The organism is Rhizobium sp. WSM1274 (assembly GCF_025200775.1).
GTDB lineage: Bacteria > Pseudomonadota > Alphaproteobacteria > Rhizobiales > Rhizobiaceae > Rhizobium > Rhizobium leguminosarum_I.
Window position 1 is genome coordinate 57672 of sequence record NZ_CP104142.1, and the last position, 114013, is coordinate 171684.

Genomic DNA, 114013 nt, shown 5'->3' on the forward strand with positions numbered 1-114013 from the left:
GGAAAACTGGACCAAGCCGGTGACGGTGCCGACGAACGCATAGTCGAAGGCAAGATCTTTCCGCATGTCGGGGATGATCTGGGGAAACAGACTGAGGCCGAAGCCGTAACACGTGGCGACGCAGGCGATCATGACGGCGACGAGAACGTTACCTGGGAGACGCACGCTAGTCATGATGATCGGCCTCTGTTGGCTATCGCGGTCACGCCTGTTCGACACGATGATCATCTAGCATGGGCAGCCGGCGGACTGTCGAGGCTGCGACGCCGGCCGCCGATATTGCCGGCACTCGAGTTCACCGGAGGCTTCGGCCATATAATGCGTTTCGAGCCATAGTGGCAAAATGCCTGAGGAAGGGAAAAGTGAATTGCATCGCCACGAACGGCGTGCTGTTTTCGGCGCCGGCCGGGCTCGAGATCCTTCCCGCGGATCCGACGAATTTGGGCCCGATATCGTCACGCCGTGGCGTTGGGATATGCCGCTAAGCGCTTCCGTCCGGATATGCGGATACTTCGGGCGCTCGGAACTCAACACGTGTCACTAAGTACTGTTCGCAGCATCGGATTCACTCTGTGACGCGAGACACGAACCCGACGATCCGATGGCTTTCACCTCCGCGGCTTAAAAAGACAGAATTTCGCCCAAAAAAGAAACACCCCATGCGTCCATCGCATAGCTGAGATGAGAGATTGTCGCTGTTTTAAACCGATTGAACCGCCTATATTCCAGCCATCGAAACGACGCCGGAGCCAAAAAGGTTGCTGACGTCAGACAGCCCTCAGGAAAGGGGATTATCATGAACGTAGCACGCTCTTTCAACAACTGGCGCAAGTTCCGTCAGACCGTCACCGAACTCGGCCGTATGTCCAGCCGTGAACTCCAGGACCTCGGCATCGACCGCGCTGATATCCGCAGCGTTGCCCGCGCATCGATCGCGCGCTAACCGCACAGCACTTGATATCTATCACCGCTTGACGCCCGCTCCTGATGCGGGCGTTTTTGCGTCGAGCTCCGTGGCTGAGCTCGTTGGGATCCTCGTTCGTATTGCAGGCCTTGTAGTTCTTGCATAGCTGCAGTGCAGCATAAGACATTGGCACCATCCCTGGTCGGTGTATGATCAAGGCTATCGAAGCAATGCACCTCCTCCCGCAAAGCTTCGAATCTCAGACGGCCCACTCCTCCTCCCAAGGGACGTCTGTCGGAACAGCGGCACTCCTCCTCCCAGTCGCTGTTCGGTTTTCAGAAAGCCTGCCGCACCTCCTCCCGCGGCAGGCTTTTTCGTATCTCGAACCTTCCCTGCTACAGATCGAGATCGAGTGCGGCTGTTCCCACGGCGAATATCGGGGAGAGAAAGTCGCATCACATCCCGCAGGCCAACAAGGTAGCTGTGATAGGCGGCCGAATTGCCTCGAAGGAGTGGCGCATGGTTTCATGCCGGCGAACCTGGCCGGCAAGCTCCCTGGCGGTCCGCCGCGCGATGTCGCGCCGGTGACTTACCAAATCATATTTCTCGGGCTGAAACGCTTGGCCCAGATGACCTCATCGCGAGGTTGGCCATGATGTCAGGATTGTCATGGCTGTCCCATAGGAACCGCGCCAACGCGGAGCGCGGATATTAGCTCCCGGCCCCGTCCTGCAGATACCGATCCACCAGATAGCAATCGCAAGCAGACCTTTTCCGGGAACGCCACGGGTTGCCCGGTCAGATCGATCAGCCTCTACTCACCAAATGACTCGAGCCTGAGTTTCATGCGGATACTGCCTGCCGATATCCCTGACTATTCTCCGAGCGGAAGAGTGATATCCGCTACGGAGGCTCCCAATGCTACGCCGGGACTTTCCGCCTGCGCCATCGCCTTTACCAGCGCGATGATCGTATCGCGGATATTGCGGTCGGCAATTTTAAGAAAGGCGCGATTGAGCACCAATCCCTCTTTTGTTCGCAGGAATTCAGCGACCGGGTCGGTATTCGCCGACAGATCCAGCCCTTGCAGCGTTAACGGCTCGGAATTCTCCTGTTCGAAGAAGAAGCTCACCGACGTATGAAGCACCTCGGCGATCCGCTGCAGACGGCTCGCGCCGATGCGATTGATGCCTTTCTCGTATTTCTGAACCTGCTGAAAGGTCACGCCGATCTGCTCGGCAAGCCGTTCCTGGCTCATCCCGAGCAACTGGCGGCGCATTCTTATGCGCGCTCCGACATAGCTGTCTATTGCATTCGCTGTCTTGACATTCATCGCGTGTTTTCAGCCTCGATCGCATTTTAAATCGGGGAAGCTGTAGTATCCCCCGCATCGCTTTTCCACGGTTGTTTTCACCTAGCCCACTGGATATGCGATGATCGCGACCGACTGTGATATGAAAACCCGTTTGAAAAGACGTTAAACTAGGCAGAAATCACTGGTCCGGAGAGAAAATCGAACAAAAGCCGTACCAATACCGATAAAACCGGGCTGTAGTTGCGTCTCCGCTTACGCTAAATGCACTTCAGCGACCGTCGCACGAGAGTCTTCCCAGCCCCGATCGCCCGAAAATCCATCGAACAAAAGCGACGTGGCACGGCACCGGCCGTGCCTGTGCAGGAGAAGTATTGATGGCAACCGTTGCCGAGAGCGCGCCCCGTTTCGAAAAAACAACGATGTCCATCCTCATGGCGGTCAGCTTCTGCCATATGCTGAACGACATCATGCAGTCGTTGCTCGCCTCGCTCTATCCGCTGTTCAAGGCGAACTACGATCTCGATTTTGTGCAGATCGGCCTCCTCACCATGACTTTCCAGGTCACGGCTTCGCTGCTGCAGCCGCTGGTCGGTATCGTCACCGACCGCTGGCCGATGCCCTATTCGCTGCCTGTGGGCATGGCGAGCACCTTTTGCGGCCTCATTCTGCTCGGCAATGCCGGCAGCTTCGAACTGCTGCTGGTTGCCGCCAGCCTGATCGGCTTCGGCTCGGCGGTCTTCCATCCGGAATCGTCGCGCGTCGCCCGTCTTGCCTCCGGCGGTCGCCATGGTTTCGCGCAATCCTTTTTCCAGGTCGGTGGCAATGCCGGCCAGGCGATCGGTCCGCTGCTTGCCGCCTTCATCGTGCTGCCGCTCGGCCAGCACAGCGTCTCCTGGTTCGCCGCCATCGCCATGGTCGGCATGGTCGTGCTAAGCTGGGTCGGCAACTGGTACATGAGCCACAGGCGCCAGAATGCCAGCAAGCCGCCAATCAGCCGGAGCCTGCCGCTGCCGCAGAACCGGGTCATCTGGGCGCTGCTCATTCTCGTGCTGTTGACGGCGACGAAGAATGTCTACATGGCCAGCGTGTCGAGCTACTTCACCTTCTACGTCATCGACAAGTTCGAGCTTAGCGTACAGCAGGCACAGCTGATGCTCTTTCTGTTCCTCGGCTCGGTCGCCGTCGGCACCTTCCTCGGCGGGCCGATCGGTGACCGCTTCGGCGCGCGTTTCGTCATCTGGTTCTCGATCCTCGGCGTCATTCCCTTCGCGCTCCTGCTCCCCTATGCGAACCTTTTCTGGACGGGCGTGCTCAGCATCGTCATCGGCCTGATCTTCGCTTCGGCTTTCTCGGCAATCGTCGTCTTCGCACAGGAACTGGTGCCCGGGCGCGTCGGGCTGATTGCCGGCGTCTTCTTCGGGTTCGCCTTCGGGGCAGGGGGGCTTGGGGCGGCGCTGCTCGGCGAATTCGCCGATACCCACGGCATCGATTTCGTCTACCGTATCTGCTCGTACCTGCCGCTACTCGGTCTCCTGACAGTCTTCCTGCCGCGCATTCCCAAGCAGAAACCAGTCTGAGGCGACATCGCTTACGGACAATCGATCGAGCCGGAATGTCACCGACACGCCGACTCGATGCATCCAGTTTCGCACGTCGCCGTCGCCCAAAGGCCCGAACGTATTTTTCTCCTCCTTTGAGGAAGAGGGATCATCATTCCTTTAATCCACTATTTTTATAGATAATATTCGTCCAACAATGACGTCGGTTTCGGCACGATATTGGAAGGAAATGGCATGTCTGCTCCCAAACTGGTCGGCCTAGCGGGTAGTTTCAACCGCCCGTCGAAGACCTTTGCGCTTGTCGAAAATATTGCCGGTCTCGCCAGCGAGAAATACGGCTTCGACAACACTGTCTACGACCTGACCGATGTCGGCCCCTCGCTTGGTTTGGCGCTGCGCCGTGACGATCTCGACAATCGCGCCAAGGAAATCATCGACGACATCGTCAATGCCGATGTGCTGGTCATCGGAGCGCCGACCTACAAGGGCAGCTATCCCGGCCTCTTCAAGCATCTGATCGACCTGATCGACCCGCATGAGCTTCGCGCCAAGCCCATCGTCATCACCGCAACCGGCGGAGGCGACCGGCATGCGCTGATGGTCGAGCACCAGCTCCGCCCGCTTTTCGGTTTTTTCATGTCTTACACGCTGCCGACCGCCGTTTATGCGTCCGACCGCGACTTCACCGATTACCGTGTCTCATCCGACCCGCTTTGCAATCGGATCGGAGAGGTCATCGGCGAGCTCGCGGCCTTCTTTCCCAACCGGACTCAAGCGCTTATCGCCGCCGAGTGAAGCGTGCGGGATAGACTTGAAACGGCGCCGCTAAGGCGTCGTTTTCGCTTTCGCGCCATCCTCGCGGCCAAGTATAATCCACTAATTTAATGGAAATTTATCCTGCCGATATCGATGGCAGGGCAAGAGTTTTTCCGGCCCTTCTTCCACATCAGACATTCGTACTTCGCTCCCGATGCGCGCATTTGCCATGATTGGCCTGCTCGGGGCGTCGGCCTCATTCAGTCAGACGGGATATAAAATGACCAAGAACAAAAATCTTCACGGCCTCCACCTTTCGCGCCGGGCGGCTCTTGCCGCCGTGGCCGTTTCCGCTGCCGCACTCTTTGCAGCACCCGCTCCTTCCTTTGCCGAGGACAAGTCGATCAAGGTCGGCATCATGGCCGGCGAGGAGGAGGACATTTGGCGCGTTGTCGCAAGCGAGGCGGGCAAGAAGGGTCTCAAGATCGAGACCGTCATCTTTAACGACTACACCCAGCCGAATGAAGCGCTGGAACGCGGCGAAATCGATGCCAACGCCTTCCAACACCAGCCCTATCTCGACAACCAGATCCAGCAGCACGGCTATCACATCATTCGCGTCGGTTATACCGGGGTCTGGCCGATCGGCCTTTACACCAAGAAATACAAGTCCGTCGCCGAGATCCCGAAAGGTGCCGTCATCGGCGTGCCGAACGATCCTTCGAACGAAGGCCGTGCGCTGCGCGTTCTCCAGAGCGAAGGCCTGATCAAACTGAAGGAGGGCACCGGTATTCTCGCGACCGTCGCCGACGTCACCGACAATCCGAAGAAGATCGAGATCAAAGAGCTCGACGCCGGCATCGTCGGCCGCTCGATCGACGATCTGGATGCCGGTATCGTCAACACCGACTGGGCGTTGAAAAGCGGTCTTTCTCCGGCCGAACGCATCGCCCAGGAGCCGATCACTGATAATCCATACCGCAACTTCATCGCCGTCAAGGACGACAACAAGGATGCCGACTGGGTCAAGACGCTTGTGTCTTCTTATCAGAACGACACCGTGAAGGCCGAATTCGATAAGGTCTACAAGGGCACCGGTCTCAGCGCCTATTGATCAAAGGCAGGGCTGGGGTTAGAGCCTTTCCGGGTTAGATTGAAGCATTCTGTTGGCTCAAACGGAGTCGGATGGTCGACCGGCCGGCGCGCGTCGTAGCCCGGTTCTACGGCCAAGCCGGCCGGTCGATCAGCCGGCCCGTTTCAGCCAACCCGAAGGGCCGGGCATCTTTCCGCCAGGGCAAAGGCGATCGGCTCGGACGTACCAAGGGATATGCCCGTCGCTAATCGCCTTTGCCCTGACGAAAACCTGCTCCGGCAGAATGCTTCAATCTAACCCGGAAAGGCTCTAAGGCCTGCCGAGAGGCGGTCTGGGCGTTCTCTGCCCGGACCGCCTTCAGTATTTGTAAGGAAAACGATATGAACTCCCTTGTTTCCACCACGGTGATCGAGGCGCAGTCTCAAGCGCCGGCTTCCGAAGAGGTGGTGAGGCTGACCGACGTGAAGCGACGGTTCGGAACCACTGCAGCCCTCGACGGCATTTCGCTGACAGTGAAGAGAGGCGAGATCCTCGGCATCATCGGCCGCAGCGGCGCCGGCAAATCGACGCTGATCCGCTGCCTGAATGGCCTGGAGCGCGCCGATGGCGGCGAGATCCTCATCGAAGGCCGAGACATCACCGGACTTTCAGAACAGGACCTGCAGCCGCTGCGCCGCCGCATCGGCATGATCTTCCAGCATTTCAATCTGCTTTCCGCCAAAACCGTCGAGGAAAACGTCGCGCTGCCGCTGAAGATCGAGGGTCTTGCAAAGGGCGAGCGCCTGAAACGAGCCCATGAGCTCCTCGAGCTCGTCGGCCTTGCAGACAAGGCGAAGACCTATCCCGTATCGCTGTCCGGCGGCCAGAAACAACGGGTCGGCATCGCCCGGGCGCTGGCGGCACGGCCGGCACTGCTGTTGTCCGACGAGGCGACATCGGCGCTCGATCCGGAAACGACCCGGTCGATCCTGGCGCTGCTCAAGGATATCAACCGTAAGCTCGGGCTGACCATTCTGCTGATCACGCATGAGATGGAAGTGGTCCGCGGCATTGCCGATCGCGTCGCGGTCATCGATGCCGGACGGATCGTCGAGGAAGGGCAGGTCTGGTCGGTCTTCGCCAATCCGCAGACTGAAATCACCGGGAGCCTGCTCGGCGGCATCCGCCCGCAGCTTCCTGCGCATATCGCCGGCCGGCTGTCGGCGACGGCGGGCAGCGAAGCGATCCTCAGCGTCGATCTCGCCGGGCCACAGGCACAGGGCGTGCTGTTTGCCGAACTCTTGGCAGTATTGCCGCATTCCTTCCGCCTCGTCCATGGCGGTATCGATCATATCCAGAACCAGCCGGTGGCACGGTTCTTCATCGCCGTTCCCGCACGCGACCCCGCGCTTGTCGGAAAGGTCGAACAATTCCTGACGGCCCGGTCCGCCCGGGTGAAGGTGCTTGGTTATGACGCCGATCATGTTTGAACTACTTATTCGCTCCCTTTGGGAGACGGTCCTGATGACCCTCGCCTCGGGGGTGATCTCGCTCGTCGCCGGCCTGCCGCTCGGCCTGGCCCTGGTTGCGACGGCGCGCGGCGGCATCGCCGAAAACCTCTGGATCAATCGCGTGCTCGGCGCAGTCATCAACGGCTTTCGCTCGGTGCCTTTCATCATCCTGCTGGTGGCGCTGATCCCGCTGACGCGGCTGATCGTCGGCACCGCGCTCGGCACCTGGGCGGCCATCGTGCCGCTCGCCATCGCTGCAACGCCCTATTACGCCCGGATCGCCGAAGTGTCGCTGCGCGAAGTCGACCGCGGGCTGATCGATGCCGTGCGCGCCATGGGTGGAAATCGCTGGACGATCATTCGCGAGGTGCTGGTGCCTGAAGCGCTGCCGGGCATCGTCGCCGGTTTCACCGTCACGCTGGTGACGCTGATCGGCGCCTCGGCCATGGCGGGCGCGATCGGCGCCGGCGGCCTCGGCGATCTCGCCATCCGCTACGGCTATCAGCGTTTCGAAACCAGTGTGATGATCGCGGTCGTGGCCGTCCTCATCGTGCTCGTCTGCGGCATTCAGTGGCTTGGCGACCGGCTGGTTGCCGGGCTGGACCATCGATAAATCAGCGCCGGAACTGGGCGGCGGGATGAGCAGCGGGCAACCTGCCGTTCCCGCCGCCGAAAAGCTTCTGCCGCAAAGGTCCGGCAGCATAGTCCGCCTTGAAGATGCCGCGCTCCTGCAGCACCGGCACGACCAGATCGACGAAATCGCGCAGGCTTTCCGGCGCCACCGTCCGCGCCAGATTGAAGCCGTCGATGCCGCCCTCTTCGATCCATGTCGTGAGATGATCGGCGATCTGCTCAGGTGAGCCGACCACCGGTTTCATCCGGCTGCCGAGTATCATCTGGTCGATGATGTCACGCAGCGTCACCGGCTTCGCTGCCTGTTTTGTGATGGCCGCAAGTGCAGACTGATTGGCGTTGGTCGAGCTCTGGTCGATGACGTCGTCCAATCCATACTTCGAAAAATCGACGCCTGTCGAAGCGGAATAATGCGCAAGCGAGGCCTCGACGCTCGCATGGCGGCGGTACTCCTCTAGCTTGTCCTGGGCTTCCTTCTCCGTCCGCCCGACAACGACGGTGATCAGGCTGAGGATCTTCAATGCGTCGGCGCCACGGCCGAACTCCTTCGCCTTCGCCCGCAGCGCATCGACGGTCGGCCTGGCCACCTTGGGATTCGGCCCGGCAATGAAGACGCATTCGGCGTGGCGGGCGGCGAAATCCTGCCCGCGGGCAGAGGCGCCGGCTTGGAAGAGCAGGGGCGTGCGCTGCGGCGATGGCTCGGAAAGATGGATGCCTTCCATCCGGTAATATTTGCCGTCGTGACGAACAGAGCGCACTTTGGAGGGATCGGCATAGACGCCGGCTGCTTTGTCGCGCACCACCGCATCGTCATCCCAGCTCCCTTCCCAGAGCTTGTAGAGGATCTCGAGATATTCCTCGGCCGCATCGTAGCGCGCATCATGTTCGGGCAGCTTGTCGAAGCCCATGCAGCGGGCGGCACTGTCGAGATAGCCGGTGACGATGTTCCAGCCGATCCGTCCCTTGGTCAGGTGGTCGAGCGTCGACATGCGCCGCGCCAGCAGGAAAGGTGGCTCGTAGGTGGTGTTGACGGTCACGCCGAAACCCAGATGTTTGGTGACATAGGCCATCGCCGAAATCGGGATCAGCGGATCATTGACAGGAAACTGCGCCGCCGTTTCGATCACCGGTGCCGGACTGCCCTTGTAGACATCATAGACACCGACGATATCGGCCAGGAAGATGCCGTCCAGCTTGCCGCGTTCGGCGGTCTTGGCAAACTCGGTCCAGTAGTCGAGATCGGTATACTGCGCTGAGCGGTCGCCCGGATGCGTCCACAGGCCGTGGTTGATATGGCCGACGCAGTTCATGTCGAAGGCATAGATCTGCATGGTCTTCATGAGGCGGGTCCCAAAGCCGGCAATAGAAATCAAGGATTTGCCGCGTTATTATCCCAAGCTGTATCGCACGAAGAGCCTGTGAAATGGTAGGGTGCGGATGAAAGAGCCGGAGGAACCGCATGACGAAGAAGACGCTGTCGGATTGGGCGGAGCTTGCGCAAAAGGAACTGCGCACCTCGCCCGAAACGCTGACCTGGCAGACGCCGGAAGGCATTGCCGTCAAGCCGCTCTATACGGCCGAGGATCTCGACGGCGCCGGGCACCTTGGTTCGCTTCCCGGTTTTGCCCCCTTCACCCGCGGCCCACGGGCGACGATGTATGCCGGCCGGCCTTGGACGATCCGCCAATATGCCGGCTTCTCGACGGCAGAGGAATCGAACGCCTTTTATCGCCGCAATCTGGCGGCCGGCCAGAAGGGCCTGTCGGTCGCCTTCGATCTTGCCACCCACCGCGGCTATGACAGCGACCATCCCCGCGTCGAGGGCGATGTCGGCAAGGCAGGTGTGGCAATCGACAGCGTCGAGGACATGAAGATCCTGTTCGATGGCATTCCGCTCGGCGAAATGTCGGTGTCGATGACCATGAACGGTGCCGTCATCCCGATCCTTGCCGCCTTCATCGTCGCCGGCGAGGAGCAGGGCATTCCACGGGCCGAGCTCTCGGGGACCATTCAGAACGACATCCTCAAGGAGTTCATGGTCCGCAACACCTATATCTATCCGCCCGAACCCTCGATGCGGATCGTTGCCGATATCATCGACTATACCGCTCGCGAGATGCCGAAGTTCAACTCCATCTCGATCTCCGGCTACCACATGCAGGAAGCCGGCGCGACGCTGGTACAGGAACTGGCCTTCACGCTGGCCGACGGCCGCGAATATGTCCGCGCCGCCATCGCCAAAGGCTTGAGCGTCGACGAGTTCGCCGGCCGCGTGTCCTTCTTCTTCGCCATCGGCATGAACTTCTTCATGGAAGCCGCCAAGCTGCGCGCCGCCCGCCTGCTCTGGACGCGGATCATGGAAGGGTTTCATCCGAAGAAACAGTCCTCGCTGATGCTGCGCACCCATTGCCAGACCTCCGGCGTCTCGCTGCAGGAACAGGACCCCTATAACAACATCATCCGCACCGCTTTCGAGGCGATGTCGGCCGTGCTCGGCGGTACGCAGTCGCTGCACACCAACTCCTTCGACGAGGCGATCGCGCTGCCGACGGAATTCTCCTCGCGCATTGCCCGCAATACTCAGTTGATCCTGAGCCACGAAACGGGCGTGACAAAAGTGGTCGATCCCCTGGCGGGCTCCTACTATGTCGAAAGCCTGACGGCCGAGCTTGCCGACAAGGCCTGGGCCTTGATGGAGGAGGTCGAGGCACTGGGCGGCATGACCAAGGCCGTGGCCGATGGCCTGCCGAAACGGCTGATCGAGGAAGCGGCCGCGCGCCGCCAGGCAGCTGTCGACAAGGGCGAGGAGGTCATCGTCGGCGTCAACCGCTACAGGCTCGACAACGAGCAGCCGATCGACATTCTGGAGATCGACAATAGCGCAGTACGCAAAGCGCAAATAAGAAGGATCGAGGAAACCAAGCGGCGGCGCGATGGCGGAGCCGTGCGCGAGGCGCTGGCGGCCCTGGCAGAGATCGCACAGAGCGGCAAGGGCAACCTGCTGGAAGCCGCGATCGCGGCGGCGCGAGCCCGCGCCACGGTCGGCGAGATATCGGATGCGATGCGCACTGCCTTCGGCGATCATGCCGCCATTCCTGAAGTCATCAAAGGCGTCTACGGCGAAGCATATGAAAACGAGCCGGAGCTCGCTGTGTTGAGGACCCGCATGACCGAAGTGACGGAAGCGATGGGTCACCGGCCGAAAATCATGGTCGCCAAGCTCGGTCAGGACGGACACGACCGAGGCGCCAAAGTGATCGCTTCGGCCTTCGGCGATATCGGCTTCGATGTGCTCGCCGGTCCCCTCTTCCAGACACCGGAGGAAGCTGCCGGCGTCGCGCTCAGCGAAAAGGTCAATGTCATCGGCGTCTCGTCGCTGGCGGCCGGTCACAGGACGCTGCTACCGCAGCTGATCGACAGGCTGAGAGAACAGGGCGGTGGTGATATCATCGTCGTCTGCGGCGGCGTCATCCCGCGTCAGGACTATGAATTCCTGCACGAACACGGCGTTGCAGCCGTGTTTGGCCCGGGGACAAACGTTCTCGAGGCGGCAAACTCCGTTCTCGACTTGCTGCAAGGCAGGCGGCGAAACCAGTAGTTTAGAGCAGACCGCGCTTTGCGAGGTTGCTCATCAGCGCCGAAATACCGAAGGTCCAGGGCGGGCATTCGGTGGAGAGCCGAACGGTGTTGACGAGCACGCCGAGCCCTACCGAGGAAATCTCGACGACATCACCGATCTTGTGGGTGAAGCCTTGCTTTGGCGTGTCGCGGTCCTGCGTCGGCGCAAACAGCGTGCCGAGAAAGAGCATGAAACCATCGGGATATTGGTGATGGGCGCCGACCGTCTGCTTGACGAGATCGGTCGGGTCGCGGCTGATCTTTGACATCGAACTCTTGCCGTGCAGCACGAAACCGTCCTGGCCTGACACTTTCAGGTCAAGCTCGGCATTGCGGACGTCATCCAGGCTGTAGCCGGCATCGAACAGGCGGATGAAAGGACCGATCGAGCAGGAGGCGTTGTTGTCCTTGGCCTTGCCGAGCAGCAGTGCCGAGCGGCCCTCGACGTCGCGCAGATTGACGTCGTTGCCGAGCGTCGCCCCCTTGATTTCGCCGCGGCTGTTGACCGCGAGCACGATTTCCGGCTCGGGGTTGTTCCAGGTCGAGATCGGATGCAGGCCGACATCGGCACCCCAACCGACCGAGGAGAGCACCGGCGCCTTGGTGAAGACTTCGGCGTCCGGCCCGATGCCGACCTCGAGATATTGCGACCACATGCCCTCGTCGATCAGCGCCTGCTTGACCTTGGCGGCCTCCGGCGAACCGGCCTTCAGATTGGTGAGGCTGCCGCCGATCAGCGTGCTGACGCGCTCGCGGATCGAGGCGGCTCGTTCCGGACTGCCGGCAGCCTTCTCCTCGATGACTCGCTCGATCATCGACTGGGCGAAAGTGACGCCGCAGGCCTTGACTGCCTGCAGGTCGACGGGTGCAAGGAGATAGGGACGCGCTTCATCCGGCGTTCCCGTACTGTTGGCGGCAATCTGCTCCAGTGAACCGACCGCCTTGCCACTTGCGGCGCGGACGAAGCCGGCGGCATCCGGCCGCTCGAGCAGGGCGCTCAGCGTCGGCGCCTCGCGCGACGTGATGTCGACCAGCACGCCCTCGCGTGATGTCACAATGCTCGGTCCGGCAACCTCGGGATTCCAGACGCGGCCAACGAAAAGACCATCGGAAGCGGCGACATCGAGAAGAGCTTGAGACATGGTGATCTTCCGTCAAGACGAGCGAGAAGCGCTCTTTTGAAAATTGCGGGGTGTTGCCGCCCTCCAACCCGGCGGCGACCAAAATCGATCACATTCATGAAGACGGGGCAAGATGCGTTGGGGACTTTTTCTCGATCGGCTCAAGCGGCGGGCTTCCTCGGGAATCCAATCGCAAAAGCCCTCAAAATAACTATTTAGATACAAAATAACTGTTAAATGTCAAATATTTAAATGCAGGCTGTGACGATTTTGCCCTCCATCTCGCCTTGACAGGAGCCGGCTTTCGTTATCTGTTTTGCCCAACATGGAGGAGGCTGGCATTACCCGGCCACACGAAAATCCCAGGAGGATATTGCAGCGATGTTGAGATTTGCCGTCGTCGGAATCGACCATGGGCACACGTTCGATCACGTGAAGGGATTGCTGGCCGCAGGCGGCGAGTTCGTCGGCTATTGCCCTCAGACCTCGGTGCCGGCATTGCGCGAGGCCTTTGAGAAGACCTATCCTGACGCGCCGCAGATCGACCGGGGAAAGCTGTTCGACGATCTGTCAATCGATGTCATCTGCATTTCCGCAATCCCCCGTGACCGTGCCGGGCTTGCCATCCGCGCGATGAGATCGGGCAAGGACGTGATGACCGACAAGCCCGGCGTGACGACCTTCGCCCAACTCGAGGAGGTCAGGCGCACCGTTGCCGAGACCGGCAAGATCTTCTCGATCTGCTTTTCCGAACGCCACTGCGTGCGCTCCGCCGTCAAGGCCGGCAAGCTCGTTGCCGAAGGCGCGATCGGCAAGGTAATCCAGACGCTCGGTGTCGGTCCACACCGGCTGCAGCTGCCGACCCGACCGGACTGGTTCTTCGACCCGGAAGCCTTCGGTGGCATTATCGTCGATATCGCTTCACACCAGGTCGACCAGTTCCTGTTTTATACCGGCTCGACCACAGGCGAGGTCATCGCGAGCTCGATCGGCAATTTCGGCATGCCCGACAAGCCCGCCTTCGAGGATTTCGGCGAGGTGCTTCTGCGCTCCGACAAGGCGGCGGGTTATGTCCGTGTCGACTGGTTCACGCCGGAGGCGCTGCCGACCTGGGGCGACGGGCGCCTGACCATTCTCGGCACCGAAGGCTATATCGAACTGCGCAAATATATCGACATTACCGGCCGGCCGGGCAAGGATCATCTCTTCCTGGTCAACGGCAAGGAAATGACCCATATCGATTGCAGCGGCGAAAAGCTCGACTATTTCGACGCCTTCACCGCCGACGTCGGCAACCGCACGCAGACGGCGATGACCCAGGATCATGTTTTTGAAGTCTGCCGTCTTTCGCTGGAAGCCCAGACGAAAGCCGCGCGCATCGGCGCTCGCTGAGGAGGATATCATGACCAGGAAATTGCGCGTCGGCGTCATCGGCGCAGGCATCGCTGCGCGGCATCTGGCCGGCTTCGGCTGGAACAAGGAGCTTTTCGAGGTTCCTGTGCTCTGCTCGCTCGACGAGGAACGCGGCAAGGCGCTGTGCGAGGAATACGGCATTGGCGAATATGCGCAGGATGCGGATTCGCTGTTTGCCCGTGACGATCTCGACATCATCGACATTTCGACGCCGCCGAGCTCGCATTTCGAACTCTGCCGCAAGGGCATCGAATCCGGCAAGCATGTGATCTGCGAGAAGCCGCTGTTCGGCTCGATCGCCGAGGTCGACGAGATGGGCCGCATTCTTGCCCGTTACCCCGGCAGAAAGCTGATGCCGATCTTCCAGTACCGCTACGGCTCCGGCCTGCAGAAACTGAAGCTGCTGATCGAGCGCGGCCTTGCCGGCAAGCCGTTCCTGACGACGATCGAGACACATTGGTGGCGCGGCCCGGATTATTACGCCGTGCCGTGGCGCGGCAAATGGGCGAGCGAACTCGGCGGTGGCCTTCTCGGCCACGCCATCCACGCCCATGACATGCTGAACTATGTGCACGGTCCCTGCGCCGAGGTGTTTTCCTATGGGGCGACGCTGGTCAATCCGATCGAGGTCGAGGATACGGCAGCCCTTTCGGTGAAGATGCAGAATGGCTCGCTGGCGACGCTGTCGATGACGCTGGGTTCGCGCAAGGAGATCTCGCGGCTGCGCTTCTGCTTCAACGACCTCGTCGCCGAAAGCATCATCGAACCCTATACGATGGGCCGTGACCCGTGGACGTTCGTCGCCGGGACCGAGGAACATCAGGCGCGGATCGATGAAGCGCTCGCCGCCTACGTGCCTGGCGAGGATGGCTACACCCGTCAGTTCGAGCTCTTCCACAAGGCGATCGTCGAGGACACCGACCCACCGGTGACATTACAGGATGCCCGCAATTCTTTGGAACTGGTAACGGCCGCCTATTTCTCGCAGCGAACCGGACAACCGACGCCGATGCCGATCGCCGCCGATCATCCGCTCTATCGCTCCTGGCTTCCGGCAGGGGAATGGCGTGCTGCGGCCACCGTCTGAATCGGGAAGGGCTCTCGCATGCTGAAATCCTTCGAGCATGTCGGCATGACCGTCAGCGACATGGACCGCACCGTCGATTTCTACTGTGGCCTGCTCGGCCTCAGCCTCGTGCTGCGCAAGACGATGGCGAATGGCGTGCAGGTCGCGTTCCTCGATGCAGGCGGCGGCATGCTCGAGGTCTTTGCGCCGCCCGGCGGCGCGTCGAGGGCGGTCGATGTGCCTGAAGATACGGCCGGCATCCGGCACCTCACCTTCCATTTCGACGATGTCGAAGAGACCTTCGCCCGCCTTGAACAGGCTGGCGTCGAGATCAAGGAGCGGCCGCGCTTTGCCGTCCACTCCGAGATGCTGAACAAGATCGCTTTCGTTCGCGATCCTGACGGCATCATCGTCGAACTTGCCGAACGCTCTCAGAGCCGCCAAGGCTGACACAGGTGCTGCCGATCGCTTCGCTGCGGGCGGTCAGACCGTCCCGCAGCAGATCGATCAGGCGCCGGATGAGCTTTGGTGCCATGCAAGGCTTCCCTCAGCTCGCCAGCTTGGCGCTGATATAGTTGCGCCAGCCGCCAAATGCGGTGATTTCCTCGGCACCTTTCACTGCATGGGCCTCGCAGACGAAGCCGGAGACGCTGGAACCGTCTTCGAGCGTCAGCTTACCGATGCCGAGGGGTGCCGGAATTTTCTGGACGAACCTGCCGAAAGCATCGGCCGGCAGTGCCCAGACCTCGACCTCCAGCCCCTGACCCTTATGGCCGGGTTCGCGCAGCAGCCCCGGTTTCGCTGGTGTGGTATTGGGCAGAACGAACAGGCGATAGTCGCCTGATGTGCGGCAGGTCTTGACCAGACGCCCGCCGGCGCCTGCCAGTTCGTGATTGAGCGGCATGCCGGTCAGATGCGCACCGACGACTGCGATTTCGATGAAACCGTTATCGCCAGGTGCAACACGGCTCGCCTCGGGTATCCCCGCCTGCCGGTCGATCCCCATGCCGGAACCTGCTGCGCGGTGCAGCGCATCGGCAAGCGGCGCCAGCGCATCGTCGGTGAAGGCAGGTGCGATGACGGTGACACCGCCCGGCAGCCCACCTTTGCCGAAGCCGGCCGGAACGGCGATCGCTGCGCAATCGAGCAGGTTGACGAAATTGGTGTAGCGGCCGAGGCGGCCGTTGAGCACGACGGGATTGGCCAGCATGTCTGCTACGGTGTAGCTGGTCGGTGCGGTCGGAAGCAGAAGCACGTCGGCCTTTTCCCATTCGGCCTCGGTCTTGCGACGCAATTCTTCCAGCCGGTATCGGCCGTTGAAAGCCTCGACCGCGGTCTTGCCCTTGGCGCCTTCGATAATCCCCCTGACCGTCGGGTCGAAATCGGCTGCGTTCGTGGCGAGGAAGGTCTCGACCGCCGCCAGACGTTCGGCGACCCACGGCCCGTCATAGAGAAGGGCCGCCGCCTCGCGGAATGGCGCGTAATCGAAAGGCACGATGGTCGCTCCGAGCCCTCTGGCTCGGTCGATTGCCTGGTCGTAGAGCGCCTCCACCTCCTTGTCGCCGAAGAATTCCCGCTCGGCATCGGTGAGAACGCCGATGCGCAAGCCCGATACCGGCAGGTTCGCCGGCATGGCGCGACGCGAGAAAGCATCGGCGGCATCGAACCCTTCGGCGACCTTGCGGATCGTAACGCCGTCGCCGACGGTCGCGGCGAAGATCGTAATGCAGTCGACGCTCTTGCAGGCCGGTATGGCGCCGGTATTCGGCAAGAGACCCGGCGTCGGCTTGATGCCGACCAGATTGTTGAAGGCGGCCGGCACGCGGCCGGAGCCCGCCGTATCGGTGCCGAGCGCGAAGGCGGCGAGGCCGGAAGCCACCGTGACCGCCGATCCAGAGCTCGAGCCGCCGGAGACATAGGCCGCATCGAAGACCGAACGCGGCGCGCCATAGGGCGAGCGCGTGCCGTTGAGGCCGGTCGCGAACTGGTCGAGATTGGTCTTGCCGATGATGATGGCGCCGGCCGCCTTCAAGCGGGCAACGACGGTGGAGTCCGCTTCCGGCCGATACGCATAGGCCGGGCAGGCAGCAGTCGTCGGCAGGCCGGCGGCATCGATATTGTCTTTCACGGCAAAGGGAATGCCCCAGAGCGGCAGGCTGTTTGCCTCAGGCGCGCGTGCCATTAAGGCTTTCGCGGCGGCCCGCAGGTCGTCATCCGGCACAGGGGTGATGAAGATTGCCGGATCTCTCGAGGCGGCACGCCGCGCGATCACCTCTTCGATGGCGTCGAGCGGCGTCAGGCCGGATTGATAGGCGGCGCGAAGGCTTGAGAGATCGAGGATGGTCGGCAGCATGTCAGCATTCCTCCAGAACGACGATGATATCGCCGGCTTTGACGTTTCTCCCCGGCCCGGCGCGCAGGTCGCGGACGCGGCCTGCCGCATGGGCGGTGACGTTGATTTCCATTTTCATCGATTCGATGATGGCAAGTGTATCGCCGGCCGCAACCGGGGAGCCCGGCTCGACCAGAAGTTTCCAGATATTGCCGGGCACGGCGCTGGCAACCCCGAAGCAACCGTCGGGAATATCCCCATCGGGACTTTCGCCCGTGCCTTCGTCGGTGACGAAGCTGTCGAGCCCGGCTTCCTTCCAGCGCTGGCGCTCAGTATCGAAGGCGGCCTGCTGGGTTGCCTTGAAGCGGCCGATCGACGCCGAATTCGCCTGCAACTCCTTCTCATAGGCGGCGTAGGAGAATTCCGTCTCCTCGATCCGGATCGGATAACCGCCATGCGGGAAGGCGGCGCGCGCCTCCGTCAACTCCTGATTGCTGACCGGGAAGAAGCGGATCTGGTCGAAGAAATTCAGCAGCCAAGGTTTTCCCTTGGCAAAGACCGGCGTCTCCCGCCAAGTGTTCCAGACCTGGATGGTGCGGCCAAAGAGCTGGTAGCCACCCGGTCCTTCCATGCCGTAAATGCACATATAGGCGCCGCCGATGCCGACGGCGTTCTCAGGCGTCCAGGTGCGGGCGGGATTATACTTCGTCGTGACGAGACGGTGGCGCGGATCGGTCGGGGTCGCAACCGGCGCACCGAGATAAACATCGCCGAGACCGAGCACGAGGTAGCTGGCATCGAAGACGATATCGCGGACAGCCTGTTCGTCGGGAAGACCGTTGATGCGGCGGATGAACTCGATATTCGATGGGCACCAGGGCGCGTTGGGGCGCACGAGCTCCTGATATTTGCGCATGGCAAGCTCCGCATCCGGATCGTTCCAGGAAAGCGGCAGATGCACGATGCGGCTCGGCACCGTGACCTCCTGGGCTGCCGGAAGCGTCGCCTCGATCTCGCAGAGCAGCCCCAGCAGGCGCCGGCGCGTCAGCTGCGTGCCATCATAATGGATCTGCAGCGAGCGAATACCGGGGGTGAGGTCGACGACGCCGGGGAGGCGGGCCTCCACGACCGCCTGCATCAGCAGATGCACCCGCAGTCGGAGCGCGATATCAAGCGTCATCGGCCCATATTCGACGAGCAGGTTGTCGTCGCCCTGGCGGCGATAGACGACTGAAACCGGGCCATCCTCGCTGATGCCGAGGACCGGCGAGCCTGTTTCTTCCGCGACCCGCCGCACCGCCGGGCCGGCGATCGGGTCTTCCGGCCGCACGACTGCATGAAAACGGATGCGGTCGCCGGGCTTGAACTGGCCCATCTTCCACTGCTCGTCGCGGGCGATCACCGCCGGGCAGACGAAGCCGCCAAGGCTTGGACCGTCGGGACCGAGAATGATTGGCATGTCGCCGGTGAAATCGATCGCCCCGATCGCATAGGCATTATCGTGCAGGTTGGAGGGGTGCAGCCCCGCCTCGCCGCCATCGTGGCGCGCCCAGACCGGGGCAGGGCCGATGAGGCGAACGCCGGTGCGGGCGCTGTTGAAATGCACCTCGTAGGCCGTCGAAAACAGCGTCTCGATATCGCTGTCCACGAAGAAATCGGGCGCGCCGTGCGGGCCGTAGAGCACGCCGACATCCCATTCGCGCGTCAAGGCGGCCGGCTCCGTCGCGGGTATCACCGGTTCGGCCGGCACTTGGCGGGCAAAATGCAGCACGTGCCCTGTTTTCAGCGTACCGGTAGCGTTGCCGCCGAACTGACCAAGACCGAAAGTCGCCCGCGAGCCGAGCACGACGGGTGCTGCAAAACCGCCGGCGACGGCGAGATAGGCGCGCTGTCCTGGTCCTTCGATCGTACCAATCGACAGAACCTGACCGGCACGGATCAGTACTGGCGCATCATGCGGCAACTTTATGCCGTCGCATGTCATCGCCATCCGGGCGCCAGCAAGCGCGATCGTCTGGTCGGCATAAAACCGCAATGTCGGGCCGGAAACCGTCAGTTCGAGTGCAGCCGTCCCGTCGGCATTGCCGACGAGTCGGTTGGCATGGCGGAAGGAGCGTTCGTCCATCGGACCGCTTGGCGGCACGCCGACATGCCAGAGGCCGAGCCGGCCCGGTAGTTCCTGAATGCTTGACTGCGCGCCGGGCGCGAGAACCTCGACGACATCGGGAACGAAGGCGATGTCGCGTAGCGCCGTCGTCTTAACCTTGGCGCCCGCCAGCAATTCGGAAGCGGCGATCGTTCTCAAATAATCAAGATTGGTCTCGATGCCTGATATCGCCGTTTCGGCGAGTGCTGCCTTCAGTTTTTCGATCGCCGCGGGGCGGTCTTCCGCCGCCACGATCAGCTTGGCAAGCATCGGATCATAGAAGGGCGTGACCTCGGTTCCCGTCTCGATCCAGCCGTCGACGCGGGCGCTTTCCGGAAAAATGACTTCGGTCAAAAGGCCGGCACTCGGGCGGAAATCGGCGTGCGGCATCTCGGCATAAATCCGCATCTCGATCGCCGCACCTTTCGGCGTCAGGGTCTTAGCACCCGAGAGCACGTCTTCGCCGGCCGCCTGCCGGATCATCCATTCGACGAGGTCGATGCCGAAGACGGCTTCCGTGACGGGGTGTTCGACCTGCAGGCGGGTATTGACCTCAAGGAAATAGAATTCCTCACGCTGGGGATCATAGATGAATTCGACGGTGCCCGCCGATTCATAGGAGACCGAGCTCCCCAAATCGATCGCCGCCTTGTGCAGCCGCGCCCGTATCTCCGCGGAAAGGCCAGGTGCAGGGGTTTCCTCGACGACCTTCTGGTTCCGCCGCTGCAGCGAGCAGTCGCGTTCGCCGAGCGCAATCACGCGACCCTTGCCGTCGCCGAAGATCTGCACCTCGACATGGCGGGCTTCGGCAACGAAGCGCTCGATATAGACACGCGCATCGCCGAAGCTGGCCCGCGCCGTCCGCTGCACGCTTTCGAAAGAGGCCTTGAGGCCTGCTGTATCGGCGCAGAGCTGCATGCCGATGCCGCCGCCGCCAGCCGTGCTCTTCAGCATGACGGGATAGCCGACGGTTTCTGCGGCTGAAAGCGCCTCTTCGAGGCTCTGCAAGAGATCGGTGCCGGGCAGCAGCGGCACGCCGCTGGCTTTCGCCAGCTCGCGGGCCGTATGCTTCAGGCCGAAGGCCGACAGATGTTCCGGCCGCGGGCCGATGAACGCGATACCTTCGGCGGCGAGCCGCTCGGCAAAGCCGATATTCTCCGACAGGAAGCCATAGCCCGGATGCACGGCCTGGGCTCCCGTCGCCTTGCAGGCAGCGATGACGGCATCGACGTTGAGATAACTCTCGGCGGCCGGCGCCGGGCCGAGGCGCACGGCCTCGTCGGCGGTCAGCGCCGGTTTCGAGAACCGATCGGCATCGGAATAGACGGCGACCGAGGCGATGCCTATCCTCTTCAATGTGCGGATGACTCGGACGGCGATTTCGCCGCGATTGGCGATCAGGACCTTGGTGAACATCGATCAGTCCTCGCCGTCCCAGATAAGCACCCGAATCGGCGTCGGATCGAAACCGTTGCAGGGATTGTTGATCTGCGGGCAGTTGGAGATGACGCAGAGCACGTCCATGTCAGCCACCAGCTCGACATAGTCGCGGGGCGCGGATATGCCGTCGACGATGGTCATCTCGCCGTTCGGCTTGATTGGCACATTCATGAAGAAATTGATGTTCGGCACGATGTCGCGCTTGCCCATGCCATGTTTGGTCACCTCGATCACGAAATTGTCGCGACAGGCATGCAGGTATTTCGTGCCGTGGCCGAAGCGCACGGTATTGCTCTCGCAGGAGCAGGCGCCTGCCGATGTATCGTGGCGGCCGCAGCTGTCGGCCGTCATGACAAGCATGACGTTGCCTTCGTTCGAGATGATCTTCGTGCCGGTGCCGACATAGGCGCCACCCTGCGCCCGCATTGTATCCTGGTTGGAATAACGCTCGGCAAAATCATCGGCGCGATAAAACAGCGTGTCGATCGCCTGCTGGCCGTAGCTATCCTCGATGCGGATCGTCTGGCCCTTGCGGACGATGCCGGACCATGGCGCTTCGGCCGGAATGAAATGATCCTGCACGGCGTTTTCGAGGCTGCGCGAAGCTGAAGTCTTAATGAAGTCGGTCATCGTATTCTCCCTCAAGCCAGCATCGAGGCGTTGTTCTCAAAGCCGCGCAGGGCTTCGGCACTCGCCGTGCGCGAGAGGTCGTCGGCTGCGGGTGCGGGCGCGCGAAAGCGCGTGACGATGACCGGCTTCGGCGCATAGACCGGATCGGGATCGAGTGGATGCGGGCAATTCGAGAAGCCGACGATCATGTCCATTTCGGCGCGCAGTTCGGCATAATCGCCGCTGTTGGAAAGCTTGCCGCGCCAGTGGAAACCGCCGTCATCATCGACGCGGACGGGCGCGAAAAGATTGAGAATCGCCGGGATGTCGCGCCTGGTGAGACCAAGCTTGCCGGCGACGAGCACGAGATTGTCGCGGGTATTGCGGGTCTTGATGCCGGGATATCTTGCAGCGTTCGACGCTGCCGTCGAGCCGCCCATCAGGCAGTCATGCGCGCCGGAACTATCCTCGATCAGCGAAAACATCACCCGGCCCATATCCGAGAAGATGACGCGGCCCTTGCCGAGGGCGGTCGTCCACTGCACCTTGACCGTATCGACGAGATTGAGCCGTTCGCTGGTATCAGTGGCGTTCCAGGCAACGAGCGCCACAGTCGATCCGCCTTCATTCTGGTCAATGCGGAGCGCCTCGCCGCGCTTGACCGCAGTCGACCAGTACCAGCCGCCGGGGATGGTTTCCTGATGGATGATCGTAGCCGCGTCGATCGCGGGAGCGGGCAGGGGGCTCGGCGCCGGCAGGGCCTTCGGGGCAAATTCCAGCCCCTTCTTCTGATGTTCCTCGTAACGCTTCCGGTTGGCTGCGATCTCTTCGGGCGAACGCCTGACATGCATCATGGTTTTTCTCCTGACGGACTGGAAGCCGGGTCGTCCCGGCGAAGGCCCAGAGAAACGACCGGGCCGTCCCGGTCGGGGCTGAAGATGGAGGGCGCGCCGGCAAGCCTGGGCGGCCAAATCGAAATGTCCTTGGTGATCGTCGCGCCGTAGCGCTCCTTTTCCTCGGGGCGGTCACGCTTGCGCTCGAAGGCGACGACGCGCGTCGCCAGCGTGAAGGCCTCGCGCATGTCGTGCGTCACCATGACGACGGTCATCTGTGTTTCGTGCCAGAGGCGCTTCATCAACGTGTGGATTTCGGCGCGAATGCCGGGGTCGAGCGCGCCGAAGGGCTCATCGAGCAACAGCACCTTCGGCTTCATGATCAGGGCCTGTGCCAGCGCCAGGCGCTGCTGCATGCCGCCTGATAGTTGCGCCGGATATTTGTCCTCGGCGCCGGAAAGGCCGACTTCTGCAATCAGCCGCCGGGCTTCGTCGATGGCGTTTCGACGGGCAGCGCCGAAAAGCTTGGCCTTGTAGCGGGACGCCGAGAGTTCCCGCCCAAGCAGCACATTGCCGAGGACAGTCAGATGCGGGAAGACGGAATAGCGCTGGAAGACGACGCCGCGATCCGGCCCCGGCTCCTGCGGCAGGGCTTCGCCGTCAAGCAGGATTGTCCCTCGCGTCGGCCGCTCCTGGCCGAGCAGCATGCGCAGGAACGTCGACTTGCCGCAGCCGGACGGGCCGACAAGGGCGACGAAGGCGCGGGCGGCGACGGTCAGCGACACCTCTTCGAGGACGATCTGGTCGCCATATTCTTTCCAGACCTTTTCGATCACCAACTCGCTCATGCCTGCTTCTCCAGCTCAGACCAGGGAAAGACGGCGATACGGATACGATCGAAGATATAATTCATGACTACGGCGAGCAGCGTGATCCAGACGACATAGGGAAAGATGATGTCCATCGAGAGATAGCGGCGGACGAGGAAGATGCGGTAGCCGAGACCGGAATCCGACGAGATCGCCTCGGCTGCAATCAGGAATAGCCAGGCCGGACCGAGCTGAAGCCGGAGGCAGGTGATCAGCCGTGGCAGGATCTGCGGCAGCACGACACGAAGGCCGATCTGCCAGGAGGAGCCGCCGAGCGTTTCAGCCTTGACGATCTGTTCGCGCGGCAGTTCCAGCGCCTTCAGCGCGAGGTCGCGGATCATCGTCGGCGCAACGCCGATGACGATCAGCGCGATCTTCGAGGCTTCTCCGAGCCCCATGGCGATGAAGAGGATCGGCAGCAGCGCCAGCGGCGGCACCATCGAGATGACGGCGACGAAGGGGGAGAGCAGGGCTCTGAGGTAGGGGAGCATGCCGATCAGCATGCCAATGATCAGTGCCGCAAGGGTCGAGATACCGAGGCCGGCCAACAGCCGGATCAGGCTCGCCCCCGTATCGGACCAGAGCAGATATTGTCCGGTGCGCGGATCGGCGATGAAGGCCAGGCGGTCGATCGCATCGGCAAAACCGGCAAGACCGGGTAGCAGCTTGTCGTTGGCGTTTTCCGCCAGCCGTGCGGCCGAGCCGACCGTGTAGGCAACGATCAGCAGCACGAAGGGCAGCAGCGTCAAGGCAAGCTGCGCGCCCCGGCTCGGCCTCGTGTTGATCCAGCGCATGAGGAAAGCTCCGCTGATGAAGGTTGGGCGGCGCGGTCAAAGCTGCGCCGCTGCTTTGAGATCGCTCAGAGCGAACCGCCGGCGGCTGCCTTCATGTAGGTCGCGGTGAAACGCAGTTTGACGTTGCCGCTGTCGCCGAGGATCTTGCCATCCGGCATTTCGATGCCGATGACGTCGGCCGACGGCGCGCCGTTACCCAGCAAGCCCTTCTCGAACAGGAAGTTACGAACGAGATCCATGGTCTTCGGCAGGCTGCCCGAGGCTGTAAAAGCGACTGCATCGGCCGGCTTGGCAAACAGCTTGGTGGCGGCGAGCTGGGATTCGAAGCCCTTGAGATCGGTGCCCGATGCCTGGCCCATCGCCTCGCGTGCGGCCTTGCCGTCGGCGCTGTCGGCGGTCAGCAGTGCCGCGGTTTCATACCAGATGCCGGCGAGCGCCTTGCCGAAATTCGGATTGTCCTTCAGCACGCCTGAATTGGCGACCATCAGGTCGATGATTTCGCCCGGCACCTGCGAGCTGTCGAAGACCTTCTTGGCCGTGGGATCCTCGAGAATGGTCGAGACCAGCGGGTTCCAGGTGACGACAGCGGTCACGTCAGCCGTTTTGTAGGCGGCGACCATATCGGCGTCGGACGTGTTGACCACCTTGACGTCACGCTCGGTCAGCTTGATGCTTTCGAGCGCGCGGGCAAGCAGATAATGCGAGACGGAAAATTCGACGAGATTGACGTTCTGGCCCTTGATGTCGGCAAGGCTCGTCTTGTCCTTGAGGATGACGGCATCGTTGCCGTTCGAGAAGTCGCCGACAATAACAGCTGTCGTATCGACGCCGCCAGCAGCCGGGATTGACAGGCCGTCCATGTTGGTGAGGGTCACGGCGTCGAAGACGCCGGCCGTATACTGGTTCATCGATTCGACATAGTCGTTGAACTGGGTGACTTCGATCTTGATGCCGTATTTGTCGGCCCATTTCTTGACGATGCCGTGATCGGCGGCGTAGCCCCAGGGCATCCAGCCGACATAGATCGACCAGGCGACCTTGAAATCGGTTTTCTGTTCGGCCTTGGCGATGGAGCCGAGTCCCAGCGCCAGGGAAGCCGTCAGTGCGGTAATCGATAGAATCTTCGAAAAAGTCTGCATTGAAATTCCCCTTTTGCTTTTCTTCAAAAAGGGATCGGCAATGACCATCGTGCCGCCAATCCCTTGGCTTACGAGGTCTCCCGGGCTTTTGTCCCGCCGTGCACCCGGCGGGATGTCTCCCCTGCCGGTGGCAGCTCTCGGACCAGCCACGCCTTGCGACGCCGGAACCCTAGCCACCAACTCTGCAAATGTCGAAGCAAAGGGTGTGCCAGTATTATAAAGCATTGATTTCATTGGGAATGCGATGGCATCAATTCTCTCGGAGATGCATAGTGCATGCACTTGCACATAAAATGTGCGCATTCTGCCGCCAGCTTAGGCGTTGGTTCTTTTTTGCCCAAGTGAAAAACAAGTCGCAGGCAGACGCACAGAACGCCGAATTGCGGCTGGCCCTGAGCTAGTTGCGGAAGGCGCCGGCGGGCATCGTCGTCACCAGCCGGATATCGCGGCGGAAATTCGACGGCGACATGCCGGCGATGTGGCGGAAGGACTTATTGAAGGCGCTGATCGAGCCGAAGCCGCTGTCCATCGCCACCTGCAGCACATTTGCGCCCTCGCTCATCAGCATCGCCTGGGCGCGCGACAGCCGCAGCAGTGTCACATATTTGCTGAGCGTCATGCCGGTCGATCGTTTGAACAGGTTCATCGCATATTTCGGATGCAAGTCGGCGGCACGCGCGATGTCGACGGAATCGATGTCGTGCAGGAAATTGGCGGCGATAAAATCGCACATGCGAGCCACGCTGCGCGAGGAATGCGGATGCGGGTGATCCCCTTCGAGATTGACGGTTGCCTGCGACGTCATCGAATAGGGTTCGAGCGCGATGCGCTCGATGCGCAGCAGCAGCTCGTCGACGGCGTGCTGGGCCTTGGCGGGGTCGCCTGAGTTGGCATAGCGGAACCAGCGGGTGAAGTTCTCGTTGTCGGCGGCGTCTGTTGCCGATGTCAGCAGCGTCTCGCCCTTCATCAGCCGGCTGGAAACGCTGATCGGCAGGCGCAGCCGGAAGAAATAGACGAGCGGCAGATGGGCGCCGGCATAGAGCGAATCGTCTGAGGATTCATCCATCTGATGCGGCTGGCCACCCCAGAAAAGGCACATTTCGCCGGCGTTCAACCGGAATTCATGGTCGCTCATGCGGTAATGAACGGTGCCGCGAATCACGTAGTTGACCTCGACCTGCGCGTGCCAGTGCGGCATGGCCATAACAGGCGGATGAGCGTGAAATATTTGCAGCGCCGTCGGCAATCCCTCGATGCTGCTTGCGCCGGGCTGATAGATTGCACGCGTACCGATCTTACTTTCCGCCAAATCCATGTTCCCTTTTTAGGAGACAGCCGCTCCCTTGCAGATAGTTTAACCGCGTTCGTAAGATCGGCAATTGAAAAGGGAGGATTTTCAATGCGCTTCAAACTTCTCGCTGCGACCGCAGCGGTCGCAGTGCTTGCTTCCGGCTCCGCATTCGCGCAGTCGGCCAATCTCACCATCTGGAGCTGGAATGTCGCTGCATCGGCATTGAAGTCCACGCTTCCAGGCTTCAACAAGCAGTTTCCCGATATCAAGATCAGCGTCGAGGACCTCGGCAACAGCCAGGTCTTCGACAAGACGCTGGCAGCGTGTGCTGCCGGCGGCGACGGCTTGCCCGACATCGTCAGCATCGAGAATTTCGAGGCTGAAATCTTCTGGAGCCGTTTCCCGGATTGCTTCGCCAATCTGAAGGAACTCGGCTACACGGCCGATATCCAGGCGAAGTTCCCTGACTTCAAGCGCACCGAGCTCGAGGTCGGCGATGTCGCTTACGCCATGCCGTGGGATTCCGGCCCCGTCGCCGTCTTCTACCGCCGCGATCTCTATGAAAAGGCCGGCGTCGATCCGAGCACGATCAGCACCTGGGACGATTTCATCGCTGCCGGCAAGAAGATTTCCGCCGCCAATCCCGGCGTCGTCATGGCCCAGGCCGACTTCAACGGCGACAGCGAATGGTTCCGCATGATCGCCAATGAACAGGGCTGCGGCTATTACTCGACCGACGGCCAGAATATCACCATCAACCAGCCGGCCTGCGTCGCCTCGCTGCAAAAGGTGAAGGAAATGAAGGATGCCGGCACGCTGACGGCAGCAAACTGGGACGAAAAGATCCAGGCCAATACCGCCGGCAAGGCCGCAAGCCAGCTGTATGGCGGCTGGTATGAGGGCACCGTGCGCTCGACCTCTCCCGATCTTAAGGGCAAGTGGGGCGTCTACAGAATGCCGAGCCTGACGGCCGATGGCCCGCATGCGGCCAATCTCGGCGGTTCGTCGCTCGCCATTTCGGCGACCTCCGCGAATAAGGAAGCCGCCTGGAAATTCGTCAACTACGCCCTCGGCACAGATGAGGGCCAGATCACCATGCTGAAGGAATTCGGTCTGGTCCCGTCACTGCTATCGGCTGAGAAGGATCCATTCGTCAACGAGCCGCAGCCCTATTGGGGCGGCCAGAAGGTCTGGGCGGATATTCTGGCGACACTGCCAAAGATCGTGCCGAGCCGCGGCACCGCCTTCCAGAGCGATGCCGAAGCCATCTTCAAGGCAACGCAGACGAAGTTCTTCGCTGGCGGCTATCCCGATGCGAAGGCGGCTCTCGACGATGCCGCCAAGCAGATTGCTTCGGCGACCGGTCTTCCGATCGCGCAATGAATGACGATGCCGGGCGCTTCAGGCGTCCGGTTTCCCCCCGGTTTGCAAAGCGGCCGGTCATTCGTTCGTGAGGAGGAGGCTTGATGCCGTTCAGAACCCGGAGCGCCTATGCGTTCCTCGCCCCCTATCTGCTGGTCTTTGCCACCTTCTGGGTCTGGCCGATTATCAATTCGTTCCTGATTTCGTTTCAGAACACGCGAATCAATCCGTGGAAATTCAGTTTCCAGGCCAATTGGGGCCGGCTCTTCTATGACCCGGCTTTCTACAACGCTCTCTACAATACGCTGATCATCCTGGTGATCCAGGTGCCTGTGATGATCGCGCTTGCGACAGTCATGGCCGTGCTGCTCAATTCGCCGCTGCTGAAAGCGCGGCCGCTCTTCCGCTTCGCCTTCTTTGCGCCTGTCGTGGTCGGCGAGGTCGCCTATGCTGCCGTCTTCCGGCTGATGTTCAGCCTCGATTTCGGCATCATCAACAAGCTGATCTCGGCTGTCGGTCTCAGCCCGATCTCCTGGTTCGACAATGCAAATGCCGCCATGGCCCTGATCATCCTCGCCGTCACATGGCGCTGGGCCGGCTACAACGCCATCATCATCCTCGCCGGTCTGCAGTCGATTCCCGACGATGTCTATGAGGCGGCGACGCTCGACCGGGTGAGCAAGGTCCAGCAGTTCTTCCACATCACCCTGCCGCTCCTCAAACCGATCATCCTCTTCTGCGTGGTGCTCTCGGTGATCGGCACCATGCAGCTGTTCGCCGAGCCCTTCCTGATCACCAATCGCGGCGGTCCTGGCGGCGGCACCGAGACGCTCGGGCTGCTGCTTTATCGCCAGGGCTTCACCTCGCTGAACTTCGGCTATGCCTCGGCGATCGCCTATACGATGGCCGCCCTTGCCGTGGCGATCTCGCTTTTCAATCTCTGGGTCGGGAGGGATCCGAAATGAAATCCAAATCGCAATCCCTTCTGCTGCGCCAGATCGCGTTGCATGCCGCACTGGCGCCGCTGGCGCTGATCTGGCTGTTTCCGCTCTGGATGATGTTCGTGTTTTCGACCATGCCCGACAACGGCATCTTCAGTCCTGACATCGTGCTCTGGCCGTCGACCAACTTCGTCGAGAATTTCAAAAACCTGCAGGCCGATACCGATTTCATCGGCGCGATGGTGATCTCCATCGGCGTGGCGCTCATCTATACAGTGCTCTCGGTGCTGCTGACCTCGATGGCGGGCTGGGCGCTGGCGCGTTACCGTTTCGTCGGCCGCTCCGTCGTGATCGCCATCATCCTCGGCACAATCACGCTTCCGTTTTCGGTGGTCGTCATCCCACAATTCATCATGGTGGCGCGCGAATTCAAGCTGGCAAACACCTGGGTGGCGCTGATCGTGCCACCGCTGTTCAATTCGCTCGGCGTGCTGTTCATGCGGCAATCCTTCTCGATGATGCCGGGCGAGCTCTTCGATGCGGCCCGGGTTGAGGGCGTCAAGGAATGGCAGATCTTCCTGCGCATCGCCCTGCCCTTAGCGCGTCCGACCATGGCCGCATTGGCGATCATTCTCTTTCTGCATTCGTGGAACAATTACCTCTGGCCGCTGCTGATCAATTCCAGACCGGGAATGATGACGGCGCCGGTGGCGTTGGGAACGCTGATCGGCCTCACCAAGGTCTCCTGGGGCGGCATCATGGCTGGCGCGGTACTGCTGACGGCGCCCATCCTCGTCATCTTCGTGGCTCTTCAGCGCCATTTCATCGCCGGCATCGCGGCCGGCGCAATTAAATAATCGGGGAGGCCGCATGGCAGAGCTTTCACTTACCAACATCGTCAAGCGCTTCGGCGGCTTTGAGATCATTCACGGCGCCAATCTGGAGGTGAAGGACGGCGAATTCGTCGTCTTCGTCGGCCCCTCCGGCTGCGGCAAGTCCACGCTGCTCAGGATGATCGCCGGCCTCGAGGACATTACATCAGGCGAGCTTCAGATCGGCGGCAGGGTCGTCAACGACGTCGAGCCGGCCGACCGCGGCATCGCCATGGTCTTCCAGTCCTATGCGCTCTATCCGCACCTGACGGTCGAGGAAAATTTGAGCTTCGGCCTGCGTATGAACGGCAATCCGAAAGCCGACACCGAGCGGCGCGTGCGCCACGTCGCCGAGATCCTGCAGATCACCGAACTGATGAAGCGGCGGCCGAAGCAGCTTTCGGGCGGTCAGCGCCAGCGTGTCGCGATCGGTCGCGCCATCGTCCGCGAACCCCAGGTCTTTCTGTTCGACGAACCTTTGTCGAACCTCGATGCGGAACTGCGTGTGCAGATGCGCGTCGAAATCTCCAGGCTGCACAAGAAGCTCGGGACGACGATGATCTACGTCACCCACGACCAGACGGAAGCGATGACGCTCGCCGACAGGATCGTCGTGCTGCGCGCCGGCAATATCGAGCAGATCGGCGCGCCGCTCGACCTCTATGACGATCCCGCCAATCAGTTCGTCGCCGGCTTCGTCGGCTCGCCGAAGATGAATTTCCTCAAGGCCGTGGTGGTTGAGACGCAGCCTGGCCGGGCGGTGATTGCGTTGGAAAGCGATGCCAATACGCGCCTGACGCTGCCGGTCGCCGATCCCATCGAAGCCGGCGCAAAGGTGACGCTCGGCATCCGTCCCGAACATTTCGTCGATGCGGGCGCCGGCGATACCGACCTCACCGTCACCATCGACGTCGCCGAACATCTTGGCAATACCAGCTACATCTACGCCACCATCGGCCCCGAGCAACTGATCATCGAGCGGCCGGAATCGCGCGTCGCCGGCAATCGCGAAACGCTGACAGTCGGCCTTCCCGCAAGCCGCACATTCCTTTTCGACGGCGCCGGCAAGCGGCTTCGCTAAACTGAAATCCCAGGACAGAAAGACGAAAGAGGATTTTGCATGACTTCAGATCAACCGATCCGCTGGGGCATTATCGGCCCCGGCACCATCGCCCGCACCTTTGCCGACGGCGTCGCCCATTCTCGTACGGGGAAGCTGGTAGCGATCGCTACCCGAAATCCGGCAAAGCCGGGCCTTGCCGAAGGTTTCCCCGGCGCCCGCATCGTCGATGGTTATGAGGCGCTGCTCTCCGATAAGGAGATCGATGCGATCTATATCGCCGTCCCTCACACCGGCCACGCCGAATGGGCGATCAAGGCGGCACGCGCCGGCAAGCACATACTGGTGGAAAAGCCGATCGCGCTCTCGGCTTATGATGCCGAAGCCGTTTACTACGAGGCAAAAAAAGCCGGCGTCTTTGCCGGCGAGGCCTTCATGTACCGCGTGCATCCGCAGACGCAAAAGCTGGTCGAACTCGTCAAAAGCGGCGTCGTCGGCACCATTCGGATCATCCGCTCGAGCTTCGGCTTCAATATGGGCAGCTACAAGCCGGAACACCGGCTTTTCGCCAACGATACCGCCGGCGGCGGTATTCTCGATGTCGGCGGTTATCCGGTCTCGATGGCCAGACTGATATCAGGCGCCGCAGAGGGCAAGGCCTTCCTGGAACCGGAGAAAGTTTCGGGCGTCGCCCATCTCGGAGAGAGCGGCGTCGATGAATGGGCATCTGCCGTGCTCAAATTCCCGAACGAGATCATCGCCGAAGTCTCCTGCTCGATCATGGCGCAGCAGGACAATGTTCTGCGCATCATCGGCTCGGAAGGCCGGATCGAGGTCCAGGACTTCTGGTTCGCCTCCGGCCACAAGGGCGGCGTCGGCAAGATCGAGATCTTCAAGGGCGGCAGCCGAGAAACCGTCGAACTGAGGGAGGATCGCTGGCTCTATTCCTTCGAGGCGGACGCGGCCGGCGACGCCATCCGTGCCGGCAAGACAGAATTCAGCTCTCCTGGCATGAGCTGGGCAGATTCGATCGGAAACTTGCGTGTACTCGACCAGTGGCGAGCCTCGGTCGGCCTCGAATACGGCGTGGAAAAAGCCAGCAAGCGCACGGCAAACATTGCCGGCGGCACGGTCGCGCGCGGCAACAGCATTCCGCAGCGTCAAATTCCTGGCATTTCCAAGCCGGCCTCGGTCGTGACGCTCGGCTTCGAGTTCTTCCCGAATTTTGCCTCCGCCTCGCTGACGCTCGACGCCTTCTATGAGGCCGGCGGCAATGCTTTCGACACGGCCTATGTCTATGGCGGCGGCAAGACGGAGGCGATCTTCGGCGACTGGCACACAAGCCGCAAGGTGCCGCGCGAGGAGATCGTGCTGATCGGCAAGGGCGCGCATTCGCCGCTCTGCTATCCCGATATGATCGCAAAGCAGCTCGACCAGTCGCTTTCCCGGCTGAAGACCGACTATGTCGACATCTATTTCATGCATCGCGACAATACCGACGTTCCCGTCGGCGAGTTCGTCGATGCCATGGATGCCGAGGTCAAGCGCGGACGCATCCGCGGCATATTCGGCGGCTCGAACTGGACGCGGGCCCGCTTCGACGAAGCGATCGCCTATGCCGAAAAGACTGGCAAGGCGGCGCCGGCAGCGCTTTCTAACAACTTCTCGCTCGCCGAGATGCTCGATCCGATCTGGGCCGGCTGCGTTGCCGCTTCTGATGACGACTGGAAGAAATGGCTGAACGAGAAGCAGATCCCTAACTTTGCCTGGTCGAGCCAGGGCCGCGGCTTCTTTACCGACCGCGCCGGCCGCGACAAGCGAGATGACGAGGAGATCGTCCGGGTCTGGTATTCCGAGCGCAACTTCGGACGCCGCGACCGCGCCATCGAGCTTGCCAACAAGCTCGGCCGCAATCCGATCCATATCGCGCTCGCCTATGTGATTGCCCAGCCTTTCCCAGTCATTCCGCTGATCGGCCCACGTACCGTCGCCGAACTGGAAGACAGTCTATCGGCGCTCGACATCAAGCTGACGCCCGATCAGGTGAAGTGGCTGGAAGGCTGACGCAACACGAAAGGGCGCGGTTTGAGCCGCGCCCCTGGATTCTACTTGCGCAGCTCGGAAGCTTTCTTCCTGGACGCGTCGTCCATCAGCTCATACCACATGGCGTTGAGGACGGCGAAGGCGGCGGCCAGCGGCAGGCCGAGGATCCATGCGAAATACCACATCGTTTCATCTCCCTCAGAGCAATTCCAGGAAAACTGCGAAGCGGTTTTCCGTCCGGAATTGCGTAAAAACAAAGGTTAGAGCGGTTCTGCCGAACCGCGCTAGTATGCGTGGCTATTTTTATCGGTGACGGACTTCTCATCGACCTTGCCCCACAGAACCTTGTAGACCCAGGCTGTGTAGGCGAAGATAATCGGCAGGAAGATCACCGTCACTACAAGCATGATGAACAGCGTCATGTGGCTGGAGGATGCATCCCAGACCGTCAGGCTCGATCGCGGATCGAGCGAGGAGGGCAGGATGAATGGGAACATCGACAGCCCGACCGTCGAAATGATCCCAAAGATCGCCAGTTTGCTGAAGAGCAGCGTCATGATCTCGCGCCTTGCACGCAAGGCAGTGAAGGCCAGTGCCGCGCCGACGAAGCCGAGGACGGGCGCGACGATCATCCACGCATGGGTGGCATAATTGGTAAGCCATGCGCCTTTCTCCAGCGCCACAGTCTTCAGCAGCGGATTGGACGGGCCGATCGGACTGATATCGCTGGTGATGCGATAGCCACCGACGCCGATCCACAGGAAGAGGCCGCCGAGTGCGAAAAGCACGATAACGGCAAGGGCGGCGATGCTGCCATAGCTTCTGGCACGCTCGGCGACCGGGCCACTCGACTTCAGCACCAGCCAGGCCGCACCATGCATCGTCAGCATGGCCAGGGAAAGCAGTCCACAGAGGAGCGCATAAGGGTTGAGCAGGGCGAAAAACGAACCTTCGTAGAAGATCCGCATATCGTCGGCAAAGCGGAAAGGCACGCCCTGCAGCACATTGCCGACGGCAACGCCGAAGATCAGCGACGGCACGAAGCCGCCGACGAAGAGTGCCCAGTCCCAGCCATTACGCCAATTGGCGCTTTCCCGCTTAGACCGATATTTGAAACCGACCGGGCGCAGGATGAGCGCGAACAGGATCGCGAACATCGCCAGATAGAAGCCCGAGAAGGAGATCGCATAAAGCGGCGGCCAGGCGGCGAAGATGGCGCCGCCGCCGAGGATCAGCCAGACCTGGTTGCCTTCCCAGGTGGCGCCGATGGTGTTGATCGCCACGCGCCGTTCCGGATCGGTCCGGGCAACGAAAGGCAGCAGCGTGCCGACGCCGAGATCGAAACCGCCTGTCGTCGCAAAGGCGATCAGCAATACGCCGAGCAGCAGCCACCAGATGAGACGCAGGGTTTCATAGTCGATGAGTTCGTGAAGGATCATGGCAGGTCACTCCGCGGCCGGGACGAGGGTTTCGGAAATCAGAACCGCTTCCGGCTCGTCGTCCGGCTCCGGCCCTTGCTTGATCGCCTTGATCATCAGGCCCATCTCGATGACGATCAGCGTCGTATAGAGTGCCGCAAAACCGATGATGGTCAGAAGCACGGTGCCGGCGCCGAGGCTGGAGACGGCGGCGGCTGTCGGCAGAACGCCTTCGATCACCCAGGGCTGGCGGCCAAACTCGGCGACGACCCAGCCGAGTTCGATGGCGACCCAGGGCAGGGGGATCGCCAGCACGGCAATCCTCAGAAGCAGCGGATATTTGTCGAGATGGCGGCGCGCCGACAGCCAGAAGAAGGTGGCGGTCAAGAGGATGAAGAAGATACCGAGGCCAACCATGATGCGGAAGGACCAGAAGAGCGTCGGCACGTGCGGGATGGTATCACGTGCGGCTTGAACGATCTGCTCGTCGGTCGCCTGGCGCGGATCGTCGACGTAACGCTTCAGCAAAAGAGCGTAACCGAGATCGTGGCCGAGATCCTCGAAGGAGCTGCGCACTTCCTGCGCAACCTGGTCCTGTGCCGGTGCCGAACGGATCTGCAGCAGCGCGTCGTAAGCCTTGATGCCGTCCCGAATGCGGGTTTCTGCCTGCTGTTCGAGCTTGTCGATGCCGGGGATTTCGGTCGTCAGCGAGCGCGTGCCGATCAGGCCCATGACCCAGGGAATGTGCACGGCAAAATGCGTTTCGCGCGCCTCCTGGTCGGGGAAGCCAAAGGCGGTGAAGGCCGCCGGCGCCGGTTCCGTCTTCCACATGCCCTCGATTGCCGCGAGCTTCATCTTCTGGTTCTCGGTCGCGAGATAACCGCTCTCGTCGCCAAGCACGACAACTGATAGTGCCGATGCGAGACCGAAGGAGGCGGCGACCGTCATCGAGCGCTTGGCAAGTTCGATATGCCGGCCTTTGAGGATATACCAGGCAGAAACGCCGAGCACGAAGATCGAGGCGCAGACGTAACCTGCCGATACCGTATGGACGAATTTCGCCTGGGCAACCGGGTTGAAGACCACGTCGAAGAAGCTTGTGATCTCCATGCGCATCGTCTGCGGATTGAGCGCCGAGCCGACGGGATTCTGCATCCAGCCATTGGCGATCAGGATCCAGAGCGCGGAAAAGTTCGAGCCGAGCGCCACCGCCCAGGTGGCGACCAGGTGCCCGACCTTCGACAGTTTGTTCCAGCCGAAGAAGAACAGCCCGACGAAGGTCGCCTCGAGGAAGAAGGCCATCAGGCCTTCGATCGCCAGCGGCGCGCCAAAGATGTCGCCGACATAATAGCTGTAATAGCTCCAGTTCATGCCGAACTGGAATTCCATGACGATGCCGGTGGCGACACCGATCACGAAATTGATGCCGAACAGCGTGCCCCAGAATTTCGTCATCTGCCGCCAGATCTGGCGGCCGGTCATGACATAAACGGTTTCCATGATCGCCAGGAGCACGGACAGGCCGAGCGTCAAGGGCACGAACAGAAAGTGGTAGAGCGCCGTCAGCGCAAATTGGAAGCGCGAAAGCGCTACGATATCTAGTTCCATTGTCTTTCTCCCACGGTCCCACGGGATACAAGCGTTCCTCAGCGCCGACGGCGCGTGAGGGCATGCGGTCTCGCTCAGTCCGGCCGAAGCCGGTCGAGCGCCTTTTCGAACGCCGCCTCTCCGCGGCGCGAAATTTCTGTGATGCGACCGCCTTCGATGACGGCGATGCGGTCGGCGATCGCGGCCTCCCGGCGGATATGCGTGGCGATCACCAGCGAGCGGCCCGCCGCCATTGCCGACAGCCGGATGAGCACGTCACGGGCAGTGGCGCAATCGAGGCCCTCGGTCGGCTCATCGAGCAGCCAGAGCGGCGTGTCGCGCAAGAAGAGCCGGGCAAGCGCCAGCCGGCGCGACTGGCCACCGGAAAGGCCAAGACCACCTTCGCCGAGCGGGGTATCGATCCCCCGCGGCATGGCCTCGATATCGGCAAGCAGGCCGGCGGCAGTGAGCGCTTCGCGAAGACGGACCTCGTTCGCATCCGGGTTCGCAAGGAGCAGGTTGCCGCGCAGGCTGTCCTCGAAGAGTTCCGTTCGTTGTGTCAGCAGCGTCGCCGCCATCGCGGCAACACTTCCCGTCCTTGCCGGCAATTCACCGGAAAGGAGGGTAAGCAGGCTCGACTTGCCGGCGCCGCTGCTACCGATGACGGCGAGGCATTGGCCCGGTTGAAGGGTGAGTTCGATATCCTCGAGCGCCGGCACAGCGGAGTTTTCATGGAAGGCTGACACCTTCGCCAGCGAAAAAACGCATCCCGGCACCGGCACCGCCAATGGTTCGGGTGCTGCCGCGGTGGCAAGCCGCGGCGCGATGCGCTTTGCCGCAAGCAACGTCCTGCCGAGTTCCAGGGCACCACGGCGGAGCGCCGCGAAGGGTTCGACTGCCGCAAAGGCGACGAGCAAGCCGAGTGCGGCGACAGGAGCGGTAATCACCTTCGTTTCCGCAAGTGCCGCAACGGCAAGCAGCGATGCCGTCAGCAGCAGGGTCGAGACAAGGCCGAAGCCGAATGTCAGGCCGGTTTCGACACGGTTCAGCCGGTCGTCGGCACGGCCAGAGTAGGCGTCAGCCGCAGCGATGGTGCTTGTCTGCGCGGCAAGGCGACCGGCCATCAGCAGATCGGTCTGGCCGGCAACGAGATCGATCGTCCGCGACCGCAGCGCCTCAATGCCATGGGCACGTCGGCGGGCATGTTTGCGCGCCGCCCGCCCGGCGATGATAGGCAGGCCGAGGCCGGCACCGGCGAGAAAAAGGCCGAAGCACAGGCCGAACAGGGGATGCATCAGCCCCAGCACGACGCTTGCCGCCAGGGCTGCACCGATCGCCACCGCAGCCGGCACGAGGATGCGCAGGTAGAGGGAATCGAGCGCATCGATATCGGCCGTCAGCCGAAAAAGCAGCTTTGCGGGACGATGCAACAGGGTGCGAGCCGCACCCGGTTCGGCAAAGCCGCGAAACAGCCGTTCGCGCAGGGCGGCGAGCACGCTGAGCGTTGCGTCATGGGTCGCAAGCCTTTCGCCGTAGCGCGCGGCCGTACGGATGATGGCGAGCAGGCGAATGCCGGCTGAGGGCGCAAAGACGTCGAAGGTAATGGCCGCAGCGGCCGAAAGGCCGGCGAGCGAGGTGGCTGTGATGAACCAGCCGGACAGGCCAAGCAGGGCGATGCCGGCGGTTACCGTCGCTGCCGAAAGTGCTGCGCCGAGCAGCAGCGCACGCCGGCGCTCGGCAAGGAACAGACGCAGGATCGGCTTGAGATCTGCGGCAAATCCGCTCATTCGGCGGCCTCCCTCATAAAGATGTCGGCATCGATGCGCATGGCGCGATGCATGCGGGCAGCAAGCAGCGGATCGTGGGTCGCAACGAGCAAAGTGCGGCCCCTGGCGAGCGAAAGCAGACTGTCGGTCACCTCGGCGGCGGTGGCTGCGTCGAGATGCGCAGTCGGCTCGTCGGCCAGGATAATTCGGAGATGCGGATTGCAGGCCGCCCGCGCGATCGCAAGCCGCAGCGCCTCGCCGCCGGAAAGCCCGATCCCGCCTTCGCCGATCGGCCGGTTGCCATAGGCGGCGGCGACTTTTCCGAGCCTGGCGGCGTCGAGCGCATCCGTCACGCCGCTGCGCAGGAGACCGGGCCTGCCTAGCGCGATATTGCCGCCGATGGTGCCAGCAAAAATATACGGCCTTTGGCCGACCCATGCCATGCTGGCGCGCAGGGCGTGGGCGCTGTCATCCGCAAGTTCGATGTCGCCGATGACGATGCGGCCAGCGGTGCAGGGCGCCAGTCCTGAAATCAGCGAAAGAAGCGTCGACTTGCCGGAACCGCTGGTGCCAAGAAGTGCCAGATGTTCGCCGGCCGCGATATCGAGGTTGAAATCGTCGAGGATCAACGGCTCAGTGGCGGCGTAGCGGAAATCGACATTCTCAAGACGGATGGCCGGCGCTTCGACGGCAGAGACCGCTGGCGCGATGTCGACTGCTCCTCGAATGGACAGGCCGCCGGCAGCGAGGGTGTCCAGGGCCTTCAGCGCCGCTTCGCCGGCCGCCCGATCGTGCCAGACAGCCGAGAGTTCGCGCAGGGGCTCGAAGAAGGCCGGTGCGAGCAGCAGGATGAACAGTCCCTCGGTCAGGTCGAGCCGACCTACCCAAGTGCCGAAGCGGATCTCGCCGAGCAGGCTGAAGCCGACATAGACGGCAATCATCGCCACGCCGAGCGCGGCGAAAAGCTCAAGCACCGCCGAGGACAGAAAGGCGATCTTCAGCACCGCCATGGTGCGCACACGCAGCGACTCCGCCTCCGACCGCAGGCGCAGTGCCGTTCCATCCACCGCGTCGAGCGCACGGATTGTCGCCAGTCCGCGCAGCCGATCGAGCAGGAAGCCGTTGAGGCCGCCGGTCGCGACGAGTTGCCTTTCGCTGGCCGCCTGCGCGCGCCAGCCGATCAGCGCCATGAAGATGGGGATCAGCGGCGCGGCAAACAGCAGAACCAGCGCGGCGATCCAGGAGACCGGCAGGATGAAGGCAAGGATGATGAGCGGCACGAGGCTCGCCTTCATGCGTGCCGGCTGGAAACGGGCGAGGTAAGGCACGATCAGTTCGGCCTGTTCGCCAAGCACGCTTGCGGCTTTGCCGGAGGCAGATCGGTCGCGATCGACCGGCGACGACACGGAAAGCGCCATGGCGGCGATCTGCCGCCTGCGGCTGAGTTCGGTGCGGGCGGCTTGAAAAGCCAGGCGGCCGCCAGCCGCATCGAGGCAGCTTCTTGCAAATCCGAGGGCGAGGATACCGAGGGCGGGCCAGAGAACGTCATGCAATCCGCCGCCATCGGCGATGCGGCCGAGCGAGACGGCCAGCAAGCCGGCTTGCGGAATCCAGAAGGCGGCGGCCAGCGCCTGCAGCATCGCCGCCCTGCGCAGCCCGCTTTTCGCTGTGTCACGGCCGGGCGAAACGGCACCACCATCCCGGGGCCGAGCCTCTGATCTGTCTCTTGCGTCGAAAAAAGCAGTGCCCATGGCGCTAACTCTTGTTCGCAGGATTCGGCCGGCGGCTGCGGCCGAGTGAAACCACCCGGTCCTTGGCCTCCAGAAGCTTCGTCACTTTCGCGCCCAAAGAGAGTAGCGTTGCAAGCCTTTCTGTTTCAAGTTGTTTTACATCTTCATACCAATGCGTCAGCTGCTCGATCAGCGTGTGCATCTCACCCATGCGCTCCTGCGCATAGCGCTCGGCGTCGCTGGCCGGCCGCTGCATCAGGATTTCGCGTAAGACAGACAGCGTCGGATCGACTTCGCGCTTCTTCCGTTCCTCTGCGAGCGTCCGCAAAATGTGCCAAACATCATCAGGCGTGGTGAAGAAATCGCGGCGATCGTCAGGCTTGTGTTTCAGGATGACGAGGTTCCAGGCCTGCAACTCGCGCAGGCTCATCGACACATTCGAGCGTGAGATGCCGAGAGAATCGGCGATCTCCTCGGCACAGACGGGTGCTGGCGAAACGAAGAGCAGGGCATAGATCTGACCGACCGTGCGGTTGATTCCCCAGCGCGATCCCATTTCGCCGAAATGGAGAACGAAGGACTGGACGAGAGGCGGAAGGTTCATGGTCGTTTCCGTTGCGTCTGTGATTTCAGAAATTTCTGAAATCACTATACTGACCTTCGTGTTCCTCCGGCAATCGGCAAGGCTGGCCTGCGTCAATTTGGATGTTCCTTCGTTGATCCTTGGCTAGATGTAGCCGGACGCGACGTGGCTGAATTTGACTTGGATCAAATCCGTAGCGCTTTGCAGCGACGACGCAAAAACGCCCGGCGATGCGTTACGCATGCCGGGCGTTCTGTCGGATTGAGATATCTAGGCCGCCGCCTGGTTTTTGTTCAGAAATGCCGTCAGGCTCAGATCAAGCCGGCCAGAAGGCCGATACCTGATATGGTGGCAATGCTACCGGCCGTGCGCGTCACGAAAACGCCCTGACGTTCACCGGCGCGGCCGATGACGTAACCAAGCGCAAGGCCGGCGAGGTGCAGCAGTGCGGTTGCGATCATAAAGCCGGCGGCATAGGCGGCGCCGGCGGCATTTTCCGGCATTTCGGCGCCATGTGCGTGACCGTGGAAGATGGCGAAGACGCCGATGACACCAAGTGCTGCGGCCAGCGGCGCCTTGACGTTGAGCGCGACGACGGCGCCGAGGACGACGACGGAAAACGCGATGCCGATTTCAACGAAGGGAACAGCAATGCCGGCAACGCCGAGGGCACCGCCGAGCGCCATCACTAGGACGAAGGTCGTCGGCACGAGCCATGTGGCGCGGCCACCGTGCTGAAATGCGAAAACACCGACCATCACCATGGCAAGGACGTGATCGAGGCCAGACATCGGATGGGCAAAGCCATGGCTGAAGCCGGCAGCCTCGCCGATCGCGGGGTGGGCGGAGGCGACCGCTGGAAGCGCTGCGGCAGCCAAGGCAAGCAGGCCGCTCTTGATTGCTGATTTCATTGCTCATTCCCCTCGTGAATTTTCGAATATCCCGCGGCCGCCGAACACAGACATGGTTCCAGGTCGCACAGATCACGCTAGTTCAAAGAATTGGCGCCGTCAACGAAAACTCCATGGAATACCAAGCCAATTCAAGTGCTTATCTGATGGGCAGATGCCGCTTTCGATAGCTCCTCTCAGCGCCCAGCGACTCAAGATCGAACTGGAAACCGTTCTCCACAGGGTTTATCAGTCGTCCAGCGGAGACGGTGCAAATCGCTGCGATGGAGGAGACACCCATGACGAAGACCGAACGGCCGCTGGCGATCAGCGCGCCCGAGCCGCGCACGCTCGATCTGATTTTCAGCGACAAGGCGCGCGCCGAACTGCATGCGAAATACGAGATCGTCGAGGCCGATCCCGAGAATGTCGCCGGACTCGGCGACGAGATCCTCGGAAGCGCGCGCTACATCATCGGCCAGCCGCCGCTTTCGGCCGAAACGCTGGCCAGAATGCCGGCCTTGCGCTCGATCCTCAACGTCGAAAGCAATCTTCTCAACAACATGCCTTACGAGGTGCTCTTCCAGCGCGGCATCCATGTCGTTACCACAGGGCAGGTCTTTGCCGAGCCGGTCGCCGAAATCGGCCTCGGTTTCGCGCTGGCTCTAGCGCGCGGCATCGTCGACGCGGATGTCGCTTTCCGCCATGGCACGGAACTCTGGGGCGGCGAGGGGAATGCAAGCGCGCGGCTGATCGCCGGCTCCGAGATCGGCATCGTCGGCTTCGGCGATCTCGGCAAAGCGCTGCGCCGGGTTCTGTCCGGCTTCAGGGCGCGCATCCGGGTGTTCGATCCCTGGCTGCCGCGCTCGATCATCGAGGAAAACGGCGTCGAGTCGGCAAGCCTTCAGGACGTCCTGACGAAGAGCGATTTCGTCTTCGTCGCCGCCGCCGTCACCAGCGAAAACAGCAAATTTCTCGGCACCGAGGCCTTCGCCAGCATGCGCCGGGGCGCCGCCTTCATCCTGCTCAGCCGCGCCGATGTCGTCGATTTTGATGCGCTGATGGCGGCCGTCTCGTCAGGCCATATCGTGGCGGCGAGCGATGTCTACCCTGAAGAACCGTTGCCGCCCGGCCATCCGGTGCGCAATCTGAAGGGCTTCCTCCGCTCGGCGCATCGGGCCGGTGCGCTCGACAGCGCCTTCAAGAAGATGGGCGACATGGTGCTCGAAGATATGGACCTGATGGACCGCGGCCTGCCGCCAATGCGCTGCAAGCGGGCGGAGCGCGAAACGGTTTCCCGCATGCGCTCCAAGCCGGTCGTGGTGAATTAAGGGAAGGCCAATTTGGCGCACCGCGCTAGGCGGCGCGCTGCTCGGTGCCCTGGATGGCGGCGAGCTTCCAGTCGGCGCCCGGCTTGCGCACAAAGGTCCACACCTCGGTGCTTTCGCTCGGGCGGCGGTCGTCGCCTGAAACGACTCGGCCGCTTTCGCGTTCGACCATGGCATCGATCGAGGAATAACGCATGGCAAGGGTTGCATATTCCTGGCCATCTTCGCGCCAAGCTTCGGCAATATCGCCCTGCAGCAGCTTGACGTCGGAGACGCGGTTGCGCACTCCGTTGGTGGCGTTTTCGCCGAGTTCCTCGGCAAGATAGGACATCGCTTCGGGCGTCGTCAGCCTGCGCAGCGTGCCGTAATCCTCGGCGCCGTAAGCGGTCTGCACTTGGGTCAGCAGTTCCTCGAACTTGTCGAGATCGGTCTTCGCCAATCCGATCTCGTCGCTAGAGCGGTTGCCGCGCGAGGACTGGAGGGAACCAGCACCCGAACCGATCGCCGGGATCTGGAAAGACGAATTGTTGGCGGGCGACATGCTATAGGACTGGCTCTGGCCGCCAACGCCGTAGGAAGGCTGGCGGCGGTTGGCGAAATAACGCATGGCGAGCATGACGGCGCCGCCGATCAATGCGATCTGCAGCAACATGCCGAGGAAGCCGAAGCCGCCGCCGAAACCGTGGCCGAGCAGCATGCCGAGAAGGCCACCGGCAATCAGGCCGCCGATCATCGAGCGGCCGAAGCCGCCGAAGAAACCGGGGCGCTGAGCGCCGAAAGGCTGCTGAGCGGTAGCAGGTGCCGTCGTCTGCGGACGCGGCGTCATCGACCTTTCGATCGGCGCTGTGGGGGCAGGTGCGGTGCGGGTGACAGGCGGCGCCTGAAAGGTGCGCGTGCCGCGGCTTCCGAAACCGAAGCTGCCGGCGCGGCGCGCCTCGGCATCGTCGAGGGAAGCAAAAACGGTGGCGCTCGTCAGTGCGGCAATTGCCGCGATCTTGGCAAAACGCGAAACGGCACTCGGCATTCCTGATCTCCTGTCATGCACAATCACGGCATGTCGGGACCTAATATAGGTAGTCTTTCCCCCGTGTGAAGTTCTTCGGCTGCGTTACTGGCAGACGTCGACCCAACTGGCGCCGGTCAGCTCGGCCAACCGCCCAGTTTTGATCCGCACGGCCGAGTTCGTCGAGCCGGCCGCCGGCACGACTTCATCGAAGCGTTTCAGCGAGATGTCGCAATAGATGGGCAGCGGCGAAGGCAGGCCGAAGGGGCAGACGCCGCCGACCGGATGGCTGGTGATCGCCACGACCTCTTCGGCGCCGAGCATGCGCCCCTTGGCGCCAAAGGTGTCCTTGAATTTGCGATTGTCGAGCCTTGCCGTACCGCCGGCTACGACCAGCATCATCTGCTCGCCGACGCGCAGGCAAATCGTCTTGGCGATCTGCGCGGGTTCGACGCCATGGGCTTCGGCGGCAAGCGCCACCGTCGAGGAGCTTCCGGGGGTTTCGATGATTTCGAGATCGGGTGCATGGGCGCCGAGGAAGGCGCGGACGGATTCAAGGCTCATAGTTCGGATGCTAGACCAGGAAACACGCAATTTGAAGCATAAAAGACGCCTGTCGAAAACCGCCGCTTGCAACTCGCGCGGACATCGTCATAATAATTTTGCACACGTGCTCAATTTTGTCATTCGGCCGTTACGTTCAACCCCTAGAGCGGGATACGCCACGTTTTCGTGGGGTTTTCGGAGCGGTCATCATCAGCAGTGCTGACCCGTCAAGAGGCCTCACACTGCTCTTCTAGGGAGACGAAGAAGATGACCATTTTGCCGACACTGAAATCGCTTGCCGTCGCAGCCGCCATCCTGGCCTCGACCTCCGCAATTGCACTCGCCAAGGACGTTCACATTAGCGTCTGGGCCGGCGGCACCGGCCCGAACGACGTCTATCGCCTCGACGCCATCGAGATCGCAGCCCAGCAGCTGCAGCGCGAAGCTGCTCTCAAGGGCGAAGACCTGAAGATCACCGTCGAGAAGAAGCCCTATTCGGCCTGGGAGGACTTCAAGCAGGCGCTGACCCTTGCCGCCGAAGCCAAGACCGCCCCGAATATCGTCGTCAGCGGCCATGAAGACATCGCGCCCTGGTCGCAGGCGGGCCTCATCGTTCCGATCGAAGATTATGTCGATCTCGACTCATGGCCGCTCAGCGACATCTATGAAAACCTGTTGAAGATCGCGTCCTATAACGGCACCGTCTACGGCATCCCGCAGGATGCTGAATCCCGCCCGATGTTCTTCTGGAAGCCTTACATGAAGGCGATCGGTTACAGCGATGCCGATCTGGATGCGCTGCCGCAGAACGTCCAGGACGGCAAGTACACCATGAAGAACCTGCTCGAAGACGCCAAGAAGATGCAGGACAAGGGCCTCGTCCAGGCCGGCTACGGTTTTTATCCGCGTACCAGCAACGGCCCTGATTACTGGCAGTTCTACACCAGCTTCGGCGGCACGATGGAAGAAGGCGGCAAGCTCGTTTTCGATAAGGCGGCGATGACCCGCACCTATCAGTTCTTTGCCGATGCCGTGAAGGCAGGCGTCACCAAGAAGAACCACATCGGCATGCCGGGCGACCAGTGGTGGAAGGAAGTCGCCACCGGCAAGGCCGGCATTTGGGACGGCGGCACATGGCACTATGCCCGCCTCGTGAACCAGGAAGGCCTGAAGGACTTCTTCGGCAACGTGATCTTCACGCTGATCCCCGCCGGCGAAGGCGGCAAGGCCAATACGCTGACTCATCCGCTCGTCTACCTGCTGACCGCAGGTCACGACCAGGAAGATACCGAGATTGCCGCCCAGCTGATCAAGATTGCCTCCGAGCCGCGCACCAACGCGCTGCATGCAGTCAAATCAGCCCATCTCGGCATCTCCAAGTCGGAATCGACGGTCGACTTCTACTCGGCCGACCGCTGGACACGTGAAGCCACCGAGCGCCTGCTGCCGCATGCCAATGCGATGCCCAACAATTCCGATTTCGGCAAATATTGGAACATCATGTGGAAGAACCTCGAAGCATCCTGGACCGGCGCCAAGACCGTAGACGCCGCGGTCAGTGATGCAGAGAGCGAGCTGAAGAGTACACTCGGCGACAAGATCGTCATCCGCTAAGATCGAAGCACTCTGTCGGGCGGCGGCAACACTGCCGCCCGGTCGGTCCGCGATGAGGGGGCTTCCATGAAATCGTCCAGAACGCTCGGACTGGTGATGATCGCGCCTGCCGCGATCATGATCATCCTCTTCTTCCTGATGCCGGTCGTTCTGACGGCGGTCTTTTCGATGACCAGCATGACGACGGCGACGGGTATTTCCGGCGGTGTCTACCAGATCGCGCCCAACTCCCTGATCGCGCTGAAATCGGCATTACCAGACATTGCCGCCGAAATGGCCGAACCGCGCTACACGATCGATGAAACGGGCCTCAAAGCCGTCGAGGCTCTCGGACTTGCGCCTGGGATTGCCACGGAGTTGCGCGCCAAACATGCAGGTGAGGTGTTCACGGTGCGCCGCGACGTCGAGCGCATGATCAAGGATCTTGCCGAGAGACCTTCGACACGCGAGGTCAAGCAGATCTCCGAACAGTTCAACCGCTCCGTCCTCAACACCCGCTTCGACAGCAAGGAGCAGCTCTTTTCGGCACTGGACAGTCTGGGATTCAAGCTGACACCGGAACAGAAGGAAACCGTCGCCAGGGTCACCTATACCGGCTGGACCTGGACCACCGACAATTTCTCGCGCATGACCACCTCACCCGACATGGCGCGCGTGCTCTTCAATACCGTGCTCTACGTCGCGCTGGTGCTAATGCTGTTCAATGTCGGCTATGCGCTGCTGCTCGCCATCCTGACGCATTACATGCGGCCGACGCCTGCCTCGATCTTCCGCGGCATTTGGCTCCTGCCGCGCATCACCCCCGTCGTCATCTACGTCATGCTATGGAAGTGGCTTGCCTGGGACACGGGCTTCATTTCGATCCTGATGGGCAAGTTCGGCTATCCGCCGAAGAACTATCTGCTCGACAACGCCTATAACGCCTGGTTCTTCGTCGTGCTGATCAACGGCTTCATCGGCGCCTCGATGGGCATGCTGGTCTTCTCCTCGGCGATGAAGGCCATTCCGAAGAGCCAATTCTATGCGAGCGAGGTCGATGGCGCCTCGCGCTGGCAGCAGATCCGCTACATTGTCCTGCCGCAGATGCGTTGGCCGATCCTGTTTGTCACCTGCTACCAGACCTTGTCGCTGCTTGCCTCCTTCAATGAAATCTTGCTTGCCACCAATGGCGGACCGGGCAATGCAACCGAGGTCTGGGCGCTCTCCGCCTATCACACGGCGCTCAGAAACTATGCCGGCAATCTCGAATACGGGTTGGGTGCGGCCATGGCATTGGTGCTCGTCGTCATCGGCGTGATGCTGTCGCTGCTCTATCTGCGCGTCTTCAACTACGGCACTCTTGTCGCCAAGCCCTTGATCGAGGATTGACCATGGCCGAACGATCGCAGCCCTCGGCAAATTACCGCAGCTGGCCTGTCATATCGGCGCTGACCATCGTCAGCCTGCCGCTGCTCCTGATGTATGTTTATCTCTTCCTCGACACCGTGACGGTCAAGCAGGCGGATGCGCTGCTGCCTTCGGGCTTGACGCTCCAGCACTGGCGCTTCCTGTGGCAGACGACAGAGGGCAAGGCGAACATCTGGCAGGTGACTGTGAATACGCTGCTCTTTGCGGCCTGCACGACCAGCCTCGTGCTTATCGTCTCGTCGATGGCGGGCTACGTGCTGTCACGGCTGAATGTGCCGGCGCGTGGCTTCTTCCTTGCCGGCGTCATGGTGCTGCATGCCTTCCCCTCAGTGACGCTGATCATCGCCATCTTCATCGTGCTGCAGATGATCGGCCTCTACAATTCACTGATCGGCGTTATCCTGGTAAAGGCGGCGATCGACCTGCCGCTCGGCATCTGGTTGATGAAGGGCTTTTACGACACCGTGCCCTGGGAAATCGAGATGGCCGGCGTCGTCGACGGCGCCTCGCGCTTCCGGGTCTGGCGCAGCCTCGTGCTGCCGCAGGTCAAGCCCGGCATCATGGCGCTCGGCCTGTTTTCTTTCCTCTCCGGCTGGGGTGAATTCATCCTGCCGCAGGTGCTGGCGCCTGGTAACCAGGTGCAGGTGCTTTCGGTCTATCTCGCGGCCTTCCTCGCCGACGATAACAACTATGACTTCAACATGTTCAAAGCGGTCGGCGTCTTCTACCTCGTTCCGGTGCTGATCGTTTACGCGCTCTTCAACAAATATCTCATGAACATCTACGGCGGCGGGAGCAAAGGCTGATGCGCATCCTCCTCGACAATTTTTCGAAGAGCTTCGGCTCCACCAAAGTCATCGAGAACATGACGCTTGAAGTGGGCAACGGCGAAATGCTGGCGCTGCTCGGCCCTTCCGGCTGCGGCAAATCGACGACGCTGTTTTCCGTCTGCGGCATCCATCGGCCAAGCGGCGGGCGCATCCTCTTCGGCGACCGCGACGTCACGGACCTGCCCAGCCAGGTCCGCAATGTCGGCGTCGTCTTCCAATCCTATGCGCTCTATCCGCACATGACGGTTGCCGAGAACATCGGCTTTCCGCTGAAGGTGAAGGGCATAGCGGCCGCCGAAATCCGCAAGGAAGTCGACCGCATCGCCACTCTCGTTCACATCGGCAACCTGATGGGCCGCCGGCCAGCCGAGCTTTCCGGCGGCCAGCAGCAGCGCGTGGCCCTGGCGCGGGCGCTGATCCGCAAGCCGGATGTGCTGCTGCTCGACGAGCCGCTCGCCAATCTCGACGCCAAGCTGCGCCTCGAAATGCGATCGGAAATCCGCCGCCTGCAGCGCGAAACCGGCATCACCGCCATTCTCGTCACCCACGACCAGGTGGAGGCGATGAGCATGTGTGACCGCATCGCCATCATGAAGGAAGGCGAGATCGTCCAGATCGCCACGCCGGCCGAAATGTACAACGATCCGAAGACGGCTTTCGTCGCCGGCTTTCTCGGCAATCCGCCGATCACCTTCCTGCGCGGCGTCGTGGACAAGGGCGCCTTCACAATCCCGCAAAGCGAGATCCGCGTGCCGCTGCCGGATACCATCGGCGCCGCCGAGGGCACCAAGCTGATGCTCGGCGTCCGGCCGGAGCATTTTACGCCGGCAGGCGACATCGCCGTGGCGGGCAAGGTCACCTTTGCCGAGACACAGGGTCGCGAGAACCTCTACGACGTGGCTCTTGCCGGCGGGCCGCTGCTACGCTCGATCCAGCCGGTGCGTAGCGATATTCACGTCGGCGACGACGTCCGCTGGGCGATCGACAGCCGCGGCGTCTTCGTCTTCGACGAAAACGGCAGGAGGCTCTGATGCCCCGCGATTTCTCGGCATTTTTCGAGCGTTACGGCTGGCCGTCGGGCAAGGGCCAGCTTCCCTTCTGCATCGGCCATCGCGGCGCCAGCGGCCATGAACGTGAAAACACCATCACCGCCTTCCGCCGCGCCGCCGAACTCGGGGCTGAGATGTGGGAGCTCGACACGCAGTTGACCAAGGACGGCGTGGTCGTCGTCTCGCATGATGACCACCTCGAGCGCGTCTTCGGCATCGACCGCCGCATTTCCGAGATGACGGTTACGGAGCTTGCAGGGCTCGACGGCGTTGACGTGCCGAGTTTTTCGGAGGTGGCCACTCTCGCCAACGAGACCGGAACCGGTCTCTACGTCGAACTCAAAGCGCCCGGAACCGGCTTGCTTTGCTGGCGGCACCTTGCCGAGATGAACCAGCGTTTCGCCTGTCTCGGTTCCTTCGATACGGCTCAGGTGCGCGAACTCCGCGACGCCGCCTGCGATTTTCCGCTTTCCGTGCTGATCCGTGTCGGCCACGATCCGCATGCGCTCGGCGACGAGGCCGGCGCCGATATCCTGCATCTTTGCTGGGAGAGGGCAGGCGAGCGTCCGCAGGATCTGGTGACCGACGCGTTGATGCGTCGCGCCTTCGAGGAAGGCCGCGAGATCGTGCTTTGGCACGAGGAACGGCCGGCCATCCTCGCTGATATCATGAAACTTCCGGTTCTCGGCATCTGCACGGATCTGCCCGATCTGATGCGGCCACCGGCAGGGAGGGAAAAAGCAGTTGGCAGACAAGGATAAGGGACCGCGCAAGGTAACCTCCTTCGACGTGGCGCGCGTGGCCGGCGTCTCGCGCGCTGCCGTGTCGCGTGCCTTCACGCCGGATGCCAGCGTCTCGCCGAAGACGCGCGAAAAGGTCTACCAAGCCGCCAAGGAACTCGGCTACCGGGTGAACTATCTTGCCCGAAGCCTGACCAACAAACGCTCCGATCTCGTCGGCCTCGTCGCGGCCGGCCTCGACAATCCGTTCCGCACGCTGCAGATCGAGAATCTGGCAAGAGTGCTGCTCGCCCGCAATTTCCGCCCCATCCTGCTGCCAACCTCGCCGGAGGCCGATACTTCGACGGTCATCGGCCAACTGCTGCATTACGCCGTATCAGGCGTTATCGTCACCTCGGATGCCCCGCCGACCGAGATCTGCGAGCAATGCGCGGCCGAGGGCGTGCCGATCGTGCTGATTAACAAGGGCAACGACATCCCCTTCGTAGACCGCATCATCTCCGATGATTGTATGGCCGGCCATCTCGCCGCAACCCACCTGATCGGCAGCGGCGTGCAAAGGCCCGCCGTGATGGCCGCACCTGCCATATCCTATACGGCGCGGCGACGCAGCGAGGCCTTCATCGCGCGATGCAAGCAGCTCGGCGTCGAGGCCGAGTTCGTGCAGGTCAGGATCAACGACTACCGGAGCGGCTACGATGCGGCTGCTGAACTTGCCGCATCCGGCATCGACGGACTGTTTTGCGCCAATGATTACATGGCCTGCGGCGTCATCGACCGGATCATGCAGGGCCGCGGCCGCGATGATGCGCCGCCGCTCTCCATCATCGGCCATGACGACATTCCTCAGGCGAGCTGGACCGCCTACGATCTCACGACCATCCGCCAACCCTGCGACGTCCAGGCCGAAAAGACGGTCGACCTGCTGATGAGCCGGATTGTCGAGCCGGACCTGACGGCGCGTGTCGAATTTACGCCAGTGACACTGATCAGAAGAAGGACTGCCTGATGAATGCCGCATTCGATCCCGCCGCCATCCGCGCACGGGCGGAGGTCGCGATCACCGTTGCTCTCGAAGTCGGGCGGGAAACCGCCCGGTTTCGGCACGATTCCGACTCCGGCTCGCTCACCGTCGAGAACAAGGGATTGCAGGATTTCGTCACCATCGCCGACAGGAGGGCCGAGCAGGCAATCCGCGACGGCCTGCTCTCGCGCTTTCCCGATGATACGTTCATGGGCGAAGAGAGCGGCGGGCGATCGGGTAAGGGCGGCACCTGGGTCGTCGATCCGATCGACGGCACGACCAACTATATCCGGGGCTTCCGGCACTGGGGCGTCTCGATCGCCTTCGTCGTCGGCGGAAAGGTGGAGATCGGCGTGGTTTACGACGCCGCCGGAGACAAGGTCTTTCACGCCGTGCGCGGCGGTGGCGCCTTCAAGGACGGGATTCCGGTCCATGCGGCTGCGACCGTCGATCCGGCCAATGCCCTTGTCATTCTCGGCCATTCCCGCAAGACGAGCTTCGACGACCATCTCGCGCTCTCGCGGCGGCTCCATGAACGGGGCATGGATTATCGCCGCATGGGTGCTGCCGCCATCGACCTCGTTCGCGTCGCCGAGGGTGCCGCCGATCTCTACTATGAACGCCACCTCAATGCCTGGGACATGCTCGCCGGCGCGCTGATCGCCGAAGAGGCCGGCGCGATTGTGGCGATGCCGTCGGTCGACAGGCTGCTTGCGCAGGGCGGTCCTGTCATCGCCCACTCGCCGGGGCTTGCCGGCGAATTCGCCTTTATCCTCGACATCGAGGGGTTATAGATACACCATTACCACAGACGCGACACCTGATTGGAGAACTGCGAGCGCTACCAAACAACGCGATTGCGACCGGTCTTTTTCGCCGCATAAAGATTATGATCGGCGATCGCCAAAACCTCGTTCGGAGACTTGGCAGACAGGGTACTGGCGAGACCTATGCTGATCGTGACGTGCAGCCCGTTGCAGATCTCAGACCATTCCCATCGTTCAATGGCTGAACGCAGCCTCTCACAGAGATCTGCGGCGCCTCGGGGAGCGCCGGCGAACAGGACGACGAACTCCTCGCCGCCAAAGCGAATTGCCTGATCGGTAATGCGCAACTGGCTGCGCAATATAGTTCCAATGGCACCCAGGACCCGGTCGCCGATCATGTGAGAGAAGTTGTCGTTGATCGACTTGAAGTGGTCGACATCCAGCATCGCGATGGAATATGGGCGCTTCTCAGATGTCAACTCTTTGAAGCGGCTGTCGAGATATTTGCGGTTATAGAGCCCGGTCAGTACGTCCAGATAGACGGCACTGGCAAGGATATCGGTTTGCTCCTGCAATTTCTGATAGGAGGCCTCCAGAGTTTCTGCGCGCTTCGACTCCGTTTCGGCAACTTCTTTAAACCGCCTGGTTTCATAGTAGATTTCGGCGAGACGTGCGCGCTGCTGGGTTTTTTCGGCACTATTGCGCAAATAGGCTTGGTGGTATTTTTTATGCGCCGCCAGCGCCGGATCGAACTGTCCCAGCCCCTCATAGGCCTGCGACAGATAGAGATAGATCAGGATACAGGAATCGAAACTGCCGCCTGCGTCGATCAGCTCCATCGCCTCGAGCAGCGGCGACAGGGCTTCTTCGAATTTTCCGGAATTGTTGTAGATCTGGCCCAGGGTGTAGAGATATTGCTGCCTGTCCCTGATATAGCTGTTCTCTTGGAATAGCCGGTAGCGGACCATACACTGGAGCGCCTCGTCATGTTCGCCCAGGTGACTGTGGAACTCGGCTTTATTGCCGAGACAGATGCGAGCCGCCCAGCTGTCGCCGGTCTCGATTGCCATGTCGAGTGCCAGTTTGGTCAGTTCCAGCGCTCTCACCAGCACCTGGCGTCCTTCCTCAGGCCGACCGAGCGCCTCCGCGATATATCCGGCTTCCGAATGAGCGCCGCCGAGATTGATGAGCCACCAGCCTTCATAGGTCTTGTTGCCGATCGATCTGGCGAGTGCGACGGACCTCTCGCTCATCAAGATGGCCCGGTCGGGCTGCTTGTTGTACCAGAAGATAATTCCGATGACGTTGGTCGCCAGGCTTTGCGCTTTCGGGTCTGCGGTCTTGTCTGCCAGATCCAACGCGCGGGTCGCTTCTTCGATCGCTTCCTCCGGCAATCCCAGTTCCAAGAGCAACCACCCAAAATAGGCCCGGGCATAGGATTCCTGTTTGGGTTCCCCGCTCAATTTCCAAAAGTCTACCGCCCGCCGGATATGCGTCAGTCCAAGTTCGGCCTTGCCGATTTGAAAACAGTACCAGGCAATGTCGGTGTCGCATTGCGCGGCGAGGCGATCGTCGCCCCGAGCCTCGGCATCAACAAGGATTTCGCCGGCCAGTGTGAGTGCCTCAAGCGAACGGCCTGTACACCCAAGATGCCACGCTTCTTGCAAGTTGGGATTTGTTTGCTGAGTAATTGCTTCGGTATCAACGCCTTGCATATTATCGAACACCAACATTTGTCTGCTGATATGGATAGCATTAGAAGTTTAAAATGATGCAAAATTCCAAAAAGCCCGCGACAAGCCCGGAAATAGGCTATCGAATATCTCCACACCTTCGACATGACGCCGCATAATCCGCCGGTTAAGCCGTCATCCGCCGGTGCCAGTCGCGTTCTGTCGCCGGCGCCTCGTCGGTGGTGATCTGATCCGGCTTCAGAGCCATCAGTGCCGAAAAGCTTTGCCATTCCTGTTCGCTGAAACCGGCTTCCGGATCCTTCAGGGTGAAGGTCCAGGCATCGACGCGCTTGCCTTCGTCCTGGCAGAGCGCGATCAAGTCGAGACCTTGATTGGCGGCATCCAGGATCAACGGCCAGTGGAGATAGATCGTGTCCGGTTCGGACGGGCCGCTGAGGTCGGCGCGCAATTCCGTCTCGACCGCCTTCCAGCCACTGGCCTTGCTGATATCGTAGAGCTTGTCGGTGGGATCGATGCCGCGCAGGAGGTGGGGAAGCTTCTCCTTGACCGCGACGATGAGATCGAGACTGCCGCCGCTGACGATCACCGAGGCGGCGATATCCCTAAAATGCGTTGCCAGATGCGCGATGCCCCTGGCGCCGATTGCTTTAAAGTCATCCTTCATGTCGAATTGCAGCAATGCGGTTGGGTGCGTCGATTGCATCATGGCGGCGAGATCCTCGCTGAAGATCAGCGGCCGGTCGCCCTCTTGCATCCTGATATCGCCGAGGTCGCCGATGCTCTTTTCGGCGACCGACCCATGTCCTGTCGTCTCGCCTTCGAGATCCTCATCGTGCAGCACGACGAAACCGCCGTCGGCACGCACGCGCAGATCGAGCTCCATCGAGGCGCCTGCTGCAAATCCCTCCGCCATCACCTCGGCTGAGAACAACGGATCGGCAAACCGCTTGCGCAACCGGTGCCATTTCAAGCGGGTGCGGTGCCCCTCATGTGAGATCTCCAGGCCCTGCGCATCCAGCAATCTTGTCATCTGCACCAAGTCTCCACGATTGCTACTCTCCTGCCTTGATGAACCATGATTATCAAGGGCAGAATATGGCTTTCATCGACTGTAGGCTGCGGATATTGCCTCCGAAGCGGCTGATATATCCGAGGGATGGCCTGCTTGCCTGAGGGCGGCGCCATATGCCACGACATTCGACAGCACCGTCTGGAATGCGGCGCGCCAACCCGTGTGGTGCAGGCGCACGAGACGGGCCGGCGCGGTTCCGACGCCTTCGCTCAGCTCGACCCCGAGCTGACCGGCAGCTGCGATCAGCGCGGCAGGCACGAGCGCCTCCGGCAGCGGCACCGCCGTCACCAGGTTCGACGCTTTTGCGGCCGGCACCCAAGCCGGGGCTCCGAGTGCGGCAAGCCCCGCTCGTGTCGCCGATGCCGCCAGTGCATGGCGAGCGACGACATTCTCCAGGCCTTCGGCCTCGATGCGGTCGAGCGCCGTCTCCAGCGCGAAGAATTCCAGCGGCGCCGGTGTTCCCGGCAGGCCACGCCGTCCGCCGTCGACCCATGACTTCTGATCCGCCAACGACAAGATCGAATCGCGCGGTGCGCCGTCACTGAGCATCAGATCCCAGGCCCTGCCGCTGACCGAAAGCGCGGACAGGCCAGCCGGACCGCCTAGCGCCTTCTGCGGGCCGATCACGGCGATGTCGATGCCGAGACCGTCGACATCGAGCTGATGGCCGCCGATCGAGGCGACCGCATCGACGACGGTGACGATGCCGCGAGCCCGGGCAAGCGCCAGTATCTCGGGCAGGGGGTTGAGAATGCCGCTCGCGGATTCGGCATGAACCAGCGCGAGCACATCGATGTGAGGACCGGCGTCGAGCGCTTTTGCGACTGCTTCGATCTCGATCGGCAGGCCCGGTTCGGCGATGATATCGGCGACCGCCGCGCCACCCCGCCGCAGCCATTGACCGAACCAGCCGCCATAGGGGCTGGTGATGATGTTGAGGGCTGAAAGGCCGGGGCGCGCAAGGCTGACCGCCGCCGCCTCCAGCGCCACCACCGCCTCGGCCTGCACCAGCAATATATCGTTGCGGCTGCGCAATATGCCGCCGATTCTGTCGGCGAGAACGGCGTAGCGCTCCGCGGGATAGGAGGGCACGCCATGCAGGGGATTCCAACCAAGATCGGACATGGATACTTCCTTCAGCAAGGATCGGTCACGAGACGAGGGACGGCGGCAATAAGCGCGCGGGCGGCATCGGATTGCGGCGCGGCAACGACCGTCGTTACCGCGCCGGTCTCGACGATCCGTCCGCCATCCATGACCGCGATGCGGTGGGAGACGGCCCGGACCACGGCAAGATCGTGCGAAATGAACAGGCAGGCAATGCCCTGTTCTTTCTGCAGATCGACCAGGAGTTCGAGGATCCGGCCGCGCACGGTCACATCGAGCGCCGAGACCGCCTCGTCGAGCACCAGCAGCGACGGCCGCGTCGCAATCGCCCGCGCAATCGCCACGCGCTGGCGCTGGCCGCCGGAGAGCGAACGCACCGGCCGGGCGGCATGACTTGGGGTAAGGCCGACTCGCTCGAGCAGCTTGGCGATCTCGCGAGGACGTCGATCTTTCGCGACAACGCCGTGGATGCGAAGCGGATCATCGAGCACTGTATCGACGCTCGCCAGGGAATTGAAGGCGGCGAGCGGATCCTGGAACACCATCTGCATACGCGCCCGCCGGCGGCGCAAAGACGCGCCATTCAGCGCGAGCCAATCCTCTCCTTCAAAACGGATCGAGCCGGCATCGGCGCTCAGAAGCCGCAGCAGGATGCGCGACAGCGTCGATTTTCCACTGCCGGAGGCGCCGACGAGACCGAGCGTTTCCCCGGCCGCAATGGTGAGCGACACATTATCGAGGGCAGCAATCCGGCGTCCCGCAGAAGAATACCCTTTCGACAGGTTCTCGATGGAAAGCAGCCTGTCGTTCATGACGGCACCTCCGCGATCAGCGGCGGCGTCGCGAGGTCGCGATGGCTGGCGATAAGGGCGGCTGTATAGTCGCTCTCAGGCGCCGAAAGCACCGAGCGGACCGGACCTGCCTCGACCAGTCTCGCATTGCGGAAAACGGCCATGCGGTCGACGAAGCCGGAGGCAAGCGCGATGTCGTGGGTGATGAAGACAAGCGTCATGCCGTCTTCGCGTACCAGCCCGTCGAGCAGGCGGACGATCTCGGCCTGAACGACGACGTCGAGCGCGCTGGTCGCCTCGTCGGCGATCAGCAGGGCAGGTCTCGCGGCGATGGCAGCGGCAATCGCCACACGCTGGCGCTGGCCGCCGGAGAGCTGATGCGGAAAGGCCCGCATCGTCTTGTCAGGCTGCGGTATCCGCATCCGCCCAAGCAGCTCCTCGGCCCTGACATAGGCCTGTTTCCAGCTGAGGCCGAGATGGCGCCTGGCGCCCTCGGCGATCTGCTCGCCGATCGTCAGGACGGGATTGAGACTGGAGCCCGGATCCTGGAAGACAAAGCCGAAATCGCGGCCGGGGCGGGGCGGACGCCCAAGCTCCGGCCAGACTATCTCGCCGCCGACCTTCGCTTCCTCCGGCAGCAGACCGGCAAGGGCACGGGCGAGCGTGCTCTTGCCGGAGCCGCTTTCGCCAATGATCGCCAGCCTTTCGCCGGCGGCGATATCGAGATCGATACCGTCGAGCGCGGCCGCGCCGCTTCTCTCGCGCCCGTAGGTGACCGAAAGCTGTCGCAGGCTGCAGAAAATGCTCATGCCGCCCTCGCATCGTCATCGCCGAGCACCTTGCCGAGGCCTTCGCTGAAGAGATGGACGCCGAGCACGGTGATGGCGAGTGCCGCACCCGGTATGACGGAGAGATAGGACGCCGAACGCAACACGCTGCGGCCCTCGGCAATCATCGAACCCCAGGTTGCGATATTGGGATTGCCCAGGCCCAGGAAGGACAACGCTGCTTCGGTGAGGATCGCGCCGGCGACGATGGTGGCCGAAAGCGCCAGCACCGGCGGCAGCGCGTTCGGCAGGATTTCCCGGAAGGCGATCTCGGCCGGATGCATGCCGATCACCCTTGCCGAGGCGACATAATCCTGCTCACGGATCGCAAGCACCTGCGCCCTCGTCAGCCGCGCCGGATCGGCCCAGGTGCCGAGTGCGATGGCAAAAACGACAACGGGCGTCGAGACCCCGATGGTGCTGACGAAAGCAAGAGCGAGCAGGAAAGCCGGCACGATCTGGAAGGCGTCGACCACCCGCATCAGCGCCTCGTCAATGAGCCCGCCGGCAAAACCGGCCGCAAGGCCGACGCAGAGCCCCAGCACCATGGCCGAGAACGCCGCCGCAAGGCCAACGGCAAGCGAGGTTCTGGCACCATAGAGCAGGCCCGCCAGCACGTCGCGACCGAGCCGGTCGGTGCCGAGCAGAAAACCCCGATCGGCGAACGGCGCCAGCAGTGCGCGGCCGGCGATCCTCAACGGATCGCCCGGTGAAAGGATGGGAGCGAGCAGCCCGGCCGAAAGCAGGACGAAAAGGATTGCAAATCCTGCCGCACCTTCCGGCGTGCGCAGCAGTCGCCACAGCCAGTTCATGCGCCGCCCTCCGATGCGCCGATGCGCGGGTCGAGTGCGGCATAGACGAGATCGACGAGGAAATTGACCGAGATGACCAAGACGGCGCTGATGACGATGATGCCCATCAGCAGCGGCGCGTCACGGCCGTTGACCGCCTCCTGCGCCAGCCGCCCGAAGCCCGGGATTGCAAAGATGCTCTCGATCACCACGCTGCCGCCGAGCATGGCGGCCGATTGCAGCCCGAGCATGGTGACGAGCGGCAGCAGCGCATTGCGCGCCACGTGGCGCAGCGTGATGCGGCTCCGCGATAGACCCTTGGTCCGGGCGAAGAGCACGAAATCGAGCTTCCAGGCCTCGGCCATGCCGCTGCGCATCACCCGCAGGAACAAGGCGAGATAGATCAGGGCGAGTGCGCTCACCGGCAGAACCAGGTGATCTGATATATCGAGCGCGCGCGAAAATCCTGCCTTGCCGGAAGCGATCGTCTCGACGCCGGCGATGGGAAACCAGCGCAGCTTCACCGAGAAAGCAATGCTCAGGACCAGACCGAGCCAGAAGCTCGGAATGGCATAGACGATCAGCGAGCCGATCGACAGCAATCGGTCCCGCAGGCTGCCCGGCCGCGCCCCGGCAAGGATGCCGAGCGCCGAGCCGAGGCCGAAGGAGAGTGCCGTCGCACTGCCCATCAGGAGCAGCGTATTGGGCAGGCGTTCGGCAATAAGCGTACCGACTGGCCGGCCGAAGGCGACCGACCAGCCGAGATCGAGCCGCGCCAGCGAGGAAAGATAGAGCCAGAGGCGCGCAAGAACGGACCGGTCGAGGCCGTAGCTCTCGCGCAGTGACTGCCTCAGTGCGGCGTCGCCGCCGCCGATGGAACCGAGATAGGCGTCGACGGCATCGCCCGAGGCGGATTCAAGCAAGAAAAAGGTGAAGATCACCACGATCAGCAGCACTGGAATGCTGCTGATCGCCCTGCGCCTCAGGAGGATGATTGCACGTCTCACGCCGGACAGGGCCTCTGAAAGAGAATTGCCGCCGATCCTATCACGATTGCAGCGCGGTATCGCCCCAGTTCGAGACGGCCCAGCGCGGGTTGTTCGAGACGTTGAGCACGGTGTCGCGCGCGACGGTGATGAAGCCCCATTCCGCAACGTTGATCAGCGGGAGGTCGGCGACGACCAACTGCTGGAACTTGCGGTAGAGATCGGTGCGCGCCGCCGTGTCGATGGTTTCGGATGCCTGCTGGATGATCTTGTCGAGTTCCGGATTGACGTAGCCGCCCTGATTGGAGAAGGGAACGCCGGCTGGCGTCCCGGACTGGACGAGAATGGTGGTGGAGATCGCCGGATCGCCGCGGAAGACCGGCGGGCCGACGGCGAGATCGAAGTCGTGATCGGTATAAACAGCTTTCTGGTGCGCGGCCGCATCGGCATTGACAATCTCGGCATTGATGCCGATCACGGCCAGCGCCTGGCGAAGGTAATCGCCGAACTGGCGAGTTTCGTTGAAATAGGGCGCGGGGCGAAGCTTCAGCGTGAATCGGTTGCCGTCCGCCCCTTGCTTGTATCCTGCCTTGTCGAGGATGTCGTTGGCGGCGGCAGGGTTGAAATCATAGGCCGCGACATCCGGCGTGTAGAACTGCGGCGCATTCTTCGGCACGGGACCGGTGGAGGCGGCGGCGTAGCCGAGGAAGATCGTGTCGACCACGAATTTCTTGTCGATCGCCTGGGCGATTGCTTGGCGTACCCTGAGATCTGCCAGCTCCTTGCGGCGGTGATTGATCTCGACGACGAGCTGGTAGGTCAGGGCCTCATAGCCCTTCGAGATCACCTTGATGCCGGCGACCTTCGAGATACGATCGAGATCGGCCAGCGGCACAGCCGAGAAGGCGGCAAGCTGGATTTCGTCGGCTTCGAGCGCCGAACCTGCCGCTTCACGATCGGGCAGCACGCGGAAGATGATCTCGTCGAGTTTCGGCTGGTCCTTGTCCCAGTAATTCTCGTTGCGCGCCAGCCGGTAATATTCGCCGGCCTTGTGTTCGGCGAACTTGAAGGGACCGGTGCCGACGAGCGTGTTGTTGGCTGGGTTGGTGGCGATGTCGGTCCCGTCGAAGATGTGCTTGGCGACGACGCTGGTCACGACAGGCAGCGCGTTGCGGATCAGCTGGAACGGCGTCGGCTTGGAGAAGCGGAAAATGGCGGTGTAATCGTCAGGCGTGTCGACGGCTTCGAGATTGGCGAAGACCAGGCGGCCGAGATTCTGCAGCGGTTTCCAGATATTGAGCGCGGAAAAGGCGACATCGACCGAGGTGAACGGCTTGCCGTCGTGCCAGGTCACGCCGTCGCGTAGCTTGAAGATGACGGAGAGGCCGTCGGCCGAGCCCTCCCAGGAGGTGGCGAGGCGCGGCGAGAGCCCGTCCTTGCCGTCGAACGACGCTTCGGCCAGCGGCTCGATCACCTTGCTTGCGATGAAGAAAACGCCGTTCGAGGCGACGATTGCAGGATTGAGGTTCTTCGGCTCGGAATCGGCGGCAACGATCAGCCGGCCGCCGCCCGGGTTGGTCTGCGCTGTCTGCCCGAGCGCCTGCCGGGCGAGCGCCGTCGAGGCAAGCAGCAGGGCGGTGCCCTTCATCAGCGTGCGCCGCGAGATAGATGATACGGTCATGACCCCTCCTGATCGGTGAAATTCGGGTGCCTATATTCGGGGCGAAATGCAAATTGTCACAGAGGTTAGATTCGAATGGTTGGACTGGGCGAGATATTTTTTGTCACCCAGCCATTATTGGCTCAGCCGTTGACCGCGACACGTGCCGGCTCGCCGAAGAGATTGCGATAAGCGGCACCCGGATGCGGCGCGACGAGACGCGGCCCCTTGCCGCCCAGTTTTTCCCGCAGCGTTCCCTTGGCGTAGTCGGTCTTGTAGACGCCGCGCTTCTGCAGTTCCGGCACCAGCAGATCGACGGTATCCTCGAAACTCTCGGGCGTCACGGCATAGGCAAGATTGAAGCCGTCGACATCGGTATCCTCGATCCATTCCTGCACCAGGTCGGCGACCGTTTGCGGGGAGCCGACGAAAACAGGGCCGAAACCGCCGATGCCGACCCAGTCGGCCATTTCGCGCACGGTCCATTCCTTCGTGGGATCGATTGTCGTGAAGGTCTCGACGGCCGATTGCACCGCATTGGTATGGCGGTGCCGCAGCACCTCGTCCGGCCCGAACTGGCCGAAATCGATGCCGGTCCAGCCGGAGATCAGCGTCAGCGCGCCCTCGAAGGAGGCGTATTTGCGGTATTCGTTGAACTTCCGCTGTGCTTCCGCATCGGTCTCGCCGAGGATGATGGTCTGCAGGTTGAAGGCAAGGATTTCGCGCGGGTTGCGGCCGACCCGTTCGGCCGCCTCGCGGACATTGGCGACGTAGCGCTTCAGCACGGGTTTCGACGGGGAGGCGACGAAAATGCATTCGGCATGGGCGCCGGCGAAATCCTTGCCGCGGCTGGAGGCGCCGGCCTGGTAGAGCACCGGTGTACGTTGCGGCGAGGGTTCGCTCAAGTGAATGCCGGGCACGTTGAAATGCCTGCCGGAATGGCGGATCGGGTGGACCTTGTCAGGATGGGTGAAGATACCGCTTTCCCGGTCGCGGACGACGGCGCCGTCCTCCCAGCTTCCCTCCCAGAGCTTGTAGCAGACCTCGAGATATTCCTCAGCAAGGTCGTAGCGGTCATCATGCTTCGTCTGCGCCGGCTGGCCGATATTGAGCGCGCCGCTGTTGAGGTAGGAGGTAACGATATTCCAGCCGACACGCCCCTTGGTCAGGTGGTCGAGTGTCGAGATGCGGCGGGCGAAGGTATAAGGATGCTCGAAGGAGAGCGACGCCGTCAGGCCGAAGCCGAGATGCTCGGTCGCGTAGGCCATGGTTGGAATGAGCTGCAGCGGATCGTTGACCGGCACCTGCGCCGAATGGCGAAGTGCGGCATCGACATTGCCGTTCAGCACATCGTAGACGCCAAGCACGTCGGCGATGAACAGCCCGTCGAACCTGCCGCGCTCCAGCGTCTTTGCCAGATGCACCCAGTAGTCGAGATCCTTGTAGGTTGAGGACTTGTCGCGCGGATGGCGCCAGAGCCCCGGCGACTGGTGTCCGACGCAATTCATATCGAAGGCGTTCAGCCTGATTTCGCGGGTCATGGTTCTCTTCCTTGGAATTAGGGATTGCTGCGGCCGAGGCCGTAGGTCAGCGCCAACGCGCCGACGAGCACGGCGCCCTTGACGAAATCCTGGGTGTAGTAGGGGGCGTTCAGCATGGTGAGGCCGTTCAGCAGAACGCCGACGAAGACCGCGCCGGCAATGGTGCCGAGCACGTTAGGGCGCCTGAGATTGAAGACGGCAAAGCCGATCAACGCGGCGGCGACCGAATCCATCAGCAGCGAGCCGCCGGACGAGATCTCACCACGCCCGACGCGGGCGGCGATGACAATGCCGCCGAGCGATGCCAGCGTGCCCGATAGGACATAGGCAAGCGTCTTCAGCCGCACGGTCGAGGCGCCGGCAAGCCGGGTCGCAACCTCGTTGCCGCCGGTCGCAAACAGCAGCCGGCCGATGCGGGTGCGTTCGGTGAGGATGAAGAGTGCGATGGCGACCACCGCCATCAGCACCACGGAAACGGGCAGGGTGCCGAGGATGCTGTAGCGGCCGATCAACAAAAAGGCGGGATCGTAAGCGCCGGTCGCCTTCGATCCGTCGGGCAAGATGAGGCCTGATGAAATCGACCGGCCGGCGGTCGGGATCAGCTGCAGCCCGGAAAGCAGGAACATCATCGCCAGTGTCGCGAGCAGATCCGGCACCTTCAGGCGCACGATGAGGAAGGCATTGACGAGACCGACCAGGGCGCCGAAGGCGAGGACCAGCGGCACCGCCGCATAGGCATCAAGATGCCAGACGATCATCGCGTAACTCGCCGCCATCACGCTCGATGCGGCGACCGCGCCGATCGACAGGTCGAAACCGCCAACGGCCAGCGTGACGGTAACGCCAGCGCCGAGAATGGCGACGACGGACACCGCCTGCAGGATGCTCATCAGATTGGCGATATTGATGAAGGCGGGCTCGGCGATGGTGAAGCCGACGACGAGCAGTGCCAGCAGGATGAACACTGCGCCCGCCCGGAGGAACGCCCCGAGTGCCGCAAGACGACCGCGATCGGCTTGCGGCGATGGCCTTGGCCGGGTGTTTGCCTGTGGAAGAGTGTCGTCATCGATCGTCGTCATGCGGATATTCCCTGGATGGCGGAAGGAGCGGCAATTCCGCCTGCAGCGGGCATCAACACGTGGCGGTCGATGACGAGGATGCGATCTGCCACCTCATAGGCCTCCTCCGGGTCGGAGGTCGCAATCAGCGTCGCCCGGTCGCTGCGGGCGCGGATTGCCCGGATGATGTCATGACGGGCGCCGACGTCGACACCCTGGAAAGGTTCGTCGAGCAGCAGCAGCCGGCTCGGTTCCGCCTCCCAGCGGGCAATCACCGCCTTCTGCTGGTTGCCGCCGGAGAGCGACCAGATCGAAGCGAGGGGCCCCGCGGCCTTGATGCCAAGACGGGCGATCGCCTGCTCGGCCTCGCGGCGCTCGCGGCCGCCGACGAGGAAACCGTGTGGATACCACTTGGCAAGATGGGGCAGGCTGATCGTCGCCGACAGTGAATTGCCCGGCCATTCCGGCGGCATTAGCGAGGAACGGTGACGGTCTTCGGCGGCCATGGCGACACCCGCCGCAATTGCCTCAGCCGGGCTTTTCGGCCGATAAAGCCGGCCATCGAGGAACATCTGGCCGCCGGCAAGCGCCGTCACGCCGAAGATCGCCTGGAGCAACCGGCTTTTACCGGCGCCGAGCACGCCTGTTACCGCGACCACCTCGCCTTCATGCAAAGACAGGTCGAAGGGTTCGCCCGTCGGCAACAGGCGGGCACCACGCATCTCGAAGATCGCCGAGCCGGTCGCGGAACGCGCATCCGGCCGCGCCGCATCCAGTCTGCGGCCGATCATCGTTTCGATGGCGCTCGAAAAATCGATCGGCCGCGCGAAGGTGCCGACGACGCGGCCGCCGCGCATGACGAGCGCGCGGTCGGCAATCGCTTCGAGATCGGCGGTGCGGTGCGAGATATAGAGGATCGCCAGGCCTTTCTGGCGAAGCCCAAGCAGAATATCGAAGAGGCGGCGGCTTTCCTCTCCGGAAAGGCTTGCCGTCGGCTCGTCGAGGATGAGCAGGTCGGCGCGGTTGGCGAGCGCACGCGCGATCGCCACCAGTTGCCGGTCGGCGCTGGCGAGGTCACCGAAATCACGGTCCAACGGCAGGGTGAAGCCGGCGGCATCGAGCATCGCCTGCGCGGCGCGGCGGATGCCGGCGCGCGAGACGAAGAAGGGTGTGCTGCGATCGGCGTACCGGTTGAGCAGCAGGGCATCGGCAACGCTCAGACCGGCCGCGCCGACGAGATCCGTCGACTGATGCACCGTGACGACGCCGGCCCTTGCCGCTTCGGCCGGGCTACGCGGCGCAAAGGGACGGCCATCCAGTCTGACCATGCCGCCATCAGCCGGAAGCACGCCGGAGAGGATCTTGACCAGCGTCGATTTGCCCGCGCCGTTTGCGCCCATCAGCGCCACGATCTCGCCGCGTTCCATAGAAAAATCAGCGCCGGCAAGCGCCCGCGTCGACCCGAAACTGCGGGTGATATTTTCAATGTGAAGAAGCGGCATCGACAAAGGTCCGGGACTGCAATCGAAGCCGGAGTGTGCCCTGTCCGGGCGGTCGAATTCCAGGCACGCCTTTCCCCCGCGAACTGCCCTCGGGAAACAAAGAATCTCCCACAGCCCATAAAATCGGATCATTTACTCTACTAAAAACATAGAGATTATATCTAATAATCCGACGCGTCGCGAGGGCTTCCAGACCTGTCAGACGACGCCTCCGATTGCTAGAAGGAACGCGACGATGAAATCCCTCGCACGGCTCGCACTGTCTGCCGCCGTCATTCCGTTCATTTTCATTCAAAGCGCAAAAGCCGACGGTCTGTCCGGCGCTCCTGCCCCTTTCGACAAAGGCGGCGTCAAGGTCGCGCTGATCAGCTACATCTCGGCCGGCGATTTCTTCCAGGCCTATCAGGCAGGGGCTGAAGCCCAGGCCAAGGCGCTGGCTATCGACCTACGCATCTTCCCCGGCCGGCAGGATGCCGCCGAGCAGCGCGAACAGATCCTCCAGGCGATCAATCTCGGCGTCTCGGGCATCGTCATCGACCACGGTCTGCCTGAATCGCTCGGCGACGTCGTGCAGCAGGCGCTCGACAAGGGCATCAAGATCGTGGCCTTCGACGTCAACCTCAACAATCCCAAGATTCCGCAGGTGGAGCAGAGCGATCACGAACTCGCCTCACTGGCGCTCGAGCAGGTGGTGAAGGACAACGGCAACAGCTTCAGCGCCGGCTACGTCTATGTCGCGGGCTTTGCGCCACTCGACCGCCGCAACGAAGTCTGGGACAAGTTCAAGTCGGACAATAAAGGCGTGGTCGAAAAGGCCCGTTTCGGCAATGTCAGCGACACGACTGCGACTTCAACCGCCGATCAGGCGAGGGCCGTGCTCACCGCCAATCCCGATATATCGGTGGTCTTCGCCCCCTATGACGAGTTCGCCCGCGGCGTGAAGCTCGCCGCCAACGATCTCGGCATCGGCAAGAAACTGAAGATCTATTCGGCCGACGTGTCGACGGCCGATATCCAGGAAATCACCGAGGAAGGCAGCCCCTGGGTCGCGACCGTCGCGACCAATCCTGCCGTCGTCGGCGCCGTCTCCATTCGCACTGCAGCCCTCGAAATCGCCGGGCAGACGGTTCCCCACCAAATCACCGTGAAGCCGACGCTTCTGACGCAGGAAAGCCTGCGTGCAGCCAGCGTCAAGACGATCGAGGAACTGGCCGAAAAGATCCCCGCCTTTAGCACCAGCGATGCGGCGACCGCCAACTGGATCCCGGACAAGCTGTTCTGAGACCTCCCACTTCGATCCTTCCGGCGGAAGCGTGCGGCTTCCGCCGGATCATCTTTTTGGAGAATTGGAGTTCCGCCCATGAGCCAATCCAATGTCATCTTCGCGGCCAGCCGCAATCCAACGCGCGAAGCCCTCTTTGCCCGTGCCGAGGAGATCTCTGCCGACCTGTCGCGGCGCGCCGCAGACCTCGACCGCGAAGGCCGTCCGCCGCTCGCCGAGATCGTCAAATTGAAGAATGCCGGGCTGCTCAATGTGCTGCATCCCACGCAAATCGGCGGCGGTGGCCTCGATTGGGTCGACGGGCTGAAGCTGGTGCGCATTCTCGCCCGTGGCGAGAGTTCAATCGGCCAGCTGCTCGGCTACCACTATGTCAACAGCCAGTACATTTATTGGGCGCTTGATCCGGCGCGGGCCCATGCGCTGGGCAGCGATACGGTCGCCAGGAACCTCTATTGGGGGGCCGCCGTCAATCCGCGCGATCCCGGGCTGGTGCTCACCCGTCGCGGCAATGGCTATGTGCTGAACGGACGTAAGTCCTTTTCCACGGCGGCTCGGGTCTCCGACTATATCAATGCCAATGCGACGCTCGACGACAAGATCGCCGGCTTCGCCGTGCCGACCAATCGTCAAGGTTACGTCGCCAATGACGACTGGGACAATATCGGCCAGCGCCTGTCCGACAGCGGCAGCGTCGAATTTCATGACTTCCCCGTTTACGAGGAGGATTTCGTCGGCGCGCCGGCTGCACCCGACGTGGCGCCGCCGGTACTGTCGACCTTCAATACGCCGTTCATCCAGCTGGTCTTCGTCAACTTTTATCTCGGCACCGCGGAAGGCGCGGTGCAGGCTGCCGTCGATTACATCCGCACCACGACCCGGCCGTGGATCACCTCCGGTGTCGAGCGGGCGGCGGATGATCCTTATATCCTCGAACGCGTTGGCGAATTCACCGCCGCGCTTAAGGCCTCGGCGGCCCTTGCCGACAACGCCGCAGCCGCCGTGCAGGCGGGCCTTGCCCGCGGCCGCGACGTCACCGCGCGTGAGCGCGGCGCGGCGGCGGCGGAAGCCTATGCCGCCAAGGTCCACGCCACCCATGTCTCGCTCGACATCACCTCGCGGGTCTTCGAGTTGACGGGCGCGCGCTCGACGGCCGACAAATACCGTTTCGACCGGTTCTGGCGCAATGTCCGCACTCACACGCTGCACGATCCTGTCTTCTACAAGGCCAGGGAAGTCGGTGAATTCGTGCTGAACGACAAGATACCCGAGGTCAGCCTCTATAGCTGAGGCGGCCATCTTTCATCGAAAGCAGAAAACCCCGCTGCCAGCACCGGCGGTGGGGTTTTCGGTTGGAAGACGGGGAGATTTCAGAGCGCGCCGTTCTTCGGCGGCGTTACGCCGTTCAAATGGTAATTGCCGACAACGTGATATTTCCAACGCACGGGATCGTGCAGCGTATGGGTGCGGGCATTGCGCCAGTGGCGGTCGAGGTTGAGGCCAGCCTGCACCGACGAAGTTCCGGCTAGCTCAAAAAGCGTGTTCGAGGCCTCAAGCGCCACTTCGGTCGTCAGCACCTTCGCCGCAGCGACTGCCAGCGTCGCCGCGATCACCTTTTCCTCGGTCGTCTCGACCTGTGCGGCATCGACCTTGTGGCCGGCGCGCTCCACCAGAGCCGTAGCAGCTTCCAGCCGGATGGCGATCTGGCCGACTTTGGCGATCGTCAGCGGATCGTCTGAGGCACGCTCAAGGCCGCTATCCATCCAGGGGCGCGATTTCGTCCTGACGAACTCCAGCGTTTCGGCAAAGGCCGCCCGTGCGATGCCGAGATCGACGCCGGCATGGATGATCTGACCAACGGAACCGATCGTCGTCGGCCGCTCGAAGCCCTTGTGATGGAAGACCACGGAATCGGCGCTGACATAGACATTGTCGAGGATCGTCGTGCCGCTACCGGTGGCTCGCTGGCCAAAACCGTCCCAGTCGTCGACGATCTCGACACCTTCAGTGCCCTTCGGCACGAAGGCCATGGTCAGCCGATCCTCCGGATCGAGCGCGAAGATGGTGATCCAGTCGGCGAAGAGGACGCCGGTCGAATAGAATTTGCGGCCGTTGATCCGGTAACCCGGACCGTCGCGGGTGATGCGCGTATTATAGTGGCCGACCGTCTTGGTGCCGCGCTCGGACAGCGCATTGCCGAAACGAACGCCGGCCAGCACGCGGCTGAAGAAATAGCGCTGCTGCTCCTCGCCGCCGTCGGTTCTGAGTGCCTCGAGAATATAGAAATGGTTTTGCGGGATCTGGCCGATCGAGCCGTCCGCCTCAGACAGGATCGCGGTGATCTCGGCAAGCACGGCGTTGGAGACGTCGAGCCCGCCATATTGCGCTGGCACGGTGATCGCCAGAAGGCCGGACTGGGCGAGAAGATCGAGTTCGGCGAAGGGCAGGATGCGGTCGGCGTCACGCTCGGCGGCGCGCGCGGCAAATTGCGCCGCCAGTCTGTGGGCGGTGGCGATCGCTTCCTCGTCGCTGCCGATACGGGCGGCCACCGGCCGGATCTGGTCTGCTTGCCTCAGCACGGTGTTCATCGATGTCTCCATTTCTGACGATGCTATCGGTGAAATAAATCGAGCGTCGAGATAAGAGCACAAATTCTATAGATGCCATCGAAAATGAAAAGTGTTTGCTTATCAGGCTCCGACCGCCGCGATTAGGCTTCCGGTCTGGCGTTTGCGCGAAAACGCAGGTCGGAGAAGCAATGAGATTCCTGCCGGAAATTGCCACCGCCGGCCTCGATTTGGTTTCACCGACCTCCTACGTAACCGATATCCGATGCGTCGCCGCAGCGGCTCCAGATAGAACACCCAATGTGGGGCAGGCGGCCGCCTTGCCCGATCCATGAGGAAAGTCATGACCCCACGGCAGTTGCGCCTCGGCGCCTTCATGCGTCCCGTCAGCCTGCATACCGGCGCGTGGCGCTATCCCGGCTCCTATCCCGACGCCAATTTCAATTTCGCCCATCTGAAGTCCTTTGCGCAGGCGCTGGAACGGGCGAAATTCGACGCCTTCTTCATGGCCGATCACCTTGCCGTGCTCAATATGCCGGTCGAGGCGCTCAGGCGCAGCCACACGGTCACCTCCTTCGAGCCCCTCACGCTGCTCTCGGCGCTGGCGGCGGTGACGGAGCGCATTGGCCTCGTCGCCACCGCCTCCACCACCTTCGACGAGCCCTATCACATCGCCCGTCGTTTCGCCTCGCTCGACCATATCAGCGGCGGCCGCGCCGGCTGGAACATCGTCACGACGTCTAACCCCGATGCCTCGCTCAATTTCGGCCTCGACGAACATGTGGAGCATGGCGAGCGCTATCATCGCGCCCGGGAATTCTACGACGTGGTAACCGGGCTCTGGGATAGTTTCGCCGACGATGCCTTCATCCGCGACCGTGAGAGCGGCCTGTTCTTCGATCCGGAAAAGATGCATGTGCTCGGCCACAAGGGCGAGGAACTGAGCGTCCGCGGGCCGCTCAACATCGCCCGGCCGCCGCAGGGCTGGCCCGTCATCGTCCAGGCCGGCCAGTCGGACCCCGGCCGCCAGCTTGCCGCGGAGACCGCCGAGATGGTCTTCTGTTCGCCGCGCGATCTTGCCGCAGGCAAGGCGCTTTATGCCGATATAAAGGGTCGCATGGAAGCGATCGGCCGCAACCGCGACCATCTGAAGATCCTGCCTGCCGCCTTCATTATCGTCGGCGACAGCATCGAGGAGGCCCGCGCCAAACGCGCTACGCTCGACAGTCTGGTGCATTACGACAGCGCCATCGCTTCGCTTTCGATCGCGCTCGGCCATGACGCTTCCGGCTTCGATCCCGACGCACCGCTGCCATCAGATATTCCCGATACCAATGCCAGCAAGACTGGCCGGGCACAGGTGTTGAAGCTTGCCGCCGAAGAAAATCTGACGGTGCGTCAGTTGGCGCAACGTTATGGCGGTTATGCCGGCCTTGCCTTCGTCGGCACGCCGGCCAGCATCGCCGACGAGATGGAGCGCTGGCTTGACGAGGAGGGTTCGGACGGTTTCAACGTCGTCTTCCCCTATCTGCCGCAGGGTCTCCTCGATGTCACCGAACGGCTGGTACCGGAACTGCAGCGCCGCGGCCTGTTCCGCAGCGAATACGAGGGCACGACGCTGCGCGAACATCTCGGATTGCCGCGACCGGAGAACCGGTTCTTTGCATCAGGTACATGAGGGGGCTCGCTTCTGCTTTCCGGAAGCAAGCCGATAGTGCTCAGGCCATGACCCCAACCCGAAACGCATCGCTTTCGCCCGGCATCAGTTCGAGCGGCCAGATGATGTTGCGCTCGCCTCCCGGATAGAAATCTCGATAGACCGGCATGTTGGCGAGAAGCATTTGGCCGAGCGCAACACCGAGATCGTAGAGCGAGATGCGGAAGCAGCTCAGCGACGGCTGCAGGAACCGTGCGCGCGGAGCGTCGCGGAAGCCGATCACCGCAAGGTCGCGGCCGGGCATGACGCCCGATTCCATCAGGCGGCGGTAAAGGCCGATCGCCATCAGCTCGTAGATCAGGATCACCGCCGTCGGCCGCTCTTCGAGCAGCAGCAGCTCATGGGCCGCCTGATAGCCGCCCTGTTCGCTCGACCTGACGCGGATGACGAGTGAGGGGTCGAAGGCAATATCGTGCCGCTCGAGCGCCCGGCGATAGCTGTCGATAAAGAGATAGCCGAGGTTGGCCTCGCTCGATGGCGCGGTGATTGCGATCCGGCGATGTCCCAGCGCGATCAGCCGCTCGACGGCACGCTCGGCCACGCCCTCGAAATCGAGATCAATCCAGGGGAAATTGCTGGCCGAAAGGCTGCGGCCGAGCGCGACGAAGGGGATCTTCGCCCGCGACAGAAAGTCGATGCGTCGGTCGACGCGCTGCGTGTCCGAGATGATCATCGCATCGACGATGCGCCGCGCCACCATCCGCTTCAGATATTCGTGCGGATCCTCATCGCTCGGACAGGGCAACATGATGAGGTCGAGCTTGTGACGAGCAAAGACGCTCTGCAGACCGCTGGTGACGCCGAGGAAGAAGTTGTCGGCATTCTCGACCGTCTCCTTGCTGGATTCGATCATCAATCCGATGACCTTCGTCTGCCCCTGCCTCAGGCTCCGCCCAGACTGGTTGGCGACGTAGCCGAGTTCCTCGGCCGCCGCCAGCACCCGCCGGCGGGTTTCCTGATTGACATCAGGCTTGCCGTTCAGCGCGCGGGAGACCGTGCCGATCGAGATATTCAAGTGTTCGGCAAGCTGGCGAATCCCCTTCATCGCTGACGATTTTCCCCGGAGCATGATGCCGAAAAGTATGCGCGGTTTTCGTACGACATCATGCTCCCTTTCTTTAATTCAGATCTGTCCGGATCGGGGGCCCGTAATTTCCCAGTTGGCGTCTATTGACACCGCAAAATGTTTCCGCATACATTCGTAAACGTTTACGGAGTGCGTGTCACGAGGAGAGTTGACACCATTCCCCTGGAGGAAATCGTGAAATTCAGTGCCATTCTGTGCGGGTGCGGAGCTATGTCCAAAGGTTGGTTGCGAGCCATCGCTTCCAACCCTCTGCTGGCCGACTCCATCACCATTGTCGGCCTCGTCGACCTGAACCGGGAGACGGCGGAAAAGCTTGCCGGGGAGTTCAGTCTTGAAGGCGCCGTCATCGGTTCGGACCTGTCCGACGTGATCGCGGCCACGAAGGCCGACCTGGTCTTCGACATCGTCATTCCGGCTGCGCGCTATGACGTCGTTTCGACGGCACTCAAGGCCGGCTGCCATGTGCTCAGCGAAAAGCCGATGGCGGCCTCGCTTGCCGAGGGCGCCGCACTGATCGATCTTGCCGCCGAGACCGGCCGCATCCATGCTGTCATCCAGAACCGTCGCTTCATATCGGGCGTCAGGCGCCTGCGCCGCTTCGTCGACAGCGGCGCGATCGGCGAACTCACCGGCATCCATTGCGACTTCTTCCTGGCGCCGCACTTCGGCGGCTTCCGCGAAGAGATGGACAACGTCCTGCTTCTCGACATGGCGATCCACACCTTCGATGCGGCGCGCTACGTCGCCGACAGAAAGCCGCTCGCCGTCTATTGCGTCGAGCGCAATCCGAAGGGTTCGTGGTACCGGCACGGCGCCGCAGCCAATGCCATTTTCGAATTTTCCGACGACATCGTCTTCACCTACCGCGGCTCCTGGTGCGCCGAGGGCGAGCGCACCAGCTGGGAAAGCCAATGGCGTCTCGTCGGCTCGAAGGGAATGCTCACCTGGGATGGCGAGGAGAGTTTCAAGGCGGCTGTCGCCGGCGAAGAGCCCGGCCTTTTGCATGGCTCTGCTGCCATAAACGTTCCCGGTCCGGAACATGACGAGGAGACCCATGGCCACGCCAGCGTCATCGCCGACTTCATCGCGGCGATCGGCACCGGCAGACGGCCCGAGACGGTCAATTCCGACAATATCAGAAGCCTTGCCATGGTCTTCGGCGCAATCGAAAGCGCCAAGACGGGCAAGCGAGTCGAAATTTCAGCATAGGATCAAGTGACGTGAGCAACCCTGCAAAATCCATTCGCATCGGCACCATGGTCAGCGGCAACAACGGCGATGCCGCTACCCGCATCGGCGAGATCGCCGATATGGGCTTCGAAAGCTTTGAGCCCTTCTTCTGGCAAACGACCAAGGGCCAGGACCTTGCCGAGCTCGGCAAGCGCTGCCTCGATGCGATCGGCGACCGCGACATCACCATCTCGACGCTCGGCATGTTCGGCAACCCGTTGGAAGAAACCGCAATCGACCTCGAAACGCTGGAGGGCTGGAAGCACTGCATCGACAATGCCCATCACTTCGGCGCCACCTGCGTTGCCGGCTTCACCGGCCGCATCCGCGGCAAGCCGCTGACCGACAGCCTGCCGCGCTACAAGCAGGTCTGGAGCGAGCTTGCCAAGCGGGCGGTCGACAAGGGCATCAAGATCGCCTTCGAGAATTGCGCTATGGACGGCAATTGGGCAAGCGGCGACTGGAACATCGCGCACAATCCAGATGCCTGGGAACTGATGTTCAACGAGACCCCGGATGATAATATTGGTCTGGAATGGGAGCCGTGCCATCAGATGGTCTATCTGATCGATCCTTTGCCGCAGATCCGCAAATGGGCGCACAAATTCTTCCACGTCCACGGCAAGGATGCGACCATCCGCTGGGAGGTCATCAAGGAACACGGCATCTTCGGCAAGGAGAAGTTCGTCTTCATGCGCACGCCGGGCTTCGGCGACAGCAACTGGACCGACATTATTTCAGAACTGCGCCTTGCCGGCTGGTCTGGCTCGATCGACATCGAAGGCTGGCACGACCCGGTCTATCGCGACGCGCTTGAAATGACTGGTCAGGTTCACGGTCTCAACTATCTGAAGAAGTGCCGGGGCGGAGATTTCGTTGTTGATCCCTGATCGACCGCCTAAGCTAGGGCCATCGGGCTGGGAGGCCCGGCGGCGCCACGCCTGACTAACTTGGTTTTTTCGCGGCGCAGCCGCTTTTTTGGGAGGAAAGCATGAAAAGAATTGCAAGACTTGCGCTGGCACTCGGCACGGCGATGCTGATGACATCGGTCGGCCATGCCGAACAGAAGACCTTCAAGATCTGGTGGTTCGAGGAGCCGACCACGGCTCAGGGCATTGTCTGGAAGAAAGCGCTCGAGGAGTTCAAGACGAAACATCCAGACATCAACGTCAGCTTCGAGCAGAAGACCTTTCAGCAGTTGCAGGCCTCAGGCGGCATGATCCTCAATTCCGATCAGGCCCCCGACGTGCTCGAGTACAACAAGGGCAATGCGACCGCTGGCTTGGTTGCAAGCCAGGGATTGCTGACCAATCTGGATGACTATGTGAAGAAGGAAGGCTGGGACAAGATCCTTAACGAAGGAGATTTTGTCCTTAGCCGTTATGACGAAAAGGGCATCTATGGCTCCGGCCCTGTTTGGGGCGTTTCGGTCTTCGGCGAATATGTCTCGTGTTTCTACAATATCGACATGTTCGAAAAGGCAGGTCTCAAGCCGCCGACGACGCTCGAAGAGTGGGTCGCTGACATGGAAGCCTTCAAGCAGAAGGGTCTCACGCCTCTCGCGCTCGGGGCGATCGACACCAGTGGCCAGCACTTGCTAGCCTCTCTAGCCTATACCAAGGCCGATGACGCCTGGGTGCAGAATTATCAGGGCTTGAAGGCTCCCCTCGACGGCGCGCCCTACCTCTATGCGGCGCAAACATTGCTCGACTGGGTCAAAAAGGGCTACATCAACAAGGACTCCACGGGCATGAAGGACCCGGACGCGGCTCTGCTCTTCACCTCCGGCAAGGCGCCGATGTACGTCTCGGGCACTTGGAATCTCGGCACCTTCGCCTCGACCATCAAGGACTTCAAGTGGGGTCAGTTCGTCATTCCGACGCCGAAATATTCGGTCGGCTCGACAGGCAATCTCTGGGTCGTTCCCAAGGGTAGCAAGAATCCCGATCTCGCCGCCGAGTGGATCAGCCTGACCTTGTCGCCGAAATATCAAGCTGAACTCGGCAATGCCGGCGGCGTGCCGATCGCCGCTGATCTTTCGGTCATCACCAACCCCATTGGTAAGAACGCCGCAGCGGTTTTCAAGCAGATCTCTGACAAAAACGGCCTGGGTTTCTATCCTGACTGGCCGGTTCCCGGCTACTACGACGTGCTCAACCAGAAGGACACCGGTCTCTTCCAGGGCAGTCTTACTGCGGAGCAGTTCGTCGAACAGATCAAGCAGGTTTACGACGACACGCAGGAAAATCAGTAGCGCGACCTTGAACGCTGGGCTGCGCCTAAGGCGCGACCCAGCGGGCGAGGCTGAAGGATGAATGATATGGCCATATCCAGCCAGCGATCGAGCGACGGTTCACGAAGCTATAGCCTCTATCTCATTCCGGGGACGATCGGCTTCATTCTGATCGTACTCATACCGCAACTTGCGAATCTCGGGCTGAGCTTCACGGCATGGAAAGGCGTCGGCACGCCACGACCAGTCGGCCTGCAGAACTATCATCGCTTGCTGACGGATGATCAATTTTGGGGATCGATGTATCACACGCTGCTGTTCATCGTTTCGATGACCGTGATACCGGTGTGCATCGGCCTGGTCCTGGCCGCTCTGCTATTCGACTATGTCAGGGACCAATTCGGTGAATGGGTCTCGAGCTTTTTCAGGGCCGGCTTTTACCTACCGCAGATTCTGCCCGTAACGGTCGCGGGCGTCCTCTGGGGCTGGATCCTCAATCCCGTCGGTGTCATCAACATTACGCTAAAGGCCATCGGCCTTGATAATCTCGCTCAGAACTGGATCGGCGATGCGACATACGCACTTGCTGCCGTCTCGCTCGTTATTGTCTGGATACAGCTCGGCTACTGTCTGGTGGTTTTCATGGCCGGTCTTTCGCGCATCGACCCTTCGCTCTACGAGGCTGCCGAGCTCGATGGGGCAAACTGGTGGAGCCGGCTGGTGACGATCACTATTCCACTTCTGGCGCCGGAGATTTTCGTCGTTGTGCTGACCACGCTGATCGCAGCGCTTAAAGTCTTTGCGCCAATCTTTGTCATCACCGCCGGCGGCCCCGATAATGCCACCCTCGTGCCATCCTATCTGACTTACTACCACTTCTTCACAACACAGCGCGTCGGCTATGCCGCAGCCATCGCGGTCGTGCAAACGACTCTGACGATCGCTTTGGCTGTCATTTTCCTACGCTTCCAGAGCCAGCAGGAGTCGAAGGAGTAGATCATGGCTTACTCAGTTCTCAGCGATGATACGACCAAGGCAAAGGCAGTGGCAGCCGATCGCGCGCGACGCGATCCCATGCGGTGGGTGGTGCTGGCCATCCTTATTCTACTCCTCGCCTTTACGCTCTTTCCCTTTTTCCTTGCTCTGCTCAACGCCGTCAAGGCGAGTGCCGAATACGCGGTAGGCGGACCGCTTTCGATTCCCCGGTCGATCGATCTCACGGCGATCGAGAAATTCTGGACCGTGTCTGATTTCAGCCGCAAGCTGCTCAATAGCGTGGTGATCAGTCTCGCTGTGTCGGTGTTAGGGGTACTGATAAGCCTGTTCAACGCCTATGCGATTGGGGTCGGCAAGGTGCCGGGTTCGCGCGTGATTTTGGTGGTCTTTCTTCTGGGCATTATGGTGCCGCAGGAATCTATCATCTACCCACTTTACTACATGGCGAAAGCGAGCGGTCTCTACGATACGCAGCTTTCCGTGATCATTATTTTCGCGGTCCTGCAAAGCGCGTTCGGGACTTACCTGCTCTCGACCGTGCTGAGTACCTTTCCCAAGGAAATCCTCGAAGCGGCCGAGATGGATGGTTCGACCCACTGGAAAACGCTGTGGTTCGTCATCGTCCCAGTACTGCGGCCGACGCTCATGGTCCTGGGCACCTTCTTTTTCATCTGGACTTGGAACGAATTCTTGATCCCGCTCGTCATGCTGGTGTCCAACAACAACCAGACGGTCTCGGTCGCCATGGGCCTCACCCGCGGTCAGAATATGTCGGACCCGGTGCTGCAGGCCTCGGCGGCTTTCCTGGGTATCATACCAACCGTGATCTTCTTCTTGATCTTCCAGCGCACGTTAACGCGCGGCATCGCCGCCGGAGCAGTCAAATGACAACGTTTTTCACCCTTGGCCATCTCATCGGCCCCACTTGGGGACCAGCAAGGTTTTCGGCATGAGCCAGGACATCCAGATCGAACTCTCGGGCATCGAGAAGCACTACGGCGCCTTTCATGCGCTTAAGAATGTCAACCTTTCAATTCCCAAGGGCACGTTCGTCGCGCTGGTCGGCCCGTCCGGATGCGGCAAGTCCACGTTGCTCCGCTCGCTTGCCGGGCTGGAAAAAATTACCGGCGGCACGCTGAAGATTGCCGGCGAGGTGATGAACGACGTCCCGCCGCGGGAGCGCAATATCGCCATGGTTTTTCAGAGTTACGCGCTGTATCCGCATATGACGGTGGAACAGAACCTGACCTATTCGCTGAAAATGCACGGCGTCCCCAAGGCTGAGGCAAAGCGGAAAGCCGAGGAAGTCGCGGTCATCACCGGTCTTTCCCGGCTGCTCGACCGTTATCCGCGCCAGCTTTCGGGAGGCCAACGGCAGCGTGTAGCCATGGGCCGCGCCATTATCCGCAACCCCCAGGCCTTCCTGTTCGACGAGCCGCTTTCCAATCTTGATGCAGCGCTACGCGTCTCGATGCGCAAGGAAATCCGCGCCCTGCACGACCGGCTGGGCGCCACCTCGGTGTATGTTACCCATGACCAGATCGAAGCGATGACGATGGCCGACCATGTGGTGGTGATGCGCGACGGCATCATCGAACAGCAAGGCGCGCCGCTTGATCTCTATGACCGGCCGGCGAACCGGTTCGTCGCCGGTTTCATCGGTTCGCCAGCGATGAATTTCATTCCCGCGATTGCCGCGGAAGACAGCAAGAGCCTTATCCTGGATTTCGGCGCGGTGAAGCAGACGCTTGCAATCAACCGCACCATCGAGCCTGGGCGTAAGCTCATCGCCGGCATCCGGCCGGAACATATCGGCGTCGTCGAGCCCGGGCATGGCAGCTTCGACGTGCCGATCGCCTTCGTCGAATCGACCGGCTCGTCGACTTTCATCGTCGCGGAGACCCAGCCGGAATTGACGATCGTCGAGACGCGCCGCGACAGGGTCAAGGCGGGAGAGATGATCGGACTTTCGGTCGATCCGGACCAGATCCATCTCTTCGACGCGTCGACGGACCACGTCATCTAACGACACCAGCGCGCCGGCTTGGCAATGTCATAAATCGAACGCAGTGACGCCGTCGAGCCAGATCTCGAAGCCATCACCGGCGACTGGCTGCGCTCGAGCCGAGGATCGGCTGGCGGCCTCCCGGTCGAGCTTCGATCGGCTCGCAAGAAAAACAGATCCTGCACATTCATCGATGTTGACAATGGCGAGCAATCGATATTGTCTTGTAAAGCGCTTTACTAAACCGCTTTACAACAGGTCCAGTCAATGGCCAAGGGAACGACACCAAGCTTGAAGGATGTTGCGGCGGCTGCCGGGGTGTCGGTCACGACAGTGTCTCGTTTCGTCAACGGAAGCCTCGACCTTCCCTTTCAGACCAAGAAGCGCATCGAGGATGCGATCAAGACGCTGAACTACCGGCCGAACCCGCATGCCCGCCGGTTAAGCAGGGGGCGCTCGGACACGATCGGCCTCGTCGTGCCCGATATCGCCAATCCCTTCTTCGCGACCCTGGTCGCCGCCGTCGAACAGGCGGCCGATGAAAAGAAGCTCGCGGTCTCATTGCACGCGACGCTCAACCGGCCGGGGCGCGAGATCGAATATCTGCAGCTGATCGAACGCAATCACGTCGACGGCCTGATCTTCGTCACCAACCACCCCGATGATGGCGCGCTTGCCGCGCTGATCAACGGCACCGGCAAGGTCATCATCGTCGACGAGGACATTCCCGATTCGAAGGCGCCGAAGCTGTTCTGCGACAATGAGCAGGGCGGTTATCTCGCCGGCCAGCATCTGGCCGAGCAAGGCCATCGCCATGTCCTCTTCATCGGCGGCGACGAGCGCATGATCAGCGCCCGCAGGCGTTATGACGGCCTGCTGAAGGCGCTCAGAGAACAATATGGCGACGAAGCCCGGGCCGATCGTTATGCCGGCGAATACACGATCGAATACGGCCGCGCGGCGGCACTCGACTATCTCTCCGGGGACCGAAAGGCGACGGCGATCTTCGCCAGCTCCGACGAGATCGCCATCGGGCTGGTCGAGGTCTTCAGAAGCCGAGGCGTCTCGATTCCTGATGACATCTCGGTCATCGGCTTCGACGACGTCGGTCCGCTTCATCTTTTTGCACCGCCGCTGACGGCCATCCGTCAGCCGGTGCGCCAGATCGGAAGGCGATCGTTGGAGCTGCTTCTGGAAACCAATTGGCACGAGTGGAAACCATCCGCTTCGGAGGAACTGGTGCCCGTCGAAATCGTGGTGCGGAACTCCGTTGCGCCGCCTGCGAAATAACAATCAGCAACGTCAAAAAACCAAAAGAGGATGAGAACATGACACTGAATTTGACAAGACGAACGATGATCGCAGCCGCCGGCTTCACGGCATTGACCTTCATCGGCCTGGCCAGCGCTGCGGCACAGGAAAAGAAGACGGTCGCACTGGTGCAGATCAACCAGCAGGCGCTTTTTTTCAATCAGATGAATGAGGGCGCCCAGAAGGCGGCCGATGCCGCCGGCGTCAAGCTGGTGATCTTCAACGCCAACAACGAGACGACGGCGCAAAACAGCGCGATCGAAACCTACGTCCAGGAAAAGGTCTCCGGCCTTGCCGTCGTGGCAATCGACGTCAACGGCATCATGCCGGCGGTCAAGCAGGCGGCCGATGCCGGCATTCCCGTCGTCGCCATCGACGCCATCCTGCCGGACGGTCCGCAGAAGGCGCAGATTGGCGTGGACAATGCCGCGGCCGGCGCCGATATGGGCAAATACTTCCTCGACTACGTCAAGGCGAACATGGGCGGCAAGGCCAAGCTCGGCGTTGTCGGCGCACTCAACTCGTTCATCCAGAACATCCGCCAGGATGGCTTCGAGAAGACCCTGAAAGGCGTCGACGGCATTGAAATGGCCGGCGTCGTCGACGGGCAGAACATCCAGGACAACGCTCTTGCGGCGGCTGAAAACCTGATCACCGCCAATCCTGATCTGACCGCGATCTACGCCACCGGCGAGCCGGCCCTGATGGGGGCGATCGCCGCCGTCCAGAGCCAGGGCAAGCAGGATAAGATCAAGGTGTTCGGCTGGGATCTGACGGCCGAAGCCATTGCCGGCATCGATGCCGGCTTCGTCGTCGCCGTCGTCCAGCAGGATCCCGCCGCAATGGGCGCCGCCGCCGTCGACGCGCTGGTCAAGGCCTCGGCCGGCGAAGCCGTCACCAAGACGATCTCGGTGCCGATCACCATCGTGACTAAGGAGAATGTCGAGCCGTACCGGGCTGTCTTCAAATGATCGCGAGCGGACAGCGCGACATCGCTGCCGCCGGTTCCGGAGGGGTCGCATCCTCCGGAACCGGAACATCCGGCGGCACCCGATCCGACCCGCGCATCTCGCTGCGCGGTATCCGCAAGTCGTTCGGCTCGCACCAGGCCCTGCGCGGCGTCGATCTCGACATCTTCCCTGGCGAATGCCTGGGGCTCGTCGGCGACAACGCCGCCGGCAAATCGACGCTGACGAAAATCATCTCGGGAACCTACATTCCGGATGCCGGCACGATCACCATGGAGGGCGAAGAGGTTCGCTTCTCCGGCCCCGCGGATGCGCGTGGGCGTAACATCGAAATGGTGTTCCAGGACCTCAGCCTCTGCGATCATATCGATGTCGTCGGCAATCTCTTCCTCGGCCGCGAACTCAGCCGCGGGCCGTTTCTCGACACCAGGACGATGCTGTCCGAGGCCCGCAAGATGCTGGATTCGCTTGAGATCCGCATCCCGAGGCTGACCGGCAAGGTCGCCCAGCTCTCCGGCGGGCAGCGTCAGGCGATCGCCATTGCACGCGCTGCCTCCTTCAAGCCGAAGGTGCTGATCATGGACGAGCCGACGTCGGCGCTTGCCGTGGCCGAGGTCGAGGCGGTTCTGGCCCTGATCAACCGCGTCAAGGCAAATGGGGTTTCGGTGATCCTCATTACCCACCGGCTGCAGGACCTCTTCCGGGTCTGCGACCGTATCGCGGTGATGTATGAGGGCACGAAGGTGGCCGAACGGCAGATCGGCAGCACCAACCTCGAGGATCTCGTCAGGCTGATCGTCGGTGAAGGAGCCAGACAATGACGGCTTATACGGAACGCGGCCACGGCTCGCGCGTCGCCGATTTCTTCGGTGAACACGCACAGGTCCTGTCGATCGCCATCTTCTTCCTGGCCTGCATGATCTTCTTCTCGATCGGCAGCGAAACCTTCTTCACGCTCGGCAACATCCTGAACATCGTGCGCCAGGCAGCCCCCATCCTGATTGTCGCCATCGCCATGACCTTCGTCATCATCACCGGCGGCATCGATCTGTCGGTCGGCTCGCAGGTCGCCCTCGTCAATGCAGTCGCGGCGATCGTCATGGCGATGGGTATTCCCTGGCCGTCGGTCGTCATCGGCATGATCGTGCTCGGCGGCTTCATGGGGCTGGTCCAGGGCTGGTTTACCGCCTATCAGGGCATCCCGGCCTTCATCGTCACGCTTGCCGGCCTCTCAATCCTGCGCGGTCTGGCGCTCTATCTGACCCAGGGCTATTCCATTCCGATCAAGGATGCGCCGGGCTTCTTCGCGCTCGGCCGGGGCGAAATTCTGAGCTTCCCGATCCCGGCGGTCATCGCCATCGCCATCGCCATTCTCGGCTACGTCGTCATCACCGCGACCAAATATGGCCGGCAGGTCGTGGCGGTCGGCTCCAATGCGGAAGCCGCGCGGCGTGTCGGCATGCCGGCCAAATGGATCATCGCCTCAGTCTATATCATCTCCGGCATCGCCTGCGCCGTCGCCGGCCTGCTGATCGCCGCTCGTCTCGGCTCCGGCTCTTCCAATGCCGCCGTCGGTTTCGAGCTGCAGGTGATTGCGGCCGTGGTGCTCGGCGGAACGTCGCTGATGGGCGGACGCGGCACCATCCTCGGCACCGTGCTCGGCACGCTGACGATCGCCGTCATCGGCAACGGCCTGATCCTGATGCACATATCGCCTTTCTTCACCCAGATCGTCACCGGCGCCATCATCCTCGTCGCCATCTGGCTGAACACGCGCATCTTCACGGCCAATTTCCATTTCCGGCTGGGCAGGAAAGGATGAAGCAATGAACGAGCCGACAACAGAAAGCCTGTCCGAAGCGCATGTCCGGTCGGGCAAGGTGATGACGGTCACCGGTCCAATTTCGGCGGACGCGCTCGGCGTGACGCTGATGCACGAGCATATCCTCAACGACTGCCGCTGCTGGTGGCATGCGCCGAAGACGCCGGAGCGGCAATATCTTGCCGAAAGCTTCGTCTGCATGGAGATCCTCGGCGAACTCCGGCAGGACCCTTTTGTCAACAAGCATAATATCACGCTCGACGACGAACATCTGGCGATCGCCGAGCTCAAGGACTTCGTAACAGAAGGTGGCCGCACGGTGGTGGAGCCGACCTGCAAGGGCATCGGCCGCGATCCCCAAGCGCTCCAGCGCATCGCAAAAGCATCCGGTCTCAACATCGTGATGGGGGCGGGTTATTACCTCGGCTCCTCACATCCGGAAGGCGTCGCGGCAATGAGCGTCGATGACATCGCACGCGAAATTATCCGCGAGGCGAGGGACGGCGTCGACGACACCGGCGTCAGGATCGGCCTGATCGGCGAGATCGGCGTCTCCGCGGATTTCACCGCCGAGGAGGAGAAGTCGCTGCGCGGTGCGGCACGCGCACAGGTGCTGACCGGGCTTCCGCTGATGGTGCATCTGCCGGGCTGGCTCCGTCTCGGCCACCGCGTGCTCGACGTGGTGGCGGAGGAGGGGGCGGATCTCCGCCACACCGTGCTTTGCCACATGAACCCGTCGCATGACGACATTGCCTATCAGAGCGAGTTGGCGGAGCGTGGCGCCTTCATCGAATACGATATGATCGGCATGGATTTCTTCTATGCCGATCAGCAGGTGCAGTGCCCGAGCGACGAGGAGGCAGCGCGCGCCATCGTCCGTCTCGTCGAGGCCGGTTATCTCGACCGTATTCTTCTGTCGCACGACGTGTTTCTGAAAATGATGCTGACGCATTACGGCGGTAACGGCTACGCCTATATCCTTCGCCACTTCCTTCCCCGTCTCCAGCGGCACGGCCTCGACAGGACGGTTCTCGACGAGATGATGCGCAGCAATCCGCGCCGCGTCTTTTGTGCCGGGACCTAAAGCGCGTCGCGCTTTAGGTCTTCGTTTTACGCATGTCGTTATCGCAAAACCGCTGCACACTTTTGCGCGACATGCTTTAGCTCCATCCATTCAATCGATCACAGGTAAACGCAGACCATGACCAAGAAAATCCTCCTTGTCGGCGAAAGTTGGGTCAGCTCCGCCACCCACTACAAAGGCTTCGACCAGTTCGGCAGCGTCACCTTTCATCTCGGCGCCGAACCGCTGGTCAAGGCGCTCGCCGGCAGCGTCTTCGAGCTCACCTATATGCCGGCGCATGAGGCAGTGGAGAAATTCCCTTTCGATATAGCTGGGCTCGATGCCTACGACGCCATCATTCTCTCCGATATCGGCGCCAATTCGCTGCTGCTGCCGCCGGATGTGTGGCTGCATTCGCGCACGGTGCCGAACCGGCTGAAGCTTCTGAAGGCGTGGGTGGAGAAGGGCGGCGGCCTGCTGATGGTCGGTGGATACTTCTCCTTCCAGGGCATCGACGGCAAGGCACGCTGGCGGCGCACGCCTGTCGAAGACACGCTGCCCGTCACCTGCCTGCCTTATGACGACCGCGTCGAAATTCCCGAAGGAACCGTTGCCGAGGTAGTAAAGCCGAAGCATCCGACGATGCGGGGCCTCGAAGTCGCCTGGCCGGTGCTTCTCGGCGTTAACGAGGTCGAAGTGCGAGACCGTGCCGATGTCGAGATCGTTGCGCGCCTGCCTCAGAATCAGGGCGGCCATCCTCTGCTCGTCGTCGGCACGCACGGCACCGGGCGGACGGCGGCCTGGACGTCGGATATCGGCCCGCACTGGCTCTCGCCCGCTTTCTGCGAATGGGAAGGTTATGGCCGGCTCTGGAAGAACATTCTCGGCTGGCTCACCGAAAAGCAGGCGTGATGTCAGCGCCGGGCAGGAATTGGAAAGGGAATGACATGCAGGAAATTTCGGACAGGCCGTCCAACGCCATCAGGGATATCTTCGGCAGGGACAAGGTTCTGATCGGCATGATCCATTGCCCGGCCTTTCCGGGCGCGCCGCGCTACCGGGAGGCTGCGATGGATGCGATCTACGACGCCTGCATGCGCGACGCCGAAGCCTGCGTGGAAGGCGGACTGCATGGGCTGATCATCGAAAATCACGGCGACGTGCCGTTCTCGAAGCCCGAGGATATCGGCCCCGAGACGACGGGTTTCATGTCCGTCGTCACCGACCGGATCGCGCGTGCCGCCGGCATTCCGCTCGGCGTCAACGTGCTGGCCAACGCGCCTATCCCGGCTTTCGCCATTGCCATGGCCGGTGGCGCCCAATTCATCCGCGTCAACCAATGGGCCAATGCCTATGTCGCCAATGAAGGCTTCATGGAGGGCAGGGCTGCCGAAGCCATGCGCTACCGCTCGCTGCTGAGAGCCGAGCACATCAAGGTCTTTGCCGACAGCCACGTCAAGCATGGCAGCCACGCCATCGTTGCCGACCGCTCGATCCAGGAACTGACGCGCGATCTCGCCTTCTTCGATGCCGACGGCGTCATCGCCACCGGCCAGCGGACCGGCAATTCGGCAACGATGGAGGAGATCGAGGAGATCGGTGCGGCGACGCACCTGCCGCTGCTCGTCGGCTCCGGCGTCAACAAGGACAATATCGTCGATATTCTGAGCCGCACCAACGGGGTCATTGTCGCCTCTTCGTTGAAGCAAGGCGGCGTCTGGTGGAACCCTGTCGACATCGAGCGGGTGCGCGCCTTCCGGGCGGCGGCCGAACCGGGACTGGAGGGCTGAGCATGGCGGCAGAAAGCCTTTCAGACCGCATCCTGCGCGAGAACAACGCCGTCTTCGGCACGATGCTCAGCCACCGCTTCGTCGAGGACGTCAAGAACGACAGGCTGAGCAAGGCGGCTTTCGAGCGTTATCTCGTCTATGAAGGCGCCTTCGTCGACAGCGCCATCTCGATCTTCGCCTATGCGGCGGCGACAGCCGGAACGATAGCGCAGAAGCGTTGGCTGATCGCGGTTCTCGATGCGCTCGCCAACGAGCAAATCGCCTATTTCGAGCGCACCTTCGCCAGCCGCGGCATCAATCCCTCGTCCTTCGACATCGGCATCGCCGAAGTCGAGGCCTTTCGCACCGGCATGTTGGAGATCGCCCGCCAAGGCGACTTCCTCGACACGGTCGCGGCCATGTTTGCGGCCGAGTGGATGTATTGGACCTGGTCGAAGGAAGCGGCGACCCGTCCAATCAGCGATCCGCTGCTAAAGGAATGGGTCGACCTGCATGTCGATCCGAATTTCGCCGCCCAGGCGCAATGGCTGAAAAATGAACTCGACATGACAGGAGAAACGCTGGAAGAGAATGAAAAAGCGCGGCTCAGCGCGATCTTCGGCCGGGCGATGCAGCTCGAGATCGATTTTCACGATGCGCCTTACCTCTAGAGCAATTCCAGGAAAAGTGCGAAGCGGCTTTGCCGGAATTGCGTAAAAACAAAAGGTTAGAACGATTCTGCGCTTTCATGAAAAGCTGAACCGCTCTAAGCCTCACCTTGCGAAAGCGGATGCATGCGCGCCTACATAATCGGTAACGTCGCCATCGACGAAACCATCGCCGTCTCCGAACTTCCCGTCATCGGCGCCTCCATCCTCGGCAATGCCGGGGGGAGCGATCTCGGCGGCAAGGGCACGAACCAGGCGGTCGTCATGGCCCGCTGCGGCGTTCCGACAACGCTGGTGGCGCCGGTCGGCAGGGATGCGAGGGCCGATACCATTCGCCATTACCTCGCGGACGAACCGCTTCAAAGCGAACTGATCGAAATGGAAAATGCATCGAGCGACGTCTCGATCATCTTCCGGCTGCCGGGCGGCGAGAATGCCATCGTCACGACGACGGAATCGGCGCAAAGCCTGTCCCTCTCCCATGTCAGGCGGACGCTGTCGGCGGCCGGTAGCGGCGATTTCATGATGCTGCAGGGCAATCTGTCCGACCGGACGACCCGCGACATTCTCGAGCATGCAAGAGCGATCGGCATGGTCACCGCTTTCAATCCCTCGCCGGTGCGCTCCTATTTCTCCGATCTCTGGGATCTGATCGACATCGCCTTCCTCAACAAGGGCGAGGCGCAGGCCCTGACGGGAACGACGGGTAGGGACGCTGCCGAATATCTCCTGAGCCGCGGCCTGCGTGAAATCGTCCTGACGCTGGGCGGCGACGGCGCGACGCTGGTGAACAGGCACGATAGCATCGAAGTGCCCGCCCAGGTCTGCGATGTTGTGGATACAACGGGCGCAGGCGATACCTTCATGGCCGCGGCACTTGCATCCTGCGCGCTGCGCGGGCAGCGGCTGGACAGGCTAGCCATCGAACACGCAGTTGCAGCCGCGGCCATCACCGTCTCAAGACATGGAACAAGAAAGGCGTTTCCGACCATTTCCGAGCTTGAAGCGATCCTGAGATCATCCGCTCGGCGTGGGCGAGCTTCATAAAACCATCATCGGCCTCTGCGAAGGGATGGGCTCCTCGCGATTCACTCCGTCATATCAGCAGCATCCGGACTTTTATCATGACATCTTCCCCGATTTCCGCGCGTCTCTCCCCGACCGCCTCGTCCCGCCTCGTTGTGCTTGCCGAAGCGGTATTGAAGGCCGGCGAAACCGCCCGCGGCTCGCTGCGGCGGCGCACATCCCAGGAAATGCTCGCCAAGGCGCCGCGCGACTATCAGACCGAAATTGATCTCGCCGTCGAGCGGATCATCGTCGACGAGATGACGAAGGCCTTCCCGGACTACGCCATCCAGGGCGAGGAAGCCGTCGGCAACCGCACGGCGGGTCCGGAAACGCCGATCATCTATATTGACCCGATCGACGGCACGACCAATTACGCCTGGGGCGTTCCGCATTTTGGCATGACGATCTCGATCGTCGAAAGCGGCAGGCTCGTCATGGGCGTCGTCTATGACGCCATGCAGGACGAGCTGTTCAGCGCCGAGATCGGTGGCGGCGCCTATCTGAACGGCGAGCGTATCCACTGCGCCGATGTCGGCGACGTCGAGAACGTGCTTGTCGGCGCCGGGCTGCCGATCCCCGGCCAGGTCACGGCGGTTGCGGAAGAGACCTATTTCGAGGCCATCAAACGCCTGATGGCGAATACGGCGGGTGTGCGCCGCCTCGGCTCGGCGGCCCTGTCGATCGCCTATGTCGCCTGCGGCCGGCTGGACGGATTCTTCGAGGACGGGCTCGCGATCCATGATTTCGGCGCCTCGGCTCTGATGGTCGAAGAGGCGGGCGGCATCGTCACCCGTTTTTCCGGCGCTAAGGTTGTCGGAAAGAGCGACATCCTGGCTGCCAGCAAGGCGCTGCATCCCTGGCTGCTGGAAGGCTTCCAGATCAGGACGTGAACCGATGCATTCCGGCGCAATTATCCCGGTTTCGCATAGGCGAATGCCGCGCCAACAACTGTGTTGGCGCGGTACTAGAGGACGATGCCTATGGGCGGATTTCGGATGACATCATGCTGTACCCTTTGATTTCAACGCTGAACCCGGACGACTCGAGCATGATGCCGAAAAGTGCGCGCGGTTTTCGCACGACATCATGCTCTATTTATTTGATTTAGATGCTGATTCAGATTTTAAGCCGAGCCGGCCTAAAATCATCAGCATCTAAGCAGCCAATGCTTCGTCATCGTCAGCGAACATCCGGGTCAAGCTCAGGAAGCAAATCATCCCAGACTGGTGAGTGATAATTCCTTCACAGTATGAGCGGTCCGGCGAACTGACAATCTCTGGAGCCTGTTGCAGATCATCGGCGTTGATCGAAAGCATATCGGTGACCTGATCCACCATAAGGCCGATCGGTTTGCCGTGAACTTCGGCGACCACGATTGCGCTGCGTTCGGTCGCTTCCGACGAAGGCATCCCCAGCTTGCGACATAAGTCGATGGTGGGAATGACGACGCCTCGCAAGTTAATGATGCCGACCATTTCCGGCGGCGCGTGCGGGATCGGCGTCGAAGCTGCCCATCCACGGATCTCTCGAATGGAGGTGGTTTCGATACAGAAGCTCTGACCATGTAATTGGAATGCAATGATTTCGAGAGACGTGCGTCCATCGCGATTTTTGGATATCGACGCCATCAAAACTCCTCCCAGCTGTCGCCGCCTTTGAGCGCCACATTGCCGCTGAATGCTCGGGCAACCTTCGCCGTCATCTGACGGGCTGGCGACGGCATAGCCCGCAAATGCCGGTCGGCTGCAACCGGGACGGCGCGAGGTGCACCGGCACCTGTCCCGATGTTGAACTGACCGAGGAGATCGAAGAGTTGATCTGCTTCCTTGGCAAGGCTATGCGCCGCGGCCGTCGTCTCCTCGACCATGGCGGCATTTTGCTGTGTGCCCTGGTCCATCGTATTGACGGCAGTGTTGATTTCCTTGAGACCCGTTGCCTGCTCTTTGGAGGCTTCGACGATGGCGCCGACATTACCGTTCACCTGGACGACCTGGGTCACGATTTCCTGCAATGCCTTGCCGGTGTTACCAACCAATGTGACACCGCTTTTGACGTGTTCGTTCGAGGCGTTGATCAGCTCCTTGATCTCCTTTGCTGCCTTGGCCGATCGCTGGGCGAGTTCGCGAACTTCCTGAGCGACGACGGCGAAGCCCTTGCCAGCGTCGCCGGCCCGGGCCGCTTCAACACCGGCATTGAGCGCCAGAAGATTCGTCTGGAAGGCGATTTCGTCGATCACGCCGATAATGTTGGCGATCTCGCCGGCGGACTTTTCGATCTTGCCCATCGCGTCCACGGCTTGACTGACAATGTTGCCGGAATTCTCCGCATTCTCCTTGGTCTTGCGAACAAGCTGCCCTGCTTCTTGGGCGCGGGAACTGGAATCAGCGACGGTGGTTGTGATCTCCTCCAGCGCTGCGGCCGTCTCCTCGACGGAAGCAGCCTGCTGCTCGGTACGCTTGGACAGATCGTTCGAGGCGGATTGTATTTGTTGCGATGCCGCAGCGATGGCGCCAGCGTTCTGCGAGATTGTCTGCAATGTAACGCGAAGCTTCGATGAAGCGTCGTTAAAATCGGCGCGCAGTTTCTCCAAGGCGGGCAGGAAGGGCATGGCGATGGTCTGCATCAGATCGCCCTCCGACAAAGCCTTTAGCGCTCCCGCGAGCTGGTCGACATTTCCGACGCGCGTGGTGACATCGGTCGCAAATTTGACGACCTTGAAAACTTTGCCGTTCATGTCGAAGATCGGATTGTATGATGCCTGGATATGGACCTTCTTGCCGCCCTTGCCGATGCGCAAGAACTCATCCGCAACAAATTCTCCCGCGGCAAGCTTCGTCCAGAACCGACGATAATCTTCACTGTTGCTATAGCTTGGCTCACAGAACATCGAGTGATGTTTGCCCTGGATTTCCGCCAGCTCGTAGCCGAGTGTCGTCAGGAAATTCTCATTTGCGGTGAGAATATCGCCTTTCGGAGTGAACTCGATGACTGCCTGGGCGCGCGAGATGGCGTTCAGCTTACCGCTATCTTCGGCCGCCTTGAGCTTCTGCGCGGTGATATCGGTCGCGAATTTGACGACCTTATACGGCTTGCCCCCGCGAATGACCGGGTTGTAGGAGGCCTCGATCCAGACCTCCGTGCCGCCCTTGCCGATGCGCTTATATTGCCGTTGATCGAACTGGCCGCGCGCTAGTTTTGCCCAGAAGTCTTTATAGTCGGAGCTGGCTGCCTCAGCCGGATCGACAAAGAGGCGATGATGTTGACCGACGATTTCGGAAAGCTGATAACCGAGCGCCCGGCAAAAGTTTTCGTTCGCGGTGATGATTGTACCATCCAGCTTGAACTCGATGATCGCCTGAGACTTGCTCATCGCTTCGAGAACGGCCCTTGCGTCGGCGCCTGCGCCAAATCCCAACATTCATTCCTCCATAGTTTCACAATGGCCAATTATCGCAGGCGGGAAGCCATCAAATACCATCACTTTTGATAGGGCCAATTCTTAAATGAAGACATTTATAATATGTAAATGTCCGAATGCATTCGTGTAAGATTCGCGCATTTCTATTTGAATTGTTTCAGATAATCAAAATGGCGGTGCGCTCCGCACAACCACGGATACATAAAAAGCCTATGGAAAACGCAGAATAAACTTTAACTTTAGTTCGAAACACCGGACCTGGCATCAGATCCACGGCGCGAGCCGGCGCAGTCACCAGCTTGAAGAGCCGCTCATGCCGAATCAAAGGCACGTATTCGACTTGATGCACTCACCGACATACTGCGGCAGGATCTGCAACTCGGAATGGACAAGCTCGTTGTGACGGAAGATAAAAAAGCGGGAGAAGCACGGCTCGACCCTCATCCCGGCCCGGATCCGATCGTCCGGGGCCATCATCGCCTTCAGACGGGTGCCGTCGGCAAGATCGACATCGACCATCTTGTGGGTGCCGAAATCGACGATGCGATGGACTGTCGCGGCATCGACGCGCTCCGAGGAACGGATCGTCAGCGCTTCCGGCCGGGCGGCCAGCGTCACCGGCCCATCCTCGACGGGAACCGCAAGCGGGAACAGCGGATGCTCGCAGACACCGTTTCTAACGCGGCTCTGGACAAAATTCATCGAGCCGATGAAACCGGCGACGAAAGCTGTCTGCGGCTGCCGGTAGATAGTGCTTGGCGGCGCGATCTGTTCGGTGCGTCCGTCGCGCATGACGACGATGCGGTCGGCGAGCGCTAAGGCCTCGTCCTGGCCATGGGTGACGAAGAGCGTGGTGATGCCGAGGCGCTGCTGGATATCGCGCACTTCCTCCCGCAGCCTTTCGCGCAGATGCTGGTCAAGGCTGGCGAAGGGCTCGTCGAGCAGAAGGATCTTCGGCTCGAGCACGAGCGAGCGGGCAAGCGCGACGCGCTGCTGCTGACCGCCGGAGAGCTGAGTCGTCATCCGCCGTCCGTAATCGGCGAGACCGACCAGGGCCAGAGCATCCTCGACACGCTGGCGAATCTCCGCTTTCGGCAGCCGGCGGAGCTTCAGGCCGAAGGCGATGTTGTTGAAGACATCCATGTGCGTCCAGAGCGCATGGCTCTGAAACACCATGCCGGTCGGGCGCCGCTCGGGCGGCAGCGCCGTCACATCCTTCGCATCGATGCGGATCGTTCCGCCGCTCGGGCGCTCGAAACCGCCGATCATTCTGAGAAGCGTCGACTTGCCGGAACCGGATGGGCCGAGCAGGCAGACGAGCTCGCCATCGCTCACTTCGAGCGAGAAGTCGCGAACGGCAAAGGTGGTCCCGAACAGCTTCGAAACGCCCTCGATCGAAAGATGTGCCATTCTCAAACCCTTTCCTGATAAGCGATGCCTTAGGCGCCGAAGCCTCTCGCAAAGGCGCCGGTGCCGATCACCCGGCGGGCAAACATCAACGCGATGAAGGACGGCACCCACAGCATGACTGACAGTACGGCACCGTATTGCACGACGATCTGATTGTTGATGAAGCTGATCATCAGCACCGGCATGGTGCGGACTTGAGGCGCGCCGATTAGCCAGGCGCCTTCGGTCTCGTAGAATGTGCCGACGAAGGTCAAAAGCAGTGCAGCTGCGATCGTCGGTGCGGCCTGCGGCAGCGCGATCGACCAGAAGGCGCGCAGCGGCGTGGCACCCGCATCGCGCGCCGCCTCTTCCATGCGCCGGTCGACATTCTGGAAGGCTGCGACCGGAATCCAGATCATCAGCATCAGCGTGCCGACAAGCTGGATCAACACAACGCCCCAGAAGGTGCTGATCAGGCCGAGCTGCAGGAAGATGCCGGCAATGGCGACGAGCAGGCCGAATTTCGGAAAGGCATGCGATGAGAGGAACGACAGGAACAGGATGTTCCTGCCGGGAAAGCGCAGGCGCGCGAAGGCGTAAGCCGCGGGAAGGCAGATGACGGCGGAAAGAACGGTTACCGTCGTCGTCAACCGCAGGCTGAGGAAGAGCGCGTCCCAGACATCCGGACGCGCCAGCGTCTGGCCCCAGAAGCGCAGGCCGAACTGCTGCGGGATCACCGAGGGGTAACGCCAGATCTCGGTGAAGGCCCATGTCCCGACGACGATCAGCGGCAGCGCGATGAACAGCGTCAGCAGGCCGGCGAAGAGCAAGCCGATCCAGTCGAAGCGCAGGCCGAAGCTCGATCTGCCGGCACTCACGGCTGGGCCTCGCGGTTGCGGGCGATCGACCTGATGTAGAGGATGCCGAAGATCAGGCAGAAGCCGAAGGTGATGACGGCCTGGGTCATGGCGTTCAGCGGGTCGTTCATGTCGGCAAAGGTGCGCTGCATGAACGGTCCCATCATCTCCGGCGATGCCGAGCCGAGCACATAGGGCAGGGTGAAGGCAGAGAAGATGCCGAGCACGGCGAAGGACGCGGTCACCAGCAGGGAATTGCCCATGCGCGGCAGGATGATCGAGATGAACACCCGGAGCGGCCTTGCACCGACATCGCGGGCGGCTTCGATGGCGCTGTTCGAGACGGAGGAGAGCCCTGATGTCAGCATCAGCACCGTCAAGGGAAGATTGTCCCAGACGAGGCCGATGACCGGCCCCCACGGCGTCAGGTAGGGCGTACGCAGCTTGGGCAGGCCGATGGCATTCAGCAGCAGGTCGACGGTGCCGTTCGGACCGATGGTGCGGATAAGCGCATAGGCCAGAATGATCGACGGCACGAACATCGGGAAGATCGCGAGAGCCTGCACATAGGCGGCAAGGCGTCCTTGCGAGAACCGGAGGTAAAGCGCGATCGGAAGACCGATCGCCAGAAGCAGAATGCCGCAGACGGCAGTGGTCCAGAGCGTCAGCCACAGATTGCCGAGGCTGTAGCCGTCGGTGAAGAAGAAGCGATAGGAGGCAAGCGAAAACTGCGTCGCGCCGTCGGGGCCTCGAACGAAGATCGTGCCGAAGACCGCCGAAAAGATCGGGAAGACGATCAGCCATGCCAGCAGGAAGACCGGCAGCGCGACGAGGAGGAGCCCGATCGAGCTCCCCCTGTTGATGAACGGGTGACGGCGCAGAACCGCCGGCGCAGTGTCAGTGGACATCAGGTGCGGCTGATGCCCGGAGCGACATTGCGGTACCAGCCGTCGGCGATCGCCTTTTCCCAATCGCCGCCCGGGAAGGTCGGGATGGTCGACGGAATGACGTCGGCATATTTCTTGCGGAGGTCGTCGGAAATGTGGTCCCACGAGATGGCGGGGAAGCCGCCGATCTCGGTGATGATCGCTTCTTGCATTTCCTTCGTCAGCATGAATGCGGCCAGCTTCAACGCCGCATCCTTGTTGGCGCCGTTCGAGAACACAATGATGCTGGAGAAGCCGCCGCAAAGGGCAAGATCGGTAAGCTGCACGTGGCCGGTTGTATCAGGCAGCACGCCCTGCGAGATTGCCTGCAGCACCTGGTCCGACCAGACCGGCACCATGGTAACGACGCCCTGGGCGAGCAGCTGGATCGACTGGGTGTTGCCTGATGTATAGGCGCCCTTGTCGTAGAGCGCGGGCGCGAGGTCGTTGAGGATCTTCCAGGCCGGCGTCAGCGTCTCAGTGGCGAAGTCGGCTGTGAAATTATCGATCTTGAACTTCTTCGGATCGCGGCCATTGGCCTCATGGATCGCGCGGCGGACGAAATTTCCGCCTGAACCGCCCTTGTCGGGTCTGTTGTAGATGAACTGGCCCGGATTGGCCTTGATCCATGCGGTGAGCTGATCCCAGCTCTTTGGCGCATCCTTCGGATCGAGCTTGGTCGTGTCGTAGGCGAGAAGCACCTGCGAACCGCGATAGGGAAGGGAGTAGGGGGTATCGAAGGCAAGCGGGTTGATATGGTCGTAGCCTTCGATGTTTTCGGCGGAGAATTTGACCCAGAGCCCGGCATCGATGCCGCCGGACGGCAGGCGCGGATCGAATTGCTCGAAAACGTCAGCCTGCGGATTGGTCTTCGTCTTCAGTGCGGCGAGCGCACGGTCGGCGATGGCGCGCAGACCATTATTGTCGCCGGCATCGGTCACCTTCAGCGCAACACCCGGATGCGCCTTTTCGAAGGCCGGGCGGATGACGTTGTTCCAGAGGTCGACGATGTTGGCGTCCGAACCGCTGTAGAGATCGATCGTGCCGGCCGCAGCCGATGCGAAATGCGGAAGAGCCAGCAGACCGGCTGCAGCTGACGATGTGATCAGAAATTCGCGTCTATTCATAACCGTCTCCATCAGGTGTCGAGGCTCAGCCTCCGCAGGATTGTCCAAGGCTTTGCTAGCGCCGGCGCGTAACATCGACATGACAGGATCGGGCGTATCGGCAGGGAAATTGCACAGCTGTGCTGATTGCCCCGAGTGGAAATCGGCGGCAGGAGATACTATCTCTTGCGGAAAAGGAGATATCCAATGACCGAAGAACGTGCAGTCCTCGCCGGTGGTTGCTTCTGGGGTATGCAGGACCTTATCCGCCGATACAAGGGCGTGATTTCGACCCGCGTCGGCTATACCGGCGGCGATGTGCCAAATGCCACCTACCGCAACCACGGAACCCATGCCGAGGCGATCGAGATCATCTTCGACCCCGCAATGATCAGCTATCGGGAAATCCTCGAATTCTTCTTCCAGATCCACGACCCGAGCACGCGCAACCGCCAGGGCAACGATGTTGGCTTGAGTTACCGCTCGGCGATCTTCTACGTCACTCCTGAGCAGGAGCGCGTCGCCAGGGATACGATCGCCGACGTCGATGCATCAGGCCTGTGGCCTGGCAAGGTCGTCACCGAAGTTGTGCCGGTCAGCGATTTCTGGGAAGCCGAACCCGAGCACCAGGATTATCTGGAGCGGATTCCGAATGGCTATACCTGCCATTTCGTCCGGCCCGGCTGGAAGCTGCCGGTCCGCCAGAAGATCGCCTGAAATTGATCAGGCTCCCATCGCCGCGCGGCTGGTTTCCAGAAGCGCGGCGACGAGATTTGTCCTCGGCGAGGATCGCGTCACCACGATGCCGACGGTGCGCACGGCGGACGAGCGGGGCAGGGGCAGCTTGAGGATATTAAGCCCAGCCGGCCAGGGCGGCGCCCAATCCGGCACGATCGATATCCCGAGACCACGGTCTACCATCACCGCGATCGCCTCCAGCGCGTCAAGCTCATAACGCTCGACCGGATGGATGCCGATCTCGCGCAGATATTCCTCGGCGATGTGGCCGCCCCACTGGTTGCGGTCGTAACGGATGAAGGGCAGGGTCTGCAGGAGTTCGAGCGGATCCGCGCCTTCGCAGTCCCGCGGAGCGATCAGCACCAGGGGTTCCTGGCGCAGCTTGTTGAAAGTCAGCGTCTTTTGCATCGGAAATCGCGGTTCGATGATGAAGGCCGCATCCAGCCCGCCGTTCAAAACCTCGGCATAGAGGTCCATCGAAGCGCCCGGCTTGAGGAAGATCTCGATCAGCGGATAGTCCTGGGCGAGACGGTGGAGAATGTCGGGAACAAGACCGGTCAGCGCCGTATTGATCGCCCCGATCCGCATCTCGCCCGAAATCGTCGCGGTGCCGGCCATCGCCTTCAGGTCGCGTGTATCGCGCACCAGATCCCTGCAGCGTTCGAGAATGGCAAAACCCGCCTCCGTCGGCCGCATGACGCGGCCGGAGCGCACCAGCAGCCGCACCCCGAGCTCAGCCTCCAACGCGCGGATGCGCTGGGCGACGGCCGCAGGCGTGAGGTTCAGCCGCTGGGCGGCTTCCGCCAGCGAGTGCCGCTCGGCAACGACAATGAAGGTTTCGAGAAAACGCGTGTCCATCGATAGTTTTTCTATCTCTTGAACGAAGCAGAAGCGATATTTTATTTATAGTCCATTGCTCCGAAGGATGGCCGATCATTGAGGAGACGGATGGAATGGATTTCGGCCTGAAGGACAAGACCGCCCTGGTGCTTGGCGCCGGCGGCGGACTGGGCAGCGCGATTGCCGTCAAACTTGCGCGCGAAGGCGCCAGAATTGCCGCAGCGGATATCGACCTCGCCGCCGCTGAGAAGACCGCGGCTGCGATCGAATCCGAAGGTGGCAAGGCGCTGGCACTACAATGGGATCTTTCCGATCTCGATTCAATCGATGCGCATGTCGCTGCAATCGAACGGCAGTTCGGACCGGTCGACATCCTTGTCAACAATACCGGCGGCCCACCACCGACCACCGTCTCCGGCCAGGATCCGACGCTCTGGAACCAGTATTTCCAGAGCATGGTGCTCTCCGTCATCGCCATTACCGATCGTGTGCTGCCTGAGATGCGGGCGCGCAAATGGGGGCGCATCGTCACCTCGACCTCGTCGGGCGTGGTCGCGCCGATCCCCAATCTCGGCATCTCGAATGCACTGCGCCTGTCATTGGTCGGCTGGTCGAAAACACTGGCGCGCGAGGTCGGGCGCGACGGCATCACCGTCAACATCGTCCTGCCGGGCCGGATCGCCACCGGCCGCATCACCTTCCTCGACGAGCAGAAGGCCAAACGCGAAAACCGCTCCATCGATGACGTCGTCGCAGAAAGCACCGGCAGCATTCCGCTCGGCCGCTATGGCCGGCCCGAAGAATATGGCAATGTCGTCACCTTCCTGGCGAGCGAACCTGCCTCCTATCTCACCGGCTCGGTGATCCGCGTCGATGGCGGCATGATCCAGAGCATCTGACAGAAACCGAATTGGAACCGATAACCGATGGCCCTCAGCGCTGAAGCGATAGCAACCCTCAAGACCGTCTCGACGGCGACACTGACGACCGTCCTTCTGAAGAAGGGCCTGCGGAACGTCTGGGTCCGCGGCGCCGTTCCCCTGAAGCCCGGCCAGCCGCGCATCATCGGTCCGGCCTTCACCCTGCGCTTCGTGCCGGCCCGCGAGGATCTGGCGACACCGGCATCCTGGGCCTCGCCGATCTCGACCCGCGCCGCGATCGAGGCGATGCCGGAAGGCTGTGTCGCCGTCGTCGACGCGATGGGCGTCACCGATGCCGGCATCTTCGGCGATATCCTCTGCGCCCGCATGCAGAAGCGAGGCGTTGCCGCCCTCGTCACAGACGGCGTCGTGCGCGACCTTGCCGGTGTGCTCGACACCAACCTGCCGGTCTGGTGCCGCGGCGTCGCAGCACCCCCCTCGGTAGCCGGCCTCACCTTCGTTGCCTGGCAGCAGCCGATCGGCTGCGGCGGCGTGGCTGTTTTCCCAGACGACATTATCGTCGTCGACCAGGATGGCGCCGTGCTGATCCCGGCCGATCTGCTCGACGCGGTGTTGGCGGAAGCGCCGGAACAGGAGCGCATGGAAGCCTGGATCATGACCAGGATCGATGACGGCGTGTCGCTGCCCGGCCTCTATCCGATGAGCGCCGAAACCAAGGCGCTCTATGAGGCTTCGAAGAAATAGGCTCCGGGCAAGACGGATTGAGGAGGTCGCGACTTCCAGCCCCCTTCTTTCCGCCGCCTTTCAATAACGAGGTGCGTAATCCAGGCCGCCGTCGATCCGTGCCGGGCGCCCGGTGAGGAAGAGCTCGCCAATGCGCGGCGCCGAGCGGGCGATGACCTCGCCACGGCGGATCACCGCCAGTCGGTTCGGCTTCAGCCGTAACGCTTCCAGCGTGTCGCTGGCCTGAAGGATGACGAGGTCGGCGTTGCATCCCTTTTCCAGGCCGTAGCCTGCAAGTCCCATCGTCTTCGCCGAATTGACGGTCAGCGCGTCGAAGATCCTCTTCTTGTCGTCGATGCCGGCCATCTGCGCGACATGGATTGCCATATGTCCAACCTCCAGCATGTCGCCCGATCCCATCGAATACCAGGGGTCCATGACGCAGTCGTGCCCGAAGGAAACGTTGAGCCCGGCATCCATCAGCTCCCGCACGCGGGTCATGCCGCGGCGTTTCGGATAGGTGTCGTGCCGGCCCTGCAGCATGATGTTGATCAGCGGATTGGGGATGACGTTGATCGCAGCCTCCGCCATCAGCGGAATGAGCTTGGAGACGTAATAATTGTCCATCGAGTGCATCGAGGTCAGATGCGAGCCGGCGACACGTCCCTGCAGGCCGAAGCGGATGGTTTCCGCAGCCAGCGTCTCGATATGGCGAGAGAGCGGATCGTCGGTTTCGTCGCAATGGATGTCGACCGGCAGGCCGCGATCGGCGGCGATGCGGCAGAGCGCCTCGACCGACGCCATACCTTCGCCCATCGTTCGCTCGAAGTGCGGAATGCCGCCGACGATATCGACGCCCATGTCGAGGGCGCGGTTGAGCGCATCGATTGCGCCCGGCGAGCGGTAATAACCGTCCTGCGGAAAGGCGACCAGCTGCAGATCGATATAGGGCGCGACCTTCTCGCGAACCTCGATCATCGCCTCGACGGTCACCAGCCTCGGATCGCTGGTATCGACATGGCTCCGGATGAAGAGCAGCCCCTGCGTCACCGCCAGATCGCAGTAGCGCAACGCACGATCGACCAGTTCCTCCTTCGTCACGATCGGGCGCAACTCCCCCCAGAGCGCGATGCCCTCGAGCAGGGTGCCGGATACGTTCATGCGCGGCAGGCCGAGCGACAGGGTGGCGTCCATGTGGAAATGCGGATCGACGAAGGGCGGGCTGACCAGCCGGCCGGTCGCGTCGATCTCTTCTTGCGCCTGCGCCTGGAGATTGGGCTCGAGAGCGATGATCTTGCCGCCCTGGATGCCGATATCGATACCCTTTCGGCCATCGGGGAGATTTGCATTTCTGACGATCAGATCGAGCATCGGAGCCTCATTGGACAGAAGTGGTTCAGCGTTCGCCGCGCCGATAGGGCTGCATCAGCGCCTGTGGAACGCGGGCGCGGCGGGCCATGACGGCAAGGGCGGCAATGGAAAGGATATAGGGCGTCATCAGGAACAGCTGATAGGGCACGAGCCCGCTGAGTGCGGTTTGCAGCCGAAGCTGGAAGGCATCGAAGAAGGCAAAGAGCAGGGCGCCGAACAGCGCGCGGCCCGGCCGCCAGGAGGCGAAGACGACGAGCGCGATGCAGATCCAGCCGCGTCCCTGCACCATTGTGGGAAAGAAGCTGTTGAAGGCCGACAGTGTCAGGAAAGCGCCACCCATTCCCATCAGCGCGCTTCCCATGATAACCGCGCCATAGCGCACCTTCATCGGATTGACGCCCTGGGCTTCGGCTGCATGCGGGTTCTCGCCGGTCATGCGGATTGCAAGCCCCACGGGCGTGCGGAAGATGATGTAGGCCATCAGCAGGGCGATGCCGATCGCCAGATAGGTCGGCGCCGTCTGCGTGAAGAAGGCCGGCCCGATGAAGGGCAATGTCGAGAGACCCGGAATGGCGATTGGCTGGAACGGCATGATGGTGGGCGGCGTACTGGCAAGTGGTACGATCAGCCGGAAGACATAATAGCTGAAGCTGGAGGCAAACAGCGTGACGCCGAGACCGGAGACATGCTGGGAGAGGCCGAGCGTCACTGTCAGCCCCGCATGCAGCAGGCCGAAGACGCCGCCGGCCACGGCTGCAATCAGCAGGCCGGTCCAGAGATCGGCGCCGTGGTAGACGGAAAGCCAGCCGATCATCGCGCCGAAGGTCATGATGCCTTCGATGCCGAGATTGAGCACACCTGCCCGTTCGCAAAGCAGGGCGCCGAGCGTGCCGAAAATCAGCGGCGTGGCGATCCGCAGGATTGCCGCCCAGAGCCCGGCGGAGGCGATGATGTCGAACAGCTGCATCATCGCCGGATCCTGTATTGGGTGAAGAACAGTGCGATCAGCATCGTCAGCAGCGACAGCGCCACCGTGACATCGGCGATATAGGTCGGTATGCCGAGGCCGCGGCTCATGCCATCCGCACCCACGAACATGGTGGCGGTGAAAATGGCGGCGAAGACAACGCCGAGTGGATTGAGGTTGGCGAGCATGGCGACGACGATACCGGCATAGCCGAAGCCCGGCGACAGGTCGGTCGTCACATAACCCTTGACGCCCATGACCTCGATCGCTCCAGCGAGCCCCGCAAGCCCGCCGGAGAGACAGGCGACCTTCACCAGAGTTCTGCCGAGCGGGACGCTGGCAAAGACGGCCCCGCCGGGATTGAGGCCTGCGGCGCGCGACTGCATGCCAAACACGGTGCGCGACTGGATGAAATGGACGACAACAGCCAGCGCGATTGCAATCGCAAAGCCGATATGCAGGCGCGAGCGGGCGATCAGCTTCGGCAGCATGGCGTGATCGCTGACGGATTGCGACTGCGGCCAGCCGAAGGCCAGCGGATCCTTGAGAACGCCATCGATCAGCATCGAGACGAACAGCACGGCGATGAAGTTCAGGAGCAGGCTGGTGACGACTTCATCGACCGAGAAGCGCAGCCTGAGCCAGAGCGGGATCAGGATCAGCACCATGCCGGCAATGGCGCCGACCAGCAGCAGCAGCGGAATGAGGATGGGGGCGGGAAGATCGCCGAACAGCTTCGAGCTTGCCGCGGCAACGGCGATGGCGCCGAGATAGAACTGACCCTCGGCACCGATATTCCAGAGCCGCGCCCGGAAGGCGACGGCGGCGGCAAGTCCTGTCAGCATCAGCGGCGTTGCCCGCGTCAGCGTTTCGGTTGCCGAGAGGCGCGAGCCGAAAGCACCGGTCAGGATGCGCCAATAGGCATCGAGAACAGGTGCGCCGGCAATAGCGATCAGGATGCCGGCCAGCGCCAGCGCGGCAATCACCGCGATCACAGGCGTGACGATCAGCAGGTAAAGCGGACGGTACTCGCGGCGCTCAAATCGCATGGCCGGCCTCTGGGGTTTCCTGCCATTCGCCGGCCATCATCAGCCCCAGCTTGCGGGCATCGGCGCTTTCGGCCTCGACGGGCGGAGACAGGCGCCCCCCGACGATCGCCTGGATGCGATCGGCAAGCGCGATCACCTCGTCGAGGTCTTCCGAGATCAGCAGCACGGCGGTACCCTGGCGGCGGGCTTCGAGCAGGCGGGCGTGGACAGCCGCCACGGCCCCTTCGTCGAGACCGCGCGCCGGCTGCGCGGCAATCAGGATGCGCGGCCGCCGATGCAGGTTCCGGCCGAGAATAAGCTTTTGCATATTGCCGCCCGAGAGCAGCCGGGTGCGCATGGCCGGGCCGCCGCCGCGGACATCGAATCCGTCGATAATTTCCCTGGCAAAGGCCATGCCCGCCTTGCGGTTGACGAGGCCACGGCGCGAAAAACCCGGTGAGGCGATGCGCTCCAGCACGGCGTTTTCCCAGATCGCCATTTCACCGATCACGCCCTCCTCGTTACGATCCTCGGGAATGCGGCCGATGCCGGCGTCGACGACATCGGAAACACCAAGATTGCCGATGGCTTCCCCGAACAACATGAGGTCGCCGCCGCTACGCGCCAGCATCCCGGAGAGAAGATGCGCCAATGTCGCCTGGCCATTGCCCGAAACGCCGATGATGCCGAGGATCTCGCCCTGGTGCAGCCGGAAGCTGATCGACTTCAGCCGATCGATGCCGCCGATGCGCACCGTCACATCGGCGGCTTCGAGGGCAACGGCGCCCGGTGTCGACGGCTCGCGCACCGGCCGCGTCACGCGGCGTCCGACCATCAGTTCGGCAAGTTCCGCCTTGCTGGTTTCCGATGCCCTGCGCTCGGCGACCATCTTGCCGCCGCGTAAGACCACGATGCGGTCGGCCGCTGCCATGACCTCGTCGAGCTTATGCGAGATGAAGATCAGCGACAGCCCCTGGCGGGCCATTTCCTTCAGCGTCGTGAACAGCCGCTCGGCCTCGATGTTGGTCAGCACCGCCGTCGGCTCGTCGAGGATCAGGATGCGGGCATCGTTGTAGAGCGCCTTGAGGATCTCAACGCGCTGCTGCTCGCCGACCGACAAGTCGCCAAGGCGGGCATCCGGATCAACCTTGAGGCCGAAGCGCTCGGAAATTGTGAGCAGCTTCTTCCGCGCCGCTGTTGTTCCCGAGCGCCAGGACCACAGTCTTTCCGTGCCGGTCATGACGTTTTCGAGAACGGTCAGATTGGGCGCCAGCGAAAAATGCTGATGCACCATGCCGACGCCGGCGCGGATCGCTGCGCGCGGCTTGCCCTGCGGAACCTCCGCACCCTCGATCAGAATTCGCCCGGCATCCGGCATGTAATGGCCGAAAAGGATGCTCATCAGCGTGGTCTTGCCGGCACCATTCTCGCCAAGCAGGGCCACGACCTCGCCCTTGGCAAGCGTCATGGAAATATCGTCATTCGCCAGATTGTCGCCGAAGCGCTTGCTGACGCCGATAATTTCCAGCACAGGCCCGGTCATGACGGCAATCCCGCAACGGGAAAACGGTGCTGCCATCGCCCCTCGGCCTCCAGGCGTGCGGCAAGCGACAGCAGACGCGGCTCGTGACCCATCGGCGCCATGATTTGCACCGGCAGCGGCATAGCATGCTCATCCTGTCCGAAAGGCAGTGTCAAAGCAGGAAAACCCGAAATATTGGCGAGGCAGGCAAGCGGCGCAAATGCCGTCATCCGCTCGAGATGCAGATCCGTGTCGGCATGATCGGATGGAAAGGAGCCGATCACAAGAGGTGCGGAAGATAGCATCGGCATGAGGATGCAATCGACCCTGTCGAACAGCGCCCAGAGGTTACGGCTCACCAGAACGGCATCGTTCAGACTGTTCCAGAGTGATGTCGCCGGAAGCGCCCGTCCGCGCGCCGCAAAGGCCTGCGTCAGCGGCTCGGCCCTGCTTTCATCGAGTGCTGTCGCCTTCATAAGTGCAGCCAGATTGACGGAGACGATATCGGCGAAGGCGCGGCCGCCGGCGGCGACGCTCCATTCGAACTCGGCCCAGGCGAGCGGAACGACCTCATGTCCGTCGCTCTCCAGCGCACGGGCCGCAGCCTCGACGACTGCGAGCCGATCACCGTCGGTCGGATAGGCCGAGCCGGTATCGGCAAGCAGGCCGATCCGCAAACGGCCGTTATCGCTATCGACAGGGGAGGGGTCGGGAAAAGGTCCTCGCGATTTGCCGCTCAGCCTGTCGAAAATCAGCGCCGTATCGCGCACCGAACGGCAGACCGCGAGTTCGCTCGCGATACCGGCCAAGTGGTTGCCGAAGGATGGCCCGCCTGGAATGGCGCCGCGCGTCGGCTTCATTCCGACGAGGCCGCAGCAGGCGGCGGGCACACGGATCGAGCCGCCGGCATCGGTGGCATGCGCGATGGCGACGATTCCGGCGGCAACGGCTGCCGCCGCACCGCCGGAAGAGCCGCCCGCGGTCCGTGCCGGATCGAGCGGATTGCGGCAGATCGGCCCGATCGCCGGTTCGCTGGCGAGCGACAGGCCGAATTCTGGGCTGGTCGTCAGGCCGAATAGGCAGAAGCCGGCGTCGCGGAAACGAGCAGCGAGATCGGAATCCGCTTCGCTGCCCTTTCTTTCGAAGAGGTAGGAACCGGCCGTGACCGGTAGCCCGGCGAAGGGGCCGCCAAGATCCTTTGCCAAGGTCGGCACGCCGGCAAAGGGCTTGGCGGCAAAGCGATCGGGCGCGCTTTGCCGCTCACTGTCGCGGTCATCGGCCGAGGCGAGGCCCATGGCGGCATCGAGATAGGCGACCGCGCCGAGTGGCTCCTTCAGCACGGCTGCGGCAAGAGAAGCCTGCATCGCCTCCGCAGCGCTCAGGCTACCACGCCTGATCGCCGCGGCCAGATCCGTCGCATCGCCCTGCATGATCCGAATTACTTCGGCTCGTCCATCATCTTCGGAACTTCGAAGGTGCCGGCCTTGATCTCCGCCCGCTTGGCCTCCATCGCAGCCTCTGCCTCGGCAGGCGCCACGCCCTTCACGAAGACGATATCGCTGCCGCCTTCCTTCATCAGGCCGTAGGACGTGTAGTTCCTGCCGACCGGCTTTCCGGCAGTGACATCGGCGATCGCAGCGTCCAGGATCGGGCGGAAATACCACATGGCGTTGGCAAACACCGTATCGGGATAACGTGGCGTATAGTCGATCAGCGAGCCGACCGACTTGATGCCGCGCTCCTTGGCGGCATCGGCAGTACCGATGCGCTCGCCGAACAGGATGTCGGCGCCGGCATCGATCTGGGCAAGACCGGCTTCGCGGGCCTTCGGCGGATCGAAGAATGTGCCGATGAACGAGACGAGGTGCTTGGCATCGGGATTGACCGCCTTGACGCCCGCCGCGAACGCATTAATCAGCATGTTGACCTCGGGGATCGGAATGGCGCCGACCGAACCGACGACATTGGACTTGGTCATCTTGCCCGCCAGCATGCCGGCAAGATAGGCGCCGTCATGGTTCCAGGTGCCGAAGACACCGAAATTGTCGCCGGCCTGCTCACCGCTCGAACCCAGCACGAAAGCGGTATCGGGATAGTCGGCTGCGACCTGCCGGGCCTCTTTTTCCACCGCATAGGCCTCGCCGATGATCAGCTTGTTGCCCTGTTCGGCATATTCGCGCATGGCGCGCGGATAATCGGTGCCGGAGACGCCTTCGGAGAAGACATATTCGATCATGCCCTCCTTGGCCGCGTCCTGCAGGGCTTTGTGCAGACAGGAATTCCAAGCATTTTCCACCGGCGACGCATGAATGCCGGCAACCTTCAGTGGCGCAGCCGCCCTTGCCAGCGGGGCGAAGCCGCTGACGCCGAGCGCAATGCCCGACGCAATCACTGCCCGGCGTGAGATCAGCATGTCTTTGGTCATTGTTTTGCTCCCCTTTTTTTACCATTTGGTTCAAAAATCATAGTAGCGCCCAAAAATGTGTCAAGCGGTAAACGGGCTTAAAAATCAGGCTGTTCGACCCATGCTCGCCGAAGCGCTGAGGCGATGGGCTGGATTTACAAGGTGTTATATCTTGGCGTGAGGACATCGGCAGGATATGCAAGCATCATTGGGGTTGGGGGACATGAAATGGGGGAAGAAGAGGACGCCTCGCGGCGACCGATCGCGAGCCGGTCGTCGTCCTGGGCCATCGGCCTCAGCGCGTGGCTGGCGCGGAGCGGCGCGACACCGAACGGCATTTCGCTTTTATCGGTCGTATTCGCGGGTATAGGCGCAGCGCTCATTGTTTTCACAACACATCCGATTGCCATGGTTTGTGCCGCGATCTCGGTACAACTGCGGCTCGTCTGCAATCTGCTGGATGGAATGGTCGCGATCGAGGGCGGAAAGAAAACCAAGAGCGGGCCGCTCTACAACGAATTCCCCGACCGGGTCGCCGACAGTCTGTTTCTGATCGCGGCTGGTTATGGCTGCGGTTTTGGCTGGCTTGGCTGGTTGTCTGCGCTGCTCGCAGCCGTTACTGCCTATATCAGGGTGTTCGGCGGATCGGTGGGTCTGCCGCAGGATTTCAGCGGCATCATGGCCAAGCAACGCCGCATGGCCGTGCTGACAGCGGGTCTCCTTGCCCAGAGCGTTGAGACGCTGATATCCCCCAGCCATTGGTCGCTGATCCTTGCATCCGCGATCATCGCCGCTGGCAGCCTCGTCACCTGCATCACCCGCACGTTGAGGCTGAAACATTCCCTGGAGAGACTATGATCGCGATTATCCGTCGGTTTCTGGTGCTGCTCGTCCGTATCCTGGTCGGCGCCCGAAGCGAGTGGCGGGGCTGCGCGCCCGATCCCAGCCGCCGCATCTATTTCGCCAATCACAACAGCCATATCGATACCGTCGCCGTCATGGCCGCCTTGCCCTGGTCGGTGCGCCGGATGACCCATCCGGTTGCGGCGCGCGATTATTGGGGAACGAGCGCCTTTCGCCGTTTCATCGCGGAGAAAGGCCTGCGCGCCGTCTTGATAGACCGCAAGCCTCTGCCCGATACCGACCCCCTGGCTCCGATAGAGCGCCTGCTTGAGGAGGGGCGCTCAGTCCTGATTTTCCCGGAAGGAACGAGAAGCACCACCGATGAGATCGCCCCGTTCCGCAGCGGCATCTTTCGCCTTGCCTGCCGTTTCCCCGATGTCGATCTGGTGCCGATCCATCTCGACAACCTCCAGCGCATCCTGCCGAAGGGAAGCATGCTGATTGTGCCGATCACCTGCACGGCGCGCTTCGGCAAACCGCTGCGCGTCGAAGCGGGCGAGGAAAAGGCTGAATTCCTGGCGCGCGCCCGTGCCGCCGTCATCGAACTTGCGGACGGAGGGCACACGGCATGACCAGTATGTTCTCTCTCGTGCTAGCCGCCATCCTCGGCCTGCTTGCGGTCGCCTCTGCCATCGGCTTCATTCTTCAGCGACGCGCGACGGAGCCCGGCTCCGTCGCCACCGTCCATAATCTGAACGCCCGCATCCGCTCCTGGTGGATCATGGTCGCAGTCTTTGGCGGCGCGATCCTGCTCGGCGAAACGTCAACGGTCATCCTGTTCGCATTTCTATCCTTCATGGCGCTTCGCGAATTCTGGACGCTGACGCCATCGCGACGCGGCGATCATCTGGCGCTTTTCCTGTCGTTCTTCGTGGTCCTGCCGATCCATTACGTGCTGCTCGGAACCGAGTGGTACGGCCTCTTTTCCATCTTCATCCCGGTCTATGCCTTCCTGATCCTGCCGGCGGTGGCGACCCTGACCGGCGACGTCAACGAATTTCTCGCCCGCAGTGCAAGGGTGCAATGGGGATTGATGCTGACGGTCTATTCGATCAGCCATGCTCCCGCCCTCCTCATGCTGGACACCGGCACGCCGTCGGCACTTCTTCTCGTCTATCTGGTCGTGGTCGTGCAACTCAGTGACGTCTTCCAGTATGTCTGGGGCAAGCTCCTCGGAAAGCACCGGTTCTCGCCGAACATCAGCCCGTCGAAGACGATCGAAGGGCTGGTTGGAGGCGGCGCCTCGGCCATCCTCGTGGGAACACTGCTATATCGCCTGACGCCGTTCTCGCCGCTGCAGGCAGCTACCATCAGCACGGTCATCGTCGTCGCCGGCTTCTTCGGCGGTTTCGTGCTCTCGGCCATCAAGCGCGATCTCAATGCCAAGGACTGGGGCTATGTGATCGAGGGTCACGGCGGCGTGCTCGACCGTCTGGATTCCATCACCTTCGCAGCGCCGCTGTTCTTTCATATCATCCGCTATTGGTTCACCGTGTAGAAAATTGGTTCTGGCTAAAACCGGTCGATCTCCTCGAGGCTATCGAACAGCCGGCGCTGAACATCCCGCTCCTGCATGCTGATGGCGGTCATCAGCTTGCCCATCGTGCCCCGCAGGCCGTGCAACTGGTCGACCAGGTCCATGATGACATCGACGCCGGCTTCGTTGACACCCATGTTTCCCATGAGATCCAGGATCAACCGGGCGCGCGCGACATCGGCGTCACGAAATTGCCGTTGGCCGCCTGACGTCTCCGGGATCAGCCAACCCTCTTCGACCCAGAGGTCGAGCTGGACGATGTCGATTTTCAAGTAAAGACGGAATTCGAGATCATCCATGATCAGGCCTCCATGTTCTTTCTCGGATCGTATGGGTTTGCCGTCGCCCATTCCTGGACGAAGGCCGTCAGTCGTTCATCCGGGGCATCGGGCAGCACGATCTTCAGGGAGATATAGACGTCGCCATGTTCACCGCCGCGTTTTGCAACACCCTTGCCCTTGAGACGCAGGACCTTGCCGGTGTTGGAATGAGGCGGCAGCGTCAGATTGACAGGTCCTGACGGCGTTGGCACACGAACCTTGCCGCCGAGCACGGCCTCGCCGAGCGAGATCGGCAGTTCGAGCCGGATGTCGTCGCCGTCGCGCGTGAAGAAGCGGTGCGGCCGCACACGGATGTCGATGAGGGCATCGCCCGCCGGCCCGCCGCCGAAGCCCGGCTCGCCCTTGCCGCGCAGCCGCAAAGTCTGGCCGTCGCGCGTTCCCGGCGGGATCTGTACATCGAGCGCTGGGCCCTCTGGCAGCTTGATCTCAGTCCTGGTGCCGTTGACGGCGTCGAGAAAGCCGACTTCCATCGAGAAATGGCTGTCCCGGCCACGACTGCGGACCTGGCCGCCGCCGGTACGTCGCGAAAAGAAATTGGCAAAGATATCGTCGGCATCACCGAAATCGGCAAAGCCTGCGCTGTTGTGATAGGGGTCGCCAGGGCCACTCTTCGAGGCATAGTCACGGTAATAATTGCGCTGCGCCCGCTCGGCACCTGTTATATCGATCTCGCCGCGATCGAAGCGTCCGCGTTTTTCCTCGTCGCTCAAGATCTCGTAGGCGGTTGAAATTTCCTTGAACTGTGCCTCGGCTTTTTTGTCGCCGGGGTTGAGGTCGGGGTGAAGTTTCTTGGCGAGCTTGCGGAACGCGCTTTGAATGTCCTTTTGCGTCGCATCCCGCTTTACGCCCAGAAGCTCATATGGATCCTGGCTCATGCATCTCTCCGGTCAGGCAGCGAATACTGCTGGTTGGCTTGGGGATGATATAGGTTGTCGGGCCGGCCCCGGGGAGGGGAGGTCGTTCGTGATCGACTTCATCAATCCGCAGCGGAGCTAGAGCAACGCCGCGTCTTCCACTTGAGGCGCCGAGCCTTGATGCGTGGGATCGGGTCGCCGGTCGATGAGAACCGAGCACCCGGCGTGGCGCATGACCTTGTCGACGATCGAGGAGAAGACGTAGTCGGTAATATCCGTCATATGGGATGAAAGCAGGATGAGATCAGCCGACTTCTCCCTTGCGACGGAGACGAGCAGGGAGGCGGCAATGCCGACGCGCACCTCGATCGTCGCCTGAATACCCATCTCCTTGCAGAGCGATGCAAGTTTCTTTTCTGCGTCGACGATGGCGGTCGTTTCGAATTCCTCGGGAAGCTCCGTCAGGTGACGGCGCGGGATATTCTCGATGACGTGCATGACGACGATGCTTCCACTTTCGTCCACCAGCGCAGCAGCCCGGCGCAGAAGGCGGCTTGCCGTTTCCCTGGAACCCATGCCGATGCCGCAGATGATCGTCCGATACATTGAAATCCATACCCTTGAATGCGAATGATAGCACCGATCATACCGGTGTCGACCGTCCCGACATTGACGAATATCAAGCAAAAGTGCCGCAACGGCATGAAACGGCCAGCTGCTTCGGAACGGACCTCCGGCTGAATCGTCGCAGTTGACGGCAGGGCCCTCAGCAACATTTTTCACCTGATGTCGTCACTGATTGAGGTTCACATGCCGAATTTTGCGATTATCGGATCGGGTGCGATGGGAAGTGCCGTTGCCAAACGACTGATCGACCACGACGCCACGGTGCTGACTTACCTCGAGGGCAGAAGCGAGCGGACGATAGCGCGGGCAAAGGCAGCCGGCATGGTGCCTGTCGGCCGCCAGGAGCTGACGAAGGCCGAGCTGATCCTGTCGATCGTTCCACCGGCGGAGGCGATCAAGGTCGCCGAATTCGTCGCGGACATATCATCCGCCATGTCGGCGCCGCCGCCATTCGTCGACCTCAACGCGATTGCGCCGAAAACGATGCGGGCGTTGGCAGCACGCTTCGAAGGCAGCGGCGTGGAAGTGCTTGACGGTGCGATCATCGGCGGGCCGCCGGTCCCCGGCAAATCAGGTCCGACCATCTATATCAGCGGCGATACCGCGGGGCGAAGCCAGCCGCTCGAGGATTGCGGCCTCAGGATCCGCAGGCTCGACGGACCGCTCGGCGCCGCCTCGGCACTGAAGATGTGTTATGCCGGCATCAACAAGGGATTTATCGGCCTTGGCACCGCCATGCTGCTCGCCGCATCGCGTTCGGGTGCTGCCGAAAGCCTGAAAGCCGAGCTCTCCGAAAGCCTTCCCGACGTCGATCGCAAGCTGTCGAGATCCATACCCGACATGTATCCGAAGGCCTATCGGTGGGTTGCCGAAATGCAGGAGATCGCCGATTTTCTCGGCGAGGATGATCCGGCCGCGACCATCTTCCGCGGCATGGCGGACGTCTTCTCCAGGATGGCCGGAGACGTGGAGGGCAGCCGCGTGCTCGTCGAGCAACTGGACGAGATCATCGGCCGCCCCGGTAGCTGACCGCAATGGTCAAGCAATCCCCGCAACAGCCTTACAGGTGCTTGGCTACGTCCATTCTTCGATGAAGGATGCGCACGATGATGATCTGGCCCGCATCATTGCTTTGAAATACAGAAAATGAGAGCCAACGGAGACCTTTCTGTACCCTTCCCGAATATCTGAGGGACGGCTCATCCGCCTTCCCTCCGCCAGTTCGTGGCAGGCGTCTCTTATGTCCTGGATGTAACGCTCCGCCTGATCGACATTCCAACTCGTCGCCGTGTAATCCCAAATCTTGTCAATATCGGTTTGGGCAGCAGGAGAAAATATGATGCCTGTCATTTCGCCTCGAACGCCGCACGTTTGCGAGCGTTGAACGCATCGAAATCAAAGGGCGTGGCAGGGCCGGATTCTTCGCCTTCAATCAAGGCATCCTGTAATGCCTTCACTTTGGCTTCGTGTTCTTCAAGTAGGCGAAGGCCGGCCCGAACAACGTCAGTGGCTGAAGCATAGCGGCCAGCCTGAACCTGCGTATCGATGAAGCTGGTGAAATGGTCGCCGAGCGATATGGACGTATTTCTAGCCATGCTAAATCTCCTTTAAGCCAATATACCAATTTTTGGTACATAACAAAAATCCTGGCTTCACTGGGTAACTTTGATATCTGGCCGGCGCTTTGACGATTGTGTGAACCTGCTTCGACACCTGTGACAAAACCTCATCGCCTCTGCTATGTGAGGAATAATGCGGCGACCCAACCGGCGTCGCGCTCTGTCCGACCAATGCCAGGAGTTTGAAAGATGAGCGGTTCTTCCGAATATACACCCCCGAAAGTCTGGACCTGGAACAAGGCAAATGGTGGCCAGTTCGCCAGCATCAATCGCCCGATCGCGGGACCGACGCATGACAAGGAGCTTCCGGTCGGCCGGCATCCGCTGCAGCTCTATTCGCTCGGAACGCCGAACGGCCAGAAGGTCACCATCATGCTCGAGGAGCTGCTGGCCCTTGGCCATGAAGGTGCGGAGTATGACGCCTGGCTGATCAGGATCGGCGATGGCGACCAGTTCGGCAGCGGCTTCGTCGCGGTCAATCCCAACTCCAAGATCCCGGCGCTGATGGACCGCAGCGGGCCAAGGCCGATCCGCGTCTTCGAGTCCGGCGCCATCCTGACCTATCTCGCCGAAAAGTTCGGCGCCTTTCTTCCGACCGAACCGAGCGAGCGTGCCGAATGCCTGTCATGGCTGTTCTGGCAAATGGGAAGCGCGCCTTATCTCGGCGGCGGCTTCGGTCATTTCTACGCCTATGCGCCGACGAAGATCGAATATGCGATCGACCGCTTCGCCATGGAAGTGAAGCGTCAGCTCGACGTGCTCGATCGCCGCCTCGCCGAAAGCGAATATGTGGCAGGCAGTCAATATACGATCGCCGATATTGCCATCTGGCCCTGGTACGGCGGCCTCGTGAAGGGCTGGACCTACGGGGCAGCCGAATTCCTGCAGGTCGAAGATTATAAGAACGTGCTGCGCTGGGCCGACATCATCCACAGCAGGCCGGCCGTGCAACGCGGCCGGATGGTCAACCGCCTCTCCGGCGACCCCTCGAGCCAGTTGCACGAGCGCCATGACGCCAGCGACTTCGACACCAGGACGCAGGACAAGCTCGCGGCCGCCGAGTAAGCAAGCGGCCCCGGCTACGTGCCGCAGCAATAAATGAAGCTCCGCCGCCTTTACGGCGGCGGAACGTTTGCGAGCTGCCCGAACTCAGTTCTTGACCGTGTCTTCCAGGAAGAAGCGGCCGAGCGGGTTCTGATAGAAGTTCTCGATATTTTTACGCGAGACGTTGATGTAGGGGCTGTAATAGAGGTCGATCCAGTTGACGTCGTCCTTGGCCATCTTCTGCAGATCGACATACATCGCTTCGCGCTTCTTCGGGTCGAGCTCGAGGCGCGCCTTGGCCACCAGTTCCTTCACCGCCTCGTTCTTGTAATTGGTCGAGTAGTTATTGTTGGAATCGTGGCCGAGGACAAAGGTGGTCTTCTGATCCGGATCGAGAATGTCGTTGGTCCAGTAATTGACCGAGATATCGTAGTCGCCGGCGACCGTCATGTCCCATTCCTGGCTCGGATCGACCTTCTGCAAGTTGGCGGTGATGCCGGCCTTCTGCAGCTGCTGCTGGACGAGCACCGCCGTCTGTTCGTCGACTTCGTCGCCGGCGCGCACCAGATAGTTCAGCGTCAGGTCGGAGGCGCCGGCGGCCGCCAGCAACTCCTTCGCTTTTTCGGGATTATAAGGCCGCTGCAGATTGTCGGCATAATAATAGAGCGCGCCCTTCGGAATATAGGAATTGGCGACCGTGCCCTGGCCGAAGGTGACGGTATCGACGATCGCCTTCTTGTCGATTGCGAGATCCAGCGCCTGGCGGACTTCCTTCTTGCCGAGCGCGCCATGAGCATGGTTGATCAGAAGATGATCCTCGCGGGTCGAAGCGTCGATATCGACGTTGAGGTTCGGATCCTTCTTCAACTCCTCGACGCGAGAAAAGGGAACGAAGATCGCCGTATCCAGCTCGCCGGCCTGAACGTTCAGCATGCGGGTGTTGTCGTCAGGCACCGAGATCCACTCGACACCGTCGAGCTTGACGCGGTCGGCCTGCCAGAAGTTCGGGTTCTTCTTGAGAATGACGCGGTCGCCGCGCCGCCATTCCTCGACCACGAAGGCGCCGGATGCGATCGGCTTTTCGCCATAGGCATCGGCGCCCAGCGATTCCATGCCTTTCTTGGAGATGACCGAGGCATTCGGCAGCGCCAGCGTCGACAGGAACGGCGCGGACTGGTTCTTGAGCTTGATCGTCAGCGTGTGCGCGTCGGTCGCCACGGCCGTGTCGATCACCTTATAGGAATCGCTCCAGAGCGAGGCAGCGTCATCGCGGATGCGCAGCAGGCTGTAGGCCGCGTCTTCCGCCGTCAGTGGCGAACCGTCCGAGAATTTTGCGTCGCGGATCTTGAACGTGTAGGTCAGTCCGTCATCCGAGACGGTCCAGCTTTCGGCAAGGCCCGGCTCCAGTTTCGTGCCTGTCTTGTCGACGCGGATCAGCACGTCGTAGACGTTGGAGAACACCCAGTTGTCGATGTTCTGCGCGGTCTTGATCGGATCGAATGTCGTCGAATCCTCGCGGCGGCCGATGGTGAGCACACCGGCGGCCTCGGCATAGCTTGCGCTGAGCGTCAGACCGGCGAGCAAGGCTGCAAGCCCGATTGATTTCCACCTGTTTGTCATGAGTTCGTTCCCTTCGTTGTTATGGCATGCGTTTGATTGATTGAATCGGCATCGAATGCGGATCGTCCTTGCCGACGGCGTCTTGAAGCAGCCGCTTGTCAGGATCGATGTCGGGAATGGCGGCGATCAGCGCCGCCGTATAGGGGTGCTTCGGGCGCGCGAAGACTTCTTCGGAATGGCCTTCCTCGACGATCTCGCCGCGATACATCACGACGACGCGTTCGCAAAGATTGCGGACGATTGCGAGATCATGGGCGATGAAGATCAGCGTGAGGTTCATCTTCGCCGTGAGCTCGCGGAAAAGCTCGATGATCTGCGCCTGGATAGTGACATCGAGGGCCGCCACGCATTCGTCGGCGATGATCATCTTCGGATCGACGGCCAGCGCCCGGGCAATGCCGGCGCGCTGGCACTGGCCGCCACTCATGCTGCGCGGTTTGCGGCCGGCGAATTCGCGTTCGAGACCGACGAGATCGAGCAGTTCGCCGATCCGAGTCGGGATATCGGCCCTGGCGACCTTGCCCTGCACCTTCAGCACCTCGGCCAGCATCTGCCCGACCGTCAGCCGTGGATTGAGCGCATTATAGGGGTCTTGAAACACCATCGCCGTCTCGCGCCTGAGCTTTGCCAGGCCAGCGCTTTTCTGCAGCGCCAGATCGACGCCGTCGAAGGTGACGTGGCCCGAGGAAAGCGGCGTGAGGCCGAGCACGGCGCGGGCAAGCGTGCTCTTGCCGCTGCCGGATTCGCCGACGATGCCGACCGTCTCGCCCGCCATGATCTGCAGGCTGACGCCGGCAACGGCGCTGACCGTCTTGGCACCGCCCCTAAGCAGGGCGCCGCCGGCTCTGAAGCGCACATGGAGATCGTCGATTTCGAGCAACGGTCTCGCCGGGTTGCTGGCTTCGGCAATCTCGGGCAACAGCGCTGATATTGCGCCCGGCAGGGAAGGGTGGCTGTTGATCAGGTTGATCGTATAGGGATGCTGCGGCCGCGCCAGGATCGTCCGCTTCGGCCCCTCTTCGAGCAGTTTGCCGCCGCGCAGCACGGCGATGCGGTCGCAGGTCTGGGCGACGATACCGAGATCGTGGGTGATCAGAATGATCGACAGGCCGCGCCGATCGCGAATGTCAATCAACAGCCGCAGGATCTGCGCCTGGATAGTCACGTCGAGCGCCGTGGTCGGCTCGTCGGCGATCAGGATCTTCGGATTGCAGGACAGCGCCACGCCGATCATTGCCCGCTGCCGCATGCCGCCGGAAAATTCGTGCGGATAATTGTCGTACTGGCGCTTCGGATCGGGGAAGCCGACCTGCGCCAGGATTTCCGTCGCCGCAGTGCGGGCCTCGCGGGCGCCGAGGCCCTGGTGATAGCGGATGCCCTCGGCGATCTGATCGCCGATCCGCATCACCGGGTCAAGATGGCTGGTCGGGTTCTGGAAGACCATGCCGATCTCGCCGCCGCGCACCTTCAGCATCTCGCTATCGTCGATCCGCATGAGGTCACGC

General features: G+C 61.8%; 104 protein-coding genes and 1 riboswitch (2 of these 105 only partly in view). Of the genes, 50 read left to right on the top strand and 54 right to left on the bottom strand.

Annotated features, from left to right (window positions below; all coding sequences use genetic code 11):
* Window positions 1-174, bottom strand: partial view of an MFS transporter gene (locus N2600_RS33480; protein WP_260299908.1) — the 5' end (the start) only. 1032 nt of this gene lie to the left of the window's left edge; only the first 174 of its 1206 coding nucleotides appear in the window; it begins with the start codon at window positions 172-174; its stop codon lies off the left edge, out of view.
* 622 nt (window positions 175-796) lie between these two features.
* On the opposite strand from N2600_RS33480, the gene N2600_RS33485 reads away from it, so the two are divergent.
* Entirely contained in the window at window positions 797-943 is a 147-nt protein-coding gene (locus N2600_RS33485; protein ID WP_003552150.1) for a DUF1127 domain-containing protein, read from the top strand.
* Between the two features lie 835 nt (window positions 944-1778).
* On the opposite strand, the gene N2600_RS33490 is transcribed toward N2600_RS33485, so the two are convergent.
* Window positions 1779-2237 (bottom strand): helix-turn-helix domain-containing protein, encoded by a 459-nt coding sequence (locus N2600_RS33490; protein ID WP_170256846.1) that lies wholly within the window; start codon window positions 2235-2237, stop codon window positions 1779-1781.
* Window positions 2238-2593: 356 nt separating this feature from the next.
* Here N2600_RS33490 and N2600_RS33495 point away from each other — a divergent pair, with 356 nt between their 5' ends.
* The 5 genes from N2600_RS33495 to N2600_RS33515 all read left to right on the top strand — a co-directional run bounded on the left by N2600_RS33495 (window position 2594) and on the right by N2600_RS33515 (window position 7730).
* A complete protein-coding gene (locus tag N2600_RS33495) occupies window positions 2594-3796 on the top strand; it encodes an MFS transporter (RefSeq protein ID WP_170256847.1) in 1203 nt (400 codons plus the stop codon).
* 216 nt (window positions 3797-4012) lie between these two features.
* A complete protein-coding gene (gene msuE, locus N2600_RS33500; RefSeq protein ID WP_170256848.1) occupies window positions 4013-4573 on the top strand; it encodes an FMN reductase in 561 nt (186 codons plus the stop codon).
* 241 nt (window positions 4574-4814) lie between these two features.
* Window positions 4815-5648: a MetQ/NlpA family lipoprotein gene (locus N2600_RS33505; protein WP_170256849.1), complete on the top strand. Its 834-nt coding sequence runs from the start codon at window positions 4815-4817 to the stop codon at window positions 5646-5648.
* Window positions 5649-6007: 359 nt separating this feature from the next.
* On the top strand, window positions 6008-7096 hold the full coding sequence (locus N2600_RS33510) for a methionine ABC transporter ATP-binding protein (RefSeq protein ID WP_170256850.1): 1089 nt from the start codon (window positions 6008-6010) through the stop codon (window positions 7094-7096).
* Window positions 7077-7730: a methionine ABC transporter permease gene (locus N2600_RS33515; RefSeq protein ID WP_032986033.1), complete on the top strand. Its 654-nt coding sequence runs from the start codon at window positions 7077-7079 to the stop codon at window positions 7728-7730. Before N2600_RS33510 ends, N2600_RS33515 begins: the two co-directional genes overlap by 20 nt.
* 1 nt (window position 7731) lies before the next feature.
* On the opposite strand, the gene N2600_RS33520 is transcribed toward N2600_RS33515, so the two are convergent.
* A complete protein-coding gene (locus N2600_RS33520; RefSeq protein ID WP_170256851.1) occupies window positions 7732-9090 on the bottom strand; it encodes an LLM class flavin-dependent oxidoreductase in 1359 nt (452 codons plus the stop codon).
* A 119-nt stretch (window positions 9091-9209) separates the two neighbouring features.
* Between N2600_RS33520 and scpA the strand changes: the two genes are divergently transcribed.
* Window positions 9210-11348, top strand: coding sequence for a methylmalonyl-CoA mutase (scpA, locus tag N2600_RS33525; RefSeq protein WP_170256852.1), 2139 nt, complete (start codon window positions 9210-9212; stop codon window positions 11346-11348).
* A 1-nt stretch (window position 11349) separates the two neighbouring features.
* On the opposite strand, the gene N2600_RS33530 is transcribed toward scpA, so the two are convergent.
* Window positions 11350-12510: a fumarylacetoacetate hydrolase family protein gene (locus N2600_RS33530; protein WP_170256853.1), complete on the bottom strand. Its 1161-nt coding sequence runs from the start codon at window positions 12508-12510 to the stop codon at window positions 11350-11352.
* Between the two features lie 360 nt (window positions 12511-12870).
* Here N2600_RS33530 and N2600_RS33535 point away from each other — a divergent pair, with 360 nt between their 5' ends.
* The 3 genes from N2600_RS33535 to N2600_RS33545 are packed head-to-tail and all read left to right on the top strand — an operon-like array spanning window position 12871 to window position 15418.
* The gene (locus N2600_RS33535; protein ID WP_170256854.1) at window positions 12871-13881 is read left to right on the top strand and encodes a Gfo/Idh/MocA family protein; all 1011 of its coding nucleotides are present in this window, start codon (window positions 12871-12873) and stop codon (window positions 13879-13881) included.
* A gap of 10 nt (window positions 13882-13891) precedes the next feature.
* The gene (locus N2600_RS33540; RefSeq protein WP_170256855.1) at window positions 13892-14989 is read left to right on the top strand and encodes a Gfo/Idh/MocA family protein; all 1098 of its coding nucleotides are present in this window, start codon (window positions 13892-13894) and stop codon (window positions 14987-14989) included.
* An 18-nt stretch (window positions 14990-15007) separates the two neighbouring features.
* Entirely contained in the window at window positions 15008-15418 is a 411-nt protein-coding gene (locus tag N2600_RS33545; RefSeq protein ID WP_017969260.1) for a VOC family protein, read from the top strand.
* Between the two features lie 97 nt (window positions 15419-15515).
* Here N2600_RS33545 and atzF read toward each other — a convergent pair whose 3' ends face one another.
* The 8 genes from atzF to N2600_RS33585 form a co-directional block, all read right to left on the bottom strand.
* Complete coding sequence (atzF, locus tag N2600_RS33550) at window positions 15516-17321, bottom strand: allophanate hydrolase (RefSeq protein WP_017969259.1); 1806 nt, start codon at window positions 17319-17321, stop codon at window positions 15516-15518.
* A gap of 1 nt (window position 17322) precedes the next feature.
* Entirely contained in the window at window positions 17323-20862 is a 3540-nt protein-coding gene (gene uca, locus N2600_RS33555; RefSeq protein ID WP_260299909.1) for an urea carboxylase, read from the bottom strand.
* A 3-nt stretch (window positions 20863-20865) separates the two neighbouring features.
* Entirely contained in the window at window positions 20866-21516 is a 651-nt protein-coding gene (locus N2600_RS33560; protein ID WP_260299910.1) for an urea amidolyase associated protein UAAP2, read from the bottom strand.
* Window positions 21517-21527: 11 nt separating this feature from the next.
* The gene (locus N2600_RS33565; protein WP_260299911.1) at window positions 21528-22349 is read right to left on the bottom strand and encodes an urea amidolyase associated protein UAAP1; all 822 of its coding nucleotides are present in this window, start codon (window positions 22347-22349) and stop codon (window positions 21528-21530) included.
* A complete protein-coding gene (locus tag N2600_RS33570) occupies window positions 22346-23176 on the bottom strand; it encodes an ABC transporter ATP-binding protein (RefSeq protein WP_260299912.1) in 831 nt (276 codons plus the stop codon). Before N2600_RS33570 ends, N2600_RS33565 begins: the two co-directional genes overlap by 4 nt.
* Window positions 23173-23991, bottom strand: a complete 819-nt coding sequence (locus N2600_RS33575; protein WP_260299913.1) for an ABC transporter permease — start codon at window positions 23989-23991, stop codon at window positions 23173-23175. The genes N2600_RS33570 and N2600_RS33575 overlap by 4 nt, the downstream gene beginning before the upstream one ends.
* Before the next feature lie 65 nt (window positions 23992-24056).
* On the bottom strand, window positions 24057-25130 hold the full coding sequence (locus N2600_RS33580; RefSeq protein ID WP_026154686.1) for a putative urea ABC transporter substrate-binding protein: 1074 nt from the start codon (window positions 25128-25130) through the stop codon (window positions 24057-24059).
* Between the two features lie 75 nt (window positions 25131-25205).
* Window positions 25206-25314, bottom strand: a riboswitch (guanidine-I (ykkC/yxkD leader).
* Between the two features lie 213 nt (window positions 25315-25527).
* Window positions 25528-26445: a helix-turn-helix domain-containing protein gene (locus N2600_RS33585; protein WP_020486320.1), complete on the bottom strand. Its 918-nt coding sequence runs from the start codon at window positions 26443-26445 to the stop codon at window positions 25528-25530.
* An 84-nt stretch (window positions 26446-26529) separates the two neighbouring features.
* On the opposite strand from N2600_RS33585, the gene N2600_RS33590 reads away from it, so the two are divergent.
* The 5 genes from N2600_RS33590 to N2600_RS33610 all read left to right on the top strand — a co-directional run bounded on the left by N2600_RS33590 (window position 26530) and on the right by N2600_RS33610 (window position 32720).
* Window positions 26530-27804 carry an extracellular solute-binding protein gene (locus N2600_RS33590; RefSeq protein WP_017969250.1) on the top strand — a complete coding sequence of 425 codons (1275 nt, stop codon included), beginning with the start codon at window positions 26530-26532 and terminating at the stop codon, window positions 27802-27804.
* A gap of 83 nt (window positions 27805-27887) precedes the next feature.
* Entirely contained in the window at window positions 27888-28748 is an 861-nt protein-coding gene (locus N2600_RS33595) for a carbohydrate ABC transporter permease (RefSeq protein ID WP_017969249.1), read from the top strand.
* Window positions 28745-29581, top strand: coding sequence for a carbohydrate ABC transporter permease (locus tag N2600_RS33600; protein WP_011649800.1), 837 nt, complete (start codon window positions 28745-28747; stop codon window positions 29579-29581). Before N2600_RS33595 ends, N2600_RS33600 begins: the two co-directional genes overlap by 4 nt.
* Window positions 29582-29594: 13 nt before the next feature.
* Window positions 29595-30677, top strand: coding sequence for an ABC transporter ATP-binding protein (locus N2600_RS33605; RefSeq protein WP_017969248.1), 1083 nt, complete (start codon window positions 29595-29597; stop codon window positions 30675-30677).
* 39 nt (window positions 30678-30716) lie between these two features.
* Window positions 30717-32720 (top strand): aldo/keto reductase, encoded by a 2004-nt coding sequence (locus tag N2600_RS33610; protein ID WP_017969247.1) that lies wholly within the window; start codon window positions 30717-30719, stop codon window positions 32718-32720.
* A gap of 41 nt (window positions 32721-32761) precedes the next feature.
* Here the strand turns inward: N2600_RS33610 and cydX are convergent, their stop codons facing one another.
* From cydX to N2600_RS33645, 7 genes are all read right to left on the bottom strand, one after another.
* Window positions 32762-32884, bottom strand: coding sequence for a cytochrome bd-I oxidase subunit CydX (cydX, locus tag N2600_RS33615; protein WP_017969246.1), 123 nt, complete (start codon window positions 32882-32884; stop codon window positions 32762-32764).
* A 99-nt stretch (window positions 32885-32983) separates the two neighbouring features.
* Entirely contained in the window at window positions 32984-34138 is a 1155-nt protein-coding gene (gene cydB / locus N2600_RS33620; protein WP_260299914.1) for a cytochrome d ubiquinol oxidase subunit II, read from the bottom strand.
* A 6-nt stretch (window positions 34139-34144) separates the two neighbouring features.
* The gene (locus tag N2600_RS33625; protein ID WP_260299915.1) at window positions 34145-35725 is read right to left on the bottom strand and encodes a cytochrome ubiquinol oxidase subunit I; all 1581 of its coding nucleotides are present in this window, start codon (window positions 35723-35725) and stop codon (window positions 34145-34147) included.
* A 74-nt stretch (window positions 35726-35799) separates the two neighbouring features.
* A complete protein-coding gene (locus N2600_RS33630) occupies window positions 35800-37491 on the bottom strand; it encodes an amino acid ABC transporter ATP-binding/permease protein (protein WP_260299916.1) in 1692 nt (563 codons plus the stop codon).
* Window positions 37488-39221 carry a thiol reductant ABC exporter subunit CydD gene (cydD, locus tag N2600_RS33635; protein WP_260299917.1) on the bottom strand — a complete coding sequence of 578 codons (1734 nt, stop codon included), beginning with the start codon at window positions 39219-39221 and terminating at the stop codon, window positions 37488-37490. Before cydD ends, N2600_RS33630 begins: the two co-directional genes overlap by 4 nt.
* 4 nt (window positions 39222-39225) lie before the next feature.
* Window positions 39226-39804: a GbsR/MarR family transcriptional regulator gene (locus tag N2600_RS33640; RefSeq protein WP_026154685.1), complete on the bottom strand. Its 579-nt coding sequence runs from the start codon at window positions 39802-39804 to the stop codon at window positions 39226-39228.
* A 290-nt stretch (window positions 39805-40094) separates the two neighbouring features.
* Window positions 40095-40694 carry a HupE/UreJ family protein gene (locus N2600_RS33645; protein ID WP_222281197.1) on the bottom strand — a complete coding sequence of 200 codons (600 nt, stop codon included), beginning with the start codon at window positions 40692-40694 and terminating at the stop codon, window positions 40095-40097.
* A 278-nt stretch (window positions 40695-40972) separates the two neighbouring features.
* On the opposite strand from N2600_RS33645, the gene N2600_RS33650 reads away from it, so the two are divergent.
* On the top strand, window positions 40973-42004 hold the full coding sequence (locus N2600_RS33650) for a hydroxyacid dehydrogenase (protein WP_260299918.1): 1032 nt from the start codon (window positions 40973-40975) through the stop codon (window positions 42002-42004).
* A gap of 25 nt (window positions 42005-42029) precedes the next feature.
* Here N2600_RS33650 and N2600_RS33655 read toward each other — a convergent pair whose 3' ends face one another.
* A complete protein-coding gene (locus N2600_RS33655) occupies window positions 42030-43025 on the bottom strand; it encodes a Tim44 domain-containing protein (RefSeq protein ID WP_222386050.1) in 996 nt (331 codons plus the stop codon).
* 84 nt (window positions 43026-43109) lie between these two features.
* Entirely contained in the window at window positions 43110-43568 is a 459-nt protein-coding gene (locus tag N2600_RS33660) for a YbaK/EbsC family protein (RefSeq protein ID WP_260299919.1), read from the bottom strand.
* A 249-nt stretch (window positions 43569-43817) separates the two neighbouring features.
* Between N2600_RS33660 and N2600_RS33665 the strand changes: the two genes are divergently transcribed.
* The 7 genes from N2600_RS33665 to N2600_RS33695 all read left to right on the top strand — a co-directional run bounded on the left by N2600_RS33665 (window position 43818) and on the right by N2600_RS33695 (window position 51008).
* The gene (locus N2600_RS33665) at window positions 43818-45164 is read left to right on the top strand and encodes an extracellular solute-binding protein (RefSeq protein WP_170278435.1); all 1347 of its coding nucleotides are present in this window, start codon (window positions 43818-43820) and stop codon (window positions 45162-45164) included.
* A 66-nt stretch (window positions 45165-45230) separates the two neighbouring features.
* Window positions 45231-46532 (top strand): carbohydrate ABC transporter permease, encoded by a 1302-nt coding sequence (locus N2600_RS33670; RefSeq protein ID WP_260299920.1) that lies wholly within the window; start codon window positions 45231-45233, stop codon window positions 46530-46532.
* 2 nt (window positions 46533-46534) lie between these two features.
* Complete coding sequence (locus N2600_RS33675; RefSeq protein ID WP_162116709.1) at window positions 46535-47377, top strand: carbohydrate ABC transporter permease; 843 nt, start codon at window positions 46535-46537, stop codon at window positions 47375-47377.
* Window positions 47377-48432: an ABC transporter ATP-binding protein gene (locus tag N2600_RS33680; protein ID WP_260060170.1), complete on the top strand. Its 1056-nt coding sequence runs from the start codon at window positions 47377-47379 to the stop codon at window positions 48430-48432. Before N2600_RS33675 ends, N2600_RS33680 begins: the two co-directional genes overlap by 1 nt.
* On the top strand, window positions 48432-49211 hold the full coding sequence (locus N2600_RS33685; RefSeq protein WP_260299921.1) for a glycerophosphodiester phosphodiesterase: 780 nt from the start codon (window positions 48432-48434) through the stop codon (window positions 49209-49211). Before N2600_RS33680 ends, N2600_RS33685 begins: the two co-directional genes overlap by 1 nt.
* Complete coding sequence (locus tag N2600_RS33690; RefSeq protein ID WP_260299922.1) at window positions 49195-50199, top strand: LacI family DNA-binding transcriptional regulator; 1005 nt, start codon at window positions 49195-49197, stop codon at window positions 50197-50199. The genes N2600_RS33685 and N2600_RS33690 overlap by 17 nt, the downstream gene beginning before the upstream one ends.
* Entirely contained in the window at window positions 50199-51008 is an 810-nt protein-coding gene (locus N2600_RS33695) for an inositol monophosphatase family protein (protein ID WP_260299923.1), read from the top strand. The genes N2600_RS33690 and N2600_RS33695 overlap by 1 nt, the downstream gene beginning before the upstream one ends.
* 47 nt (window positions 51009-51055) lie before the next feature.
* On the opposite strand, the gene N2600_RS33700 is transcribed toward N2600_RS33695, so the two are convergent.
* From N2600_RS33700 to N2600_RS33750, 11 genes are all read right to left on the bottom strand, one after another.
* Entirely contained in the window at window positions 51056-52714 is a 1659-nt protein-coding gene (locus N2600_RS33700) for a GGDEF domain-containing protein (protein ID WP_260299924.1), read from the bottom strand.
* A 127-nt stretch (window positions 52715-52841) separates the two neighbouring features.
* Window positions 52842-53705, bottom strand: a complete 864-nt coding sequence (locus N2600_RS33705) for a glycerophosphodiester phosphodiesterase (protein WP_260299925.1) — start codon at window positions 53703-53705, stop codon at window positions 52842-52844.
* Window positions 53706-53777: 72 nt separating this feature from the next.
* Complete coding sequence (locus N2600_RS33710) at window positions 53778-54872, bottom strand: pyridoxal-phosphate-dependent aminotransferase family protein (RefSeq protein WP_260299926.1); 1095 nt, start codon at window positions 54870-54872, stop codon at window positions 53778-53780.
* Between the two features lie 11 nt (window positions 54873-54883).
* A complete protein-coding gene (locus N2600_RS33715) occupies window positions 54884-55666 on the bottom strand; it encodes an ABC transporter ATP-binding protein (RefSeq protein ID WP_260299927.1) in 783 nt (260 codons plus the stop codon).
* The gene (locus tag N2600_RS33720) at window positions 55663-56454 is read right to left on the bottom strand and encodes an ABC transporter ATP-binding protein (RefSeq protein WP_260299928.1); all 792 of its coding nucleotides are present in this window, start codon (window positions 56452-56454) and stop codon (window positions 55663-55665) included. Before N2600_RS33720 ends, N2600_RS33715 begins: the two co-directional genes overlap by 4 nt.
* Window positions 56451-57284, bottom strand: coding sequence for an ABC transporter permease (locus N2600_RS33725; RefSeq protein ID WP_170256887.1), 834 nt, complete (start codon window positions 57282-57284; stop codon window positions 56451-56453). Before N2600_RS33725 ends, N2600_RS33720 begins: the two co-directional genes overlap by 4 nt.
* On the bottom strand, window positions 57281-58270 hold the full coding sequence (locus N2600_RS33730; protein ID WP_260299929.1) for an ABC transporter permease: 990 nt from the start codon (window positions 58268-58270) through the stop codon (window positions 57281-57283). The genes N2600_RS33725 and N2600_RS33730 overlap by 4 nt, the downstream gene beginning before the upstream one ends.
* A gap of 40 nt (window positions 58271-58310) precedes the next feature.
* Window positions 58311-59930, bottom strand: a complete 1620-nt coding sequence (locus tag N2600_RS33735; protein ID WP_260299930.1) for an ABC transporter substrate-binding protein — start codon at window positions 59928-59930, stop codon at window positions 58311-58313.
* 122 nt (window positions 59931-60052) lie between these two features.
* On the bottom strand, window positions 60053-61450 hold the full coding sequence (locus N2600_RS33740) for an LLM class flavin-dependent oxidoreductase (RefSeq protein ID WP_260299931.1): 1398 nt from the start codon (window positions 61448-61450) through the stop codon (window positions 60053-60055).
* Window positions 61451-61467: 17 nt separating this feature from the next.
* On the bottom strand, window positions 61468-62529 hold the full coding sequence (locus N2600_RS33745; RefSeq protein ID WP_260299932.1) for an ABC transporter permease: 1062 nt from the start codon (window positions 62527-62529) through the stop codon (window positions 61468-61470).
* Window positions 62526-64010 carry a sugar ABC transporter ATP-binding protein gene (locus N2600_RS33750; RefSeq protein ID WP_260299933.1) on the bottom strand — a complete coding sequence of 495 codons (1485 nt, stop codon included), beginning with the start codon at window positions 64008-64010 and terminating at the stop codon, window positions 62526-62528. Before N2600_RS33750 ends, N2600_RS33745 begins: the two co-directional genes overlap by 4 nt.
* A gap of 235 nt (window positions 64011-64245) precedes the next feature.
* Between N2600_RS33750 and N2600_RS33755 the strand changes: the two genes are divergently transcribed.
* Together N2600_RS33755 and N2600_RS33760 are read left to right on the top strand one after the other, a co-directional pair.
* Entirely contained in the window at window positions 64246-65292 is a 1047-nt protein-coding gene (locus N2600_RS33755; RefSeq protein ID WP_260299934.1) for a substrate-binding domain-containing protein, read from the top strand.
* A 78-nt stretch (window positions 65293-65370) separates the two neighbouring features.
* On the top strand, window positions 65371-66579 hold the full coding sequence (locus tag N2600_RS33760; RefSeq protein WP_260299935.1) for an acyl-CoA dehydrogenase family protein: 1209 nt from the start codon (window positions 65371-65373) through the stop codon (window positions 66577-66579).
* An 80-nt stretch (window positions 66580-66659) separates the two neighbouring features.
* Here the strand turns inward: N2600_RS33760 and N2600_RS33765 are convergent, their stop codons facing one another.
* Window positions 66660-67877, bottom strand: a complete 1218-nt coding sequence (locus N2600_RS33765; protein ID WP_260299936.1) for an SfnB family sulfur acquisition oxidoreductase — start codon at window positions 67875-67877, stop codon at window positions 66660-66662.
* A gap of 322 nt (window positions 67878-68199) precedes the next feature.
* Between N2600_RS33765 and N2600_RS33770 the strand changes: the two genes are divergently transcribed.
* Complete coding sequence (locus N2600_RS33770) at window positions 68200-69534, top strand: LLM class flavin-dependent oxidoreductase (RefSeq protein ID WP_162116690.1); 1335 nt, start codon at window positions 68200-68202, stop codon at window positions 69532-69534.
* A gap of 40 nt (window positions 69535-69574) precedes the next feature.
* On the opposite strand, the gene N2600_RS33775 is transcribed toward N2600_RS33770, so the two are convergent.
* Window positions 69575-70618 (bottom strand): substrate-binding domain-containing protein, encoded by a 1044-nt coding sequence (locus N2600_RS33775; protein WP_260299822.1) that lies wholly within the window; start codon window positions 70616-70618, stop codon window positions 69575-69577.
* Window positions 70619-70834: 216 nt separating this feature from the next.
* Here N2600_RS33775 and N2600_RS33780 point away from each other — a divergent pair, with 216 nt between their 5' ends.
* From N2600_RS33780 to N2600_RS33855, 16 genes are all read left to right on the top strand, one after another.
* Complete coding sequence (locus N2600_RS33780; protein WP_260299823.1) at window positions 70835-71869, top strand: Gfo/Idh/MocA family protein; 1035 nt, start codon at window positions 70835-70837, stop codon at window positions 71867-71869.
* A gap of 11 nt (window positions 71870-71880) precedes the next feature.
* Window positions 71881-72780 carry a sugar phosphate isomerase/epimerase family protein gene (locus N2600_RS33785; protein WP_260299825.1) on the top strand — a complete coding sequence of 300 codons (900 nt, stop codon included), beginning with the start codon at window positions 71881-71883 and terminating at the stop codon, window positions 72778-72780.
* A 101-nt stretch (window positions 72781-72881) separates the two neighbouring features.
* Window positions 72882-74144 carry an ABC transporter substrate-binding protein gene (locus N2600_RS33790; RefSeq protein WP_017969211.1) on the top strand — a complete coding sequence of 421 codons (1263 nt, stop codon included), beginning with the start codon at window positions 72882-72884 and terminating at the stop codon, window positions 74142-74144.
* Window positions 74145-74210: 66 nt separating this feature from the next.
* Window positions 74211-75119: a carbohydrate ABC transporter permease gene (locus tag N2600_RS33795; protein WP_260299826.1), complete on the top strand. Its 909-nt coding sequence runs from the start codon at window positions 74211-74213 to the stop codon at window positions 75117-75119.
* A gap of 3 nt (window positions 75120-75122) precedes the next feature.
* The gene (locus N2600_RS33800) at window positions 75123-76007 is read left to right on the top strand and encodes a carbohydrate ABC transporter permease (protein WP_260299827.1); all 885 of its coding nucleotides are present in this window, start codon (window positions 75123-75125) and stop codon (window positions 76005-76007) included.
* Window positions 76008-76068: 61 nt separating this feature from the next.
* Window positions 76069-77145 (top strand): ABC transporter ATP-binding protein, encoded by a 1077-nt coding sequence (locus N2600_RS33805; protein ID WP_170278413.1) that lies wholly within the window; start codon window positions 76069-76071, stop codon window positions 77143-77145.
* 246 nt (window positions 77146-77391) lie between these two features.
* Entirely contained in the window at window positions 77392-78414 is a 1023-nt protein-coding gene (locus N2600_RS33810; RefSeq protein WP_260299828.1) for a LacI family DNA-binding transcriptional regulator, read from the top strand.
* Window positions 78415-78452: 38 nt separating this feature from the next.
* Window positions 78453-79406 carry an ABC transporter substrate-binding protein gene (locus tag N2600_RS33815; protein ID WP_260299829.1) on the top strand — a complete coding sequence of 318 codons (954 nt, stop codon included), beginning with the start codon at window positions 78453-78455 and terminating at the stop codon, window positions 79404-79406.
* Window positions 79403-80224, top strand: coding sequence for an ATP-binding cassette domain-containing protein (locus N2600_RS33820; RefSeq protein WP_260299830.1), 822 nt, complete (start codon window positions 79403-79405; stop codon window positions 80222-80224). The genes N2600_RS33815 and N2600_RS33820 overlap by 4 nt, the downstream gene beginning before the upstream one ends.
* The gene (locus N2600_RS33825) at window positions 80221-81225 is read left to right on the top strand and encodes an ABC transporter permease (RefSeq protein WP_260299831.1); all 1005 of its coding nucleotides are present in this window, start codon (window positions 80221-80223) and stop codon (window positions 81223-81225) included. Before N2600_RS33820 ends, N2600_RS33825 begins: the two co-directional genes overlap by 4 nt.
* Window positions 81226-81229: 4 nt before the next feature.
* Window positions 81230-82309 carry a phosphotriesterase family protein gene (locus tag N2600_RS33830; protein ID WP_260299832.1) on the top strand — a complete coding sequence of 360 codons (1080 nt, stop codon included), beginning with the start codon at window positions 81230-81232 and terminating at the stop codon, window positions 82307-82309.
* Window positions 82310-82426: 117 nt separating this feature from the next.
* Entirely contained in the window at window positions 82427-83200 is a 774-nt protein-coding gene (locus N2600_RS33835; RefSeq protein WP_260299833.1) for a glutamine amidotransferase, read from the top strand.
* Between the two features lie 35 nt (window positions 83201-83235).
* The gene (locus N2600_RS33840) at window positions 83236-84078 is read left to right on the top strand and encodes a BtpA/SgcQ family protein (RefSeq protein ID WP_260299834.1); all 843 of its coding nucleotides are present in this window, start codon (window positions 83236-83238) and stop codon (window positions 84076-84078) included.
* Between the two features lie 2 nt (window positions 84079-84080).
* Window positions 84081-84728, top strand: coding sequence for a TenA family protein (locus N2600_RS33845; protein WP_260299835.1), 648 nt, complete (start codon window positions 84081-84083; stop codon window positions 84726-84728).
* A gap of 123 nt (window positions 84729-84851) precedes the next feature.
* Window positions 84852-85772: a ribokinase gene (locus N2600_RS33850; RefSeq protein ID WP_260299836.1), complete on the top strand. Its 921-nt coding sequence runs from the start codon at window positions 84852-84854 to the stop codon at window positions 85770-85772.
* A 77-nt stretch (window positions 85773-85849) separates the two neighbouring features.
* Window positions 85850-86683 (top strand): inositol monophosphatase family protein, encoded by an 834-nt coding sequence (locus N2600_RS33855; protein WP_260299837.1) that lies wholly within the window; start codon window positions 85850-85852, stop codon window positions 86681-86683.
* A gap of 264 nt (window positions 86684-86947) precedes the next feature.
* Here N2600_RS33855 and N2600_RS33860 read toward each other — a convergent pair whose 3' ends face one another.
* The 6 genes from N2600_RS33860 to N2600_RS33885 form a co-directional block, all read right to left on the bottom strand.
* Entirely contained in the window at window positions 86948-87421 is a 474-nt protein-coding gene (locus tag N2600_RS33860; protein WP_017969197.1) for a chemotaxis protein CheW, read from the bottom strand.
* Complete coding sequence (locus N2600_RS33865; RefSeq protein ID WP_260299838.1) at window positions 87421-89211, bottom strand: methyl-accepting chemotaxis protein; 1791 nt, start codon at window positions 89209-89211, stop codon at window positions 87421-87423. Before N2600_RS33865 ends, N2600_RS33860 begins: the two co-directional genes overlap by 1 nt.
* Window positions 89212-89532: 321 nt before the next feature.
* Window positions 89533-90621: an ABC transporter ATP-binding protein gene (locus N2600_RS33870; protein WP_260299839.1), complete on the bottom strand. Its 1089-nt coding sequence runs from the start codon at window positions 90619-90621 to the stop codon at window positions 89533-89535.
* A gap of 29 nt (window positions 90622-90650) precedes the next feature.
* Window positions 90651-91478 (bottom strand): ABC transporter permease, encoded by an 828-nt coding sequence (locus N2600_RS33875; protein WP_260299840.1) that lies wholly within the window; start codon window positions 91476-91478, stop codon window positions 90651-90653.
* Window positions 91475-92365: an ABC transporter permease gene (locus N2600_RS33880; protein ID WP_260299841.1), complete on the bottom strand. Its 891-nt coding sequence runs from the start codon at window positions 92363-92365 to the stop codon at window positions 91475-91477. Before N2600_RS33880 ends, N2600_RS33875 begins: the two co-directional genes overlap by 4 nt.
* A complete protein-coding gene (locus N2600_RS33885) occupies window positions 92365-93510 on the bottom strand; it encodes an extracellular solute-binding protein (RefSeq protein WP_260299842.1) in 1146 nt (381 codons plus the stop codon). Before N2600_RS33885 ends, N2600_RS33880 begins: the two co-directional genes overlap by 1 nt.
* A 186-nt stretch (window positions 93511-93696) precedes the next feature.
* Here N2600_RS33885 and msrA point away from each other — a divergent pair, with 186 nt between their 5' ends.
* Window positions 93697-94206 carry a peptide-methionine (S)-S-oxide reductase MsrA gene (gene msrA / locus N2600_RS33890; protein WP_260060127.1) on the top strand — a complete coding sequence of 170 codons (510 nt, stop codon included), beginning with the start codon at window positions 93697-93699 and terminating at the stop codon, window positions 94204-94206.
* A 6-nt stretch (window positions 94207-94212) separates the two neighbouring features.
* Here the strand turns inward: msrA and N2600_RS33895 are convergent, their stop codons facing one another.
* Window positions 94213-95085 carry a LysR family transcriptional regulator gene (locus N2600_RS33895; protein ID WP_260299843.1) on the bottom strand — a complete coding sequence of 291 codons (873 nt, stop codon included), beginning with the start codon at window positions 95083-95085 and terminating at the stop codon, window positions 94213-94215.
* A gap of 95 nt (window positions 95086-95180) precedes the next feature.
* Here N2600_RS33895 and N2600_RS33900 point away from each other — a divergent pair, with 95 nt between their 5' ends.
* Window positions 95181-95966: an SDR family oxidoreductase gene (locus tag N2600_RS33900; RefSeq protein WP_260299844.1), complete on the top strand. Its 786-nt coding sequence runs from the start codon at window positions 95181-95183 to the stop codon at window positions 95964-95966.
* A gap of 27 nt (window positions 95967-95993) precedes the next feature.
* Window positions 95994-96692, top strand: coding sequence for a ribonuclease activity regulator RraA (locus N2600_RS33905; protein ID WP_260299845.1), 699 nt, complete (start codon window positions 95994-95996; stop codon window positions 96690-96692).
* Between the two features lie 60 nt (window positions 96693-96752).
* On the opposite strand, the gene N2600_RS33910 is transcribed toward N2600_RS33905, so the two are convergent.
* From N2600_RS33910 to N2600_RS33935, 6 genes are read right to left on the bottom strand one after another with little or no spacing between them, the layout of a single operon-like run.
* Window positions 96753-98042: an amidohydrolase family protein gene (locus tag N2600_RS33910; RefSeq protein WP_260299846.1), complete on the bottom strand. Its 1290-nt coding sequence runs from the start codon at window positions 98040-98042 to the stop codon at window positions 96753-96755.
* Between the two features lie 25 nt (window positions 98043-98067).
* Window positions 98068-99012, bottom strand: coding sequence for an ABC transporter permease (locus N2600_RS33915; protein WP_260299847.1), 945 nt, complete (start codon window positions 99010-99012; stop codon window positions 98068-98070).
* Complete coding sequence (locus N2600_RS33920) at window positions 99009-100058, bottom strand: ABC transporter permease (RefSeq protein WP_260299848.1); 1050 nt, start codon at window positions 100056-100058, stop codon at window positions 99009-99011. The genes N2600_RS33915 and N2600_RS33920 overlap by 4 nt, the downstream gene beginning before the upstream one ends.
* Window positions 100048-101580 (bottom strand): ABC transporter ATP-binding protein, encoded by a 1533-nt coding sequence (locus N2600_RS33925; RefSeq protein ID WP_260299849.1) that lies wholly within the window; start codon window positions 101578-101580, stop codon window positions 100048-100050. The genes N2600_RS33920 and N2600_RS33925 overlap by 11 nt, the downstream gene beginning before the upstream one ends.
* A complete protein-coding gene (locus N2600_RS33930; protein WP_260299850.1) occupies window positions 101577-102989 on the bottom strand; it encodes an amidase in 1413 nt (470 codons plus the stop codon). The genes N2600_RS33925 and N2600_RS33930 overlap by 4 nt, the downstream gene beginning before the upstream one ends.
* Window positions 102990-102997: 8 nt before the next feature.
* Window positions 102998-103984: a BMP family protein gene (locus N2600_RS33935; protein WP_260299851.1), complete on the bottom strand. Its 987-nt coding sequence runs from the start codon at window positions 103982-103984 to the stop codon at window positions 102998-103000.
* A 207-nt stretch (window positions 103985-104191) separates the two neighbouring features.
* On the opposite strand from N2600_RS33935, the gene N2600_RS33940 reads away from it, so the two are divergent.
* Genes N2600_RS33940 through N2600_RS33950 form a run of 3 tightly spaced genes read left to right on the top strand, consistent with a single transcriptional unit; the run spans window position 104192 to window position 106364 of the window.
* The gene (locus N2600_RS33940) at window positions 104192-104821 is read left to right on the top strand and encodes a CDP-alcohol phosphatidyltransferase family protein (RefSeq protein WP_032986026.1); all 630 of its coding nucleotides are present in this window, start codon (window positions 104192-104194) and stop codon (window positions 104819-104821) included.
* On the top strand, window positions 104818-105438 hold the full coding sequence (locus N2600_RS33945) for a lysophospholipid acyltransferase family protein (RefSeq protein ID WP_260299852.1): 621 nt from the start codon (window positions 104818-104820) through the stop codon (window positions 105436-105438). The genes N2600_RS33940 and N2600_RS33945 overlap by 4 nt, the downstream gene beginning before the upstream one ends.
* Complete coding sequence (locus N2600_RS33950; protein WP_260299853.1) at window positions 105435-106364, top strand: phosphatidate cytidylyltransferase; 930 nt, start codon at window positions 105435-105437, stop codon at window positions 106362-106364. Before N2600_RS33945 ends, N2600_RS33950 begins: the two co-directional genes overlap by 4 nt.
* A 14-nt stretch (window positions 106365-106378) precedes the next feature.
* Here N2600_RS33950 and N2600_RS33955 read toward each other — a convergent pair whose 3' ends face one another.
* The 3 genes from N2600_RS33955 to N2600_RS33965 form a co-directional block, all read right to left on the bottom strand.
* Entirely contained in the window at window positions 106379-106702 is a 324-nt protein-coding gene (locus N2600_RS33955; protein ID WP_260060111.1) for a chaperone modulator CbpM, read from the bottom strand.
* A gap of 2 nt (window positions 106703-106704) precedes the next feature.
* Window positions 106705-107619, bottom strand: coding sequence for a J domain-containing protein (locus N2600_RS33960; protein ID WP_260299854.1), 915 nt, complete (start codon window positions 107617-107619; stop codon window positions 106705-106707).
* A 117-nt stretch (window positions 107620-107736) separates the two neighbouring features.
* Complete coding sequence (locus N2600_RS33965) at window positions 107737-108204, bottom strand: universal stress protein (RefSeq protein ID WP_260299855.1); 468 nt, start codon at window positions 108202-108204, stop codon at window positions 107737-107739.
* 204 nt (window positions 108205-108408) lie between these two features.
* On the opposite strand from N2600_RS33965, the gene N2600_RS33970 reads away from it, so the two are divergent.
* Window positions 108409-109254, top strand: a complete 846-nt coding sequence (locus tag N2600_RS33970) for an NAD(P)-dependent oxidoreductase (protein ID WP_260299856.1) — start codon at window positions 108409-108411, stop codon at window positions 109252-109254.
* 45 nt (window positions 109255-109299) lie between these two features.
* Here the strand turns inward: N2600_RS33970 and N2600_RS33975 are convergent, their stop codons facing one another.
* The gene (locus N2600_RS33975; RefSeq protein WP_260299857.1) at window positions 109300-109575 is read right to left on the bottom strand and encodes a type II toxin-antitoxin system RelE/ParE family toxin; all 276 of its coding nucleotides are present in this window, start codon (window positions 109573-109575) and stop codon (window positions 109300-109302) included.
* Window positions 109572-109820 carry a type II toxin-antitoxin system ParD family antitoxin gene (locus tag N2600_RS33980; RefSeq protein ID WP_260299858.1) on the bottom strand — a complete coding sequence of 83 codons (249 nt, stop codon included), beginning with the start codon at window positions 109818-109820 and terminating at the stop codon, window positions 109572-109574. Before N2600_RS33980 ends, N2600_RS33975 begins: the two co-directional genes overlap by 4 nt.
* A 213-nt stretch (window positions 109821-110033) precedes the next feature.
* On the opposite strand from N2600_RS33980, the gene yghU reads away from it, so the two are divergent.
* Window positions 110034-110909 carry a glutathione-dependent disulfide-bond oxidoreductase gene (yghU, locus tag N2600_RS33985; protein WP_260299859.1) on the top strand — a complete coding sequence of 292 codons (876 nt, stop codon included), beginning with the start codon at window positions 110034-110036 and terminating at the stop codon, window positions 110907-110909.
* An 84-nt stretch (window positions 110910-110993) separates the two neighbouring features.
* Here yghU and N2600_RS33990 read toward each other — a convergent pair whose 3' ends face one another.
* On the bottom strand, window positions 110994-112508 hold the full coding sequence (locus tag N2600_RS33990) for an ABC transporter substrate-binding protein (RefSeq protein WP_170256929.1): 1515 nt from the start codon (window positions 112506-112508) through the stop codon (window positions 110994-110996).
* A gap of 19 nt (window positions 112509-112527) precedes the next feature.
* On the bottom strand, window positions 112528-114013 hold the 3' portion of the coding sequence (locus N2600_RS33995) for a dipeptide ABC transporter ATP-binding protein (protein ID WP_260111695.1). 224 nt of this gene lie beyond the right edge of the window; only the last 1486 of its 1710 coding nucleotides appear in the window; its start codon lies off the right edge, out of view; its stop codon occupies window positions 112528-112530.

Bases quoted from the DNA above. Each gene is read 5' to 3' on its own strand.
- N2600_RS33540 (WP_170256855.1), top strand. From the start codon at position 13,892: ATGACCAGGAAATTGCGCGTCGGCGTCATCGGCGCAGGCATCGCTGCG.
- N2600_RS33575 (WP_260299913.1), bottom strand. From the start codon at position 23,991: ATGCGCTGGATCAACACGAGGCCGAGCCGGGGCGCGCAGCTTGCCTTG.
- atzF (WP_017969259.1), bottom strand. From the start codon at position 17,321: ATGCTGCCGACCATCCTCGATCTCTCAAGCCTTCGCGCCGCCTATCAA.
- msuE (WP_170256848.1), top strand. From the start codon at position 4,013: ATGTCTGCTCCCAAACTGGTCGGCCTAGCGGGTAGTTTCAACCGCCCG.
- N2600_RS33675 (WP_162116709.1), top strand. From the start codon at position 46,535: ATGGCCGAACGATCGCAGCCCTCGGCAAATTACCGCAGCTGGCCTGTC.
- N2600_RS33845 (WP_260299835.1), top strand. From the start codon at position 84,081: ATGGCGGCAGAAAGCCTTTCAGACCGCATCCTGCGCGAGAACAACGCC.
- N2600_RS33750 (WP_260299933.1), bottom strand. From the start codon at position 64,010: ATGCCGCTTCTTCACATTGAAAATATCACCCGCAGTTTCGGGTCGACG.
- N2600_RS33565 (WP_260299911.1), bottom strand. From the start codon at position 22,349: ATGATGCATGTCAGGCGTTCGCCCGAAGAGATCGCAGCCAACCGGAAG.
- N2600_RS33580 (WP_026154686.1), bottom strand. From the start codon at position 25,130: ATGCAGACTTTTTCGAAGATTCTATCGATTACCGCACTGACGGCTTCC.
- N2600_RS33665 (WP_170278435.1), top strand. From the start codon at position 43,818: ATGACCATTTTGCCGACACTGAAATCGCTTGCCGTCGCAGCCGCCATC.
- N2600_RS33905 (WP_260299845.1), top strand. From the start codon at position 95,994: ATGGCCCTCAGCGCTGAAGCGATAGCAACCCTCAAGACCGTCTCGACG.
- N2600_RS33740 (WP_260299931.1), bottom strand. From the start codon at position 61,450: ATGACCCGCGAAATCAGGCTGAACGCCTTCGATATGAATTGCGTCGGA.
- N2600_RS33655 (WP_222386050.1), bottom strand. From the start codon at position 43,025: ATGCCGAGTGCCGTTTCGCGTTTTGCCAAGATCGCGGCAATTGCCGCA.
- N2600_RS33765 (WP_260299936.1), bottom strand. From the start codon at position 67,877: ATGAACACCGTGCTGAGGCAAGCAGACCAGATCCGGCCGGTGGCCGCC.
- uca (WP_260299909.1), bottom strand. From the start codon at position 20,862: ATGTTCACCAAGGTCCTGATCGCCAATCGCGGCGAAATCGCCGTCCGA.
- N2600_RS33870 (WP_260299839.1), bottom strand. From the start codon at position 90,621: ATGGCACATCTTTCGATCGAGGGCGTTTCGAAGCTGTTCGGGACCACC.
- N2600_RS33820 (WP_260299830.1), top strand. From the start codon at position 79,403: ATGATCGCGAGCGGACAGCGCGACATCGCTGCCGCCGGTTCCGGAGGG.
- N2600_RS33805 (WP_170278413.1), top strand. From the start codon at position 76,069: ATGAGCCAGGACATCCAGATCGAACTCTCGGGCATCGAGAAGCACTAC.
- N2600_RS33515 (WP_032986033.1), top strand. From the start codon at position 7,077: ATGACGCCGATCATGTTTGAACTACTTATTCGCTCCCTTTGGGAGACG.
- N2600_RS33585 (WP_020486320.1), bottom strand. From the start codon at position 26,445: ATGGATTTGGCGGAAAGTAAGATCGGTACGCGTGCAATCTATCAGCCC.
- N2600_RS33960 (WP_260299854.1), bottom strand. From the start codon at position 107,619: ATGAGCCAGGATCCATATGAGCTTCTGGGCGTAAAGCGGGATGCGACG.
- yghU (WP_260299859.1), top strand. From the start codon at position 110,034: ATGAGCGGTTCTTCCGAATATACACCCCCGAAAGTCTGGACCTGGAAC.
- N2600_RS33605 (WP_017969248.1), top strand. From the start codon at position 29,595: ATGGCAGAGCTTTCACTTACCAACATCGTCAAGCGCTTCGGCGGCTTT.
- N2600_RS33705 (WP_260299925.1), bottom strand. From the start codon at position 53,705: ATGACAAGATTGCTGGATGCGCAGGGCCTGGAGATCTCACATGAGGGG.
- N2600_RS33970 (WP_260299856.1), top strand. From the start codon at position 108,409: ATGCCGAATTTTGCGATTATCGGATCGGGTGCGATGGGAAGTGCCGTT.
- N2600_RS33720 (WP_260299928.1), bottom strand. From the start codon at position 56,454: ATGAGCATTTTCTGCAGCCTGCGACAGCTTTCGGTCACCTACGGGCGC.
- N2600_RS33795 (WP_260299826.1), top strand. From the start codon at position 74,211: ATGGCCATATCCAGCCAGCGATCGAGCGACGGTTCACGAAGCTATAGC.
- N2600_RS33920 (WP_260299848.1), bottom strand. From the start codon at position 100,058: ATGCGATTTGAGCGCCGCGAGTACCGTCCGCTTTACCTGCTGATCGTC.
- N2600_RS33815 (WP_260299829.1), top strand. From the start codon at position 78,453: ATGACACTGAATTTGACAAGACGAACGATGATCGCAGCCGCCGGCTTC.
- N2600_RS33840 (WP_260299834.1), top strand. From the start codon at position 83,236: ATGCAGGAAATTTCGGACAGGCCGTCCAACGCCATCAGGGATATCTTC.
- N2600_RS33990 (WP_170256929.1), bottom strand. From the start codon at position 112,508: ATGACAAACAGGTGGAAATCAATCGGGCTTGCAGCCTTGCTCGCCGGT.
- N2600_RS33910 (WP_260299846.1), bottom strand. From the start codon at position 98,042: ATGCTCGATCTGATCGTCAGAAATGCAAATCTCCCCGATGGCCGAAAG.
- N2600_RS33855 (WP_260299837.1), top strand. From the start codon at position 85,850: ATGACATCTTCCCCGATTTCCGCGCGTCTCTCCCCGACCGCCTCGTCC.
- cydD (WP_260299917.1), bottom strand. From the start codon at position 39,221: ATGGGCACTGCTTTTTTCGACGCAAGAGACAGATCAGAGGCTCGGCCC.
- N2600_RS33570 (WP_260299912.1), bottom strand. From the start codon at position 23,176: ATGAGCGAGTTGGTGATCGAAAAGGTCTGGAAAGAATATGGCGACCAG.
- msrA (WP_260060127.1), top strand. From the start codon at position 93,697: ATGACCGAAGAACGTGCAGTCCTCGCCGGTGGTTGCTTCTGGGGTATG.
- N2600_RS33735 (WP_260299930.1), bottom strand. From the start codon at position 59,930: ATGACCGTATCATCTATCTCGCGGCGCACGCTGATGAAGGGCACCGCC.
- N2600_RS33650 (WP_260299918.1), top strand. From the start codon at position 40,973: ATGACGAAGACCGAACGGCCGCTGGCGATCAGCGCGCCCGAGCCGCGC.
- N2600_RS33725 (WP_170256887.1), bottom strand. From the start codon at position 57,284: ATGAACTGGCTGTGGCGACTGCTGCGCACGCCGGAAGGTGCGGCAGGA.
- N2600_RS33535 (WP_170256854.1), top strand. From the start codon at position 12,871: ATGTTGAGATTTGCCGTCGTCGGAATCGACCATGGGCACACGTTCGAT.
- N2600_RS33685 (WP_260299921.1), top strand. From the start codon at position 48,432: ATGCCCCGCGATTTCTCGGCATTTTTCGAGCGTTACGGCTGGCCGTCG.
- N2600_RS33825 (WP_260299831.1), top strand. From the start codon at position 80,221: ATGACGGCTTATACGGAACGCGGCCACGGCTCGCGCGTCGCCGATTTC.
- N2600_RS33965 (WP_260299855.1), bottom strand. From the start codon at position 108,204: ATGTATCGGACGATCATCTGCGGCATCGGCATGGGTTCCAGGGAAACG.
- N2600_RS33880 (WP_260299841.1), bottom strand. From the start codon at position 92,365: ATGTCCACTGACACTGCGCCGGCGGTTCTGCGCCGTCACCCGTTCATC.
- N2600_RS33745 (WP_260299932.1), bottom strand. From the start codon at position 62,529: ATGACGACGATCGATGACGACACTCTTCCACAGGCAAACACCCGGCCA.
- N2600_RS33645 (WP_222281197.1), bottom strand. From the start codon at position 40,694: ATGAAATCAGCAATCAAGAGCGGCCTGCTTGCCTTGGCTGCCGCAGCG.
- N2600_RS33495 (WP_170256847.1), top strand. From the start codon at position 2,594: ATGGCAACCGTTGCCGAGAGCGCGCCCCGTTTCGAAAAAACAACGATG.
- N2600_RS33590 (WP_017969250.1), top strand. From the start codon at position 26,530: ATGCGCTTCAAACTTCTCGCTGCGACCGCAGCGGTCGCAGTGCTTGCT.
- N2600_RS33945 (WP_260299852.1), top strand. From the start codon at position 104,818: ATGATCGCGATTATCCGTCGGTTTCTGGTGCTGCTCGTCCGTATCCTG.
- N2600_RS33940 (WP_032986026.1), top strand. From the start codon at position 104,192: ATGGGGGAAGAAGAGGACGCCTCGCGGCGACCGATCGCGAGCCGGTCG.
- N2600_RS33775 (WP_260299822.1), bottom strand. From the start codon at position 70,618: ATGAAGGGGATTCGCCAGCTTGCCGAACACTTGAATATCTCGATCGGC.
- N2600_RS33680 (WP_260060170.1), top strand. From the start codon at position 47,377: ATGCGCATCCTCCTCGACAATTTTTCGAAGAGCTTCGGCTCCACCAAA.
- N2600_RS33755 (WP_260299934.1), top strand. From the start codon at position 64,246: ATGAAATCCCTCGCACGGCTCGCACTGTCTGCCGCCGTCATTCCGTTC.
- N2600_RS33490 (WP_170256846.1), bottom strand. From the start codon at position 2,237: ATGAATGTCAAGACAGCGAATGCAATAGACAGCTATGTCGGAGCGCGC.
- N2600_RS33770 (WP_162116690.1), top strand. From the start codon at position 68,200: ATGACCCCACGGCAGTTGCGCCTCGGCGCCTTCATGCGTCCCGTCAGC.
- N2600_RS33530 (WP_170256853.1), bottom strand. From the start codon at position 12,510: ATGTCTCAAGCTCTTCTCGATGTCGCCGCTTCCGATGGTCTTTTCGTT.
- N2600_RS33760 (WP_260299935.1), top strand. From the start codon at position 65,371: ATGAGCCAATCCAATGTCATCTTCGCGGCCAGCCGCAATCCAACGCGC.
- N2600_RS33670 (WP_260299920.1), top strand. From the start codon at position 45,231: ATGAAATCGTCCAGAACGCTCGGACTGGTGATGATCGCGCCTGCCGCG.
- N2600_RS33560 (WP_260299910.1), bottom strand. From the start codon at position 21,516: ATGACCGACTTCATTAAGACTTCAGCTTCGCGCAGCCTCGAAAACGCC.
- N2600_RS33790 (WP_017969211.1), top strand. From the start codon at position 72,882: ATGAAAAGAATTGCAAGACTTGCGCTGGCACTCGGCACGGCGATGCTG.
- N2600_RS33600 (WP_011649800.1), top strand. From the start codon at position 28,745: ATGAAATCCAAATCGCAATCCCTTCTGCTGCGCCAGATCGCGTTGCAT.
- N2600_RS33955 (WP_260060111.1), bottom strand. From the start codon at position 106,702: ATGGATGATCTCGAATTCCGTCTTTACTTGAAAATCGACATCGTCCAG.
- N2600_RS33885 (WP_260299842.1), bottom strand. From the start codon at position 93,510: ATGAATAGACGCGAATTTCTGATCACATCGTCAGCTGCAGCCGGTCTG.
- N2600_RS33630 (WP_260299916.1), bottom strand. From the start codon at position 37,491: ATGAGCGGATTTGCCGCAGATCTCAAGCCGATCCTGCGTCTGTTCCTT.
- N2600_RS33640 (WP_026154685.1), bottom strand. From the start codon at position 39,804: ATGAACCTTCCGCCTCTCGTCCAGTCCTTCGTTCTCCATTTCGGCGAA.
- scpA (WP_170256852.1), top strand. From the start codon at position 9,210: ATGACGAAGAAGACGCTGTCGGATTGGGCGGAGCTTGCGCAAAAGGAA.
- N2600_RS33850 (WP_260299836.1), top strand. From the start codon at position 84,852: ATGCGCGCCTACATAATCGGTAACGTCGCCATCGACGAAACCATCGCC.
- N2600_RS33710 (WP_260299926.1), bottom strand. From the start codon at position 54,872: ATGTCCGATCTTGGTTGGAATCCCCTGCATGGCGTGCCCTCCTATCCC.
- N2600_RS33610 (WP_017969247.1), top strand. From the start codon at position 30,717: ATGACTTCAGATCAACCGATCCGCTGGGGCATTATCGGCCCCGGCACC.
- cydB (WP_260299914.1), bottom strand. From the start codon at position 34,138: ATGATCCTTCACGAACTCATCGACTATGAAACCCTGCGTCTCATCTGG.
- N2600_RS33900 (WP_260299844.1), top strand. From the start codon at position 95,181: ATGGATTTCGGCCTGAAGGACAAGACCGCCCTGGTGCTTGGCGCCGGC.
- N2600_RS33830 (WP_260299832.1), top strand. From the start codon at position 81,230: ATGAACGAGCCGACAACAGAAAGCCTGTCCGAAGCGCATGTCCGGTCG.
- N2600_RS33975 (WP_260299857.1), bottom strand. From the start codon at position 109,575: ATGACAGGCATCATATTTTCTCCTGCTGCCCAAACCGATATTGACAAG.
- N2600_RS33505 (WP_170256849.1), top strand. From the start codon at position 4,815: ATGACCAAGAACAAAAATCTTCACGGCCTCCACCTTTCGCGCCGGGCG.
- N2600_RS33715 (WP_260299927.1), bottom strand. From the start codon at position 55,666: ATGAACGACAGGCTGCTTTCCATCGAGAACCTGTCGAAAGGGTATTCT.
- N2600_RS33595 (WP_017969249.1), top strand. From the start codon at position 27,888: ATGCCGTTCAGAACCCGGAGCGCCTATGCGTTCCTCGCCCCCTATCTG.
- N2600_RS33925 (WP_260299849.1), bottom strand. From the start codon at position 101,580: ATGACCGGGCCTGTGCTGGAAATTATCGGCGTCAGCAAGCGCTTCGGC.
- N2600_RS33510 (WP_170256850.1), top strand. From the start codon at position 6,008: ATGAACTCCCTTGTTTCCACCACGGTGATCGAGGCGCAGTCTCAAGCG.
- N2600_RS33810 (WP_260299828.1), top strand. From the start codon at position 77,392: ATGGCCAAGGGAACGACACCAAGCTTGAAGGATGTTGCGGCGGCTGCC.
- N2600_RS33660 (WP_260299919.1), bottom strand. From the start codon at position 43,568: ATGAGCCTTGAATCCGTCCGCGCCTTCCTCGGCGCCCATGCACCCGAT.
- N2600_RS33950 (WP_260299853.1), top strand. From the start codon at position 105,435: ATGACCAGTATGTTCTCTCTCGTGCTAGCCGCCATCCTCGGCCTGCTT.
- N2600_RS33935 (WP_260299851.1), bottom strand. From the start codon at position 103,984: ATGACCAAAGACATGCTGATCTCACGCCGGGCAGTGATTGCGTCGGGC.
- N2600_RS33485 (WP_003552150.1), top strand. From the start codon at position 797: ATGAACGTAGCACGCTCTTTCAACAACTGGCGCAAGTTCCGTCAGACC.
- cydX (WP_017969246.1), bottom strand. From the start codon at position 32,884: ATGTGGTATTTCGCATGGATCCTCGGCCTGCCGCTGGCCGCCGCCTTC.
- N2600_RS33915 (WP_260299847.1), bottom strand. From the start codon at position 99,012: ATGATGCAGCTGTTCGACATCATCGCCTCCGCCGGGCTCTGGGCGGCA.
- N2600_RS33545 (WP_017969260.1), top strand. From the start codon at position 15,008: ATGCTGAAATCCTTCGAGCATGTCGGCATGACCGTCAGCGACATGGAC.
- N2600_RS33865 (WP_260299838.1), bottom strand. From the start codon at position 89,211: ATGTTGGGATTTGGCGCAGGCGCCGACGCAAGGGCCGTTCTCGAAGCG.
- N2600_RS33980 (WP_260299858.1), bottom strand. From the start codon at position 109,820: ATGGCTAGAAATACGTCCATATCGCTCGGCGACCATTTCACCAGCTTC.
- N2600_RS33800 (WP_260299827.1), top strand. From the start codon at position 75,123: ATGGCTTACTCAGTTCTCAGCGATGATACGACCAAGGCAAAGGCAGTG.
- N2600_RS33895 (WP_260299843.1), bottom strand. From the start codon at position 95,085: ATGGACACGCGTTTTCTCGAAACCTTCATTGTCGTTGCCGAGCGGCAC.
- N2600_RS33520 (WP_170256851.1), bottom strand. From the start codon at position 9,090: ATGAAGACCATGCAGATCTATGCCTTCGACATGAACTGCGTCGGCCAT.
- N2600_RS33700 (WP_260299924.1), bottom strand. From the start codon at position 52,714: ATGTTGGTGTTCGATAATATGCAAGGCGTTGATACCGAAGCAATTACT.
- N2600_RS33835 (WP_260299833.1), top strand. From the start codon at position 82,427: ATGACCAAGAAAATCCTCCTTGTCGGCGAAAGTTGGGTCAGCTCCGCC.
- N2600_RS33625 (WP_260299915.1), bottom strand. From the start codon at position 35,725: ATGGAACTAGATATCGTAGCGCTTTCGCGCTTCCAATTTGCGCTGACG.
- N2600_RS33695 (WP_260299923.1), top strand. From the start codon at position 50,199: ATGAATGCCGCATTCGATCCCGCCGCCATCCGCGCACGGGCGGAGGTC.
- N2600_RS33860 (WP_017969197.1), bottom strand. From the start codon at position 87,421: ATGGCGTCGATATCCAAAAATCGCGATGGACGCACGTCTCTCGAAATC.
- N2600_RS33930 (WP_260299850.1), bottom strand. From the start codon at position 102,989: ATGCAGGGCGATGCGACGGATCTGGCCGCGGCGATCAGGCGTGGTAGC.